Here is a 114307-nt window from a genome sequence, read left to right as displayed (position 1 = left end):
CCAGTGCGGCCCGTTTCTTGTTGAATGACTTCGGGATAGACCGGTAGGCGATTATCATGACGGCGAGCGGACCTTCCAGCAGCTTCGGCGGTGCATGCTCGGCAGCGGCCAAACGGACATAGTCCTTGTAGTCCCGGCTCTTTGCTGGGTCGTACAGTCGAACAAAGCCACCTTGCGTTGAAGCCCTTGGACGCCCCTGAGCAACCGGCTCTCCGTAGACGGTAAACTCGATCATCGGGACCGCCTTCCCCGCCTGCGTACCGGCTTGGCATACCAGTTACGGAGCGTGTACACCTCGCCGATCACTTCGCCGCGATGCTTGACGAGGAGCCGGTTCCGAGTCTGAAAAATCGGATCAAGCCTTTTTTTTATGCCCATCGCTTCCGATTCCTCTCTTTCGTGGACGATGGCTTCGCCTTTTGTTGGCTTTCTTCGTGCGTCCTATCCAAATCCGCAAACTTGTTGAATTGCTTCAGGAAAGCCAGTTCGACCGTTCCGACCGGACCGTTCCGCTGCTTGGCGATAATGATCTCGATGATATTTTTGTTTTCGGTTTTTTTGTCGTAGTAGTCGTCCCTGTAAAGGAACGCCACGATATCGGCATCCTGCTCGATCGAGCCCGACTCTCGCAAGTCCGACATCATCGGCCGTTTATCCTGCCGTTGCTCGACCGCCCGACTGAGCTGCGACAGTGCGATGACTGGAACATCCAGTTCGCGAGCGATTTGTTTGAGCGTCCGGGAGATATGGGAAATCTCCTCCTGCCGATTGGTTCCCGGGCGTCCGACGCCGGTAATCAGCTGAAGGTAATCGATAAGGATCAGCCCCAACCGCCCGCCGCGGTCCTTTTTAAGCTGCCGACACTTGGAGCGAATCTCGTTGACCGTGACGGTTGGCGTATCGTCGATGTGGATTGGTGCGGAAGCAATGACCCCGATGGCCGTGGTGACTTTCTCCCAATCCTCCGGCAACAGCATCCCCGTCCGCATCCGGCTCGCGTCGATGTTCCCCTCGGCCGAGACCATCCGCCCCATCAACTGCACGGCCCCCATTTCTAAACTGAAAATGGCGACATCCTCGCCGCTGCGAATGGCGACATTTTGAGCAATGTTGAGCGCAAAGGCCGTCTTCCCTACGGATGGCCGCGCCGCCACGATAATCAGGTCGGATCGTTGGAAACCCGCCGTCATTCGGTCCAGATCGCGGAAGCCTGATGGTATGCCGGTAATCCCTCCGGCGTCTTTATTCAAGCTCGCCTTTTCAAGATTTTCGAAAAATTCAATCCCCACATCTTTCGTCGACCGGAAAGGCCGGCTAATGACGGATTGAGTCGCCAGCTTTTCGGCTCTGTGTTGCATAAGGGCAATCAACTTGCTTGGGTCATCCGTCGCCCATGCCTCTTTTTGGAGCCGATCAATCGACTTGATCGTTTCACGGTGGGTATGCTTTTCTTTGACAATGCCCGCATAATAGCTGATGTTCGCCGCCGTCGGGACGGAGTTGGCGATCTCGCTCAAGTAGCTAACCCCGCCGATACTGTCCAATTGCTGATTGTCTTGCAGTTGCGAGCTGACCGTGATCATGTCGATCGGCTCGCCTGCGTCGTAAAGCTCCAGCATGGCTTTGAAGATCGTCCGGTTTTTGCTGTCGTAAAATTCGTCGCCGCGGAACAGGTCGGCCGTTGTATCCATCGCTTCCGGCTCCAGCAGAACGGCCCCCAGTACAGCCCATTCCGCCTCCATGTTATGCGGAGGTACCCGTTCTTCCGGCGGAGTGGGAGGCGGCGGTATGTCGGGCATCATGTAGTCATCCATCCGCTCGCCATTTCGCTTTCAGCTCTGCAACGCAAGGCGGCAAGGCAGGCAGGGGTAGGCTCCGATCCCAGTCATAGGCCGCGAGCATCGCCCGGGTCTCTTCGGCATTTGGAATATCCGGGCCGCGTGCTTCCTCTGCCGCCAACTGAGCCAGCGCGCCGGGATGCGGTGGGAACCGGTTATCGGGATTGCGGATATAGGCCAGTAGGTTGTCTTCCGCCAGCTCGAACGGAACATCTTCGAGTGTCTGGCGCCAAAGCTCGACCTTGTAGTCGTCATAGGCAAATACGCCGCCATAGGCATTCTCAATTACCAGAAAAATCTTCCTGATCTCGCTTTCTTTCACGTTCCTCGGCCTCCCTGATTTTCTGAGCTGCGAGTTCGTTCTTGCTTTGCTGCCGGTTCTTCTTCGATTTGGTGCGCGGTCCAAGGGCGACCCCGATCGTCGGCGCGTCGGTGGTTATGGACTCTTCGCCAAGGGTGACCGGGGAGAGTGGCACTCCCTCGGGGAATGGCACCCCATCGGTTATGGCTTTTTGCGCTTCCCAAGCTTCCGCGATAGCTTCGGTGTAGTAGGCAAAGGAACTGATCTTTGCCCCTTTTGCGGTCCGCTCCTTGTGGAGTGTCTTCATGACATGGACGATTAAGGGGACGGGCACCCCCTTGGTGATCGTTTTCGTCATAAGTGTTATATCTGGCGGCTTGACATGAATATCGAGCTTGCCGTGAATCTCGCAATAGGCGCTGAACAAATTTTCGAACGGATCGCTCGTATTAATAGCAGTAGTAGTAGTAATAGTAATGTCTTTATTAGATAGGCCACTTTTGGCACTTCTCTCGGCAGAGATAGGCCATTTTTGTCCCATCTCTTCATCCAGATAGGCCATTTTTGTCCTTTCTCTCGGAGGAGATAGGCCATATTTGGCACTTCTCTCTCCGACCTGTTTTTTATTCTTTGCCACACGGATGATTTCGCCGTATGGAGCGCGGATTGAAGAAATGTACATCTCATCTTTCAACCGCGCCAAGTTTCGTTTTACCGTTCGTTCACTTGAACCTAGTTCATGAGCAATCTGTTCGTGTTTGACAGGAACGCCCCCGAGAACAAGCCCCCACCGTTCCCCGTTATCGTCTACCTCTTCCGTGGTAGTCCGATCAATAAGCCAAAGGAATTCCCATATGGCAGGGCCGATCCGCTCGCGATGCTCGAACAGTCCGTTGGAAACCGGAATGATATGGTTGGTCATAGATGGCCGATCCCCTCCCTGCCCCTATGGTCTATTAGGTGATCGGAATCACTTTAATCGACTTGGTCTGCCGGTGAACAAGGTGAAGGGACCGCGGCAGCCGCTTGCTGACGAGCCAGTTATCCGGATCGGAGCAAACAGAAGCGATCATCGTTTTCTCGCGCCTCGTCGGGCGCTTACCGTTCTTCATATCGCACGCTCCCTCTACAGCTCATCTTCTTCGTCCGCAAACATCTCGTCGAAGCATTTTCCGCAAACTCCTGAAATAATGAGTTCTCTTTGGTCTGCGCTTAAGTAAGGGAAAACATCCTGCGCATGAGCTCCGGCGCGGTACTTGCTTAAATCATTGGGTTCAACCTTTACTTCATTCTGACCCGAGCATACCCGGCAAGTAATATTCAAAGTCTCTAGCATCTATATCGCACGCTCCCGCCTTGTTTTGTCTTGCCAGTCCTTCGGCAGCCCGCAACGGCGAGCTGCTATCTCGTAATGCCGGCGGCCGTGGACGAACGAAACGAATCGATCCGTTTTCCGCTCGTAATACATGCCGTTCAGTGGCGCCTGACCGGCCGGAGAACGCGCACGTTCTGGCTTCTCCGTATCGATGCCGGCGAATAGGTCGAGCTGTTCCACCTTCATGTCAGCGGCCTCCTTGTATCCTCACAAAGCACGTATGGGCGCTGTGTCCGGATCGGCTTGTAATGCGGATAGGACTTTTGTAAATACCGCATAATGGCCTCTCGTCGCTCCTCCGGCGTCGAAAGGTCCCAAATCGCTTGTGCGATCAGGACCTTTGCAGGCTGCTCATCGATCATCGATCTGCCACCCGGACGACCGCGCCGGTTACCTCCTGTATTTCACGGCGGAAGCGCTCGGCGTCGCTGTTGCCGTCGCTCAGGTGGAGCAGCCAAACTTCGCGCAGTGAGCTCATGTCATTTGCCCGCAGGAAGTGTTTGACGTTATCCAAGCCGAAATGGGAGGTAAGCAGCCGGCGCTTCTGAGCCGGGTGAAACTCGCCGGCCGCCACCCTCCGGTTTACGATATCCAATGAATAATTGCACTCGATCATCAAATGTGTGATGCCGCCGAACCGGTATTTGCAATAGTACGTATCCGTCAAAAACACCAGCTTGTCACCGGTCGGATTGGTCAGGAGGAATCCCAACGGCTCCTCCACATCATGCTGGACGTCGAACGGAAGAATCGTCCATGTACCGACATTGAACTGCTTGAGCGCTTCGACGGTCCGCAACCGATGTCCAGAAATCCCGATTGCGGACGCCGTCCCTGCGCTTGTATAAACGGGCACCCCGGCGCGCATGATGTCCATGGCCGCCTTGCTGTGATCGCCGTGCTCGTGGCTGATCAAGCACCCTGCGAGCTGTGTCACCCGAAAGACGAGAGCTCGCTGGATCTCCTTGTACGGCAGTCCGGCCTCGATCAGCAGCGTCGTTCGGCCGTCCGATACCCGATAGGCGTTGCCGGCGCTGCTGCTGGCGATGGAATGGATGTCGATCATTAGAAATCGAGCTCCATTTCGTCAACGCTTGGCTTTGGCTTCTCGGCATCTCCTATATTGGGATTTGCCGGGTTATCTTGCGTAGGCTCAGGCTTCGGCGGAGCTTCTTCCTCCTGGGAAGCAGTTGAAGCAGGCTCGGGCGAAGCGCCGGCCGGGGATACGTCGATAACTTCGCGGTTGGCGTGCTCCGCGATTTCTCGCTTCACTTCCGCGTAAGCCTCGTCCGATGCTTCCTGATAGGTCAGCTCAACAAAAGCATTGCCGAAGTCTTTTGGAACCTTTTTCACAATGTTATTTCGCATTTTGCGAATGATCATCGACTCTCTGCTTTGCGGCTCGGTCCACGCTGGGCTAATGTACTCCTGTAACTCAGGGTCATCCAGCGTACCAAGCCCAAGCGACTTCGCTTTGTTCAGGATTTCGGTCTTCCTAGCAGCAATATTCTTCTTTTGCTCCGCCGTTGCCCTGAAACGGTCCGCACAGACACCGAATGTTTCATTCATCATGTTATTGTTCATGTGGGCAATCAGGTTTCGAATCACGTCATCCCGTTCTGAAATGTGAAATTCGACAGTCCCGTCTACCTTCAAGATGGGGTACACGACCCGAACAACATCGCCCTTACCTTTTGGCGACCATTTGGGGGGCTCTACATCGAATCCTGTATATACAGGGTATGTAAAGTCATCCGCCTCCCTGACAAGCCAGTATTGCCCCACTTTTTTAATGTCACGCCCGAATCGAGCCAGGATCGCATCATTGCCATCGCCTTCAATGCCCATTTCAATTTGCTTTTTCCAAAGCGTAACGTCCTGTCCGTTCTCTTTTCTCTTAACACTGATATTCCGGACCGAAAAGAATACTTCCCGCGGGCTCGCAGCTGCGTTGAGCTTTAACGAAGCGACCTGAATAAGAGTTTGAGTAATATTGCTGCGATCGAGCTGATCGTCATTCCACGAAATCCCCTTATTATCAAGTGCACTATTGATCGAAGAAATGGCATTCAGGACACACGATTTGGAATACTGATCCATCTGGATGCCGTTTCCCGTAAGCTGCCGCTCGATCATCGGGAAATAGTTGTCATTCACCTTTGTAAGAACTGTAGAAAAATCGCTCATTCTTCGTTTGCCTCCTCGTCTTCGTAAACAAAGCGAACCTTCTTGCCGCGGTGTTCTTTCAAAAAAGATTCCAACAGACTGGCGAAATCAGAAGGTCCCAGTAAATCACGTTCCAAAATCGCATCTTCCGGGCACTCACACAGCGGACCTGCGGACATCCATTCCTGTCCGTCGATGAACAGTGTTTCTGTTCGGGCGTCCACATAACGGGCTTGGCCGGTCACAACCTTAACTTCGACAATGTCGCTTTCCCCGTTCATGCAATCACCTCGTTATCCACGACGAGCAGATCGTCTTCACCTGTACCAGCAGCCTCAATGCGCAATTGCTTATTCTGTTTGGTCCACTGCTCTTGTGCCTTCCGAATGCTGCCGTGCAGGGCAATGAGGCTTTCCTGCGCTTCTTGCGGCAGGTTATCAAATGCCGGAGGAACGATCAGCCGGATAACCTGGGCGGCCGTCTCGGCCAGTTGCGTAACAGCCTCAGCGTTATCCACGAAAATCGGGGCCGAAACTCCGTAATGCTGGCTCAGGGTATTGATGATGTCGATACCAACATTAATCCGTGCAGCATTGTTGAGACCCTTGTCGTAAGGGACGCCGTTGTACAACGTCTCGCAGCACTCTTTCAGGCCCCCATTGACCTGTTCCTCGAACAATCTGAATCGGGCAAATCGGAACTTGCTGTCGATCCGTGATTGCAGCAGATTGACCTTGGCACGCGTGAACTCCTCGGTCAGATAAAGCTCGTGCTGCAGCTGCTCGTATTCACCGGCCAACTTGCTCTCCTGCTGTTCCAGCTCCACGATCCGCGCCTGCTGCTTGCGGACCTGCTCGAATTTGGCCTTGTCTGACTCGAACGCGCTAACCTCGCGCTGCAGATCGGCGACAGCCCGCTCAACCCCTGCTGCCGCCTGCTGACCGTTGACGCGCAGATCGGCGATCTCGACCCGGAGACGCTCCGCCTCCTCCTGGAACCGGGCGAACTCCGGATCGCTGGCCGGGTCCTGAATGCCGGCGCGTAGCCGCTCCAGCTCGGCATTCGCCGCGGCCGCCTGAGTCTCCAACGGTTGAAGCTCGGCTTTGGCGTGGTCAATATCTCGGCGGTACCGGTCATTCTCGCCGGCCAGTCGCTCCGCCTCTGCTTTGGCCGCTTGGCCGCGGCGCTGGATCGTCTCCAACTGCTCAGCTTTAGCTCGATTGAATGCCGCGAGCGCCTTGTCTTGGGCCTCCTTGCGCCGCTCCTCCGGGAGAATTTGGCCGCAAGAGGGACAATTGTCGTCCGCAGTGTGAACGTGCTCGGCAGCCTTGGCCGCCGTAAACTCGGACCGAAGCTGCACGCGCTTCTGTTCCAAGTCCTCAATGCTCTGCTGATTGCGGTGAATTCGATGATCGCCGTCATCGATCAAGCGCCGCAGCCGGTCAATGCCCTGATGGAGCTGGGAAACGACATCCCGTTGACTGGCGACCGCAATCAGCGCCGCAGTCTGCAAACGGTTTTTGATCGACAGCTGCTCGGTTTCGATTTCGCGGAGCCGGCGCTCCTTGACTGCGATCTCGCCGCCATCCTTAATGCGGGTAAGCTCTGCATTCCGCTCCGCGATCCGCGTTCGCAGGGACTCGATGTCTTCCTTCAGTAGCTCCTCGCTCAGATCGGCAACGTTCGGCATGGCGCGCTGCGCCTCGCTAATACGAGTGGGGATGTCCTTGATATCGCCGTTGATGCGAGACATGCGGCTCTTTAGATGATCCTTATGCTTCTCCGCGTCTCGCTCCTTCAGCACAGACTCCAACGGAGTGAGCTCAGGCTTGCTGTGCAGCACTTCGGCGTCCGACACGCCGCCGCAAACTTCCAGCAGCAACTTCCGGCGGGCTTTCCAGTCAAAATGCTTGTCGTCGTTGAAATAGGACGGGTTTGTCAGGAGTTTGAATAGATCCTCCGGAATGAGCTCGGCGACCTCGGCGTCATACTCGCCCTTGCTGACCGGCACCTCATCAACGTAATAATCCGTTTCATGACCGGAGAACGTTTCCCGGAGCGCGCCGCGCTTCTTGGTCCACTTCTCGGCGAATACCCGCCGGAAGGTGCGGCGCCGACCGTCGACGAGCAGGACGCCCTCGACCTCATGCTCGAGCCGGTGCTGCCGTACTTTGCCGGACGAGTCGAGCTCCTTAATTTCGAAATTGGTATTGTTGGCGCTATCCTTGCCGAACAGCAACCACGTAAAGCCATCAAAAAGCGTTGTCTTGCCGGTCGCGTTATCGCCGTAAACGTCGAGATTTCCGCCGTTCGCATCTAGTGCGAACTGACGGAAACCCTTGAAATTGCGGAATGTAAGACGATCGAGCAGAATTTTTTTCATGCCGGTACCCGGATCAGGTCCGCTACTGCCCGGAAGGATTTAAGCTGTACGTGCAGCCGTTCCAGCCGGGAAGCAACGTTTTTCAGATTAATCTCTGCATCCGTGAGTGCTTCCCGCTCGTTCGTGGTATACTGGCGCGCTTGAGCAGCGCGAGTTTCAGCGTTTTTGCCATCCAACATATTACCTAGCAGCAGCGAATCCTCTTTTTGCTGCAACACGTCCTTTGCCGTAATCAGCCGGGCGTGAGCCAGCAAAACAGCCTCTTCGGCCTTCTCAATCTCGTTCGGAAGAGCTATCAGACGTTGTACAAGTTCCTGCTTGGTCATAGGTGCCTCCTTGTCGCCCCCATAAATCCGTGCTATTATGGGGGCATCTACATGTTTTGAAGTAGCCCGTTGCCGCGGGCTATTTTGTTTTGGTGCCGTTCTTACACGCGCGGCGGCCAGTTCCATTGCCCCGGCTCATCGCCTAGCTTTACATCACGATTGAAATACATACCTTCCGGATTCAATACACAAAGATGTACAGTTTGCTCGTCGACAACTGCGGTTACGATCGCGGCGCTTGGCTCACTCTTGTGAACACCATCCGCCGATCCGTGCCGCTGATAATGCACGATTCTTCCAACACTCGGAATCATGGGAACCCTCCTTCCCTATGGTTTGATGCGTCAACCGCATCATCCAACGCCCGAAGTCAACGGCCAAGGGGGACGAAGCCTCGTTCGGACGCTGGATGATACGGCCAAGGGCCATATATTTGTCAAAGAACAATGCGGATATCCGCGAGCAACGTCTCACGACGTGGCTTTCGGCCGGTCTCCCTCCGGACTCGTCAGGCGGTTAAATACCAGCCTCCCGGGCTAGTTGTTGGATCGCCCGCCGGCTGAACAACTTGCCACCGTAACTTATCAGGTCCTCTGTATCACCGGTAATTATGCAACCCGGTTGATATTTCCGGAGAACGATCCGGTCACCATCCACGAAGATTTCCAAAGCATCCTTTTCCTCAATTCCGAGCGTCTTCCGCAGCTCCATCGGAATAACGACCCGGCCCAATCCGTCCATTTGACGTACTATTCCAGTTGCTTTCATGCTCCTTCTCCCCCTTTGTTCAGGTCGTCCCACTCGCGCCGGCTGACGTTCAGGATGTTCCAACCAAGCGACTCCATTTCCGTCGACCGGTCATAGCTTTCAACGTCCTGAGCGGCCCGGGTTACTGCGCTGCTGAGTCCAAAGAGGGAAAGGTCCCCGCCTTTGATGAGGTGCTGGAGCACGTTGTCCGACTCACCTTGGTTCAGGCTCCATTTTTTGGCCGATAATTCAACGACGTCCTGCAGCCGTCCGGAAATCTCGGCCTCGGTCGCCTCCTTCATTTTGTCGACGACAAGTTTGAATTTCGCCTCATCGACGGCCGCCCGCACGGTGTCTTGAATCTTGAGCATGAAGGCCCGATCGTCCGACTGTAGCGTCTCGTCGCGGAACAACTCGTAATCGTCGGTCGTGTTCTGGCGCCCAACGTGGTACCGGCGCTGGCCGAGATCGTTGACGACCATTCCGTTCAGGCAAACGAGCCGGAAAACAAGTGGCTGAACGCTGACCGAGCCGTGGCCTACTTCCGAATTGCTTATCAAAATGCCGGCTTGCACGATGTCGCCCTTCCGGACCTCTGCTTCTAATCGTGGGTTGACGACTTTCAAGTACATACGGCTATCGGTCAGCTCGGAGCTTTCGATCCGCGCCCCCTTCATTTCGCCGATGATCGGCAGGACTGCCATAGCAATCTCATGGTTGTCGATCCGGCGGTACCGGTCCGAAAGGAAAGCACGCGCCGTGCCGTCCAGCGTCCGGACCATCCGACGGGTCGGTTGCTTGTGCAGCCATGCGTTAACGTTAGCCGTAAGCAGGTCGGGGTACTCCGTCCGCATACGGTCGTAATATTTTGCGGGAATGTTAAGGTGGGTGCCGATTTGCCGATGTGCTATATCATTGAGGCTAAACCGGTCAATGTTGGTATGAGCTCCGTCGGCGCGGACGATGTCGAGGTTTGGCTCGCGGCCATCGATCGCCATGCGGATTTTGCTAGTATCCGAAATAAAGTCGCGCTTTACATTGTTTTGGCGTTCCAGTTCTGCCGCCATTTGCTGCAACGTTTTTCCAGCTTTCATAGTCCAATGTCCCCCTTGCCCGTTTTCCGCCACTGCGGTATACTGGGTGTAATGATATTTGCTTGCTTTTCGATTAGCCGCCCCGCCAGGCGGCTTTTCTCATTTTCTGATTCTATCCGCGCTAGCAGTTCCGCCTCGAGCTGGGCGATCTCCCCTTCAAGCCAATCGCGCGCAGCTGGCAGAACATCGGAATCAAACCATTCCGGACGATAAGCCGTTGCCAAGACCATGCTATCCAGTAATTCGATCCTGCGATTCGTTTCGGCTATTGCACAAAGTTCTAGCATGTTGTGCCTCCTTTCTACCAAACCGAGCACTCGTTGAGAGTCATAATCTCCGTTTCGATCAGCACCATCATGGCCGGGCGCATTTGATAGCGCCGAAGCTCCTTTTGTACCAAAAGCTTGCCTTTTTCTGTACATTCGTACCCGCTATCGCCGAGGACCATCAGGCCGTCCTCAATCAGTTGACGCCGGCAGCTCGCCAGCAATTCTACCTGAAAATCCATTTGTTCAGGTCGCAACGCGTTCACCCCCTCCCGCGTAAGTCCCGTTCGATACGCTCTGCACCGCTACCAGCGCGGCATGCAGGCGGTCATCCGAATGGTCCACCGCCCGAAACTGCTCAACTGTTTTGTATTCCCCGGCGTCGTCAATCTTCCGGAAGATCGCCACATCCACCCCGCAGCCACTTTGTGCGGACACGCTTACGATGAATGGAGCCCGCAATGGAATGCTGACCGCCATATGAATCAATTTCGCAATGCCGTTCATTCGGTTGATCTCCTACCTTCCTGCAGAGCCTCGATCCGGGCGCATATTTCGTGTTGCCATTCGGCGTCGCCAACATATGAAGCTTGAAGCGACAACTCGCAAAGGTCTTCCAGCTGCTCAACCAGTCGGGCATTCGCCCGCATGCAGTGTTGTAGGTCTTGCTGATCTCGATCGGGCAGCTTGTCATAGCCACCCAGCTTGTTGGCCGTGACGTGTATTTCCATTAAACGGCGATGTATGGGATGGACTCGAATCATGCGATCATCCCCTGTCCATTAAACTTCCTTGCTGGATTGGCTTGCGGCGATTAGACTCGCTTCATACTCGAGCAGCCACTCCCGGCGAATGCGGTGCTCCTGACCTTCACGATAACTTCTGATCCTTCCAGACCATACACGACGTCGAATCGTCATCACGCTGTACTGCAAGTACTCTGCGGCATCTTTAAGCGTTAGGACTAGAGGCAGTTGGTCCACGGCTCTAGGAATAGCCTGATCATTTTGGACTAGAATCTGTTGCTCCATGATGATAATTCCTCCTCCCATCCAGCTTGCAAAGGGTACCGCCCGACCCTGTCAGGCGGTGTGTTCATTGATTTCGAATAAGTATTCCACCGAGCAATTAGGGAAAAAATGAGTTTTAATCTTTAACGCTTCGTCGATAGTAAATCTCGATTTCCCTTTTGTTTTGTCGATGACTGTTGCATAACGTACACCTAGGAATTTGGAAATATCTCCTTTTGTTATGCGTTTCCTTGCCATCTCTGCCTCAAGATTAGGAAACATCGCCCGACCTCCATTAAGTGTTCAATTGCGTATCGTAATTTGATAATATGCTCAATTGCGTACTTTGTCAACCCAATTCAATACAAAAAGTGCGATATTGAATATTTACTTTTGAATGTGATGGTATTATACTGGAAACAGAAGTACGGAATTCCGTATATTCCAAGGAGGATTATTTGTGAAAAGGGCCGAGATATTAAAGCAATTAATCGATAAAACTGGATTAAATACAAAAGCTTTTGCTGAAAAAGCTGGACTCCCATATACGACACTTCGTTCCATGTTAATGAGGGGGGTAGGAGGGGCATCTGTTGTAAATGTAATTAAAGTTTGCAAAGCACTGGGGATAACTGTTGAACAATTAGAAGAGATGGCTTCGACCGATAATTACGATATCAAAACCATTGCAGCCCATCACGATGGAGAAGATTGGACAGAGGAAGAACTGGAGGCAATTGAGAAGTTTAAAAAGTTTGTTCGTTCTGAACGCAATAAGGGGTGATTTTATTTGTATGAAAAATTGCTTTCACTTGCGGATCACTTCGGATTGAAGGTTGTGGAGGATACACTACCCCTTCGATTAAAAGGTTTATACGCGGACGGTGTTGCATGTATTAATCGAAAAATACCCTACGTCGCCAAGGGTTGCACGCTGGCTGAGGAAATCGGACATCATCATACCAGTTTCGGGAACATCTTAGATAAGACAAGCCTTAGCAGCCGTAAACAGGAACAACGAGCTAGACGGTACGGACATCAGATATTGATTCCTTTAAATCGCTTTATCGATGCTGGACAAGCTAGGGTAGAGGGACGTCATGATGTTGCGGAGTGGTTAGGAATAACAGAGGAGTTTTTACAAGAATCAATCGACTACTACCAACAAAAATTTGGGTTGTATGTTGTTGTAGAGGAACATTTAATCCATTTCGATCCCCTTTACGTTACAAAGGCTAGTTGCTGGCTCGGTACACACTACATGAGATTCGGATAAATTATTATTAAATACTCTCCGCGCTTTCCAGCCGTGAGGCTGTTTATCATACAAACAAATCGAACGTACGTTCGCGATTCGAGGTGAGGAAATGGTACAAAAGAAGGAGAAAAAGAAAAGTCTCCCGCCAGGCGTTAGGGAGCGAAATGGTCGATATACTTATCGGTACAGCGTCGAAGTCATTAAAGACGGCAAGCGGGATCGCAAACAAAAAGAGACCGAATCATACCCAACCGCCCTTGAAGCGTACAATGCCGGTATACTCATCAAAGCAGACCAGCTCAAGGGGAAATTGATCGACGAGAAGAACATCACACTCGGACAATGGAAAGAACGCTGGTTGGAAGATTACGTGACGGAACGCGATCCACGTCCAACAACCATCAGGAACCGTACAACAGCTTTGAATTCATTTTCAAAGCATGTGGGGGAACATACCAGAGTAAAGGACATTGACGTGAACGATTATCAAAAGTGGCTGAATAAACTTAAAAAAGAAGGCCGGAAAAAAGGCACGATTAAAGAGTATCATACTAGCGTTCAACTATCATTAGCTGATGCTGTGCGCAAAAAGGTTATTGCTGAAAGCCCAGCTGCGAGTGCAATCGTCCCTGCCTTCAAACAAACGCTAGAACAAATCGAAACTGGAGAACTCGATTTGCCCAAGTACCTTGAAAAGAAAGAATTAAAGCACTTGCTCAGTGTAGTCCGTTTTCGTGGGCGTCCTCAAGAATATGAAATTTTCACTATATTGGCATACACCGGATTACGTATAAGTGAGTTACTGGCGCTCAAAGTCACGGATTTTTATGAAAAAGATCGCTATATCTCTATTACCAAAACACTCACAGTAATTACCAGCGTTAAAAAATATGTACTAGGTCCACCTAAAAACAAAACGTCAATTCGAAAAGTTACCATTGGTGAAACAGTAATAAAGGCGATCAAATCGCAACTAGCATGGAGGGATCAAAAGATCAAGGATGGTGTATTACAACATGACGCAGACTTTCTCTTTTGGAGCTACGATTTCCCCGGCTACCCTGCCAGTAAAACGTACCTTGAAGATCGCTTCAATGAATTGCTAAAGATTGCTGAATTACCCGAAGCACTCACGCCCCATAGCCTCAGACACACTCACGTAACCCTGCTGGCCGAAGCACGCGAAGAATTAGTAGTTATTCAGGAACGATTAGGGCACAAAAATGACGATATTACGAAACGCGTCTACCTTCATGTAACTCAAAAGCAACGAGAATTGGTACCTGATCGTTTTGAAAAAGTCATGCGCACTTAGAGTCGTGGGTAACTCGTGGGTATTTCACTTTAATAAGAGCCGAATCTTTTTGTCATATAAGCACTTTCTATTTTTATTGAAATTTCCGGAAGAAATGCCAGACGACTCCCTTCACTTGGGTGCTTTGCCGCATCAGCTCTACGTCCTTGACAATTTGCGACTCGATATCTTTCGACTTGGACGTATAGCCGAGCTTCACTTCGTGCATGAGTCCGTCTGCATCGAGCGCATCCAGCTGCCTCTGCCTATCGTTCGGCGTCGACACCGTCACCTTGCTTCCGCCCGTAACGCCTCGTACATATTCGGCCGCCTCTTCCGCCCTTCCGAATACGAGCTTCTGGTGCTTCGGCTGCTCTGCCGTCACGACTTGCTCCGCAGCCGGCTTCGCTATCAAATCCTTTATGCGCACGACGAACGTTCGCACGAAATCGACATTGCGTATAAGCTCGACCGGCTCGGTTACGACCGACCGCACCTCCGCCCCCATGCGGGTACCTGCCCATTGCTCGGATAGGAACGGCAAAATACCGATTTGCCCTAGCCGTACGGTCACTTCCCGGTCAATGAGTCCGTGGCGGTACGTCAGCTCGCCGTCCAGCTTGTCCGACAGCTCGTTTGCAGCCTTCAGCAGCTTCGCTTCCGGTCCATCCCCCCTTTCCGAAGACGAACCGACACCAACCGGCAATTGTACTTTCCTCAAGCCGAAGTCGCTACCGAACGAAAACATCCCGCTCATGCCGTCGCTCCCGGTACGCCAATACAAACCGTCGTTTTGTCCGGGCAGCACATTCCCCGTCACCCAATCTTTGCCGCTGTTGTCCCACGTAAAGGCGGACCGCTCGGCTGCCGTCGCCGCCGTGTGATATAGGCTGGCCTGCTCGTACACGAACAAGCTGAAGAACACGATAGAGACGAGCGCGACAATAATGGTCGGATAGATTAGGCTGGATTCGAGCGTGTAGCTCCCCGTATCCGAACGGATAAATCGGATAGCGCCGCTTCTACTCGAAGCGATCACTCGCCATACGGACGTCAGACCGGGAAAATGGGTCATGGTCTGGTGCAGGAATCGGGTGCAGCCAAGCAATCCTTTGTCCCCGTACTGCCAAGCTCCTCGTTCGCTTCCCCGAACAGTTTTTTAATGAAAGACAAAATCCATTTGCGGAACGCTACCGCGACGATGACCAGAACGGCGACGATAAGCAGCAGCTCCAGCGTGCCGATTCCATCCTCTTCTTTCCAAAATTGCAATAGCCGTTGTTTGTACTGTCCCATCCCAATTCCTCCTAATCGACTGTTAATCCATGAGCATGACGGCCGGTGCCGCGACGATGATCATTACCGCGAACAAGATGAGCAGCATCGGGAAAATAAGCTTCGCCGACGCCTCCTCGCCGAGAATGCGCGTCATCGCCTTCCGTTTCTCCCACAAGTCGCGGTTGAGCGAACGGAGCGACATGACGAACAGCTCCCCGCCGCGACGGTAGTTCATCAATACTGTCGTCGTAAATACCGATACTTCCGCGACCAGGCATCGTTTGCTGAGCTTCTCCATGGCGATCGGGAACGACTCGTTGTTGCGCAGCCGATTCGCCAGCATAACGAATTCCGCCGCGAGCGGTCCTCCGTCTCCCTTCGACGCGTACATGTCCGCGCATCGCATAATCGCTCCCTGCACCGTCTCCCCGGCATTTATGAGCAGCGTCAGCTTGTTCAGCAATTCAGGCAGCTCCATCACGAGCTTCCTTTTCTTGTCGGCTATTTGCCCCTCAAGCCGTTTCATCATGAGAAACGGAGTAAAACCGGCCAATGCCAGCAGCGCAACCATGACGTAAACGTCGCCCCGTGTCGCTATGCCGCACAGGATCAACCCGATAGCGCAAAGGATCATGACGGACACCATATCGGCCGAAAACCGTTTCGTATGGCGCATGTCCGCATCTTCGCCATGCAGGGCGATCATTTTCTGGTACACGTTCCATCGGCTGGAGGCGAGCCGCTCCACGAGCTTTGTCTTCGCCGCGATCGTCGCGGACAGCGGTGCCATATATCGGAGCAAGTCCATTCGTTCACGCCCCAATGTCCATGATTTTGTGAGCCAGCCATTGGCTCGCGCCTAACAGGACGAGAGATACGGACATGACAAGATGTCCGAGCCCCCCGTATAGCGGCTCCATATAGTCCGGGGAGCTGAAGGCCAGGAAAGCGACGATAATAAACGGTATGAATCCGAGCGCTCTCGCCTCGAACCGTTTTTGCGCAACCATGACGGAAATGTCCTGCTCGATTTCCATCTTCTCGCCGATCAGATTCGTCGTACGCCGCATCACCTCCACCAGATCGCCTCCCGTCCGTTTGCACGCCGCGAATGCGTCCGCGAACTGCAGCACATCTTCGAGCCCGCTCCTGCGGCCGAAATCGAGCAGCGATTTCTCGATCGGCTCTCCGTTTTCCGTACGCCTGTTCAGGCGTTCCAGCTCGCGGATCATATCGGTCGAATTGTCGGGATACAGCAGCCGCAAATCGTTTGCCGCTTCGCGAAACGAGTTCTCCACCGATCTCCCTGCCGATAATGCCGATGATAGCGAATACAACGCGTGCTTGAACTGCCGCCTCAGCTCCTCCTTGCGCCTGCGCACCAGCTGTTTGCGCCTTAGCTGCGGATAATACAACGCGCAAAGCGATATGCCGATACAAATCGCAACGTTTTTGTAAAATAAAAATCCGATGGCAAACAGCAACGAACCTGCAAGGAGATAAGCGGTCGCCGTCTCCGCGCTTGTCATGGAATAATGGTTGTAATTCCCGATTTCGGCAGCCCGGATATCGGCAGGCATTCGTTTATCCGGCATTTGTTCACCTCCTTCTATCCCGTCTACAGCTCCATTCCGGCCAGCCTCAGCTTATGATCGCCATTTAGCCGGTTTCCTGTCGGTTCAAGCCCGCCGATCACCTTTCCCGCTTCGTCTTCGCCTCGTTCCACGAACGCATACAACGGATTCAAGCGGATTTCCCCATTCTCGATTCCCGCTAACTCGGTAATTTCCGTCACTCTTCTGCTGCGGTCGCGGAATCGCGATAAATGAATCATCACATCGAGCGCAGAGTCGATCTGTTTGCGAACGACCTCTACCGGAAGCGCGGCACCGCTCAGCACCATCGTTTCCAGCCGGCTCAGCATGTCGGACACCGAATTGGCGTGGCCGGTCGACAACGAGCCGTCATGCCCCGTATTCATCGCCTGCAGCATATCGAACGCTTCGGCTCCCCGCACTTCGCCGACGATGACCCGGTTCGGCCTCATGCGAAGCGAGGCGCGGATCAAATCGCGGATCGAAATCGCTCCTTTCCCTTCCGTGTTGGCGTTCCGCGTCTCCAGTCGGACCCAGTTCGGCACGCCGCGGATTTGCAGCTCCGCGGAATCTTCGATCGTAACGATTCTTTCATCGGGAGGAACGTATGCGCATAGCGCGTTCAGGAAAGTCGTCTTGCCGGAGCCGGTTCCTCCTCCGATGAACAGGTTGTACTTGGCCCGGACGAGCTTGGCCAAAAAAGCCGCGGCCGTCTCGTCGATAGCGCCCCGCGCGACGAGGTTTTCCATCATGAGCGGACTCGCCGGAAATTTGCGGATTGTCATGGCCGGTCCTTTCAAGGCGACGGGAGGCAGCACGACATTGACCCGCGATCCGTCCGGAAGACGGGCATCCACGATCGGAGTCGACTCGTTGACTACCCGGTTTACTTTGGCGACGATCGTCTGAATGACGTCCTCGAGCTTTTCGGCCGTTTCGAATTTCCCTTCAAAGCGCTCGATGCGTCCGTCCAGCTCGATAAAGATTTCATCGTGCGCGTTTATCATCACCTCCGTAATCGAAGGATCGTCGATTAACGGCTGAAGCACGTCCAAGCCGCGAAACGAATTGAATATCGCTTTGACGATGTCTCTTCGTTCCTTAGCCGTAATATATCGCTCGCCGGAATAACGAAACACCGTATCCTCGATCGCGTGAATGAAGCTTTCGTCCGAGTGCGAGCCGGATAAATCGATCCTGTCACGGATACGTTCGCGCAGCAATTTTGTTATCGCTTCGATAGTCGCCGGGTCCGCCTCCTCTGCCAACGCGAACGTCGCTCGCCAGCTTGGCGATACCGGCATAGAACAGCGGCTCCGGCGTCGTTCTATTCGCGCCGTGAGCATGCTTCCAGCCAGGCACATACGGAAGCTTGGCCGAAATCGGCGCGGCGCGGTGATCGGACATCCCATCAGTCGACAAAGCGTTCCCGGCGTAACCCGTATGCTTGTTCATTACAAAACGAATACGCTGCACGTCGGGAGAGCCTCCTTTTCCTTGCCATTGGTCCAGTTGAGCAAGAAATCTAAACGTCCTTGCCGACGATTCCCCGTCTTCCGTCACGATCCATAAAATCTCATCGCTTCCGGTTAATGCCGCAATCGCGCGATCGTGTATTGTGGCATCGAGATCGAATACGATCACATCATATCGGCCGGTCCGCTTTACATATTCGACAAGCTTTAAGACGTCGTCACGGGTCAAGTCGAGAGCCTCCTTCGCCTTGACGAAACCGGAGAAATAATCGAAACCGTACGGCTCCGCGCGAGACAGTATACCGGGCAAGCAGTCACCGATCCAAGGCGCGTTCGCTCGCAGACCGTATACGAATCGTGCCGTCAACTCGGCGTCGGCTTCCTTCGGCATGTAAGTGCCCGGAACAAGCTCCATATTCCAATACAAGCACCGATCCCCGTTCTCCGCGAACGCCCGGGCCAGTTGAATCGATACCGTCGTCTTGCCTACGCCCCCCGACGCCGAGAAGACCGAATAGACGGCTGCAGCGTCCTTATCGGTATTGCTGCCCGACGTAGCGGACAATTGTCTGTATAGCTCGAACAATTTACCGAGAAGCTGATGCAGCGGCTGATATTTGTAAATACCCGTCACGGCTGCCGGGTCGGCCGCTTCCTGCTTCGTCTCGTATAATCGGATCCGGCACCCTCCGGCATGCTCTCCGAAATCGAAATCCGGATGAGCCAAATAGAGCTGCGCCGACTGCGATCGAACGTGCTCCCGAAGCGTTTCCGGCTTCGTTACTTGCCTGACGGACAGCCTCTTGCTCCATTCCGTCTCGCGGATGTAATCCGCCAATAGCGCCATATAGCCCGTATCCCGGTCCGCTATGACCAAATTAAGCTTCTCCGACACCTCTTTCTCCCCCTTCCCTTCGGATAGATCGCTGTTGAGCGAAGCCCACTCTATGTAACGAATTCGTGCTCAATATCCGGTCCAGCTCCATATCCCTGCGGCAATCAGCGCAATGCCGGCTACAGCGCCGCCAACGGCAATGGCGACCATTTGTTTGCGCGAAATCGCGGATCCCTCCTTTTGGACAGCAAAAAGCACCGCAAACGACGGTATAAAATACCGTAGCTTGCGGTGCTTCCGCATGTGCAAATTGTAATTTATCCTGATTATACCATACAATTCCATACGATCAAGAGCGAACCGAAAAAAACTTTCCGAGCCAACCGATGCCGAGTCGACCGCCCCCCGAGTCTCGCAAAGGAACGAGCGTCTGTCCGATCCACGTTGCCAACGCTTTATGAAGCATAGGCTTGACGCTAGGCTGCTGCTGAACGGGCTCGCCTTTCCAGGAGGAGCGGACGATTTCTTCGTATGCGACGTTCGGGATCGTTGCCGAAGGTTTGACCGGGAAAGAATGAAGCCATTCTTTGCTGCCCTTGAACGAAACCGATTTATTGGCGATAAAATGGACTTCTCCGCCCTCTTCGCGCCGTTTCATCAATGCCGAGGCATAATTCCCGGTAAGAGGCAGCATCCATCGCGACGGATTCGGGTCCGCGACGGCCACGATCACGTCGGCTTCATCGAGGAGCTCCGATACGTCGGGCTCCAGCCAATGCTCGCCTACGTCTATAATCGTCACGGCCGCATTGATCCGGTAAAGCCGCTGCTCCAAGTTGACCGACGAAACGGCTCCCGCCTGAATCGGGTGAATCACGATCCACTCCGTTCGTCCATTCCTCCATGGCGAGCCCCCGTCATCGGGTCTGCTCGACCAATAATCGTAGTTTGGCGGAGCGTTCCGCTCTCCATCGAGCATGCCGTACAGCTCCGGGCGAACGCGAGGATGCTCTACGACAGCGTTTGCAATGCCCGCATCGCCCAATAAACTGGCTATCGTGACGGCCGTAAACGTCGCTCCCGCTCCCGCATACAGACCTCCGACAACGATCCGCATACGCCTGATCTCATGCGTCGGGACTAGTCCCTCGGCGGCGGAAGAGCTCGCCCTCGCTTTATCCGATTCCAGGCATTGCTCCAGTACGGCTCGAGCAACGGCTGCCGATTGCGGCCTCCGTTCCGGCACATCGTCGAGCAAGCGGGCTACCAGATCCGCCAGCATCGACTCCCGCGCGCCTCCGGTCAATTCTAGGAGCTCCCTCCGGGCATGGAACGTTCGTCCTTCGCTCAATAAATAATACAGGGTAGCGCCAAGCGAATACAAATCGGATCTCATGTCGGAGTATCCGCGCTCCAGCAGCTCGGGCGCCGCGAAGCCGATCGTCCCGAGCGGAACCGTATCGGCATGACGGTCCGCCGTCTGCTTCCTGGCTATTCCGAAGTCGATCAGCCGAACATGGTCCCGGGTATCGATCATAATGTTGGAGGGCTTGATATCGCGAAAAATAATCGGCCCCGATTCCATTTCGTGCATGTATTCCAGCAGCTCGCACAGCTGTATGCTGTAACGGATCAATGCCGGAACAGGCAAAGGCCCGTCATTTCGCTCGAACAGCTGCTGAAGCGTTACGCCGTCGATATATTCCATTACCAAATGGCTGAAGCCCTCTTCGTCGGGCGGGAAAAAATCGACGACATGCGGCAAATACGGATGGCTGAGCTTCATGAGCACCGCGGCCTCGCGAGCGGCCGAAAGCTCGGATATGCCATACTCGCGCGTCCGCTTGACGGCCCATTTCTTGCCTGGAAGCTTCGTATCCTCGGCCAAAAATACGGTGCTCATCCCGCCTTCCCCGAGCGGTCGGACGATCCGGTAACGCCCACCGAATACTGTGCCGGAAATGCGGACGAGATCGGGCGCCTCGTCAAAAAAACGGTTCATCGTTCCCCCCCTTTCTAACGGGTTTACAGCCCATTATAACGGATGAAGATGTACCGTTCCACCATTTTTTCCGCACTATGGAAATTATTTAACCTAACTCCGTCCGGATTATTTCCTGCGAATACCGGCTATGACAGCTTTACGATCTGCCCGCCGTCCACAACGAGACAATGCCCGGTCATATAACGTGACTCGTCGCTTGCGAGAAATAGCGCTGCATCGGCGATTTCTTCCGGTTGACCGACTCTGCCCATCGGAATAGAGCGCAAATAGTGTTCAATGGCGGGAGCATCGTCGATGACCGGCTTCGTTAGACGGGTTTCGATAAATCCCGGACATAAGGCGTTAATCCGGATGCCGAGCGGAGCAAGCTCCAGGGCAATCGTCATCGCCAACAAGTTCATACCGCCCTTGGAAGCGTTATAATGCGCCAAATTTGCCTCTGCCGCCAATCCATTGACGCTGGACATGAAAATGATCGAGCCTTGCAGCTTCCGCTTGGCCATTTCTTGGCAAACCCTCTGAGAAACTAGAAACGTCCCCCGCAAATTAACGTTCATATGGCGATCCCAATGCTCCAGCGGCATTTCAAGAAACGGTACGGGCGCATTGATTCCGGCATTATGCACAAGCACATCGATTCGGCCCCACTTATGCAGCACTCCGTCTATCAATGCGTTAACCTGATCGACATGCTGCACATCGGATTCGAACGCCAGCACTTCACCGCTTTGGTCCCGAATTATGGCCGCCGTTTCATCGAGGGCGGCTTTCCCGCGTCCGCTTATCGCCACCATTGCGCCCTCCCGGGCAAACCGGATGGCGATCGCCCGGCCGATGCCGAGCGATCCTCCGGTTACGAGCGCGATTTTCCCCGCCAGCCTCATGTCGGGATGACGACCTTTTGTCCCGTTCTAGCCGACTCGTCGATCGCAAAACTTACTTCCATCGATTTGTAACCTTCGAAAAAGTCGCAGCGCGTCGTCGTGTTCGTATGAATCGCATTCATAAAGTCGGACATCTCTTTGGCGAACGGATGGTGCGAAACGTCCCCGCTATCCGGCAATATGGTCGGGACAGTGGCATAGTCCAGTTGCCCCGGAAGCTTATGGGTATAAATTTTATTGTCCATAATGGTGCCTTTCTCTCCGAGCAAATGGACGTTGAACCGGTAAGGCGTTTTGCATTCGATCGATGCCGACACTTTGCCGAGGCCGCCGTTTTTCAGTTTAAAGATGGCGATCGAATTCGGATCGAACTCGTAATCGGAATGAGCCCACGTACGGCAGCTGTAAGCCATTACTTCCGTAATGTCCCCGGCAAAGTGGCGAACGGCGTCGACGGCATGACAGCCGGCGGATAGAATGCTGCTTCCTCCAAGCTCCTTCGTTTTGCTCCAGCCGTACTGTCCGTAATGAGGGCCGATATGATGCCAATAATCGATTTGAGCCATATAGACGCGGCCAAGCGCATCGTCGTCGATGAGCGCCTTCGTCGATTCGAACATCGGATTCCAGCGAAGCACGAAGCTGACGACCGTTTTCACCGGATTTTTCGAAATGGCGTCGGCCATCAGCTCCAGCCCTTCGCGGTTCATCGTCATCGGCTTTTCGATGACGATATGTTTGCCGTTTACCGCGGCAAGCGCCGCTTGCTCCGCACGGATGCCCGGGGTGGAGCAAAGCACGACGGCGTCTACATTGGAATCTTTAACCGCCTCATCATAGGAGGCGTATACGCGGGCTTCGATCCCCAAGCCGTCCAATTTTAACTGTGCGCGATCCGTGTCGCTGGAGACGATTCCATACACTTCCGCATCGTTGCGAGCATGAATCGCTTTCAAATATTCTCCTGCAACCCAGCCGGTGCCGACAATCGCAAATTTGACAGTCATCCTTCATATCTCCTTATAGTCGGATTCGTTCTATTATCCCGGACGCTTATACCGGGAAACGGACAGCGTTCGGACGAGTCCACGCCATATGCTGGATAAATCCTTCGGCATATGTGCATCCCGCTTGTATGCCGCGAAACTTGCTCAACGTTTCCATCATATCCAGAACATCTACGTTGTCATGCTCTTTCAGCCAGACGAGCTGACTTTGATGCTGCTTGAGCATTTCCGTCTTCGTGACGAACGAATCGGTAATATCGACATACAACGTCGGCTGAAAATCGATCCCCGACAAATTATCCATATAAAACAACGACGGCACTTTGGCGACGTTCGGAAAAAGTTTCGAGGCGTCCGGAAGAGTCGCCAAAAACGTCGTGTCGAAGACGAGACGGCTGACCGCCACATGATCGGGCATATAGTCATTCGGTGTATGCGTAATGACGAGATCGGGTTGTACTCTGCACATCAGATCGATAAAAATTGCCCGGTTATCGTCGTTATCCGCCCAAATATTTCCGTCTCTCATCCCAAGCGAGATCACTTCGCTTCCGATAATCGCTCCCGACTGCAACGCCTCGCGCTTTCGGATCGGAATCAGTTCTTCAGGGGGAATTCGATAATGCCCTTTGTCCCCGTCGCTCGCATGGCAAATCGTTACTTCATGTCCCGCTAGCACGAGTTTGGCCAACGTGCCGGCACAAGAAATCTCGATATCGTCCGGATGCGCGCCTATCGCCAACACCTTCAATGCCCATCTCTCCTTGACGAGAATTCGCTTTAAACTTCGTTCCATACTCGTTTCGCGTAGTCGAATCCTTGCTTCGTGGCGCTGAGGCATTCTTCCACGCCTTCGAATTCGATCGATACATACCCGTCGTAACCGGAGCTCTTGATCAAACGGATGATTTCGCGAACGTTAATATCGCCTTGACCGAGAATCGATCCGCGCAGCCGGTTGCCTCCGACGGTTTTCAACCAGCCTGGGCTTTTTTCACCCGGATCCCTGTCGGGAGTGCGAATGTAAAAATCTTTAAGATGAATCATCGACGCCAAGCTCACATTGTTCCTGACCCCGGCAATCGGATCCTCGTCGACGCATAAAAAGTTGCCGGTATCGAGCGTCGTACGATAATTGTCGCGGTCTACGGCATGGATCAGACTTTGTACCCGTTCGCTCGCCTGAACGTAATACCCGTGGTTTTCTACACTCGTCGTTATGCCAAACTGCGACGCATAGTCGGCAATGATCCGACAAGCTTCGGCGAGCTTCGGCAAATCCCGGTTAAAGTTCAAGATCGAAGTATCTGAAATCGGTCTCGATGCGACGTCGTGGCGCATCCTTTTGGCACCCAGCCGATTCGTAATATCGACATGCTCTTTCACGAGCTCGATCGCTCGTTCGTAACCGGCTTCGTCAGCCGTAATAAAATTGGCCGGTACGCAATAGTTGGACACCTCGATGCCGACCTGCCGCGCTTTGCTGCGAATCGACTCCGCCATCTCGGGCTGCTCCAAAAAATCGAATCCGACAGGCACGATTTCAACGTGCTCCCCGCCGACCTCGGCGATCCACTCGATTACATCCAACGGGGTCATTTGTTTGGCGACGATCGCTTGGCGCAAACAATGCAAACCGATTCCGAGCTTCATAGTCCTTTCTTCCCCTCCTTTCTCAGCTACGATTTAACGAAAGCATGCTTGTTTTTGGCAAAATCCGGGAATGCGACAGGATACCCGTTTTGAGCGACGGACTGAATGGAAAGCGGCAGGATGGAGCTCACCGCAACCGAGTCGTACACGTCGAAATCCGGCCGTCGCTTTTCGATTATCGCGGTTATGAACTCCTTCATGACGAAATAATCGCCAAACCGGGAAGACTGCTCCGCTTTCATTTTATCGCTATTGCTTTTCCACCAAGGGTGTTCGAATTCGTCTGTATATTCTGATAATTTTGACCATGAAACGTTTCCCATGTACGACTTTCCCGGTGAACGGCCATCCAGCCATACTAACGGCTCCTCGATCGTATCCCGTCCCGATACATAGCAGCCTTTCGTTCCTTGCAGCCCGTAATATAAATAATTGAATGGCCGCGGCGAAGAGAAATCGTTGCGCAAATAAATGACGGCCCCTTGCTTTGTCCGGATGAGCGACAGACAGGAATCTCCTTGCTTCCAATAATCCGGTTTCGCGCCGGGATGGTCGGGGCCGAAAATTTCTTTAAAATAGTCGCTTTGCGACGCGGGCTTCGAGACGATCGTCGTCATATAGTCGAAGGAATCATTGCGATTGATGCCCAGCCATTGCGAGACAGGACCGAGCGAATGGGTCGGATAGTTGTTGCCGTTGAAGTCGCGCATCATCTCCCCTCGCCACATCAAGTTCCCCTGAGCGTCATGAGTGGCTGTCCGCACATCGTGAATATAGCCGCATTCCGCATGGGTCAGTTCTCCGAATGCGCCGGATTCGGCCATATGACGGACCATCATGCTCGTGCGGGTGTAGCAGAAGTTCTCCGCCAGCATATAGACGGCGCCCGTCTGTTCCACCGTTTCAACGAGCTCCCAGCAATCTTCGACCGATTGTGCCGACGCGACTTCGCACAGTACATGCTTCCCCGCTCGCATCGCTTGAACGGACTGACTGGCGTGAACCTGCATCGGCGTCGCCAGCAAAATCGCATCGATGTCCGGATCGGCCAACAGCTTCTCGAAGGAGGTAAACTTCCGAATGCCCGGATATTTTTCTTTCCACCTCGCGAATACGGCTTCATTCAAGTCGCATATGGCGTTCACTTCCACGATATCGGACAAAGAATCGCACGATTTATGGTACCCGAAGCCGCGGTTCCCTCCCACGACAGCCAATCGAATTTGTTTTGTCATTTCGAAAGCTCCTTCTGCAAAATTTAAGCCATTCGCTATTTGCCGAGTTCGGTGTTCACTAATTTCTGCATTTCGTCGGCAGCATCGCGCAGGGCGACGTTCAAGTCTTTCGTCCCGTTCAAGTATGCCGTATAGGCTGTAGCCAGAGGAGCAATTACAGTACCCTTTCTGTCCAATGGATGGACGTCGTGCGACGGCGCCATTTTCGTTTCCAGAATCGCCTTGAGCGCTTCCTCCGTGCCCAGTCCGGAATCTTTGCCCCAGAGCGAAGTAATTTCTTTGTTTTTGAGCACCGTAACTTTCCCCGATCTCGTAATTAAGCTTTGGATTTCTTCGGACTGCATCATCCAGCTCATGACTTGAAACGCCTGATCGGGATACTTGGTCGTCTTGGTCATGTAAGAGCTGTGGAAATCGACTTCTGTTTGATAAGGTCTATCTTTAAATTCCGGGTAAGTGACCATCCCCCACTTCATGTCTTTGTACACCGCTGCATTTTGCACCACCGAGGCCAGCCACTCGTTGTACATCGCCAGCGTCTTATCCGTATTAAACGCCTTTGTCGTCGATACGCCTTGCATGCCAGGTATGTCCATTACTTCTTTCAGCACCGGGAACACCTTCTCCAACCCGGACAAATTCACTTTATTCGTTTGCCGCTCGATATAATTTAATGAATATTGGCCCCCGAGATTGATGTAGCTGTCAGCGGCATACCCGTAATACTGGATGCCCCCGTCCATCCGGGTCAGCTTCTTGGAAAGCTCGATCGCATCGTTGTGAGTCATATGGTTTTTCGGATACGGTACGGCAAATTTATCGAATAAATCTTTGTTGTACAGCAATACCTTAAAATTGATGTACAACGGCAAGGTTACCGTTTCCATATTGAATATCGGCGAATATTTTTTAAGCGTTTCCACCGTTGTGTTGTCGTACGCATTCATGTCGATTTGGTTTTTCTTGATGAACGGGGCCAGATCCTGAGCCAGCCCGAGCGGAACCAACAACGACGATTGTGCGACACCGCTCAGTACAATATCCGGGGTGTTGCCGGCTGCGATCGTCTCCTCCAGAAATTTCTGATCGTACGTTCTGGCGACACCCGAACCTTGATCGAGCGTAATATGGGGAAACTTCTTCTTTAAAGGCTCTACCACGATCGTCTGCCAATCTTTTTCATTGTACAAGCCGTTCATTACTTTTAACGTAATGGGCTGCGGCTGGACCGGCTTTTCCGAATCGCTTGCTTTCGGTTCATCCTTTGCAGTGCCGCTTGAACTGCATGCGGGCAGAACAGCTGCCGCCGCGAGCAGTAGAGCGGCCACTTGTAAAAATGACCTTCGGAATTTCAACTCGTACCCCTCCAAGAACATTTTTACAGAAATAGCTGTCTGTCACCCCTACCCGATTTATCGATCATTTTCTCTACTTAAACGGCAGTCCGGCTTATTCGACGATCACCTCCTCTTCCATACTTTTCATTATAAAAGGGCGGGCGGTAAAGCATATGGAAAACAGTCATCATTACCCGTAAAAAACTCAGGTCTGGAACGCGGACACTATTGCGACTGGGTACGAAATGGTATCATATCCCCGTTCCCCTCATATCCTGCAATATAGTTTTTAGCGATTCTCGGTCGCTTCAAGATCCTTATTCCTATCTGTACGCTTGCCGGAAAACCGAGTTATAATAAAATTGACAACGCTTTCAGAAATACCCGCAACAATACTCCGATCAGGGGGAATGTATGAATGCAAATGACGCAAAGGCAGAAAGAAAGCTTCGCCAACTATCTCGCCAACGTTCAAACCGGTATTCTGACATCCTCGTACCGTACGCTAGGCGCAGAGTGGATTCATTATAATTTGAAATACGAATACAATATGCTGTATTACATCGTGTCCGGAAGGTGCAATATATGGGTGAATGGGCTCAATATTTCCCCCTCCTCCGGGCGGCTTATATTGCTTCCGGCAGGATCTACCATTTCCGCTACTTCGTATAACAAGGAAAACTTCGGTAAATATTTCTGTCATTTCACTTCGATAATCGGCGGTACGCGCCTGTTCGATTTGCTTCATATGTCCTCGATGATCGAAGTCGAAGACAAGTCGTTTATCGAACGGCAGTTTCAGGAGCTTACCGATTATTTTTCCGACAAAGGGATCACCTCCGCTTTGCGGGCCAAAACAATTCTACTGCAACTTCTTTGTTACTTCATAGAAAGAAACCCTTCGCTCGCGCTTCACGATTCCGGTCATCTCGATGTGCAAAGCATAACCAGCATTATGGAATATATTAATGCGCATTTGGCCGACCGGCTGTCCGTCGACGATCTTGCCAGGCTCGTCCATTTTCATCCTCACTATTTCATCCAGGTTTTCAAGTCGATGATCGGCTTTTCGCCGATGCAATATATCGCCAAGCTGCGATATGAACGCGCCTGTACGCTGCTGTCGACGACAAAGCTGAACATGAATGAAATCGCCGAGCATGTCGGCATCCATCCCGAATATTTCACGAAATTTTTCAAGCATCATAGCGGCGTAAGCCCGACCGCATATCGCGACAACAGGACCGATCGCGAACATGAGAAACAAGCGATGAAAGCTGTTTTGAATCGAGCGGGCGCGGGCGGTTAACCGGCAACTTAAAAAACGGCCCATCGTTCCCCCAATCAAACGGAATTACAGCCCGTTATTATGGATGAAGATGTACCGTTTACCAGTCATTCCGTTACTGTTTACGTTTTTGTTCGCCGTATATTTGGCTTAATCATCCGGCAAATATCTTCGTGCCCCCGCGTATTCCTTAACGAAATAAGGCGTATCGATCGGGGTCAGCTCGATGGAGCTCTCCGTTTTCGGAGAATGGATCATTTGACCATTGCCCGCGTACATGCCGACATGATGCACCTTGCCCTTTCCGTTATCGTACGCGAAGAACATCAAATCGCCCTGCCGAAGCTCGGATCGACGGACCGCCGTGCCTGATTTCGACTGATCGGAGGCATCCCGCGGAATCCCTATTCCGTGAAATCCGTATAGCGAGTACGTGAATCCCGAGCAATCGAAGCCGAAGGCGGATACGCCGGCCCATAAATAAGGCAGCCCGAGAAATAGATTGGCCGTATCAACCAGATGCTCCCCGGTCGGGTTGACGGTGGCTTCATTTCCTCCTGCAAGCATCGCCTCTGTTTTTGGCAAATACTTTTCTCCGTCGCCCGGAGTTTGCACAACGTAATACGCCCCTATTTCTTCCACAATAGGCAATCGAGTATTGAAGCTGAGTTCCAGGAAAGGCCGATCGGCGGCAGGAGCATCATAGAGGAAGGCCGTTATTGCCTTGACCACCGCCTGCGGGCATGCCTTCGGAATAAAAGCGGCTTCGCTATCGGTCAATTGGCGTAAAGGCATCCAGCCCGGATACCCTTCCTCGTTGCGTGAAGTGGGCTGCTCCGATACGATCACCTTAACCCAGTCGCCCGCCGTGTCGATCACCTTTACTCTTTGTCCGTACAAAGCTTGCGTCTCCAGCTTGCCGACCAGCCAAAGCTTATCCTGGATCGTCATTCCCGCCGTCCAACTGCGGATATCCACGACTGCCGCCGTAGACATCTCATCCAGAGGACGGTTGCCGCCCGGCTCGCTCCAAAGCGTGGCCACGGCCGAATTCACCACCAGTTCCTTACCCTGCTCGGCACCGAATCCGCACGGGATTCCCGGTTGTTCCCGACCAGATTCCGCCATAATCGGATAGTCTCCCTTCGTCTCCGGCTCTATACTACCGAATGATACCGTTTCATCGCGAGTCCGGGTCGAATCTGTCATAAGCGGCAGCTCGGCATGGAATGACGAAATCGATCCCTCCTGGCTCCCGACCGGTCCACCACACGCGGGCAAAGGCACCGTCAGCAGCAGTGCGATCCAAAGAGCCCTCACCCTGTTCATTCCGATTCCCCGCTTTGCAATTGTCGCTCTTGCTCATTTATGCGAACACGAAAACATTTATGACTTTCGGCCGCCTTTTGTGCTGTTTAGGGAGACCTCTGTCAAGCATGGTGGACGGTTCTCGCTCCTAGCGTTTGGGCCCAACGGAGCAAATCCACATTACCTCCGCTAACCAATAAGGCCACGTTTTGACCAGCCAAACCGAGCTCCCGGTTCGTCACCGCAGCCAAGCAGACGGCCCCGGCTCCTTCGGCCAATACTTTGGCCCTTTCCAGAAGCATCACCATCGACGAAGCGATTTCTTCCTCTGAAACGAGCACGAAATCGTCCACATAATCCAGCATCAGCTTCAATGGGAGCTCGCCCGGTCTCTTCACCAGCAGCCCGTCCGCGACAGAGACCGGCTTTTCTATCCGGCTTAACGCCCGATTGTGCCAGGAATCGTAGCCCGAGCTTGCGGTGACGGGTTGAACGCCGATCACGCGAATTTCCGGACGTACCGTCTTCACGGCCATCGCAATACCGGATATGAGGCCGCCTCCCCCGACCGGAACGACAATCGCCTCTACCTTGGGCAGCTCATCCAATATTTCGATCCCGATCGTCCCTTGCCCGGCGATAACGTATGGATCGTCGAACGCATGAACGAGCGTAGCGCCTTGCGTTCCGGAGATCCGGGTCGCTTCCTCGAACGCCTCGTCGTAATTGGCTCCGTGCAAAATGACTTTGGAGCCGTATCCTTCCGTGGCCATAATTTTCGCTTCCGGAGCCCCTGTCGGCATGACTACAGTCGACGAAATACCGGCTTGCGCCGCTGCCAGCGCCACACCCTGCGCATGGTTCCCCGCAGAAGCCGTAACGACTCCCGCAGCCCGTTCGGCTGCCGTGAGGGTAGCTATTTTATTCATAGCCCCGCGCACTTTAAAAGCGCCTGTCCTCTGCATATTCTCCATCTTCAAATACAGCTCGGTGCCCGTCATTTTGCTGAACGTCTGCGAATGGACGAGCGGCGTGCGATGCACGAGCCCGTTCAATCTGAATTTTGCCTGCACGATGTCCTGGTACCCTACTTGGTAATCCCCATCGAAACCATCCCCATTCGTCATATTCATCGTTTTCGGTAAAAACAAAAAAAGCCCTCATCCCAAAAGGGACGAGAGCGTTCTCGCGGTACCACCCTAATTCCGAATACGCCATCCGGGCAAATACGAATGACGAAGCTTCGGCGCTTCATGTCGGCATACCATCATATGCCGTTCCTTGTAACGGTGGAAATCCGTGTTCCCTACTTGAATTCGGGTTCCATCTCCGAGGTGATTTTCCACGCCGTCTGCACATCGGCTCGCACCAAACCGCCGACTCTCTGGGAACAGGGGGAAGCGTGTACTCTTCCTCTTCATCGAATTTAGCCAATCTGTTTGACGCTTAGTATAGCATAACAACGAAACAATAATCAATTGATTTTCTGCAAGTATACGGTTAGCTCGTCCCGATTGTGGAAAAGCTGCTTCGCCTTCCGCAGCTGCATCGTCGGCTGCATCGCCCTGACCGAATCCTTCACGGTTTGAAAAGGTTTGCCGTGCATCAGCTTCAGCGTAATGATCGCGATCCCGCCCGGCCTTAAACTGTCGAGCAGCGGCAAGATCAGCTTCACCATCTGCTTCGGACTCCAGCTCATATCGCATACGAGCAAATCATAGGTATCGCTGCGAAAAGCCACTTCTCCCGCATTCCGCTTCAAATAGGTCAGCTTCGGATGGCGCAGCAGGTCGGGATGGAGCTCGGCCGGATCGACTGCGGTGACTTCCGCTCCCCGATCAAGCAGCAGCGATGTCCACCCGCCCGGTGCGGATCCGATATCGAGCGCCTTGGCAACCTTCGAGAAGTCCAAACCGAATGCATACTCGGCTTCCAGCAGCTTGAACTTGGCGCGGGAGACTTGACCCTCCTCCTTGCGGAATCGGACCGCTCCGCCCGGCCAATCGGACAAATTGTCGCCGGGAGCGGATATGCCGATGTAAGCGCAGTCGGACGTCAAAAATACCGAAATAATGCGCTCCGCATCCTTGACGACCGTCTCGGCCCGGAATTTTTCAAGCCATAATTCCGCTATCGCTTCACGAAGCTCGGACGGCTCGAATGCGCTTGTAAAGCCCTCGGCTTTGCGAATTTGAATCGCTATTTTGTCGCAGTTGGCCGTCTCATGCAGCTTTTCCGCTGCAGCGCAGATGAGCCGAATGTCGTCTATTGTTCTTGCAAGGGATACCGTCGCGTCGATCGGATGCATATGCCGCAAAAAAATCGGCTCTTTCCCCGCAATAGTACGGATAGCCTCATCGCGCCCGAGCGGGATGCGCATCAAGTACGTTTCGGCCGGTATGAGCTCGTCGAACTTCGTACCTTGCGTCAACGCTCTAAGCTCGTCCTGCGCGTATGCCGCGAAGCCGCGGTTGGACGTCACGACGAAGCGCGATTCGGCAGTGGAGTCGGCTCGTTCGTTCATCGGTGCACCTCGACTCGTATGTAGTTCGCGATACATGATATGATGGGATTATACCACATGAATCCAAGGACGTTCGTTGATCCAATCGATTTCAACCGGCACCTGGTACGCGTCGCGCAGCAGCCCGGCCGTCAAAACTTGCTTCTTCTCCCCTTGAGCCACGATCTTGCCCTGATCCATCAAAGCGATATGGGTGAATACGGGAACGATTTCCTCGATATGATGGGTCACGTACACCATCAGCAATCCCGATTTGCCGAGCGTCTGAATATCCTCCAACAGCAGCTCGCGCTCGTACAGATCGAGTCCCGAGCACGGCTCGTCCAAGATCAGCACGGAAGGATCGGTCATTAAAGCCCGTGCCAGCATAATCTTCTTCCGTTCGCCTTGGGAAAGCGTGCCGAGAGGCTGTTCGGCCAGATGAGGAAGCCGGACCTGCTCCAGTTTCTCGATTGCCTTCCGCTTCACCTCGTCCGGGATGTCCTGATAGAAGCGCAAAAAGCCGTATTCGCCGGTCGCCACCACTTCCCAGACGGGATCGCGCATCGTCAGCTTCTCCATGAGCGATTGGCTGATATAGCCGATCTTGTTGCGCACAAGCCGCAAATCGATTTCGCCGTATGGTTGACCGAGTACCCGCACCTTGCCAGAGCTCGGAAATTGGTAGCCTGTAATCAATTCCAGAACAGTCGTTTTTCCCGAACCGTTTTTCCCGAGAACGACCCAGTTCTCGCCTTGCCGCATATGCAAATTTACATCGTTTAATATCGTGCGTTCCCCGCGGATAAAATGAATGTTTTCCAACCGGATCATTGTTTTTCCCCTTCCTGCGCTTGCTGAGCAAACCTATCCTATTGTAGCTCAGTTCCGTGTCCGTTTTCCACTTTGAATTTGCCATCGGCAATCTGCCTCAATACGTCATCGGGCATCGGATAGTTGTAGAGCCGAACGTGACCCGGCTTGTTCGCATAGAGAGTCTGGTACATTTGCAGCCTTCCTGCCGCACTGGAGGTATGCAAATAAATGACGGAGGGAAAGCGGCGTTCCGCCACGATATATCGGACGACCTCCATCCCGGTCGGCATATTCCAGCCCAAATCGTAGTCCAGCGACAGCACGCGGACGTCGCACTCTTTCAGCAGCTCGACGCATTCGGCGGCGTCCTTCGCCAGCACGAAGCCTTTCGGACAAGGCCTTGCGTCGTCCATGTACAAATCGATCATCATTTCCCCTCTCCCGTTAACCGTCGCAGCTCGATAATTTCCTGCCTATGCCCGTATCCTGCGCCAACCGGAGTCTCTAGAACGGCCGGTATGTTCCGCGCATAGCGCGAAGCGAGGAACTGCCGAAACGGCTTCTCCCCGATTTCGCCCTTGCCGATGTTGGCGTGGCGATCTTTGTAGGACTTGTGAGGATAGACGGAGTCATTCAAGTGAATCGCTTTCAAATGCTCGAAATAGCCTAGAGCCTCTCCTTTCTTCTGAACTTCGTCCCAATTGCCGCCATCCCATAACCCGCTCGCGAACGCGTGGCAAGTATCGAGGCAAAAGCCGACCGACTGCGGTTTGGCGCATAAGCTGCGCACGCCGACCAGCTCTTCGAGCGTCATCCCCATTCTTGCATGTTCCCCGGACTGATTCTCGATGAGCAGCAGCGCCGAGCCGCTCCACTCTGCCAACACCTCGTTCAGGGTAGCGACGATGTTCTTATAACCGTCCAACGGCTCAGGCCCCTTATAAATACCGAAGTGTACCACGACTCCCACCGATCCGCAAGCTTCCGCAATTTCCAGATCGTTCAACAGAGACCGGACGACAATATTTCTGCGCTCCCCGGCGTCCACTGCCAGATTCGTCGGATACGGCGTATGGGCAATCGACCGGATGCCGTGCTCCCGGCAGTACGCGGCGCATGCTTCCGCGTCCCGGCGATCCATCGTTTTGATCGAAAGGCTTCGCGGATTTTTCGGGAAATATTGGTACGACCCGCCCCCGATGCTTCGGGCAAGCTTCGCCGCTTCCAGAAAACCGTTGCGGATACTTACATGCGCGCCGAATAGCAACCTGATCCCTCCTTCTTATCGTTGGCAGCGGGTACAGTAAAAAACTTTCCGCGAAGCTAATTCGTTCTGGATCAACGGATTGCCGCACCGTACGCAAGGCTCTCCGCCCCGGTCGTATACGGCGCAGCGGCTGTCGAACCCTCCCGTCAGCGCGTCACCCGGGAACAATGGGTTTTCCATATAACCTCCGAATCGGATCGCCTCGTTCAATACGCGATTCATCGACCGGTACAGCACGGCGAATTCGTCATCCGTCAACGTTCCGATCGATCGGGTCGGCAAAATGCCGGCATCGAAGCAAATTTCATCGGAATAGCAATTGCCGATTCCGGCGATCGTTTTCTGATCGGTAAGGGTCGGCTTCAGAACGGTTCGTTTTTTGGCCAATATCCCGGAAAAGCGTTGTGCCGTGAAATCGCGTTCCAATGGCTCCGGACCGAGACCGGACAGTTTCCGTTCCGCTCCGACCCTATCCAGCAAGTGCAAATAGCCGAGACGAAGTCCGATGAAATACAGATTGCGTTCCCCGAAGGAAAGAACGACTTGCGCGGTACGGTCCGGCTTCTCGCTTTCCGTTCCATAAAACATCCAACCCCCCAGCATCAGGTGCAGCAGCAATAAATCGCCGCCGTCCAGATGGAACAGCAAATGCTTGGCCCGCCTGGATATGCCGGTTATCGACCGGCCTTTCACTCTGCTCTTGAATAAACCGACAGGCACATTGATCGATTTTTCTCTCTCGATATCGACCGAGACGATCGTTTTGTGCAAAACTCGTTGGGTCAGGAGCGTTCTATACGTCTCCATTTCGGGAAGCTCGGGCATATCATTACCTTCTTTAACAGGGTTAATTAACAAGCGATAACAAGCTCCGCCGCTTGCAATTCCGTACTAGCTTACCCTTTTCGGCAACGATTTCATACTTTTCATGCTCTTGCCATCCGCCATTTACGCCTTGTTATACGTCCAACCGAGCCAACAGCTCCGCCAGATTTTCACAGATCAGATCCGGTCTCCAATCCGACGGCGATCTGGCCAGCAGCTCTTCCACGTTATCCGGTGTGGCAATGCCGGTTAAGACTAGCGCGGTACGCAATCCCGCGGCTCTTCCGGCACCGATATCGGTAGCCGGATTATCTCCGATCACCCATACTTCCGAATCGGTCCCAAGCCGTTCGAGCGCATAATCCATAATCGGCCTGCAAGGCTTTCCGATCACGGTCGGCTCCGCCTGCAGCGCTTCCCGGATCGATCCCGAAATCGAACCGGCACCCGGAACAAGCCTGCCGTCCGACGGGAGCAGCCGATCCGGATTCGTCAGCACGTATTCGGCCCCCTCCGAAATAAAGCGAACCGCCATCTCCAGCTTATGATAGGAGAATTGCCGGTCGATGCCCTGAACGACAAAGTCCGGTCGCTCTTCCACAAGCTCCAGCCCCGCTTCCTGCAGAGCCGACTTTAACCCGTCCTCGCCGATTGCGTATACGCGACGTCCACGGGTACTCGTAGCCATGTATCTTGCCGCGCATTGCGAGGAAGTGACCACCTCCGCAGCGGTCGAAGCGATACCCATATCCGTCAAATGCCCGGCCACCGCTTCCGGCGTCCGGGATGAATTGTTGGTCACAAACAAAAAGGGGAGCGACAGCTCCCTAAGTCTCGCGACGAATGCCGCCGCGTGCGGAATCGTAGAATGTCCCGCGTACATCGTTCCGTCCAGATCGATCAGGAAGGCGTAACGCTTTTCGGCAACGGTCATATGCTTTCGGTCCTCCGTTCGGTCAATTCCCGGTATCGTCGTTCATCTCCGGCTATAGGCAGCATTTGCTGCCATACGCCTGAATTCCCCTTACCCCCGCGCTTGGCGGAATCCGGCTTTGGACGAGCGTTCCTTCTCTGCAAGGCGGTATCCCGCTTCGTCATGAGCCGATCGACCCGTTTGCGTATGGCCTCGATTTCCTCTGCGCCGCCGCCTTCCTTGCGGACTGCGGTCAATCTACCGCGCGCCTTCTCAAATGCTTGTTCCGCGTATTCGAGCGCGCGGTCGTAGTCTTTTTGCTGATGCTCGTAAAACATGGCGAGCTCCACGTAGGGCGTAAGCGGTGCTATGCGGGATCGCCGCTTTCGCTCGATCGTCCGTTCCCACAACGACACCGCCGGCTCGAACCGGCCTTGCCGCTTATAGAAATCGGCTGCGGGCAACCAGTAGTCGGAGGCTTGATCCGAATCCCGGCCGAGCAGCTCCCTGAACGCCTCGTCCGCTTCCTCCGCGCGTCCCACTTTGTCGAGCCAAAGCGCCAGCCGGAACAGTTCCTCCGGTTCCATCCGGGCCGTGCTTACGGTCCCGGCCATCAGCCGCGTCAGGTGGACGGCCAAACAAGCGAGAGTCAGAACATCCTTCTCGTTATGCTCGAACACGCCCGCCACTAGCGCCGGATCGCCCTCGGCCAAATATTGAAAATAAAGAGCGGGAGCCAGCGAGCCGGGCACGTCGTCGATCCGGCTCAAGCCGAGACGTTCCCGCTCCACCGAGCTCAACCGGCACGAAGGCAGCGTATTGCGCCACAAGCTGCGGGACGGATACAAAAAGTCGAAGTGAACCGGATCCGTGGCGCCATCCTTTTGCCTGTTCAAGATGTAGCGATTTTTCAAAATCGGCCAATCGAAGCATTTGCCGTTATACGATACGAGCATATCGCGTACCGCGAGCCTTTCCCGCAAATGATGCAGCATGGCGGCTTCCTCTGCCGGATTGCGAATAAACAGCTGCTCCACCACGAAAGCGGCCGATTCGTAATACCCGATTCCGACCATAAAAGCAACGTTGCCTGCGCCTACTCCAAGCCCGGTCGTCTCCGTATCGAGAAACAACAGCCGCTCATGACCGACGCTCGGGAGCGATGGCGAAGCCGCTCCTCCGGAATCGCTCGCTGCCGCTTGGTTGCGTCCGGTTCCCTTCCTGCCGTTTCGCTTTTTCGCAGCCGCTCCGAGCGCGGATAGCGGCGCAGCTTCTCCGCAGAGCTCCCCTAAGCGATATAAACCGTGAGCGTGATGGAGCGGGTAACTCCGTCGGCGGATTATGAATTGTCCCCAATCGTTGTGATGCATCATGGCCCCGAGACGTTCCCATGAAGCGCCCAGCGATTCGATCTCGGGCGGATCGATCGAGGCGGATATGACGGGAGCGTCGGCCGTTTTCTTCAGCCGTCCCAACCGTTCTTTCAGCGAGCCCATCGTCAGCGCACTCCCTTCATCGCGGCGAGCAGCTTTACCGCAAGCGGCTTGCCGGTCAATCCGACCTCTTCGATCGGTCCGACGCAGGCGGGACAGCCGCTCAAACAGCCGCAGCCGGTTATATGTCTGGCCGCTTCTTCGATCAACGAGCCGTGTACGTCATACAGCCGTTCGCTCAAGCCTACTCCGCCCGGATAGCGGTCGTAGAAAAAGATCGTCGGCATTTTGTCGTGAATCGACCGCACCTGCGGAACGACCCGGATGTCGAGCGGATCGCACATCAGATAGAGCGCAGCCAAATGAACCATGACGTTTGCCAAGCCCAGCAGCGCATACTGCAGGTCGTTGGCGCTCAAGTCCCGGGTCGCTTCCTCGCCGAACGTGATCCAATAGGAGCTCGTATGCATTTCTTCCTCCGGCAAATGGATCGGACCGGAGCCGATATTTTCATGGGTGCGCAGCCGTATTTTTTTGAATATGGTAGCCTTCGCGTTGATCGTCACTTCGCCGAACCGGCGCTCCGCCAAGCCCGCCGTCTCTTCCTTGTGGGTTTGCAGCACCTTCAGTTGTACCGCCAGATTGGCGTCCGTGTAGTAATCGACGTCCACCTCGCGGACGTACGCCTTCTTCTCCTCGTAGTCCAGCTTCTCTACCTGAAATTGTACGCCCTCGTGTATGTATATCGCTTCCTCGTGTACGAGTGTCTGCGCACTGAACCGGTCGACCTCTCCGATGACGCGGCTGCCGTTCGACATATCGATGATGATGATGTTTTCCTGGGCTGCTGACCTAAGGGAAATATCGTGCGCGGGGAACGACTGCTCCATCCAGTACCAGCGGCCTTTGACCCGGTGTACGATTTTCTCCTCGGCCAGAAATTCCAGCAGCTCCGAAAGCGGCTCGTCGCCGAACCGATCGTTCTCCTCGAACGGCAGCTCGTAAGCGGCGCATTTGACATGGTCGAGCAATATGATCAAGTTGTCCGGCTGAATGAGCGCCCGCTCCGGGGACCGTTCGAAAAAATATTTCGGATTCTCGATCATGAACTGGTCGAGCGGATTGCTGCTCGCCACCATAAACGTGATCGAGCTCTCCTGTCTGCGTCCGGCCCTTCCCGACTGCTGCCAGGCGCTTGCCACCGTACCCGGATAACCGTTCATGACGCAAGCCTGCAGTTGGCCGATGTCGATGCCAAGCTCCAACGCGTTCGTGCTCACGACGCCGCGAATTTCCCCGGAGCGCAAACCCCTTTCGATCTCCCTGCGCTGCTTGGGCAAATAACCGCCCCGGTATCCCCGGATCGACTTCGTCCCCAGCTCGTGCCGGACCAGCTCCTGCAAATAAGTGAGCAGCAGCTCGACCCTTACGCGGCTGCGGGCGAACACGATCGTCTGGATGTCGTTCTTCAGCAAAAAGGCGGCTATTTTCTGCGATTCGAGCACGCTGCTTCTGCGGATGCCCAACTGCTTGTTCACGACGGGAGGGTTGTAGAAGACGAAGTGCTTCTCGCCGGCGGGGGCTCCGTTGCGGTTAACGAGCGTTACCGGCTCGCCGACGAGCCGTTCCGCGTGCTCTCCCGGATTGTCGATCGTGGCCGATGCGCAAATGAACTGCGGGTTCGAGCCGTAAAAACGGCATATCCGTTTCAGCCGGCGAATAACGTTGGCGACATGGCTGCCGAAAACGCCGCGGTAGCTGTGCAGCTCGTCGATCACGATAAATTGGATATTCTCGAACAGCTTGACCCATTTCGTATGGTGAGGCAAAATCGCCGAATGAAGCATGTCCGGGTTCGTCACGACGATGTGCCCCGCATTGCGTATGGCTTGCCGAACCGTCGGCGGCGTGTCCCCGTCATACGTATGGGTCTTAATATCGGCGCCAAGCGAGTCGACGATTTCGTGCAGCTCGGCCACTTGATCCTGGGCCAGCGCCTTCGTCGGAAACAAATATAAAGCCCGAGAGCTGTCGTCGCGCAAAATTCGGTTCAGCACCGGCAAATTGTAACACAGCGTCTTTCCCGAAGCGGTCGGCGTTACGGCAACGACGTTGCGCCCTTCTTCCGCCTCGCGAAACGACTCGGCCTGATGCGTATATAGACGATCGATCCCTTTATCCGCAAGCGCGGCCCGAAGGCCGGCATCGATCGTATCCGGAAACTCGGCAAAGCTTGCCGGTCTGGGCGGAATCGTATGCCAATACGTCACTTGGCTCATCAATTCGGGCGTTTGCTTGATCATATCGATCATTTCTTGGATAGAGGATACTTTTCCAGTCAGCCGATTCATTCCGATTGCACCTCGCGTCATTTCGAATCCCGTTCGATAGGTTCCGTTATCCCAATTGTACAGAATATACGTTCGCATGACAATACGAAGGCAAACAAAAACCGCCTATTTGTGCGGGCGGTTCCTTATGGAATATGCGGTTTGGTTGACCGAATCGCGAATGATTCACGGACTGCAGCGTCAGTTTTGAATAGAACTTGTCGTATCGAATAGAATATTCAGACAATTCGCAATATAATTGACTCGTCTTCTGTCGCTTCCTGCGCTTTCCCGGGAAAAGTTCAGCTCTCCGCAGCGTCGTCATAATCGTACCGGAACCCGTCCCGGTCGGCGAAAAACCCGTCTGCATGCCGTTCCTTGGGCTCCATGGACAGCTTCGCCAGCACCTCGCGGTAGCTGTAAGAAGCCTGCTTGCTCCCCTCGTGCCGCAGGGCGATTGTGAGCGCCTGCTTGATCACGACGTAGTCTTGATTGTTCAGCTGCATACCGGCTCCTCCTTTCCATTATGCCAAGCTCCACCAATTAGTTTGTCCCCCGTTGGAAAAATCATTCGCGGTTATGACGGCTTTTGTCCGTACTCGCGCCACAAAACGTGAAAACGCGCTTCGGTTATTATATAATCGATGCAGTCAGGAACTATCCAATTGCCCGGGAGGTATGATTCAAATGAGCAAAATAGAAAGCGGTGCCGTCTCCGGCTACCGTCAAGCCGAATTCGATATCGATCCTGTGTACGTGCGTCGCTGGTCTCCCCGGTCTTTTTCCTCCGCCCAAGTGGATGACGATACGCTGCTTAGCTTGTTCGAAGCGGCACGCTGGGCTCCGTCCGCCAATAACGAGCAGCCGTGGCAGTTTATCGTGGCACGCACCGAGGCCGAAAAAACGGTTTTTCTCGGATTCATTAACGAAGGCAACCGGCTTTGGTGCGATAAAGCTCCCGTCATCGCGCTTGCGCTCTCCAACCGGATTAATTCGAGAGGCAGGCCGAACCGTACGCATGCTTTCGACACCGGCGCGGCCTGGGGATTTATGGCGCTGGAGGCTACGCGCAAAGGACTCGTGACGCACGCTATGGGAGGCTTCGATGCGGACAAAGCCCGTGCTTCGCTGGGCATTCCGGAAGATTATGAAGCCCATGCCGTAATTGCGATCGGCTATCAAGGAGACGAGGAAGCGTTGCCCGAGAATCTGCGCGAGCGAGAGAAGCCTTCCGACCGCAAACCGGTCGCTCAAATGCTGCATAGCGGCACCTTCGGAAATCGTTCCTCTTAATCGACCGGTACGCCGGCTGTTTTCAACTTGCGCGAATTGGTGTAGAATAAGAGGAATGAATGCACATTCCCGATAGTTTAAGCGCGAGGTGAGAGACAGTGCTGGAAAACCTGTACAAACAAATCGTCATGGATCATTATAAAAATCCCCGCAACAAAGGCAAGCTCGATGCGGAAGGCTCCATCCAATTCCCATATAAAAATCCGACCTGCGGCGATGTAATGGTACTGTACATGACGGTAGACGAGAACCGGAACATTAAGGACGTTAAATTCGAGGGCGAGGGTTGCTCGATCAGCATGGCATCCTGCTCGATGATGACCGATCTGGTCAAAGGGAAATCGATCGAGGAAGCGGAACGGCTCATCGGCGTGTTCACCGACATGATCAAAAACGGCGAACTGCCCGAGGACGAGGACGAGCTCGGCGACGCGCTCGCCCTATCCGGCGTCCATAAGCTTAGAGCGCGTCACAATTGCTCTCTACTCGGCTGGAACGGCTTGGACCGCGCCATCAAGCAGCATACTCATTAATTTGCCCGCCTTCTCGGCATATCCAAACTCCCGACATCGTTCGGGAGTTTTTTGCATATATCGGAAATGAACATTAATGAGGTTAACGATCGTTAATAAGCTAATAAGCCTGCGCGCCAGCAGGCTTTTGTATCGATAGAGATCGATGGTCGTCTTCCCACGTGCGAAATTCGACTACTGCAGCCACCAGTATAACGGAACGGACAACAACGAGGTGACAATTCCGGTAAGCCCCATGGCGAGTCCGCCCGCACTGCCCTGAAGTTCATTTTCCCGAATAATTCTGGCCGTGCCGATTCCGTGCGATGCGGTGCCTATTGCGACGCCCAGCGCCACGTCGTCGCGAACGCCTGCGGCCCGCAGAAAAGCGGGTCCGAACATGCTCCCGACCAACCCGGTCAATACGGTGAGAACTGCGCCCAGCTCCGGCACGCCTCCCAGCAGCTTTACGATTTCAATGGAGATCGGCGAACTGGTCGATTTGGGCAGCGCTGTAATCCATAGCTCTCTGGACCCGCCCGCGATCCAAATGAAAAAAGCGCTGCTCGTCATCCCGCACAAGCTGCCGGCCAATACGCCGGTAACGATGGCGCGAAGCTGTCGTTTGAGCCGAACCGCATGCTTGTACATCGGTACGCCAAGCGCTACCGTAGCCGGTCCGAGGCAGAAAATGAGCAGATCGGCTCCGATCCGGTAAGATTCGTACGAAATGCCGCTGACGAGCAAAAATACGATCACCGCCGTCGAACAAACGAACAGCGGATGAAGCCACCTGAAGCGGGTATGCAGATGAAGCGCGAGAACATAAGCGAGAACCGTAATCGTCACTCCGAACAAAGGCTCATTCCACCAGTGGCTACCGTTCATCGGCGGGAGCCTCCTTTTCCGATAACGCCGCGGTGACCTTTCCCGTAACGAGCAGCACCAGCAGCGTCCCGCCGATGAGACTCAACCCGATTCCGATGGCGTTCCCGCCGATGACGGGAAAAAACACGATCGTCCCGACGATGAACGGAGCGAAAAACAGCATCATATGACGAAGCAGAAACTGCCCGCTCTCCTCCACCCATTCGAGCTTTACCCATCCGGCGAACAGAAATACGACAAATAGAATAAGACCGATTACATTGGCTGGAAGCGGAATATGGAGCAATCCGCGGACAAGCAAGCCCGCGAAGTGGAAGGAAAGCAATATGGCCAGCCCTCGCAAACGGGTTCCACCTTTCACAACTTTTTACTTTTTATTAATCAAGGAAAAGTATATCATAAATAAGGAATGCTAAATGAAACGAATGGAGGATTACAATGATTTTGACAACTACGCCTTCCATCGAGGGCAAATCGATCGTGGAGTACGTATCCGTCGTCACCGGAGAAGCCATCATGGGCGCGAACATCGTAAGGGACATCTTCGCTTCCATTACCGATATCGTAGGGGGCAGATCCGGAGCTTACGAAAGCAAGCTTAAGGAAGCGCGGGACATGGCTTTCGAGGAAATGCGCTCTCAAGCTTCCCGTTACGGCGCGAATGCGATCGTCAGTATCGACATCGACTATGAAGTCATCCGCGACGGAATGCTAATGGTAGCCGTTAGCGGTACGGCGGTCCGCGTACAATAATCAGGACAGGTTATGCCTCCAAGGCGCTCGAATGCCTTTGTCCATGACAAAGCAATCGGGCGCTTTCCCTTATCTTCCCCTCCCAAAAATCCCGATTCGTTCGTATCGCTGATTTCACGCGCTTCAATTCCGTCCCCCGGCACCTAATTTTTGTCGCAATTGCTCGTAAATCTAGTTGCCTTTTCTCGTAAAATGTCATACTTTTGAAAGAGTTAGGCAACTCACCGAAGGAGATTTCCGAATAAAATGTCGAATTTGTTATTGATTCCTATCCTTCCCGACGAATGCGGTCGATTGGAGAGGTGCTAGGAGATGAGAGCTGTTCCGCGACTTCTTCTGGGCTGCTTGTTCATTTTCCTTGTTCCCTTTATTCTCCCGCCCCCCGAAGCACATGGTAAAACGATTTCTTCGGATCCTATCGCCGGTTGGCAGTTCAAATGGTCTTCGCAGCCGGACGGCGGACCGACGATGGAAGAGCGCAACGATCCGGACGGATGGACGGCCGCGGACGCCGCTCATCCCATACCGCCCAATCCCGCAAACGCTTCAGCCGCATGGTTGAAAATCGAGCTTCCGCAGCCGCAACCGTCCGAGTGGAAACAAGCCGGACTGTTTATCGACAAGCTGTACGGACACATCGTGGGCATATACGCCGGGGAACGGATCATTTATGAAGCCGTTCGCAACTATTCCTACGATGTATTCAAAATCGCGTTACCGCTGGAACAACGGGATATGGGTCAAACGATCTACGTCAAAATCGTTACGTTCAGCGATCGGATCGGCATCCACCAGGCGATGGACGTTGCGGAATATCAGGAAGGGCTGCTGCAGTTTTTCAAATACGATTTGTTCGACATGATATTCGGCGGGTCGCTCGTCTTCTTCGCGGCCATCATGCTGATTTGCTCGTCGTTTCTGAACAAATCCCAGCTCACGAGATGGATATCGTTGTCGCTGGTCATCTTGACGACCGGCACTATGATCGCAACGTATTCGCCGTTTCTCTACACCTTTTTGCCGAGCTACGGCAAGCTGAGCTTACTATTGTTCGACCTTTCCCTGTTCGTTTTCTTGCCGTCCCTCGCCATGTTCGTCGAAAAGACGCTGGATGGAGGGAAAATAACGCATATTACGCGTCTGCGCAAAATCATCGCGGCGTACTCGACGTTTTGTATCGGGCTGCTCATTTTCAATGAGCTGACCGATTTCAAGTACATCAAAATCTATTATTTTTTTACATTGACCGTTCTCGGCATAATCATGCTTGTCCAGTTTGTGCTGCTGATCGGGGTTTCGGCGCTGCATGCCGTTCGGGGAAACAAGGACGCCCTTATTCTCTCCTCGGGCTTCGCTCTGTTCGCCGCGACCGCGGTCGGGGAGCTGGTCTGGTTTTACGCGCATGAGAAAAATTACGAGTTGCATTTGTGGAAATGGGGCGTTCTCTGCTTCGTAATCGCCTTTATCATCATCCTGTCGCGTCGTATCGCACGAGATCACGAACAGGTCGTCAATCATTCCAAGGAGCTGGAGCTCTATAATACCCGCCTGCAGCGTCATGAGAAGATGGAGATCATCAGCGAATTGGCCGCTTCCGTCGCGCATGAGGTCCGCAATCCTCTTCAGGTGACTCGAGGTTTCCTCCAACTGCTGAGGGAAACGTCCGAGGACAAGCCAAAAAAATATTTGGGCCTCGCCATGGAAGAATTGGATCGGGCATCCGATATTATTACCGATTTTTTGACATTCGCCAAGCCGCAGCTGGATGACGTGACCATTCTCCGCCTATGCGACGAATTTGAGCATATTCAAGGAATTTTGGCTCCGATGGCCAATTTGCAAGGGGGGGACATTCGCGTACAAGTCTCGGACAATCTGTACATATCGGGCAATTCCTCAAAGCTGAAGCAGGCTTTCGTCAATATTGTCAAGAACAGCATCGAGGCATTGGACAGCGCGGGTACGATCGAGATATGGGCTTACTCGGAGAGCGGCGAGATCGTCATTCACGTGAAGGATAACGGGGCGGGGATGGACGAAAACGAGCTCTCCCGGTTGGGAGAGCCCTACTTCTCAAGCAAGACGAAAGGCACCGGGTTGGGATTGATGGTTACTTTTCGTATTATTGAGGTCATGCGGGGTAAAATCGAGTTCAAAAGCAAAAAAGGAGCCGGCACGGAAGCGATCGTCCGCTTCCCGCAATCGACGGCGGTCGATTCATGATATTACCAGGCAGCGTTCGAATCCGAATCGCTGCCGTTATTTGTTTCCGACGGATTAGGAGGAATGACCAAATAAAAATCGGTTTGCGTTTCTTCAAGCGCCTTCAGTTGGATTTCGTCCGGAATCGTTACTCCGAACGCATCCTGGATTGCCGTTTTCGGGTCGCTGAGCAGTTTCTGCTTGAAGGAAGGATCCTCCCAAGCTTTTTCGATGATTTGCTGTTTCAATACTTGATCTGCGGACATGAAAAACCACCCTTTCCAATGATTGGATATGTATAACGTCCCAAGTGTAGCATGAAACAGGGTCGAAATCCACATTTATTTGCCATTTTTCGACAACCAATAGGAAAATCCTCCCTGAAGCAGCCTGTTCTTATCCCGCTCGATCCTGACCGCTTCGGAAAGCAAGGACTGGGTCAAATAATCGTGGAAAGCGATCAATTGCATAGCCTGCGTCCCGCTTGTCCTCAAACGTTCGTGCCGCTGCTCGGCAATTTGCGCGTAACGCCTTAAGCAACCGCGAACGTGAATCGACGACTCCACCTCCTGCACGGTAAGCCCGGAAGCCGAATTCATACGACGTTCCTGACGGATGAAGGATAGCAGGCTGTTGGCGCTGCCCGACTGCAGATCCTCCCTCCAATCGGCTCGGTCGTCCGCCATCTGCAACGTAATCAGCACTTGGTCGATCAGCCCGGACATTTCCGGTACAAGCTCCTCCCGGCCTGACAGCAGAAGGAGACCGGTCGAAGCAAGCTTGACGGGACTCGCTTTATGAGCGATCTGCGTCGGCTGGATAAAGAAAGCATCCCGTTCGTTTTCGTCAGACACGCTCGTCGCCCATTCCGTTACGTATTGCCCGAAATAGGTCCAAAATGAAGATTCGGCCGGGAACAATGGCCTATACAGCTCCATGTATTGAAGCTGGATCAAATGATCGAGCGCAAGCTGCGTTTTCCACTTCGCGGGCGGCTCATCCATCAAATCGTCCTGGATAAAAAAATGGAGCATGACGAATATGTTGGAGAGCGCCATCCGCTTGCATGCTTCATCCCGCTCGAGGGCGATATGCTTCAACCAAAACGGCAGCAAATAGCAAATGTAATTTTTCGAGCTGCCCTCCCGGAACGGATGGAACCGGTGCAAATATTCGATTCCTATTTCGTTGAAAGGAGCCGGGAACGCGCCCACCCTATTTTCCGCCTCCGTAAATACGTCGATCAAATCCGCCTCATATGGGTTTAGCCAGTTCATCGTACCTCCGCGCTTTTGCCGAATCGGATACCGAACATCGGAATTTCATGGGAAGCATCCGGATCGTCCAGCCATGCGGCCAGTTCGCGTTCCCGCTCGGCGGAGATCGGTGCATCGAGCAAATATTCCGTTGCCAGACGCATATATTCGCAAAACCGGAGTTTTCCATCGGGTCTATCGGCACGGATGGTGTACCGTTCGGTATTCAGATGGACAAAACCGCCATGACAAAACTCCAGCCGGAGCGCATCCGGCAGTTCCAAGAACGTCCTTTTTCTCCGGAGCGATTGACGAGCCGTACTATAAAGGGTAGAGAATAAAGGCAATTTTTCGTTCTCCCGATAACGCGCATCATCGAAATCGATTAGGATAACCGTGCCATCATTCGAAGTATGATCGTATACCCATTTCACAAATTCGTCCCTATTTTGGATATGCAGAACAACGAGCCTGGCAATGACGGCATCGTAAGAGCCGTTCCCGTGAAGCTGCTCATAGCTTCCCCGTATGTAAGTCAAGTTTCTTTCCTGCCGGACCAGCGCCTTCTGATACATCTCTGCGTCGATCTCGACTCCCGTAAGCCGCATGTCCGGGAAGCGTGCGCCGATATTGGCCGCATAAGCTCCATTTCCGCAACCGATATCCAGCGTTGCCATTTTTCTCTTACCGAACTGCCGGAAAAACATGGTCTGTTCCAGCTCGAAAAAGAGCTCCACCGTAACATTCAGCATGCGATCCAACCGATCCGCTCTCGTATCCATCGTATGTTCCTTCCGTTCCTGAGTCTCTATGAATCTCCTGAACTATTATAGCACGATAGACCTATCCGACATCCATTTATTGGTGATCCGACGACAAAAAACCCCCTTCTCCGACCTCGGGGCCGCGAGAAGAGAGTTATGCGGGAGCTGCTCCATGCTTTACACTTGCTCGTAGCGTGCTTGGTACTTCTGGATATCGCCCGCACCCATGAACAACAGCACGCAATCCGAGTAGGCGCTCAATTGATCTATGCTTTCTTCCGTAATGTGGCGCGATGACGGGATTTTATCGATCAGGCTCTGAATCGACACGCCGCCGTTCTGTTCGCGGGCGGAGCCGAAAATGTTCGTCAGGAACACTTCGTCCGAGCCGGAGAGCGATGTGGCAAAATCGTCGATGAACGCCTCCAGCCGCGAATAAGTATGGGGCTGAAAGACGGAGACGACCTTTTTGCCCGGATATTTGGAGCGAACCGCATCCAGCATTGCCGATATTTCAGTCGGATGGTGCGCATAATCATCGATCACGATATTGCCGTGCAATTGTTTCTCCGAAAATCTCCGCTTCACCCCTTCGAACGTGGCGAGCCGGTTCTTCACCTGATCCAAGTTCAAATCCTCGAGCACGGCCACTCCGATAACCGAGAGAGCGTTCAGAACGCTGTGCCTGCCATATGCGGATACCGTAAACGTCCCAAGCCGGCTTTGATGCAAATGAACATCGAACGTCATCCCTTCAAGACTTGCCCGAACGTTGTCGGCCCGAAGCTCGTTATGCTCGCCGAATCCGTAGTGAAGCACGGGAACCCGCGGCTTCAGCTGCCTGACCTGGGGATCGTCGCCATAGGCGATCAAATGCTTTTTCACGCGGTCGGCCATCTGTTGAAAAGCGAGCGTCACATCATCGATCCCGGAGAAATAATCGGGATGATCGAAATCGATGTTCGTAATGATCGCATAGTCCGGCGCGTAAGCGAGGAAATGGCGACGATATTCGCAGCTCTCGAATACGAAATATTTGCTGTCCAGTACGCCTGAGCCGGTTCCGTCGCCGATCAAATAAGAGGTCGGCTGCAGTCCGCTGAACGTATGCGCGATCATGCCGGTCGTCGACGTTTTTCCATGCGCCCCCGTGACCGCAATGCTTGTAAAACGATTGATCCACTCGCCCAAAAAATGATGGTAGCGTTCGACCGGAACGCCTTGTCTCTCGCATTGCACGATTTCCGGGTGGTCGTTCATGAAGGCGTTGGAGGCAATAACCCTCATCCCGCTTTTCTCGATCTCGCTTTCGCCGAACGGGAACATCCGAATGCCTCTTTTTTCAAGCGGCTTCTGCGTGAAAAATTCGGTATCCATATCGGAGCCTTGCACAAGATGTCCCGAATCGTGCAAAATTTGCGCCAATGCGCTCATCCCGGCACCCTTTATGCCAATAAAATGATACTTTTCCATAAGGATACCTCCCACTTTGTTCTGGAGCCTTACTCGACAATACGTACTTCCCAGTATATGAAAAAGATCGCGGGACTGTGCTCCCGCCTATTGACGCTCGCTCCCCGTTCTTTTAACAGCTTTCCCCAAAAATAGATGTCATATAGCTTATCTTACGATTGACCGCGTATATTTCCGTCCGAAAGTGGAACCTTATGTTCGTATTCGAACACCCTTAGGGAAGGAGGGACAGACGATGGCCAAACCGGACGACCGTTCCGATAATGCGGAAAAGCTTCAGCAGATGGCTGGGCAGACAGCCGGCAACCTGGAAGAAGCCGAACAATATTTAGACGAGCATGCCGACGAAATTTCCGCAACCGAGAAGCAAAACATCGAAGCGAAAAACGAAAGACGCCGTTCCAGCATCGCCGGATTCCGCGAAGAAGCGCAGGATGAGGCGAACAACGAGCAATAAGACGACGAAGCCCATAGTCCCGAAAGTATTCGAAAGAGCGCGCCTATTTTCGGGGGATCGGCCAATAAGCCCTTTCAGTTATGCTGAAATGGGCTTATTGGCGCATAGCGCATCTGGTTGCACCCTTAGGAGATCGAGAACGACCAATGATCCTTGGCTATCCACGTCGCGGGGAATAGCTGCTGTGCTTCGGACAGCAGCCGCGCCGCTTCATCCTCTTGGTAGCGGGAGCTGATATGCGTCAATATGAGCGACTTCGCCCCGGCCCGTTTGGCCGTTTGCGCGGCATCCTTGGCGGTGGAATGGTAATACATTTGGGCAAGCTCGTCCAAGGAGGAATCGAAGGTCGCTTCGTGTACGAGCACATCCGCGTCCGAGGACAGCGAAACCGCCGCTTCGCATTTGCGCGTATCGCCCAATATAACGATCTTCTTTCCTGGAACAGGAGGTCCGATAAACGATTTTCCGTCGATTACGGTACCGTCCGGCAAAGCTACGGTCTCTCCCCGCTTGATTTTGCCGAATAAAGGTCCTGGTGGTATGCCTTGCGTATGCAGCTTGGCCGCATCCAGCTTTCCCGGTTTGTCTTTCTCGACGATCCTGTAGCCGTAGCTGTCGATCCGATGATCGAGCTTCGAACACTGGATCTCGAATCGATCGTCCTGGAATACAACCCCTTCGCCCACTTCCCGGTACAATAACTCGTAAGAGAGATGCGCTTGACTGTACCGCAATACCGGCTCCAACATCGCCTCGAGTCCGGGAGGTCCGAATAGCGTTAACGGTGTCGTGCCACCCTGATTCGATCGGCTTGTCAGCAATCCCGGCAATCCATACACATGGTCGCCGTGCAGATGGGTAATGAAAATAAATTCAAGCCTGCTCGCCTTTAAGGGAGAGCGCAATATTTGATGCTGCGTCCCTTCGCCGCAATCGAAGAGCCACATAGTACCCCGTTCGTCGTACAGTGTCAAGGCGACTGCGGTAACATTGCGCTCTTTTGAGGGCATTCCCGCCCCCGTTCCGAGAAAATAAAGCTCCATGCCGCTCCTTCCGCCGGATTAAGCTTTGTCCACGTTAAAGTAGCGTGCCTCCGGATGGGAGAAAACCATCGCCGAGACGGATGCTTCCGGCTCCATCATAAATCCTTCCGTTAATTCTACGCCGATGTCCTCCGGCTTCATAAGCCGGAACAAAGGTTCCTGGTCCTCCAGATTCGGACAAGCCGGGTAGCCGAACGATACGCGGATGCCTTGGTATCTTGCTCCCCAACGCTGCTGCATGGTCAAATCCGGCGAATCCGGAAAGCCCCACATATCCCGCATCATATGGTGCATCCGTTCGGCAAATCCTTCGGCCAGTTCGATCGCGAACGACTGCAGCGCATGCGAGCGCAAGTAGTCGCCCTTTTCCTTCATGTCCTCCGCCTTCGCCCGGATCCCTTGACCGGCCGTTACGACGATAAATCCGATATAATCCATCGTTCCGCTGGATACCGACTTTACGAAATCGGCCAGGCACAAGTACGGCTCCACTTCTTGCCGCGGGAACGAGAAGCGATGAAGCGCCTCCGAAGGGGTCGTCGGATCGTAAACGATAATATCGTTGCCATCCGACTGGGCCGGGAAAAACCGGTACATGCCGTTAGCCTTGATCAGACCTTCGGCTCTTGCTTCGGCGAACAGTTCGTCAATCGTTTCCTTCAATTGCAGCGCCTTCGGATTTTTCTCGCTCAGCAGCTGGTCTACGTTGCCGCGCAAACCGAGATGGTGGCCTAGCAATGTTCGCATATTTACATATGGATATATATGATCGATCGGATATTCCTTTAACACATGTCTTTCCATATCAGGCGGAATGTATACGGGCGCATCCTGCGATACGGTCGACTTGGCCGCGCGGGTAAGTTTCACTTCATCGCTTCTCCCCGAGTCCATCACGACCGAATCCATACTGTCGCGCAGCTCTTGAATCAGCTTCTGGCGCTGCTCCGCATCGCTCAGCTTGTTGGCGATATCGAGGCCGTCCATAGCATCCTTCGCATACAGCACGACGCCGTCGTATTCAGGGGCGATCCGCGTTTTTGTAAACTTGCGCGTCAGCGCCGCTCCCCCGACCAGAATCGGCACTTCGATTCCGGCGGCTTTCAAGTCTTGTGCGGTAACGACCATTTGCTGCGCGGATTTGACGAGCAGCCCGGATAAGCCGATCGCGTCGGGCTTCTCTCTGCGGTATGCCTCGATCAATTGCTCCGGCGGCACCTTGATGCCCAGGTTGATAATCTGATAGCCGTTATTGGACAAGATGATCTCGACCAGGTTTTTGCCGATATCGTGTACGTCGCCCTTTACGGTTGCGAGCAAAATTTTCCCTTTGACCGCACTCTCGTTCCGTTCCATAAACTGCTCCAAGTAGGCGACCGACGCCTTCATCACTTCGGCGCTCTGCAGCACCTCGGCGACGATCAGCTCGTTGTTGTTGAATAGACGGCCTACTTCCTCCATCCCTTTCATTAGAGGCCCGTTAATGATTTCGAGCGGCGCGTAGTTGGTCAAGGCAATTTCCAGGTCGGGGAGGAGCCCCTCCTTCGTTCCTTCAACAACGTAGGAGCCGAGACGTTCCTCCAGCGAAAGGTTGGATATTTTTTCTTTTTTCTCGACTTTCTTTTCCCGGAAATGCGCTACGAATTCGGCAAGCGTCTCGTCATTCGTATTATAGATGAGGCTTTCCGCCAGTCTGCGTTCTTCCTCGGGGATCGAGGCATACCGTTCGAGCTTCTCCGTATTGACGATAGCGTAATCGAGTCCGGCTTTCGTACAATGATACAAATAAACCGCGTTCAGCACCTCGCGTCCGGCATCCGGAAGACCGAAGGAAATATTGCTCAGTCCCAAAATCGTTTTGCACTCGGGATACTTCTGTTTAATCAACCGTATTCCTTCGATCGTTTCCACTGCCGAGCCGATATATTGCGGGTCACCCGAACCGACGGGGAACATATTCGGATCGAAAATAATATCATGCGGCTGCATGCCGTATTTGTTCGTCAACAGATCGTAAGCCCGGTCCGCAACCTCTATTTTCGCTTCGCGGGATACGGCTTGCCCCCGCTCGTCGATGAGAATCATGACTACGGCTGCTCCATATTTATGGATGAGCGGAACGATGCTCTCGAACTTCGATTCCCCATCCTCCAAGTTAATGGAGTTAATGATCGCTTTGCCCTGAGAATGCTTCAGGCCCAGCTCGATAATATGATCGTAGGTCGAATCGATCATCAACGGGGCTTTTACTTTTTTGACAACAAATTGGAGAAAGTTTTCCATCGCGTACGCTTCGTCGATATCCGTATCCTGCAAATTGATATCGATCACTTGAGCGCCGTTTTTGACTTGCGCGCGCGCGATTTCCGAGCCTTCCTCGAATTTGCTTTCCTTGATCAGCCGCTTAAACTTGCGCGAGCCAGAAATGTTCGTTCTTTCGCCAACCATAATCGGCCGATTGTCTTCCTCCAAATAAACCGTCTCGATACCCGATACGGCCGCAGGATGATCGCCATACGTCGTGCGCGGCTTCAACTCCCGCATCGTCTCCGCTATGGCGCGGATATGGTCCGGCGTCGTGCCGCAGCAGCCGCCCGCTATGTTCAACCAGCCTTGCTCCGCAAATCCGGCCAGCTTCTTCGCCAGCGATGCGGGCGACTCATGGTAATGCCCGTTTTCGTCGGGAAGTCCCGCGTTCGGATAACAGCTTACCGCCGATTTGGCGATGGCCGACAACGAGCGGATATGATCCTTCATGAACTCCGGACCGGTTGCGCAGTTCAAGCCTACCGAGACGGGATTCAAGTGCTCGAGCGAAATATAGAACGACTCGATATTTTGTCCGGCAAGCGTAGTGCCCATCGGCTCGATTGTGCCGGATATCATGATCGGCAGCCGGACTCCCGACGTTTCGAACGCATTGCGTATGCCGATGCTTCCAGCCTTGACATTCAATGTATCCTGCGACGTCTCGAGCAGCAAGGCATCCACGCCGGCTTCGATCAAGGCGAGCGCCTGATCGTAATAGCTCTCGATTAATTCCTCGAACGTAACTCCGCCCGTCACGGACAAAGTCTTGGTCGTCGGTCCCATCGCTCCCGCAACATAACGGGGCCATTCCGGCGTCGAAAACTTGTTGGCGGCATCGACGGCCAGCTTGGCCGCGGCCAGATTGAGCTCCCTTGCCCGCTCCGGAATGTCGTATTCGGCCAATACGACGCTTGTCGAGCCGAACGTGTTCGTTTCCAATATATCGGCGCCCGCATCCAAGTAAGCTTCATGAATTTTCGTCAGCACGTCCGGTCTCGTAACCGCCAAAATTTCGTTGCAGCCGTCGAGCTCCTCGCCTCCGAAATCGTCCTCCGTCAAGTTTTCCTGCTGGAGCATCGTCCCCATGGCGCCGTCCAAAATCAATATTTTTTGTTTGAGCCTTTCCGCCAAAGCCTGTTTTTGCAAAATGGTCCACCCCTCGTCCAATACCTCTGTACATAATAAGCATTAGTCTACCAGAATCCGCCGTTTTTCGAAAGAGTGACATTATCTAGTTTTCTTATCGGAATATAATAATTAATTGATGGCCATCCATCGACACCCGTGCCGATTTCGAATATAATACCTAGTAATAAGTACTCATCCATACGAAGGAGAGAGGGAATACTATGGCAGAAATTCGCATCCGCAATACGAACGAACGCATTTCAGGAGAAGAAAACGTCAAATCGTTTCTGGAACAACAAGAAGTGCTCTACGAGCATTGGAATCCGGGTCAGCTTCCCGCCAGCCTCCAGGAGAAATTCATCCTGTCCGACGAAGAGAAACAACAAATCCTCGATACGTTCGACAGCGAAATTCGCGATCTGGCCGGTCGCCGCGGCTATAAAACTTGGGACCTGATCGCCCTGTCCGATGCTACGCCGAACCTCAACGAGCTACTGAAAAAATTCGAGCAGGTGCATACGCATACCGAGGACGAGGTGCGGGCGATTACGGCCGGCAAAGGCATCTTCATTATTAAAGGCTCCGAGGACGTAGGCTACTTCGACGTCGAGCTCGAAGCCGGTGACGTTATATCCGTTCCCGAGAACAAAGCCCACTTCTTCACGCTGATGGAAAACCGGAAAATCGTCGCCGTCCGCCTCTTTATCGAGACCGAAGGCTGGATCGCGCATCCGTATGACGATCCGTCGTTTCAGAAAGCTTAATCGATTTCCCGCCTCACGAAACGAGCCCGGCGCTTTCCCTGGAAAGCATCGGGCTTTTTTTGTGCGTCTATGCGTCAGCGCAAACTGCTTAATCAGCGTCCAAGCTGCTCCAATATGCCGCGAATGCCTCGCAAGCTGTCGATCTCGTAAGCTGGAACGATCTCATCCGTGCGGGCAATTCCGTGCCGGTTCATCCACACCGATTTCATGCCTACTCCGTTCGCTCCCAGAATATCCGTCGTGAGCTTGTCCCCCACCATAATCCCTTCATCGGGAGCAATGTCCAGCAGCTGCATCGCATGCCGGAAAATGGAAGATGCCGGCTTGCCTTCGCCAAATGTTCCTGAGATTACAATATGATCGAAATATGCCGCGAGATCGGGCACTCCGGAAATTTTTTCCTTTTGAAGATCCGGAGAACCGTTCGTCAATAGAAGGAGCTTGTACTGTCCCTTCAGTTCATCCAGAACGCTGAACGTCTCTTCATATACGATCGGTCTGGCTCTCCGCTCCTGCGGAAACAATTCCCCGAGGCGATACCCCAGATTCTCATTATTTACGCCCAGCGCCTTCAAGCCCCTCGTCCAAGCCGCCGTCCGGTATTCGGGAGCAAGCTTCTCCAGCACGCGGAATTGTTCCTGCTCTCCCTCGCTGAAGCGCGCCCACAACCCTTCGAACGGGTTAATGCCGATCTGCTTCGTAAACGGAAACGTCTCGAACGATTCATACAAAGCCCGCGCTTCCCGGCGAACCTCTTCCTCCAGCTTGACCGGATCGATCGAAACCGCATCCGCGGCAGCCGCGCAAGTTGCTTGGAACGCTTCCTTTACGCTCCTGTCGTCCCACAATAACGTATCGTCCAAATCGAACAAAACCGCTTGAATCCCCATGAACCGTTTTCTCCCCCTCTATTTCCTTACGCCGCGTCTTCTTTGTATTCGATCCCGTTAACATCCGCGAACTTCTTCAATCGGGCCGCCAAAGCGGGAATATCGTATAGGCTTTGGAATTTGGACAACACCCATCTCGTCCGCTTTCCTTTCAATTGTATAGCCACACTGCCGGGCTGTACCGATATGGATTCGATCTCATCCGCTCCGAATACTTTATCCATCCCCATCCGGCGGGTAGAAAGCTTTTGTTTGCCGACCTTAATATACGGTCTCCGCAAAAAATACATGACCCCTAGAGCCAAATAACCGGCTACCGTAACCCAGTACAGCGTCTGCGTCTCGTAATACGCTACCGACACGATCGCGAAAAAGAGCGAACAGGCGACAAGGAGAGTGGGCAAAAACCAGCTTCGTCCTTTGAATACGTCCATTTGCTCTTGCGTCGAAACGGTTATCGGCGTTTTGCCCGTCTTGAGCCGTTTGCGATTCATTTCTTTGCTGTTTTTTTGCACCATGCGTTCCCATCTGCGGGACATGCTTTTCCTCCGTTCTAATGCAGCTTTTTGTCAGAGCTGTCCTTGCCGTCCTCATCTACGAATTCGATCGAATCGAGCTGCGCCCTGAGCGACGTCTTGAACGCTTCGATGTAACGTTTGCGCAATTCGTTGCGTTCCTCTAATTCCTCGTCGGTCAAGCCGACCGTATTCGCTTTTTTGGCTAATTCGTTAATGCGGGCGATCATTTGTTCGGTAATCATATTCGGCCTCCTCCTTACGGTTACTTCCCTACTTTGACATGGTTCGGAGGCGATTGTCAAGGCGGGCGGGAGGAAACCGGCAAAAGCCCGGAGCACATGGCACCGGGCGGGCGATATCAGAATATGAACGCTATGGTATGTATGGTAAGTAACGGAAAGTCGACGCTTCAAATGGGCCATGCAAAAGCTATTATGGCAATTGCAGCACTTGGCCTGCTTGCAAAGCGGACGATGTCAGGCTGTTTAGCTTCTTGAGCTTCTGAATATAAATGCGAACGTCTTCGCCTTTCTCGACACGCTGTTCGGAAATCGACCATAACGTATCGCCCGGTTTTACGACGATTTGCTCGTGAATCGTTATACCGGCGGCTTGCACTTCATTGTCTCCAGCCCATCCATGGAACAAAGCACCGAGTCCCAAGCACATCATCATGATGGCGGCGAGAGCGATCATTCGCAGCTTTCTCGTTCGGCCGAAACCTTCGGCAGACGAGGCTTGAGAATAACGAACACCCGAAGGTTGAGATTGATTATAGAAGTGATTGTTATGGAAAGATGGATATAACATCGTGAACCCTCCCCGAACATTTGTTCTGAAATCAGAATAACACGAACATGCATTCGCGTCAATACGGAAATAGAACAATTGTTCGCATTCAATATCTATAAATCTATCTTTATCCTCGAACAAATAACGAACTTATGTTTGTACGAACTCGAGTTCTGTGGTATAATTTACCCATATAAATCTGTCTACATGGAGTGATAATCGTGAGCAAGGTTTCCAATCGCCAACAAGCGATACTCGAATTTATCAAGAACGAAGTGCGCGACAAAGGCTACCCTCCTTCCGTGCGGGAAATCGGCGAAGCCGTCGGGCTTGCGTCCAGCTCCACGGTACACGGCCACTTGGACCGGCTGGAGAGAAAGGGGCTTATCCGCAGAGACCCAACGAAGCCTCGAGCAATCGAAATATTGACCGGCCATGACGAATCGGCCTCGGCTTTCTCCTTCTCGATCGCGCGGGTGCCTCTAATCGGCAAAGTAACGGCAGGCGTGCCGATCACCGCTACCGAGAACATCGAAGAGTATTTCCCGCTGCCCAGCCATTTCGTCGGCGACCACAACGTATTCATGCTGCGGGTCGTCGGAGAAAGTATGATCGACGCGGGCATTCACCATAACGATTATGTCATCGTCAAGCAGCAGCCGACCGCCAATAACGGCGATATCGTAGTCGCCATGACGGAAGACGACGAAGCCACCGTCAAGACGTTCTACAAGGAACGCGACCACATCCGGCTGCAGCCGGAGAACCCGGCAATGGATCCGATCCGACTCCGAAACGTTACCATTCTCGGCAAAGTAATCGGCCTGTTTCGCGACATTCATTAAAAGTTGCGCCGGTTGACCCGATAAACAACAAAGAAAAGCCCTCTCTACAGCAGAGAGGGCTTTTCTTTGTTGTTCATTCTAATATAAGGTCATATACTGATCGCGTTCCCATGGATGGATCTGCGTGCGGTACATATCCCATTCGATCTCTTTCAATTCGATGAAATGGGCCAGCGCATGATCGCCCAACGCTTCGCAGATGACTTCGTCGTTCAGCAGCTCAACAAGCGCTTCGCGCAAATCCGAAGGCAAGCTGGGGATGCCTTGCTCTTCCCGCTCTTCCTCGCTCATCACATAGATGTTGCGGTCTACCGGAGCCGGCAGTGCCGTTTTGTTCTGAATGCCGTCCAAGCCCGCTTTCAACATGACTGTCAGAGCAAGGTACGGGTTCGCAGCCGGGTCGGGATTGCGCACTTCGACACGGGTGCTCAAGCCGCGCGAAGCCGGAATCCGGATCATCGGACTGCGGTTGCTCGCCGACCAAGCGACATAACATGGCGCTTCATATCCGGGTACGAGCCGTTTGTACGAGTTTACAGTCGGATTCGTGATTGCCGCAAACGCGCGCGCATGCTTAAGCACGCCAGCCATATAATGCCGGGCCGTCTCGCTCAAGCCGAGCTTGTCGCTATCGTCGAAGAACGCATTTTCGTTGCCTTTAAATAACGATTGATGGCAGTGCATTCCGGAGCCGTTGACGCCGAACAGCGGCTTTGGCATAAAGGTCGCGTGTAGCCCGTGCTGTCTCGCGATCGTCTTGACGACGAGCTTGAACGTCTGGATTTGATCGGCCGCCTTGATCGCATCCGCGTATTTGAAATCGATTTCGTGCTGGCCAGGCGCCACCTCGTGATGGGAAGCTTCGATCTCGAAGCCCATTTCCTCGAGAGTCAGTACGATCTCGCGTCGACAGTTTTCGCCCAAGTCCGTCGGAGCCAGGTCGAAGTAGCCGCCCTGATCGTTCAGCTCCATCGTCGGATTGCCCTTCTCGTCCGTCTTGAACAAGAAAAACTCCGGCTCGGGTCCGACGTTCATCGCCGTATAGCCCATATCTTCGGCTTCCTTCAAAGCACGCTTCAAAATGCCGCGAGGATCTCCCGGGAACGGGCGACCGTCCGGCAAATAAATATCGCAAATGAGACGGGCCACACGGTCCTCGGTTACCCAAGGGAAGATGACCCAAGTGCCAAGGTCGGGATACAAATACATATCGGATTCTTCGATCCGCACATAACCTTCGATGGAGGAGCCGTCGAACATCATCTTGTTATCCAGCGCTTTTTCCAATTGGCTTAGCGGAATCTCGACATTTTTGATCGTACCCAGCAAATCGGTGAATTGCAGTCGGATAAAACGGACATTTTCGTCTTTCGCGATTCGTAAAATGTCGTCTTTCGTGTAGGTCGGTTGGGTCATCGTACAACTCCTCCTTAAGGTTTATGATTTAAAAATCTGGAAAGCTCCCCTTGGATAAGCGAAACCTTTCCGCGCCGGTTCCCCGTCAACAATTCCCGCTTCAGCATTTTGTGCAGCTGCTTATCGTCCAGCTCCTTGCGCTTGACAACGGTCTGATCGGTGATCACCGTCGCCTCCTCGGAGTTTTTCGATACCGGGTTCAGCACCTGCTTGATGCCGGCAATGTTGACGCCTTTCTCGATCAGCGCTTTGATTTGCAGCAATCTCTCGACATCGTTGAACGAGAACAGCCGCTGATTACCATTCGTTCTCGCCGGAACGATCAATTCATGCTGCTCGTAATAACGGATTTGCCGTGCGGTCAGATCGGTCAGTTTCATGACGGTCCCGATCGAGAACAATGCCATATTACGGCGGATTTCATCGCTCACTTTACACCACTCCAACATGTAGAGGATATCTTAATTGTACATATCGGACATAAACATGTCAATCTATGTTAGGTTTAATTACAATAACCCTTTTTCCATCATATTCGTAAGCGCCATCACGACTCCCCATTTCACATGAGCGTATGTAAGTCCACCTTGCATGTAAGCAATATGCGGAAATCGTATCGGCGCGTCGGCGGAAAGCTCCAGGCTCCCGCCTTGAATGAACGTTCCGGCGGCCATAATGACAGGGTGCTCGTATCCTGGCATGTCCCACGGCTCGGGTACGACATGGGAGTCCACCGCAGCCGCTTTTTGAATGCCCTGCACGAATGCGATCAAATGCTCCGATCCTGTAAACCGGATCGCTTGGATCAAGTCGGTCCTCTCGTCGCTCCAGCGCGGGTGCGTATCGAAACCGAGGAGTTCGAACAGTGCCGCGGCAAACACGCTGCCCTTAAGCGCTTGTCCGACAAGATGGGGGGCCAGAAACAGTCCTTGAAAAATGTCGCGTGTCGTGCCCAGCATCGCGCCCACTTCCCCGCCGATCCCGGGTGCCGTAAGCCGATAAGCCGCCAATTCCACCAGCTCGCGCTTGCCTACGATGTACCCTCCAGTCGGCGCAATACCGCCCCCCGGATTTTTGATCAGGGAGCCGGCCATCAGATCGACGCCGGCCTCGGTCGGTTCCGTCTCTTCCGTGAACTCGCCATAACAATTGTCGACGAAGACGATAGCGTTCGGCACGATCCGCTTGACGAACTCTACCATCCGGGCGATTTGATCTACCGTATAGGAGGGCCGCCAATCATATCCTCTCGACCGTTGGATGCCGATTACCTTCGGCGGATCTGTCAGAAGCTTGTCGCGCACACGTTCCCAGTCCGGGAGTCCGTCGTCCGCAAGAGCCACCTCGTCGTAACGCACGCCCCAATCCTGAAGCGATCCGGTGCCGTCTCCCGGTTTGCCGATCACTTTATGTAGCGTGTCGTAGGGCTTGCCCGTTATATACAAGAGCAGGTCTCCCGGACGGAGAATACCGAACAGGGCCGTGCCGATCGTATGCGTGCCTGATACGAAGTGGGGCCGTACGAGCCCCGCCTCCGCGCCGAACACGTCGGCATACACGAGATCGAGCACTTCCCGGCCGCGGTCGTTATAACCGTATCCGGTCGATCCGGCAAAATGATAATCGCTTACTTTATGCTTCTGAAAAGCTCCGATCACCTTCCATTGATTGCGGTCCACCCGTTTGTCCAGCAGCTTCAGCTTCGGCTCTGCTATAGCTTCCGCTTCTTCCATTAGACGGGCGATTTTATCCGGTACGATCATTTCAAACATTCTCTCCCTCATGCTGAATCGCTTCCTGGGCCATAAATGCCTGAAGCATGTATCCTTGCTTGTCGAATTCGTTTTGTTTCAGTCGCACGTCGAAGCGGATGTCTTCCCCGTCCACTTCCTGCTCGAGCACGTCGCCCACCCGGTACATGAGCGAGATCAAGTCGCCGCGGCCGGCCGGTATGCGGAACCGTTTCGTGTCTCCCATCAGCCTTTCCTGCACGGCCAGCTTGAGCGCGTCCAAGTCGGACTCCGAGAAAGCGGAAACTTGAATCGCGTCGCCCTCGGCCGACAGCAGCTCCTCATGCCCGACGGGCAGCAGATCGATTTTATTGAACACGGCTATACCGGGTTTCCCCTGCACCCCAAGCTCCTGCAGTACTTCGTCCACTACGTGCATTTGCTGATCCCTCATCTCGCTTGCGCTGTCTACGACATGCAATATGAGATCCGCCTCGCATACTTCCTCGAGCGTCGCACGGAACGCGGCAACCAGATCGTGAGGAAGATTTTGTATAAATCCGACCGTGTCGGTCAGTACGATCTCTTGTCCGTTCGGCAAACGCAGCATGCGCGACGTCGGGTCGAGCGTAGCGAACAATTGGTTCTCGGCATAAACGTCCGATTGCGTCAGACGATTCAGCAGCGTAGATTTGCCAGCGTTCGTGTAGCCGACCAGCGCTGCCTGGAACACGCCCGTCTTCTTCCGGCGCTCCCTATGCAGAGCTCGGTGACGTTTCACTTCCAGAAGCGCATGGCGCAGCTCGGCGATCCGATTGCGGATATGGCGGCGATCCATTTCGAGCTTCGTCTCCCCCGGGCCCCGCGTGCCGATTCCCCCGCCCAGGCGGGACAAATTGACGCCATGGCCCGACAGCCGGGGCAGCAAATAGCTAAGCTGGGCAAGCTCTACCTGCAGGAAGCCTTCTCTCGTTTTCGCCCGCTGCGCGAATATGTCCAATATGAGCTGAGTCCGGTCGATTATTTTCAAATCCAGTGCCCGCTCCAAATTGCGGACTTGCGCCCCGGACAACTCCTGATCGAAAATCGCCGTATTCGCGCCGAGCCGCTCGGCCGCATCGCGAAGCTCCTCCACCTTGCCTTTGCCGATAAACCATTTCGGATCGATCGAGTCTTTCGCTTGCACGGCGGAATGAAGGACTTCCACTCCGGCGCTTTCGGCCAAGCTGATCAGCTCGGCAAGCGAATATTGTACCCGCTCCTCGGACAACCGGTCGCTTTTCAACACGAGACTGACGACAACCGCTTTATCCGGATTGCCGTCCGTTACTTCATGCGTCGTTTGCTTCATGCAAAAACTCCTTTTTTCCCGTCATGGCCGTCTGTTCGGTTCATTGTAACATATTTTTCGACAGGCATTCATATTATGTCCTTTTCTTAAACGGTTACGTATAAGGCAGCTCGATCTCTACGGTCGTCCCGCTGCCCGACATACTGGCGATCGACAGCTTCCCGCCATGACTTTCCATAATGTTGTGGCAGATCATGAGTCCGAGTCCTGTACCGTTTTCCTTCGTCGTAAAAAAGGGCTGTCCGATCTGCGACGCCAGATCCTCCGGAATTCCGCTCCCTTGGTCCGTAATATGAACGGTCAACAACCGCTCCGTCCGCTCTGTCCGGACGGTCACCTCTCCTCCAGCCGGCATCGCTTCAATCGCATTTTTCAACACGTTGACGAATACTTGCTTCATCTGGTTCTCGTCGCAGCGAATCGGCTTCATGTCTATTACCTGTTCGGTCAAGATGCGGACTTTGTTTAAAATAGCTTGCGTCTCCAATAGCGTCACCACATGATCGATTACAATGCGAATATCAGACTCCTTGAAGCTGGCCGGACGCGGCTTGGAGAGCAGCAAAAATTCGTTCACGATAAAGTTGATCCGCTCGAGCTCGGTAAGCATGATCGGGTAATACGCTTTATTCTCGATTCGGGATGACTGCAGCAGTTGGACAAAGCCTTTTAGCGCCGTGAGCGGATTGCGAATCTCGTGCGCCAAACCCGCGGCAAGCTGCCCGGTTACGGCAAGCCTGTCGGCATTGCGCAGCAGCTCCTCCGCCTTTTTGCGATCCGTCACGTCTTTGGCCACGCCGTATATCCCGACGATTTGATGATCGGCTATGATCGGAATGTTCGTTACGTCGACAGTGACTGCATATCCATCCTTGTGAACCATCTTCAGCTCCAGATGATTGGAATTGCCATTAATCGTCTCCCGGAAGCCGGTCAGAGCCTTCAAGCGATCCTGAGGATGGATCAGCGAGACGAATTCGCGCTTCGTCATCTCGTCGGCGGTATACCCGAGCAGTTTGACAGTAGCCGGGTTTACGGCGATCAGCTTCCCCTTTCTATCGAACGTACAGATCGGATCCGGGTTATGCTCGATCAGATCCGCCGTTTTCCCATGGAAAGTAGGGAGTCGATGATGCAGCTTGAATTCATACATGTTCAGATCGGCATCGTGGAGCAAATCTTCGATGCCGAGCAGCCGATCGGGCCTGGATACGGAGATCCCAACCGAGAACGACAAGGAAACGGGCGGAAGACCTTCATCCGGTATGAACGACTTTCCGTTCAACTCCTCCAACAGCTGCTGTCGCATCTCGGCAAAACGGGGCTCATCCTCCAATACGATTACAAATTCGTCTCCGCCCAATCGACCGGCAATGCCGTTGGTCGGCTGGGTCAGTTTTCGCAAATAGTCGGCAACGTACAAGATGACTTTATTGCCTACCATATGTCCGTACGTATCATTGATTTGCTTGAAAAAATTGAGATCGATCAGCAGCACCCGAACCGTCCGGCCCTCTTCGATCAACCGTTGTCCGAACTGCAAAGTCTGCTGGAGCGATGCCAGCCCCGTCAACGAATCGATCATGCTCAAATGGCGGTATTCGTTCCGTTCCTTCTCGAGCTTTCGCGCGTAAAAAGCAAGAATCGTATAGGCTACCGCGTTCAGGGATATAAAGAACAAATGTGTCATCCATTCGTTGTGCTTCGTTAAATCGGCATAAGCGTACAGGTTGAGTCCGACCGCCAGTGCGGCTGCAAGCGTATACAAAGGATTTGGCAAAAAAAGCGCATAGAACAGCAGTAGCGGGTAGACGGTCATTAAGGCAGGGAACATTTGCTCCGGCTGCACAACCGCTACATATACAAGCAAGGCCAAGCTGGACATGCCATAGGCGACCTTCCGCTTCTTATGCAGAAATACCGCCGAGAGCAGCAGCCCCATGAACAATAGCGACGCCAAGCTCCTCATCATATCCGGTATCGCGTCGACTAACGCGTAGGCGCCGACGAACAAGACAAGAGCGGCGAGCATCAAATCCTTCTTCCGGACAGCGGCCATGCGTAATGACCGAAACGTACGCGATAACTGCATGGGGTCCTTCCCTTCCGCTTAAGTAGCTATCTCTATCACAAACGCCGGATTACCGGCGAAAAGGCCGCCCCTGTATAGAGACGGCCGATTACACGACTATGGCATCGTGAAAGTGAACGTTTCGGCAACCCAGCTGTCATAGTCCACCCGAACCTTAGACCTGTGGCTTTGCGTCCCTGCCTTTCGGCAAGTTTGCCAAAAATTTATTTCCAATTTCTTGCGTTGTCCTGAAATTTAATATACCACACCTTTTCATTCCGCGAAACATAAATTCAAATGATTCCAATTTTTCTAATAAGTCTGTATTTTTCAACTTATTTCTGCAAGCAATGTCCCCAGATCCAATCCTTCCATCGTATCTATTCGTTTGCTATGCGGTCCGAACGTTAACGAAGCCGTGACCGAATTCGGTACGATCACACAGTGGAGTCCCGCTCTGTGCGCCGCCATAGCGCCATTTGCCGAGTCTTCGAAAGCGAGCGCCTCCCCGGGCTTTACGCCCAGATTCTCGACCGCTTGCCTGTACAGTTCCGGGTCCGGCTTCACATTAACCACATGGTCCCGGGTACGTATGCATGAAAAATAGTGCTGCAGCCCGAATTTGGACAAATAACCCGTCACCCAGTCGCTGCTGGAGCTGGATGCAAGCCCGACCGCGAGCCCCAGTCGTTTCGCCTGCTCCAGTACGGATACGACGCCGGGCCGCAGCTGCTCCAGCTCCATCCGTTCCGCGAACAGCTTCCTGCGCATCGACTGGAATTGTTCGCGATCGACCGGCTTGCCGATGCTTTTCTCCAAATGCTCGTAAGGATCGAATACGGACAGCATATCGGTCCCGATTACTTTGGACCAGACGTCCAAGGAAAGCTCGGCCCCGTGGTGCCGGTATGCGTCCGCGTAAGCGTGATATTCGTTCGTTTCCGTATCCAGAATAAGTCCGTCAAAATCGAATACAATCGCGCGTATCATGTATATTCCCTCCAGCTTTGTTGCCCGCCTTCCGGCCGGATGATCGTATTATACCTCAACGCTTCTTTCCTGTCCCTTTCTTTCCTATAGAACAAAAGCCGCCCTCAGGCGGCTTCCCGTTTCTTACTTCGACTTTTTCTTCGCGGCCGACCGGCCTTGCTTTTTCGGGTCGGCCGGTTCGGACGCCCGCTTCTGGGAGCCGTTGTCATTGTCCGGCATCGTTTGCTCCTCCTTGTTGTGCGATTGTCGCTGCGCCTATTAGTATGGTTGGACTTCGACGGTTTCATGTCGGCAATTTAGAGTCCGCTTCTTTTATCCGTCCGCATATCCTCCGGCTTGATCGACATCAGCTCTTGGCGGCCCGGAGCGGACGTATTGTATTGGCCAAGCAGCCGGACCGCCTGATGCCTGACGGAGCGCTCCATCAGATTGCGGACGAATCTGGCGTTGCTGAAGGCGGATGGATAGCGGTTCTTCTCCGCGATCAACAGCTGTCGAAGCTTCATGATCGTGGCGGGGATCAGCGTATAGTCCCGTTCTCTGACCATCAATTCGGCAATTTGCACCAGCTGGTCGGTCGAATAATCGGGAAATTCGATCGATATCGGGAAGCGGGACGGCAAGCCCGGATTCGTCGCGAGGAAAAAGTCCATTTCATCCGAATAGCCGGCCAAAATAAGCACAAACTGATTTTTGTAGTCTTCCATCGCCTTCACCATCGTATCGATCGCTTCCTTGCCGAAATCTTTTTCGCCCCCCCTTGCCAAGCTGTACGCTTCATCGATGAACAATATGCCGCCCATCGCTTTTTTGATCAGGTCACGGGTCTTCAAAGCCGTGTGACCGATGTATTCGCCTACCAGATCAGCCCGTTCCACCTCGATCAAATGACCTTTCGGCAAAAGCCCCATCGCTTGAAACAGCTTGGCGATAATACGGGCGACTGTCGTTTTGCCGGTGCCCGGGTTTCCTTTGAATACCATGTGGTACACTTGCTGATTGGACATTAATCCGGCGTCCGTTCGGTACTGCCCGATCTGCAGCAATGCGTATATTTCATACACGAGCTCCTTGACGTTATCCAGACCGACCATCTGGTCCAGTTCTTTCATAATGTCGGCGAAGGGACCTTGCGACGGAACCGTTTTGCCGTTTGGTTGAGGCTCCGGCTCGGAAACAGGCATGGATACGGGCTCGGGAGTACGAAGCACGACATTGATTTGCCTTGAAGCTTTGGCCATATCGCTGGAAACGACTCGACTGTTCATCGGAATCACCTCTTTGTTCGAAGGTGCAGGCGTTTGTTGCGCTAGCCCGTCGGAAGTTTCCGCCCTGACGATACGAGCGGAATAACCCCTGCCTATAATGTACAAATCAACAAGTTGTCCTATGATCAAGAAAAGCTCTTTTGATTAAATTTTACGTTGCGGCAGCAGGTGGACAGCCAACCGAATATTCCCGTTTTTTCAACGATTTTTTCACTTGGACTTAGTTGGCCGGTATGTTAGACTTCACCTGAAAGCAACCTGTTTCGGGTGGTCCGAATTATAGGAGGATGTCCATGAGAGAACGACTCTTCTTTTCTATCCTACTGATCGTGGTAGCCTATACGCTCGTTCCTTGGGTGGCCACGCGCATATTCGCAATCGGCGTTTTCCGCAAAGGAAAAGCTTCCAGACAAGTCGCGCTGACGTTCGACGACGGACCCGATCCGGCGTATACGCCGCTTCTGCTCGATCTCCTCAGAAAGCATGAAGCGAAGGCCACTTTTTTCGTACTGGGATCGAAAGCGGAGCGGCAAGCCGGCCTGATCGAACGGATCCATAGCGAGGGACATCAGATCGGAATCCATAATTATTCCCATACGTCCAACTGGCTGCAACTGCCTTGGAACGTCCGGAGAAAGCAAGCGGACCGATCCGCCGACATCATCGCATCCATTACCGGAACGAAGCCTAATTTTTACAGACCGCCTTGGGGCATTCTCAATCTGTTCGATCTGATTACGCTAAAGTCGTACAAAGTCGTCCTTTGGTCGGTTATGCCAAAAGATTGGCGGAGCCGAATCGGCAAAACGAAGCTGAAGGCCCGGCTTATGAGCGGAGTTAGGGAAGGTGCGGTAGTCCTGCTTCATGACAGCGGAGAAACGTTCGGGGCCGACCGGGATGCTCCGTCCCACATGTTGAACGCCCTGGATGAAGTGTTGACGAGTATGACGGAGAGGGGATTGAAGCCTGTGCGCGTGGATGAATTGCTGGAATCGTCTGCCGAGCGCCGTCTCGGCCTGTTCAAACGACTGCTCGTGAACGCCTGGATGACTTGGGAACGCTGCTTCGTCAAGCTATTCCGGCTGAAGGCGGTTAATATCGGCGATCCGTTGCTGAAGCTTCGGGTGCGCGAATACATGGGGAAGCAGCCGATTCTGTTATCGGACGGCGAGCAAATCAGCAAAGGCGATCTGGTGGCCGAAATGCACTTGGATAACTATACATTGTATAAATTGGGGCTGGATTCCCGCAGCACCGTTCAGCTGGCTACCCAGCTGATCCGGAGAACCCGCACTCTAATGCCGGAAATCAGCAAGCTGCTGCTGACCGATCCGAAGTACCAGCATGTTAAAGGCTTATACGGAATTACGATGATTCATCGCGGTACGAGGCAGCTCGGCTTCACCGTATTCGATTTGCCGAAAGGATTGTTCGCGCGCGCTACAAAAACGTATTTAAGATTTCTGCTCTACGTCGTTCACCCTCACGGCAAAAAACGATTAAAAGAAAAGACGGACTTGCTGGAACCCAAAATCGTGGCGATTTCCAAAAACGAGCTGAAGCTGCGTTATATTGCGTAAAACGGTTATAGGTTTTATAAATTCAGCTTCATCCTCAGTTTGTCCGCATACCATTTCGTGTAAGCAAGCGTCTCCCTGGTCTTGTGCCATGGCATCCACATAACTCTGGACTCCGTCAACGACGGGACCGCGCCGGTAAGCCCGACGAAACGTGCGATGTCCATGGCGCGGGCGCCGTGGTACTGGTGCGTGACGATAACAGGCTCCTTCCAGCCCTCGCGGTCCATAATTCGCTTGCTGTACAGCAAGTTCTCGTATGTACTCGTAGCTTCGCGCTCCTCGACAATAACGTCCTGCGGAACGCCGCGCTCCGTCAAATATTGTTTCATCCCTTCCGCTTCCGTAATTGTGGCGCCATTCGCGTCCAGTCCGCCCGACACGATAATGCGATCCACTTTTTTGTCCGCATACAGACCGTATGCCCAATCCAAACGCTCGCGCAATCCGGGACTCGGGCGGTCATTCCAGAGCGACGCGCCTAGCACGATGGCGACGTCCGCCCGTGCTCCCAGCGTACGGCCTTGGGCGGAATGGATAAGCCACTGGATGTATCCGACCCATGCCAAGCCAAGCGCCGCCAGTACGAAGACCGCTATCCATAGCTTGTGGCTCCGTTTGCTTCTCCCTCTTTTGGAAATCGCGTTCGCCAATGGCTTCAATTCACCGTCTCCTCGTCCCGACATGTATGTATGAATATCATTCTTCCAATAAATCTTGCAAATGCTTGTCCGACATCAGCAGCAAGTCAAACGAGCCTTTGCGGAATTCATCCTTTACTAGATTGGCCGTTGCCCAGGCCATGTCGTAATCTTCCTGTGCGAGCTCGCCCCGTCGCACCGCATCCTCCAACCGGTCTTGATGGGTGACATACAATTGCCCGGTAGGCAATATGACGATGTTCAAATAGAGATCGTCATACCATGGCACATTGTTGGTCGAGACTCCCTGGCTTTTGCATATGGATACGACCCATTGGACGAGCCGATCGTGATCGTCGTACATGGACGTTACCATGTAGTTCGCCAGCTCGGGAAACTGCTGGAGCCACTTATAGCCGTCGGCCGCGATGCACAGCTTCTCCTGTTCGTGCTCGTACTGCTTGTACAGCGGCGCTTTCACCTTCACCATTTCAAATAACGTTACCGTTCCGGAAAAACCGATCGTTTTTTTCGGGACAACGGTAAACCTCTTCTCGACGATTCTCCCCCATTCGGTTCGATCCGCGTATTTTCGAATCAATTCGGTTCCATCCTCTCCCATAGGTTATGACCCAATATTTATCACTTCTCGTTTATGTCGATCTTATTGATTTTCACTTCCTTCGTCGGTACGCTCGGCTCTCCGGTAGGACTTGCCTTTACTGGCGTAGCGGCGATCTTCTGGACGACTTCCATGCCGGAGGTTACTTGCCCGAATATGGTGTAGTTCGGCCTGGGATTCAAGCTCGCCGCGCAGTCCGCTCCCGTACAAATGAAAAACTGGCTTCCTCCCGAGTTTTTCGCTCCCGTATTGGCCATGGCTACGATACCCGGATCGTATTTATAAGTAGTCTTCAGTTCGTCTTCGATCGTATAGCCGGGGCCGCCCATTCCAGTACCCGTCGGATCGCCGGTCTGAATCATGAACGTCTTCATAATCCGATGAAAGACCACATTGTTGTAGAACCCTTCCTTGGACAAGAAGACGAAGCTGTTCACGGTTTTCGGCGCCGTATCGTTGAACAAATTCACCGTAAACTTGCCTTCGGTCGTATCGAATACCGCCTCGTACTTTTTGTCCGTTTTCAGCGTCATCGGGGGCGGCGAGCTCCAGTTCTTCTCGCCTTTGGCGCCTGATGCATTTCCATTCGCATTCCCTGCCGTCTTGTCCCCGCCGCATCCCGCGAGCGTCAGCGCGATTGCTCCTACGGCCGCGATCACGCGCAGCGTCTTGAACCGTTGCCTGCTCATTTCGACCCACTCCTGTTTCGATAATTTTCTCGCCCCAAATTATACCACTGCTCCGCTGCGCCGATCAAATCATACGGGTTACGTTCATCCTTTCCGCATGCAAAAATCCCCGCTATTCGCGGGGATTGGATGACCATTCGGCTCGATTTCTACTTGGCTACCTTTTCTTTTTCCGGCGGCAGTAGAACGATTTTGCCATCCTCCACCGAAACGACCATTTTGTTGGTGTCCTTCATCCCGACCGCCTCCAAATAATTGGGAGGGATTTGCAGCCGCCCCGCCTTGTCCAGGATCGCATACTCTACATGAGTCTCCGACTCGGCCGGTGTTCCCTGCTCCAATTCGGCCAGCTCGTCGGCATACGATTTGCTGCGAATGAACTCCGATGCCGTCTTCCCGTCACGGATCGCGACTACACGGTCTACTTTTTTGGCAAGAAGCGGATCATGGGTGACGATAACGACCGTAAGCCCCAACGATCGGTTGAGCTCGCGGAACAGGTCCAAAATTTGGTTGGACATCTTCGTATCCAGCGAGCCGGTCGGCTCGTCGGCAAGCAGCAGGCGCGGATGGTTCGCGAGGGCTATGGCGATCGCGACACGCTGCTGTTCGCCGCCGGACAGCTGGTTCAGTCTGTTTCTGATCCGATGCCCGAGCCCGACCGCCTCCAGCAGCTCAAGCGCCCTCTGCCGCCGTCTGCGGCCTTGCAGCAGTATCGGCAGCTCGACATTTTCCAGCGCCGTCAAGTAAGGAATCAGGTTGCGCGCATTGTTTTGCCATACGAATCCAACCGTTTCCCTTTTGTAGCGCACGATATCTTTCTCGGTAAATTTCAGCAGGTCCTTGCCGTCCACGACCAGGTTGCCGGCCGACGGCCGGTCGAGTCCCCCCAGCATGTTCAGAAGCGTCGATTTCCCGCTTCCGCTGTTGCCGATAATCGCCATCAGCTCGCCAGGCTCGACGTGCAAATCGAGTCCTTGTAGCGCCACGACCTCCAGATCGGCAACCTTGTATATTTTCACCAAATTGTCGCAATGGATCATCGATTAGTCCTCCCCCAGCTTGACGGCCTGATGAATTTTGATGCGAGAGAGAAGATATCCAAGTATGCCCAGCCCGATCGTAATCATGATCGTCACGATAATATACAGACGCGTGGAATCCGTCGAATCGAACATGACTTGGAACGGCGGCACCTGCGTCGTGGAATTGAACGACAGCTGGAATAGCGGAACGAAGAGCAGGCTTGTTACATTGCCGATGCCGGCACCGATCAGGAAGGCCGCTCCGGACGTCAGCACCTGCTCCGTCACGAGCATCCCGATCAGCTGCATGAACGAAATGCCCATCGCGCGCAATATCCCGTATTGCAATACCCTGCCGTTCAACGAAAGTACCCAATACAGCAGGAATCCGAAGAAGCTGATGACTACGCTGATCAAAAATCCGAGCGTCATGACCCCGTTGATTGCCATTTGGAAAGGATCGTTTTTCGCCAAAGTCAGCTCATATCCGGTGTCGATGAAGCTTTCGATCGGGATTTCCTTGGCATTCAGCGCTTCATTGAAAGTCTGCTTCGAGGTCGGTTCGTCCTTCAGATCGATCCACACCTGGTAGGGCTCCAGAGCGATGGCGCTCTGGATGTAGCTTAAATGCCCGACGACGACTTTGGGCAGCTCGGGCTTTTTCGCATTGCCGGACGTCGGCTGCTGCGGATTCGGATTGAACGTCGGCCAATAATCGATAATGCCGTATATCGTAAACGGTTTATAAGAGACGTTATTCCAGCCGATATTGACCGAATCGCCCTCCTTGACGCCCATCTCATCCGCCATCGTCCTCGAAACGAGCACGGCTGACGGCTCCGTCGAAATCAGATTCAAGTAATCGTAGAAGTGATGCTCGAGCAGCCGGTCCTTCATGTAGGCCGTTTTGCCGAATTCGTCCGTGTCGACGCCCATCAGCTTGATTTTTGAAGATGTTTTACCCATTTGCGCGACCGCGTCATCCTTCACGAACACTTTGGCGGCACTGGCTACACCCGGCAAATCGCTGAATACTTGAAACGGCGGCTCCGTATATTGAATCCGCTTCGGCCCCGTAATGATCGGAACGGTAGTAACCGCTTCGGTTTCTTCCTCGGCTTCTTCTCCTCCCCCCATCATCGGAGGCGGGGCGTCATTTTCCCACTTCACGTTCAAAATAATATCGGTCCCGTTCTTATACTTCACTTTCTCCAGCGTGTTGCTGTTCATTGTCCTCGCGGCGCTTGCGCTGAACAAGCCGGTTGCAAGCGTAATCATCAGAAACACCATCAGGAAGTTGTACTGGTTGCTCGACCTCCCGACCTGAATCAGCGTCGAATATAACGACGGCGGCCACACCTTGCGCCCGAGCCAGTATACAAGCCTGATGAAGAGAGGATAGACGCGCAGCAGGAGCAGGCCAAGTCCCAGCGTAAATAAAGCCGGAACGAGGAACAACAACGGATCGACCTTGAAATTGGCCGAATCCAGCCCCAGCGATTGCAGGTCGCTCATCCGCCGCTTGAAGCTTTGCAGCCCGTACAGCGATACGCCGAGCAGCAAAATATCGATAAAATATTTGTGCGTGAACGACATTTTCGACATGCGCGCCATCTGCTGCTTATGCCCGACGATCGAAGTTCTCGTGGCGAGAAAAGCCGGGATCAAAGTCATGATCAAGGAGAACCCGACCGCATACAGCGCGTACTTGTAAGCGGTGGAGTTTATCGTAACGATTAACGCCGACCGCTGCACGAACTCCAAAAATCCGTTGGAGGCTCCGAGCATATTCGTCAGCGCCATCCCCGCGTACGGCCCGATCGCGAACGCGACTGCACCGAGCATGACTCCTTCGATGACGTAGCTGAGCAAAATTTGCATTCGGCTTGCGCCGCGGCTTCGCAGCACCGCGATTTCCGTCTTTTGCCGTTCGACGATCAAGTTCGATACCATGAACAAATAGAAGCCCAGCATAATCATAACCGGCACGTTCAACGACCATAGCATAACCCGCAGCTGCTCCTGCCGGTCCATATATTTCGATATGACGCCCAGCGCGGGAGCTTTGATCGCTTGACTGGGGAACGTATTCGTAATATAAGACTCGATGCGTTGATGCGTGCGGATGAACGATTCGATCGAGCCCATGTCCATGCGCGAGTATTCCAAGGCGTAATACCAGAAGCCGGCCCGGATCGTGATATCGTTGCCCCCGGTAATGTATTTCTCGAAAGTCTCGTAATTCATAATGAACGATCGGCCGTAGCTTTCCAGCGGCGTATTCCAGAACAAATCGTGCTCGTCCTTCGGATTAATGACGCCTACCGGCTTGACGGTTATCGGATTTTTCACCCGTTCGTCCTCGATCACGAACTCGTTGCCCAGCACCATCTTCAGCTGGGTCAATGCGCTTTCTACGACCAGCACCTCGAATACGCCGTTAACCGGCTCCTTGGCGGGCATGACCCCGTCCACGAGCTTGACATGCTCCTCGAAATCCGACAAGGCGACGATATCGACGTTCCGCTTGACGGAGGCGTCCATTCGCTCCGTATCTTTCGGAGTGAACGCGAAGGTGTCGGTCCCCCGTTCCTTAACGTACGCGCGAATCGGAAGATCGAATCGGCTGCCCATCGATTGCATGAATTGGTCCACGTTGCGTGCGCTATCGCCGTTCTCCTTCGGGGTTTCTCCCGTGAGGAATAGTCCCGTCCGGTACGTGAGCGGGTATGAGCCGGAAGTGACTTGGTAGTTCTCCAGCTCCTTGACGAGCATTCGCTGCAAAATCGCTTCGGTATAAATCGGCATGCTGCTCACGAGCGCTACCGACAGCACTAACCCGAAGAGCAGACTCAGCTCCAGCCATTTATTTTTGAGCATTTTGCGGAAAATCATGACGAGAATTGCCACGAAAACGGTTCCTCCTTCCTAGGGGTTCGGCAATGTTATTGTAGAATCAGCTTCTGCCCTTCCTTGAGCCCCTTCACGATTTCAATGCCGTCCACCGTTTCCAGCCCTTTCTCCACATCCACTTCCTTGATGCTGTCGCCTTCCAGCACTTTGACATAGTTTCGGCCCAAATATTGAGCAAGCGCTCTCGCAGGAATGATCAGAACATTGTCCTTTTTGCGGGTCACGATGTTGATATCCGCGGTCGACCCGAGCGTCATGTCCGGCGTCGGATTCGGGACGTCGATAAAGATCGTCTTCGCATACTTATCCGCCAGCTGCTTGTTGTCGGTCGGAGGCGTGTTTGATGGAGATTGGACGACTTTGCCGACCATCTTCTTCCCCTTTACCGTTACATCCACCGAAACTCCGGCTTGTACCTCCAGCAGGTCGCTCGTATTGCCCGACGTATAGGCGAGACGGATCGAATTGGGATCGGATATGATGACGTACGTTTTATTCGCCTGCACCGTATCGCCCGGCTTGGCCGTGTCGACGAACGTAATCCGGCCGTCCATTTGAGCTCTCATCGTCTTGCCTTCGACAGCCGCACGGGCGTCGCTCAACCGCAGCTTGGCAATATCCAGCTCCATGACCCGGATTTTCATTTTATTCTCGTCCTGAGTCAGCTTTGCTTGATCGAGATTGTATTTGGCTTGCTCGTAGTCGCGTTCCCTTTCTTTCAGCACGATCGCGGAGTCTCCCGCGTCGAGCGTAATGAGCGGATCTCCTTGCTTCACCATCGCATCTTTGATGATCAGAATTTCTTGGATTTTCCCCGTCGTTCCCGTAAACTCATGATTTTTTACGTTGGTCGATTCGACTGTCGCCACGCCGGTAATGCGCTTCGTCACCGAGCCGCTTTTCACGTCGGCGATTTGGTAATTTTCCTTGACGGGCTTGACGAGAGGAGGCTTCAGCGGCTCATCCTCCTTGGGGATCAGTGAGCAGCCGGAACAGGCGGCAACGAGCAGAACGGCAATACACGCGCGGCTTGCGAACGATTTACCCTTGGTCGACAATTTGCCCATCCTCCAATGCGTAGACTTGGTCGACGATTTCCATGATCGCCGGATCGTGTGTCGTAATGACGATCGTCATCCCTTCTTGCAGAACCAAGTCCTTGAAAATTTTAATGATTTGCAATCCCATCTTGCTGTCCAACTCGGCGGTCGGCTCGTCGGCCAGCAGCAGCTTCGGCCGGTGGGCGATCGCTCTTGCTATGGCGGTCCGCTGCTGCTCTCCCCCGGACATTTCGAACGGCCGGTGGCTCATCCTCGCCTTCAGTCCCACATTGTCCAGCGCCCGCTCGGCGAGCTCCCGATGTTGTTTCGTCGGAATCCCCGCGATCCGCAGGCCGAATTCCACATTTTCATAAGCGGACATAAGCGGCATTAACGCGAACGATTGGAAAATAAATCCCATTTGGGTGCGCCTCAGCTGGTTGCGCGTTTTCTCCCCAAGCGTCGTAATTTCTTGCCCGCAAAAATAAATCGCACCCTCAGTCGGAAAGTCCAGCGCGCCGAGCATATTGATCAGCGTCGTTTTCCCCGATCCGGAGCGCCCTTTCAGCGCAACCAAGCGACCGTACGGAATCGACAAATTGGCGCCCTTCAGCGCATGGACGGCCGCCGTCCCGCGGCCGAACACGCGCTTGATTCCGACAGCCTTCAGGATCGGATCGCTGTCTCGAGTCGGATCGTACAGGGCCAGGTCCGTTTTGCGAATCGTCTCCATCGTTTCACCCCATTTTTACATAAACGTCAATGCTATTACTGTAATCGGTTTCAAGCAAACAAAAAAGATACGTTTTGTTAGAAAAGGGGGGAATTTGTTCGATCCCGTTTTATCGGAAGGGAGTGATGTTTCGCCGGAGGCCCGCATAAGTTAGCACTGAAGGAGGAATTTCACATGCTTTCGCCCAAACCTATCGATCGATACGGCAGTCCGTCTCATGCCCATTATGCGAGAGTCGTTTCCTCTATGCAGCTCGGGCATTTGCATAAGATAGATTTCTTTACGTACCCGGTAAACGGATCGGGATCGGACGGTCATTTTCATGATTATCAAGGCGTTACGCGGGTTGCTTCCTACGACGGGCAAGTCCACTTCCATCGGTTTTATGGAATAACCGGGCCGGCAATCGCCCTTCCGGACGGTTCCCACTATCATCGCTTTAGCGGGAACGTCGACGACGAGCCGTTCTCGTTTGAGGGAGGAAGCTATAAAACGGTACTGACTATTCCGAGGCATATGCATTTCTACTCTGGCGTAACCGGCTCAGGTCTCGGCTATGAACCGAGCGGATGGTAGAGAATGGGGAGGGAGGCTCCCCGAGCTCTATATGACCTCCGATCCGAACGATACTCCATTCTCCATAGTTTCGTTAGACTGAAGCGAAAACAAAATATCCGTCGATATAGAAATAGACTCCTGCCGTCTTTAAACACCCCATCCATCACCGGCCTCCTGTGCTATACCATCAATTGCTTATTATCCTGTAGTAGTCATACGTCTTGTAGCTCGTATTCGTCTTCAAAATAGTTTGTCCGGGGGATAAGCCTCCCTCCGCGCAGCATGCGCTTTCAATATATTGCTTCGTCAGGTCAATGACTTCACCGCTCCGCATGGCATCCGCCACGTTCCAGTATTTCAAGCCGGCAATTTCGCGCTCATCCTTCTTGAGCTCCCCGGATACGTACTCCATTTCGAAAACGACATAGATGCTCGCTTCCGTTCCGACAGTAGTTTCTCTTACCCCGGATCTGATTCCCACGATTCTTCTTATGGACACGACTAACCCTGTTTCCTCCCAAAATTCGCGAATCCCGGCTTGTTCCATGCTTTCCCCGGCTTCAACATATCCACCCGGCAGCATCCACAGTCCTTTATTGGCTCCATAACTGACTTGCACTAACAGAACATCACCCGATTTCAATAAAACTCCGCCTGCACATGCGGATAATGGTTGATTCATTCCCGATCGCTCCTTGCACTCTTTTCCCCAAATGTACAGGAAAAAGAATTATTGATGAAATATATAATACATATAACGTCAATAGGATATACCTATATACCTCTTGCTATTGCTTGTTCCATTTCGACTTATTGATCTCTACCTTCAGCTCGCGACAGATTGGCTGCGTTACAAAGAGTCCAGAGCTTTCATTATGCGGTCGCCTTCTTCCTGCGCCCATTTGCCGGCCTTGACCGCTTCGTCAGTCTTTCCGCACGTAAGGAGCTTGAAGCGTTGCGAAAGCCGTATTGCGCTTTCTCCTTCTGTAGGATCATTTCCCCTTGCATGTCAATATGTTACTGTTGGAATGATCTTTTCAAATTTTGCTAAAGAGGGCGGGAGAGCCAGTATGCCGTGCCGTACAAATGCCGGAAGACGCGGCTTGTGATCGGAATGACGCTTGCTTCTTGTTTATTCGGACAGTCTGCTGCCCTTGCATTGGACTCCTCCACCACTTTGACTCCCGTATTCGACATCCCAAAAATCGACATCGTGCAGCCGATCTCTCCAACAACCAATGTGGGAAACGCTAGCGGAATTTTCGGACGATCTCGTTTGGATCAATTCATCGTCTTCACGTCATACCGGATTAACGTCACCTTGTTCTCATACAGCCAAAACTCCAGTGTTGTCTTTTTCCTCTTATCGATATAACCGATAATGTCAGCTCCTTGCTCGCTTCGCTTATAATAATTTTTGCCGTATCTCTTCTTTACTTCCCGCAGGCCGGCCCCGAGCGCTATTCCTTTGCCCGTCGTTTGATTGTCTTGCCCCTCTATCCTGATCCTGACGATCTCTTTAGTCGATTTGAGCGCTGCGACTTCGACTCCGCTGTCATATTCATAGTAGACGAACGAATCGGTTTCATCCTTTATTTGGGTTTGCCCGTGTATCGGAGCCGCTTCATCCAAAATCGTCCCCAGCTTGATTCCGCCGATTTCTTCGAAAGGCAACGGCGTACTCCGGGTAATATAATAGTGCAGCGATCTCGGTCCGATGTCGAACCGGATGCACACGATATAGATCAACGATACGATCACCAGCATGACCCCCATTGACCTAAAAATTCGAGCCCTCATTAATATCTCCTTTGCTTGTGAAATGAAGATTGCCCCTTAAGTTTGATACCAATGTTATGTAAAGTCTATGATTCCCCCCATACTTTCGTTTCTATTGTCACAGACCGCTCCCTTTCTCCCCAAAGCCCATCCGCATATCCATTATAATCCAAATATAGACTTCAGTGTTAGCAGTTCCTCCAGTTTTTGGAACAAACAAACCTCCCCTGCCACATGATGTGGAGTCGGAGGTATCATGTCGAGTTGCAATTGTACAAACTCCGTACCTATTTCCAACGTCTCGTTACTCCCGTAAGCCGGTTGCTCGGATCAAATTCCAATCTGTATATGTCGGGCATCGTCGTGCTTTTCCAGAAATCGAAGCCATATGTCTTATCGTAATGTTTCAGCATCAAGGTCATGATATCCCCATGGGTTCCGATGGCGATTTTTTTCCCGTTGTGACGCTGCAGCAGCCTGGAAATGACCGCGATAGCTCGATGTTGGGCCTCGTTACTTGACTCTCCGCCGGGGAATACATAGTCGGGTTCCTCGAAAGCTCTTCTTTTAGCCTCGAAGAAACGGTCCTTGCCCAGATCAACAGCGGACAATTGCCTTTCTCTCAGATCCTCTTCTATCCGGATCGGTCGGTTTGCCGTATCGGCCAGCAGTTGGATCGTATCGACGGCTCTCTTGTACGGACTCGACACGAACTCATCGATTTGTTCGTCCTTCAATATATCCCGTATTATCGTCGTATCCCGTTTGCCTTTCTCCGTTAATCCTCTCTCCCGTTCGGCCCCCTCCACAAAGACCGACTCCGCATGCCGTATGAAATATATGATAGTATTCATCCTGTTGCTCCCTAACGTTAGTCTCATATTGTCTCATGCATTCGATCCCAATAATTAGAAATTTACTGCCGCCTCCTTCGAGGATAGAGTCCGGCTGTATTGACTTTGGGTTCAAAACGTCCCGATTTCTTAATGTTCGCGTCGTTCAGCTCCGATAAATCATACACCGCATATTCATGCTCCCTCCTGGCAAAGTCCATAAAGTTTCACCTTTATACACCTGTTCGACCATCAATATCCGATTATTCCGAATGATTGCGGCACAGCTGCGATTGCCCATAGTATCGCTCTCCTTATACGGACGGACTCCCCATCTATCCTTATAGCGTAGTCTTCTCGCTCAGTACAAGCCGGCCTTTCCGAAAATGGTATGCTCCGCCGACTCGAGTTCCCCATTTTGCCGGAGATCGAGAATTACCGCGTGCAAATCCGCCCCCTGCCCGGGATTGATGCAGACCGTTCTCCCGATCCTATCGAACCAACTGTTACTGACATAAGGAGATTCATGGATATGCCCGTGCAAAGTTAAGGCCGGCTGCACTTGTTCGATCCGTTTTCGGATAGCCTTGCTGCCCACATGTATACCGTTTTGGATCACGTCCAGCTTTGTCTCGAAAGGGGGAGCGTGCATCATCCAGATTCCTTGACTACTCAACGCCTCCAGCTCGTCTTCCATGCTTGGCAATCGGTTTAAATAATGCGCGTCTCTCTCGACCAACTGACCGTTTACAGTAGAAATATAAATGGACTTGTTCGATATAAACTCGTCGCACTTCAAATCTCTTCTTTCAAAGTCTTTGCGCGAAAACGGGCTCGGATTCGAAATGCCGTATCCGCTAATCGCCAGCCTGTCCATCTCGACCGGTTCCAAAGTCAGCAAAGTGTGGACATTCGCTCTCGATAATTGTTCATAACGGGATACCGCGCCAGTCCATTCGATATTCCCATGTATGAGCAGGATAGGAATTGATATCGATCGAACAAAATCAATCCATTCATGCTCGATAAAATCAAGCTGTTTCGCCAAGCTTTTGCTATACGCCAACAAGTCGCCGCCGATTAACAATAGCTCGATACGATTTTCCTGCAACAAAGTATATAGCTCATCGTAGTGCTTCCGATCGCTATGAAGATCAGCGACATAGATTGCTCTCATCTTCGCCTCCTTGTCTTCCTCGCAAAATTTATTGTTCATTCCTATTGTCCATAAAAGCTTTATACTTCTCCAGTATTTCGAGAGTCTTATTATCCCACTTCTCTTCTTCCGACTCGGAAACCCATGCGATATCGAGCAGCTTGTCTTCCAGCTTCATATTTCCCGATATGATCCTGGCAATAAAAACATGCTTGCCGGGGCTGGCGCTGACACATTCTTCGATTGAGACCCGATAGCCGGTTTCCTCTTCGATTTCCCGTATGCATGCTTCCTCCGGAATCTCGCCTTGCTCGATGTGCCCCCCGGGAAAGTTCCAAAATATTCTTCCATGCTTATTCTGCTTCACCATCAAAAATCGACCGTCACGGATTACTAATCCTGAAGCCAGCATATGTTTCATCCCCTTAATGAATCGAATCGGTCGCGGCAATATAACCGCAATGTTCAACCGTGCATCGACTTATACGTTTTGCCGAAAATCCTAGAGCATATTCACGAGGCCCCCCCACCATTTATGTTTCTATACAATCTCGCTTTCGAAAAGCATTCGTTGCGAATCGAATGTCCCGGACTCGATCCTATTCTAAAAAAGAGAAGTTTGAACTGTTTTCTTCTGCCGATATTCATATAAGATGAATCCCGAATATTTAAAATAAATACCTGCGGCAACAATATCCATATATTTCTTGTCAATTTCGATTCCGAACATATTGTCCGGTCCCTCTCCCGAGCCATAGTCCATTAGAAGCGGCTTCAAGCTCTCTCCATTTTTATCGAAAAAATGCCATTCCTCGATCGGATTATACGTAGAAGATGACTGGTTGTCTTTTATATCCCATATGTACAAAAACTCGCCGGACTGTTTTCTCATATGGGGGATCGCATTTAACCCGATATAAATGGATCTATCTCGGGCTATCACTTTGTCCAGATAGATTTCCGTATTGTGCAGAGTACCAAGATGGATATTGTATTCAGTCTCCCCATTGGTTTTTGGAATCCATTGAGGGTCGAAATAAAACTCGAACGAGACCGGCCTTTGTTTTTGAAAAAGATCGTATCCGTTTTTTTGAACGGCTCTTTCTAAGATGCTCTCATTACTGAAGTAGGATTTGTACGCAAATGCCGTCAGCAAGCATAGGACGACCGCAAGTATTATGTAATGAGCCCTTTTGAGCTTCAAAGTATCACCTCTTAACTACGCCTATGTAATCATTCTCCCTACTGCTATCATATAAACAGAGGACACTAAGGTCATTATCGTGATTAACACTGCCGCAAGCGCACGCTTCAGGAAGCTCGTACCAAACACAGTTATAGCTTTATAATTAATCAGCCATGCATAGATAATGAAGCCCCAAAATAGAATAAGACCTATTAATTTGACTATTAAATTCGTAGGCTCATCATCCATACCATCATAAAGAAAATATGAAATTAGACCTATTATTGGAAACGTAATAGCCATTGCCAAATTAATCAAGATGGCTTTAATATCATCTCACCGTTTCTGATTCTTGACATCGCGTAGATTCCCCAATACTATTGTCCACTTTTTAAAAATTTTCAAAGGGTATCGGATCCCAGACAACTCATCTGATCATCGCCAATTGTCCACCTGTTCAATAGGATGGAACCATTAAAATCACCTCTCTCCAAAAATTTCGTTTGCCGGTGGCACCCTTTTTCAAATCGAACTATACACGACCCGGATTCCTTTAAACTTTGTTTCCTTTTTAGACTCCTTATAGGAGCTGCCCGTTATATGGATTGTACGGTTATCGCTCCAACTGGCATTAAACGCTCCACCGGATCTATATACATTCCCACTTTCGTTACTTAATTGCGTTCCTTGCCCGATAATGGAAAGATGATAGCTGTAGTCCGTGGTAGCACCACAATTCCTTCTAAAAACGATCCATTCATATTGAGCGCTTCCCGGTTGTGCTTCCCGGGCAACGATTTCATTCGCGCACAGCGCCTCTGAAATTGCATGATTTGCAGCCCTAGTAGCAAGATACGAACCGCTGCCGAGTATCATGACGATGGAAATCAGAGCAATCGATAACGCCCGTATCCGAATGGTTCTTTTCTCCAATCGCTCCTCATCGTCCGAATCCCAATCTCCTTGTTTATCCATAGCAGATCCCCTATGTACTTTGTTGTTATTGACTCGATATGAAATGTACGACCCCAACCGTGATTAAAAATATTAAGAAGTATATTGCAAATAATGTGAGCGGATGTGCTTTGGACCGGATACCGGGATCGTTCACCGATTTGATCGTTTCCAACTGCAGCACTTCGTCGCTTTCCGGATCGCGTAATAATAAGGTCCTGTTGCGAATCTCTAGTGTAATGTTCCGATTGTATAGAAGACGTTCGATATCCTGTTTCGTTTCGAATAATTTACTCATTTCGCATCCTCCATTTGTTGTGAATCATGCGTGAGCTAATACTACTGGATCGAAAAAAGAAAAGCGATAAAGAAGTTTGATGTACTCTCTTCTCGATCGCCATATCGCCGGTATTCGGCGTTCCTTCGGGAAGCTTAGTCGTATGCTCACCGTCCGTGGATATATTTGCTAGTTTATACGCAGTATGTATTCAAATGTTTCATTATCCAGTTATCCCTATCCAACACCTTTCTATTTTCTATGCTTTAACGGAATGACAAGTTTTAGCGCCGACCACGTTTCATCTACTGCACAGACTTTAACATCCACCAGTTGATTATCCAATGCCAGCTTCCTGATCACGTCTTCATTCAAATCGGTAATGATCTTGGACGATTTCTTCGGCCATGAGACCCAGACCATTCCCGTCTGCTTGATGTGCCCTTTGATCGTATTCAAGTACTTCTCGATTTCCGATTTGCTATTGGCAAAAATATGTATAAAATCCATCTGCTCTTCATTCGGATCGGCCTTCTCAATAAAAGGTGGCAGCGTTCCGAGAAGCTCCCAATATGGGTCAGGCTCGTTTACTATACAAATTTTCGTTCCTTGCTTGATCCCAAGCTTCTGAATAAGCGGAGTTCCAGAATACCCTGCACTCATCCGATCACCTTTTCGTTACAATATTCCTTATTTGACAACTTTCTTACTTTTCAAGAAACCATTTCGGGGGCCCTCCGCAGGCAAAATCATGTGTTTCGATCGTGCCTTGAATCTTCTTCAGCATCTCTATGGTCTTCCGCCCTTGATATCCACCGATTAAGGTAGCGTGTTGATTTAGCGCCACGAACAAATTGTATTTCTTCCAAAACAGGTCGGGAATATGACCGTTGAAATAACCATGCACTTGTCCATACGCAAAAGGTTTACTAATGCAGCAAGTATATTTGGGAAGCTTAAAAAATTCTTCCCACGGGTCTCCCCAGTCAAACCTGCTAAAATCTATAACTCCAACCAGTATATTGTTATTAAATATCAGGTTCGACGGATGAAAGTCATCATGCTGAAAACATACCGGACTATCGCGCAGCAAGTCAAAGTTCCGTTCAATATAACTTTCGATGTAGCCTCGTTTATGAAAATCGATATTCATTTCCTTCACTTTCATTTTCTTCTGTACATATTTTGCATACCTGCGTTCAAACCAATTAATCGGGGTATCCGGAACAACCATATGGATCTTTTTTAATTGTTCTCCTGCCATGAGTCCCTGCACATATTGCTCTTCAATAGAAAGATTGCTTAAGATTTCATCTCCGCTATTGCCCTCCAAGTAAGGAAGCAATAAATAACATAGCTTTAAATCATAGTGGGCATCTATGCATACCGGCTTCTGACAGCATACGCCATTATTGTAATGAAGGTTTAGATAGCTATACTCTTCTGTTCGACGGGCATAGGAATCCAGTTCATACACACGCAATAAATAGATGGGACGATCCGATATGTACAAAATGTACTTCCTTGCATTCGAGTATCCTTTAGTTAGCGGTTCAACCCGATCAAATTCGACTTTATGTCGGATTTCCGCTAAAAGCCTTCGTATCTTCTCATCCATCTACACTTCTCCCCTGCCACCCACAAACGCAATGGCCTCACCCACTAAATCCACATCATAAAAAAACGGAAAACGATCGGCTTCTCGTTTTCCTCAGCCCATCTCTTTAACTCCTCTTCCCCTCTAGCTCTATCTGAATTTATAAATTTGAAACATAACCGTACTGGCACCATTGCTTTGCCCGTCAATCTTACTCCTATCCGATTCCCAAAGACCCGTACATCTTTTATATGATCTGCCTGTATTTGCTCACTGCCGTTAATCAAGAGAAAGTCGCTTTCAAACGTGATCGTCTTTTTCTTGGCTGTACTTATTACTTGGCATAGGAATACGACCAGTGTCTTATACCCGCTCGGATGTTGCACATGGAACTCCACAATCTCACCCTCTTCCATTGCCTCAACGTCCTTATAAATGACTTATTTCCTGCAAACAAACAGCCCTGAGTCTTTGCTGATCTGAATATAGCCGTGCTCGTTTTTCTTGCTCTCCAGAAATGGTATAAATGAAGCATAAGTCCCTTTTTCGATCAAATCTTTTTTAAATTCGGTCCTTATCGAAAAAATAAAATCCGCCAAGTCCTGCGCACTTGTAACCCGTAAATCCGATGGATACCTGACCAAACGAACATCGCCAAAATGGCCTCGAAGCTGCTCTTCTCCATTCTCCAAACCAAAAAACGTTGCATTCATCGGTTTTGTAAACGGAACCGAGGGATCGAATTCGGCAACAAAATCAAAAATCTCTCGAAGATGAATCCCGCCATTCGTTGCTGCATAGAAGACGCCGTCATCCCGCAAAACTCGTTGAACCTCCGCTAATGCTTTATGGATGTCCGGAACATGGTACAGCATATGGTTCGCTATGACAATATCGAATAAACCGTCCTCGGACTCGATATTTTGTATATCCATGACTTGGTATGCAACGTTTGACGCGTTCCGTGTATTGTGCTGCGCTTTTGCCAACATGCCTTCAGACATGTCCGTTAAAGTGATGCTCCACTTGTTGCTTATTTTGCAATCATTTTTTTCCCATAAGCTCGCAGTGCCACAACCAAATTCTATGATCCGGCTGTCTGCCTTGAAGATCATTTGATCGAATACCCATTCATGCCAATCTATCGGATTCGTGCTGTAAGCTTCATGCAATCGAATGCGAATATCCAAGTTGGATGAGTCCTTGTACTGATTTGTCAGAAATTCAGTTGAATTCGTTTTCATTTATAAAAACCCCTCTGTCCTTGGAATAATCACTCTAGCACCGCCGTCTTATTGTCCAAATAAGCTTGAATGATAGGAGTATGCGTTTCCGCAATATTTACCCGTTTCAGTGCCTCCTTCGAAAAAAAGGCAAGCTCTATCGATTCTTCGCTGCAAACAGCATGCAGTGGTTCCTTTCAATTGCCGCGACTACGCCGATACTCGTCGGTTGATTCGGCTTTGGCGCATCGGGATTTTTATAATAAAAGTTGGATTGGGACACGTGCCATGACCTCCTCTATTTCGAATCGAGTTACATGTTCGATTCCTTCAAAATTTGTCGAAGCGCCTTATCCAAGGTATCATATTTAAACGAATATCCCGCCTTCAGCAGCCTCTCCGGGATAACCCAACGGCTTTTCAAGATCAATTCGGTTTCGGTTTTCATAAAAAAGGCACCGATTTCGAGCATCCACTTGGATGCGGGCAATCCGAATTTTGCATGCATAGCTCGTCGTAAGCTGCCCATCAACTCCCGGTTCGTAACCGGATTGGGGGAAGAACAATTGAATACGCCGCGAAGCTCTTCGTTATCCCGCAGAAAAACAATAATGCCGAACAAATCTTCGATATGAATCCAACTGAACTTTTGATTGCCGGACCCTTGGGAACCACCAAGTCCGAAGCGGATCAAGTTTTTGTAGGGAGTCATGACTCCCCCGTCCTCACCCAATACGATCGCTATTCTTAAAGCGACTTGCCTCGTATTCGGCAATTCAAACGAGAAGAAAGCCTGCTCCCACTGTTTTGCAACTTCAACGGAGAAGCCCGATCCGATCTCTCCGCCTTCCTCGGTCATGGGCCGGTCCTCCGCATGTCTGTATATCGTAGCCGTACTGGAGTTGAACCATAGCGAAGGGGGCGCTTTGCATTGTAACAGCGCATTTCCAAGTATTTTGGTAGTCTCGGTTCTCGAATTCATAATTTCTTGCTTATTGTATGGGTTGTAGCGGCAGTTTACAGACCTCCCGGCCAGATTGATCAGCATCTCGGCATTTTCCATCGCTTCCACGATTTCCGCACTGCTGCTCCAAGAAATATGACCGTCTTTTCTCGAGATCATTTTCACCTCGTACCCGAGATCGTTCAATTGCCGTTCCAAATAGGCTCCGATAAAGCCTGTCCCACCGGCTATAACGACTTTTTTCTTCATTCGCTCCACTCATTCCTGTTCGTTCATTTAATGGCAAAACCTGCTTCGATATACTTTTGCAAATACTGGTTCAAATAATCAGTTCTCATCGCTTCGTCCGCCTCTATTCTCGGATCTATCTTTGTTGAAATTTGGGTAACCATTATTTTATCTGAAAAGATGCTGTGATGATTATAGCAGCTAGACTCATACAGCACTTTTTCAAGACAACTGGGGACATTGGAGGCAACGCCCTGATTGTCGGGATGCATGATCCAGCTTATTTCTTTCCAGTCCAATATTCCTTCCTCCGTTTTTATCGGAGTCACATATTCATACTCATCCGGGATTTCAGCCGCATATAAATACAAACCGCCGAAACCCGCTCCTTCTACTGTTGTCCACGTAATAAGACCTTTAAAAGAGAGCTCCGGCGATTCGATTTGCGTTTCTTCTTGGATTTCACGGAGCATCGATGATCGGGGCTGCTCCTCTTTCTCTATTTTTCCGCCAATCCCGTTCCAACACCCCATCCATGCCGGATGTTCGCGATTGAGCAATAAGATCTTGCTTCCTTGTCGGATTAAACATAACGTATATTTCAGCATCTTGGACTCCTCGAGTTTATCGATTTTACATGGGGCTGGAGAGTTTGCCCTCCATGAGTCTTTCCAGTACAGTTACGGACAGTTCCACAGACCGCCCCATATATTCAATTATTTGCTCCATCGTAAATACATTCAGTACACTGTTTACATTCGCATCGGTATAGACAAAGTCCTTTAACAAGTCCGGAATGAATGGAAGCACATCCGAGAATGCAAGCTCTTCGATATCCGTCCCTCGAAGACTGCCCGCCAAATGGTCCTTGATGTGGGCATTGCCGTACCATTCCAACAATTTTCCATTTAAATTCCTGAAATCTTGATGATATTTCTCGTAAAAATTCGGATTCCGATTGATTTGGTCCATAATCCAAGGCAAGTAAAAATTTTTCAACCATAGATCATCGGCAATTAAATGACACAAATACCCCAGTATGTATTCATTCCCGGCGTCTATAAAATGACGATACTTATTCATAAATGGTTCGTATCCGATATGTCTCGTAATCCCCTCTTCGTCCTTTATATAAAAATGCGAGCTTTCTTTGGGTTGTTTTGCATCTGGTGCAACTCCGCCAAGCACAAATTCGGATCGATTTCGTAACGGAATCGCATTGGCAACCTTATCGGCAATGATCAAATGCATGATTCGGGACCCCATTTTTAGTCCTCCTCTGTGATCGTTCTTATCTCGCTACTCCAGAATAAAACCGTTTTTCGAACTATTCCTCACAAAAGAAATTTCTTTAAATCGAATAGGTTGGTTATGATCCCATACGGTTTCAGCCCTTCCGGAACCGCCTCGCCTTTCTTGTTCAACCAAATCGCTTTCATTCCTATATGGATCGGACCTTGAACATCATTTTTCCACGAGTCTCCGACAAACAGAGCTTCTTCCGGTGCAGTATGCGTACAAGCCAATGCCTTTCCATAAATCTCCGGAGCAGGCTTCTCATAACCAACGTCCTCGGAAATAATAATGGCCTCATCTGAAAAAAGCGATTTGATTCCTAGCGCTTCAATCTTATCGTGCTGCCAGCTTCCGGTACCGTTTGTTACGATTCCCAGTTGATACGATTTCTTTAGCTCGATGAGAAACGCCAGTAATCCGGGACTCGCTTTCATAAATTGCTTGCTTACGCTTTTGTGCAAAGCATTGAACTCATCTGCCGTCTCTTCATCGATTTCACGATCGAACTCTCTCATAGCCTGTATGAGCCGGAAATTCCGGAAATCTCGCAAAGTAATTTCCTGCGCATGATACAGCTTCTCGTATATTTGATTCTTATCCCATAGACGTTGGAACAGCAGGTGGGGTTCGATTCCCCTCGTTGTAGGGTGCTTGCCAAATGTTTCGATCAGGCTGTCTTTCCAATAGTCATCAAAGTCCAATAGGGTATCGTCCAAATCGAAAAAAATGGTTTTTATGTCCAACGCCTGTTCCCCCTTGCAATTAGTCTTTTCGCTTCCTGACTCTCCGACTCGCTAATACCCCTAATGCTAAAATGAAAATAACAACGCTGCTGATCAGAACATTGCGGCTATAGTTGCGGGCATCCGCTGCGCCATCATTTATGTAGATTTCCGTTCCGCTTCCTAGCTGCTTCAATTCCTCTTTGGCTTTAGATATAGGTATATTTCCGCTGCAAAAATTCGTCTCCCACTCATGATCTTTACCTGGGTAAGCGTACACTAAATATGTCTCATTTTCTGTGAACTTGAAGTAGCATGAGGAAGCTTCACCATAGGTAAAAATAGTTATACGTTCCTTTTCGATCCCTTTCCATGCTCTATTTATTTCAAAAGTATATTCTCTAAATAGCTGTTGCTGAAATTCTTTTAGTTCACCTCGATTTAGTACCTTCCCCTCAAAAACAACCATAAACAGCTCCAATCTCTCTTTTGCATCTTCCCCCCCACAACTGCATGCATAAACTTCACCTTCCGGAATGGATACGACCGCCGTAAAAACGAGTACACAGAGTAGGATAGCTGAAACATATCGATTCATTCTCGCCCTCCCGCTTCATATGCGCTGTATGACTGCAACTTATCATGTTATAAAAAATAGTTTTTCCATAGTGATATAGGAATATTTTCTGAACGGATAGCGAACTTCCCCCACTTCTACATATCCATTTTTTTTATATAACGCTATGGCCGCCTCGTTTATTCGATATACATCGATTCTTATACTTGTATGTCCTTTGTTTTGCGCAAAATTCTCTGCATAGTTCAATAAAAGCTTGCCCAATCCTTGCCCTTGTCTGCTCGGATGAACGGCAAGCCGATGCATGCAACCGGGTTTTCCACGGGAATCTCGCCATACTAAGGATTGGTAGCTCTTACTCTGTTTATCGTCGAGAGTGACTACCGCGACATACTCGTTTCCTTCTTTTATTCCGTACATGGTACCGCTCTGAATATCGGATTTATGAATAAAGCGGTTCGGATAAATCCATTTCCACTGGTCGTTTTTCTCTTTGCTTAATGCAGCCTTGACTCCACTGAAAACGGCCAACACCGATGAATAATCTCTCATTTGAACTTGCTGAACGTTCATAATCCGCTACTCCTTTGCACGAGTTCCTATTGAAATTGAAACCGTTCCTTGATCATTTTTGCGACATCTTCCGGACTTAACTTTGTGTTATTGATTTTGATATAGTTTTTCTTATTCATTTCTCCATCATAAGTGTTTAATCTATGCTTCTCCATCGTGTTTAACAGGTCCCGTTCAGAGCGTTCAATGTTTCTTTTTGTAGGTTTATGCATCAATCGGTGGGGGCTTTTGTTGCGTTCCAGTCTTTCATCCGTATCCGCTTCAAGCTCGACATAATAAACGTCTCCACCCTTCGACTCGAAAATATTACTGATGTGATCGACATATTCCCAGTCGGATTGCAGGTCCAAAGCCCATACATATGTAAAAATCAATCCTTCCAAGTTGCTCTTCGATACTTCCTCGAATATTTCTTGTCGAAATAAACCGACTAACCGTCGTCCTTCCGCACAGCCATAACTAAAAAAGGGGGAAACGAGTTCAATGGTCATATGATTGTGAAAAAGCTTCAAATCCGTTATTTTTTCCAGCTCATGTCCCACTGTCATTTTGCCGACGGCCTGAGGTCCGAATATGATGATCAATTTCATAAATTCTCCCCCTTTAAAGGAATGATCGCTTCCTCGCGTATTCGTTGCAGTTCTTTAAATGCCCTCGGTTCTGACCGATCCTTATAAATATATTTTATAATATGTTCCGCACACACCATGATACTGGATTCATAGGTGTTGACTTCAAGATCGTACTTCCCATGATGATGGATCGTATCATATTGGGAGCGTGCTTTTCCGATCGTTCGATCTCCTCTGCTCCTTTCCCTTCGTTCGAGTTCTTCGATCGGGCAATTGACTTTAATGAAATAGACGGGATGGTCGGCCAGTAGTTCAACGCATCTGTTCAGCCATAGCTTGTTAATTAGTACATCGTCGACAATCACATTCATCCCTAGTTCCGACATCACTTGTATTGCTTGATACATCAACTCCATGGAAGGCCTGCTCAGAAGCCTTTTCCCTTTGGCATAGTCAATATCCTTATTTTTCGGATCCAGCCCCAACAGTCCCGCGAACATGTTCCCGATTTGATGATTGTACTGATCCAGCGACAGATAGTAATATTTCTCCGGAAGTACATCCAGCAGCTGTTTCGAAAGAGTAGTTTTCCCCGCACTCGAAGTGCCGTTTAAATAAATAATCGTTCCACCCAATGAGGCACCTCCCTTCGAAGAAGGATCAGAAGACTTGCTCGTTTACTTTTTCTTAGTATCTTTATCGGCTGAGTCTGCATATTCCTCCAACTCCTTCTCAATTTGCTGATTGATCTCCCTCAGTTCGTCCGTCTCCATTTCTTTTTCCAGTTCTTGTTCGATCTCCTCATTGGACATATGGAAATCATTCGGGTCCTCGATCCCAAGCTTCTCTTTGATTCTCTGTAAATCGTTTTGAATCTCTTTGGTTCTCATGTGGGTGCTTAGTACCATTCCGAAAATGAGCGATAGGAGGACAATGATTCCGTAAGGGCCAAGGAGCATCATGAACAGAACCGATAAGATTACAGCTGCGATAGTGCCGAATATAGCCATTCAGGACTCCTTCCACAAACCATGATATTCTTCTAAAATATTTTTCATTTTATTCAATTTTTTGGTTCTTGATGCAAAATAAATCCCACAATACAGTGGGATAGTTCAGCCTGCACGACGCACGTTCACCTGGATAGGGAAGATCATTGCTCTCCCTTCTTGCTCAAATCGGCTCCGGGTATTTCACGCCTTCCGCATTTCTGTCCCAGATGACATTGTCCAATTCGTAGTAGGGGATCCCGCAGCGTACTGAAAGTTCCTTCGCCAATGTCGATTTTCCGCTGCCGCAGGAACCGATAATTCTGATCTTGATGATCGATCAACTCCAATGTAGGTTGCCAGCGCTATTTTTTTCGGCCTTGCGTCGGCTTTTCAAGCGCATATAACTCATCGTCGATCTGATTGAATTTTTCATTGACTAGTACCTTGACGTCAGCCAGCGCCTTATTATATACATAAGGTCCCAGCTCTTTGATCATCAAATCGACGAGTTGCTCCGCCGCCAAACTACCGATCGTTTCCGATCTTTCTTCTTCGAAATAAGCTTGGACCGTCTTAATGAGCTCGGTCTTTTCTTCTTTGGGCAATTTTATCGAAATGATCATATCGTCCCTCCGTTATGTTCCATTTGATTTTTCATACTGTCGATGATTTCTTTCTCTTCCTATCATATAAAATTTGTCGGAGCCTGCGTAGTCCCGATTTTTTAATCCTCCTATTGCTACTATACGATATCTTTTTTATAAAATATAAGCTCCATGTCCTGGAACGGTTTGCGATTCGTCTCATGATAACCATTTCTCAGAAACATGTTTTGTGCGGGCAATTGTTTACTCGTCGTATCCAAAATCAGCTATCCAAAACTCCGACCAGAAACTCTCCGTCATGATGTAAATACACGGCTTCAATATGATGAATGTCTTGATCGAGCATTGGGTCGCCTATGCTTGCTTGAAACTGGCTCAAGCCATCGACATGCAATTTCACGACAGCTTCCTGATCTGCCGGTCGATATTGTCTAATCGTTAGAGACATCCGCAGCACCTCCTATAGTCAGAACAATTCCGACTGCGCAAACCATTTATCCAAATCTACCGATCCTTGCACGCCCAGCAATCTGTAAAAATATCTATATGCTCTCCTGCACTCGGACAACTCGGGTATACCCAGAATCGTCGTATATCCATTTAGAAACGAAGCGGACGATGCTTCATCCAATACATATTCAAGTCCGATAAAGTCAAATTCCCTGGGAGCTATCACATAAGCCTCTGTATCCACGATCGCTGTAATCTTTCCGGCTTCGGCAAGAAACTGGGACGGGTCCATATCCACCAATATCGGGCAGAAATGTTGCGGGTGAGGCAAATCATGGAGCTGCTCCAAGATAGGATCCAGGCTTGTCCTTATATGGCTATCGCTCGGGTATTCCCGTTCGGCAATCCCCTTCATGGCTTGCGCTAGCTTGTTATGGAATTCCTCCCGTTTTCCGACCTTGGTCTTCGCAAGATTTCCATAGAAACTGGATGTATTCAAATGTACTTTAGCCAACCACACACCGAATTGATATAGGAGTTCATGTGACTGATTTTTGAAGGAACTCAGCGCGTGGCCTTTCATTTTTTCTACAACAAGATATTCCCTTCCATCCATCTCTGCCCATGACAAAATTTTCGGTAAGGCAATTTCCGAGACGGTTTGCAGCAATTTGGAATTTTCTTTCATGTAGATCATATGTCTCGGATCGATCCCGAACATAAACTTGCATCCCCACCAAAATTCACGGTCCGGCTCATTCCGCCATCTGGAAGAACGAACGACCACTTCTTGCGAAGCCGTTTTCACTAGCCATACATCACTAGCGTGGCCCGAATAGCCGGGATCGAGTATTTGTATCTTTTCAATGGGCTCATCGAATAATTGCTGGAGATTGGAGTATTTCATAAGCTCACCTATTCTGGTGTAAATTTTATCTACTTCTTATCACAGTGCTTGGTTTTTTTAAAGTATTTTTACTAGCTTTGAGCTCTTCTTACGGCATCTTGGGTAATTTGCCAAATCGCTTCATACTTGCGGCCATTCACAAACAGCTCGCACAAGATTGGATCACTGGCACTTGTACCGCCGTTCCTTCCTGTAGGGGGAGCACAAGGCTGCCCGAAATCGACAAGCCTTGTGCATCGTTCCTTTCTCAACCGCACCGAGCGGGAAAATCGCTGTCGCTTCTATACCGGCAAGCCGATATACCGGTTCGTATCCTGAGCCGTCGTCCCGGTTACCTCGGTTGAATCGGGCAGCACTACTGTGCAGGTACCAGCGATCGTCCGAACGAGTGCATCGGCGTTGTAGGGAGCGGTATATGCGTTTTTCAGGCAAGCCTCCTTCAGGCCGGTCATATCGGTTCGCCGCAGCATGAACGTATTGTTGTGCGCCTGGATGCTTGTGCGGGCGGAGGGCCGGAACAGCCGGACCCCGATTTTGTTGGCCGCATGACAAATAAACGTGTTACCCTCAATCAAAATATGGCGCAAATCGCCGACATCGTCGCAGTCGAGGTACACGGCATAGGCACTGCCGGTTCCATTGGCGGTGTAGTCCTTGACCGTATTGTTCCGGATCGTAATCCGGTCCATATCTCCTCTCATCTCGATCGCCCGGCCGAATCCCTTGATCATGTTGTCCTCGATGGCAATGTCGAAATTCGTGCTTAACCGGCCACTGATCACGATCGTTCGCAGCTGGATGCCGATGCCGCCCGCCCGGTTTTGCGCATTTTCCATCCAGTTGCCGCTAATAATGCCGCTGTTCGCCTGGTTGAAGATCGTCACCGCTTGCGTAAGCTGGTCCTTGATCACATTGCCCTCGATTACGAAATCCTGGCTGCGCTGCGTCACATTGACGCCGTTGCCGTAGCCCTGAATCGAGAAGCCGTCTCCGTTGTTTTCCAAATAATTGCCGAGGGCGGTCGTTTTCCGCGAGCCGCATAGCCGTACCGCATGTTGGGAGGATTGCCGGACGATATTGCCGAGCAGCAGGCAGTCCTCGCCGCGGATCACCTCGATTCCCGACCCTTCCGACGTATTGACTACGACATTATACAGCATGCGCGTTCCGGAAGAGTTGCCGCTGGTGCCGCCGCCTGCGCGAATGCCGCCGTCGTCGGCGTTGTCGACCCAGCAGTATTCGATTACTGTTCGCAAAGCGTGCTCCATAATAATGCCATGGCGTTCCGTATCGCCGCCGTACGCGCTGTCGGGGGCGCATATGTTTTTGAGCTTCAGGTGGCGAATCTGGACGTCATTCACCAAATTGCCTATCCGGATTCCATGCTGCGCCAGCGCCTGGTATTGCAAAATGGTTGCCGTATAACCATCGCCCTGCAAAATCGTACCCGAAGTCGGCGTCAATGTCCGGGCCAACCGATATGTACCGGCCGGCAAAATGACCAGTTTATTGGCGGCGCCGTTTAGCAACGTTTGTAGTGCGTTGGAATCGTCATGTCCGACGTAGACGCCCGATACGGAAGATACGGCATTGTGGGCCAGTGTGATCGCACTGCCGGTGATCGCGGTAATCGTAGATAGTAAATAATTTCCGTACTGCGCCACCTCGAGCCTCCCGTTAGCGCCGGTCGTACCCGGAGAATACGTTGCGTTCTCCCCGCCCTTTGCCCCAGTCGTATTCGCGATAAAAAACACGACATTGCTGTTGATATAGCCCGTCGCCGCCGTCCAGTTCGCAAAGGTCCGTCCCCGCAAAGTCGAGGCGATGCCCCTGGCGGTCGTCCTCACTCCCTTCGTCAGCGTCACATTGGCAGACACTCCGGTTCCCTGGCCGTACAAAAACGAATCGCTGCGAACACCGGGTAAAACGGACGTTAGCGTCACCGCGCTTCCCGAACCCCCCGCCGTCCAGCCCTCCAGAAACCAGCCGCGAATCCGGCCCGCGATATCTGCCGCCGTTTCCCCGCTTGTTACCGGAATTAAAAATTCCACCGTATCCAGCACAAGCGCAATATTTCCGGTTACGGAGCTGCCCGACGCAAAGTTTACCTCCACCACTTCCGGGCTCGCCGTTACATGGACCGTTTGCGCGGTTTCCCCGGGCAGTTGGACCGAGACCGTTCCCGACGCAGTCGGCTCCGCCTCGACTACCAACGTAAGCACCTCTTTGCTCGCAGCTCCCGCTCCTGCAATGAGGATGCCTTGCCCCGTTTGGAAATCAATCGGCGAAGCGACGGTGAGCACCGCGTTCCCCGAGGCGATGCTGCCGGTTGTGGTCTGTCCCGAGGCGGACACGTTGTAGTCCGTCGCCACCACCCGCAGCGCCTCTGGACGACGATCTTGCGACGGTGCGGCGAAACGTTTGTACCGTTTGCCGTCGGTCGTGACGATCACCTCGATTCCGTTATCCGCAGAGGTCGTATCGGAAGCATCGTATACAAAATGCCCCTCTTGCCCGCTGTCGGTCACAAAATAGACCGGCTTCGGATGAGACGACGACAACGCGCGCAGCTCGGCGATCGACACTGTTGCGACATAACCGATGCCCGACGCAGGAGCGTTCGGCCCATAGACGGATTCGGTCACGCTTCCGTAGGCAAGGGAAGCGCCCGCGAACTGGCCGGCTGCAATCGTCGCTCCCGCCGCGCCGAGGGAAGCGAGCAGCGCTCTGCGGCTGATCGCTTTGTCCGGATGGTTGGTAGTCACCAGTAAATTCCTCCTCTGTTTCGGTCTTGCCCCCAATCTTCGCTGCAAAGACACGGGCCAATACAGGGCGCACGCCGGCTATGAACCGGCTTTATGTTTATATCCGGCATTCCGTCAAAATAGTACTTCATATTGCCGATCGAAGTGCAAAAAAAGCGGCCCGTGGAATTCATGATTTCGACAGATCGCTTTTTGCTAATGACTTATGGTTTGATGCCTTTTCTGCAGCGGGCTTTGAGCTTTAGATCGTATATCTACCTTTTTCGCATTTGCCCGCTGAATGGAATGAATGTATCCGTTTGCTTCATTTCCGTATACCAAATTAAATACATAAACATCGTTATACATTGAGTAACAAAAAATCCAATTCCATACGGCCCCGAACCTATAATTTGTCTATAGAAAACCCATGATGTTAACGAAATAATAACGATGCCGAAGATCAGAACATTCTTCTTTACTTTTCTTGTTGTAGCTATGCGGCTTATCTTTAAAACAAAAAAATTTTTGGACAGCATGATAACAAAATAAATATGAAAAAGAACATGCAGGAACGAAAAGAAACCGCAGAGCAACATAGTCGCGATTATCAGTGCAAAGCCGAATCCTTCCTTTGAAGCATCCTCCCACTCGTATCGAATCATCATGTTATAAAAAAACGATACAGAACTCACGGAAAAGAATAGAGATAACATCCAGTATATAAATATTTTCATTTTAAGGGGTTCTCCCTACTTGCTTGAATACTTCCCAAACTCTATTAACTGACTATCATCTCTGCTATTATATTGTCTCAACCTGGGGTAAGGCTCATCGTTAATGATGGAACCGAATCTGTAATCAAATCCGCTCCAGCCTGAGGGTCCCTCTTCAGGATCGTATTTTCCGCTCGCATATCGCATTGCCATGTCTCGGTCTCTCCAGAAAGACACAATGTTTGCTTGGTCATCGAAAAAGGATAGTGCTGCTTTCAATAAATAAATGGTTTGGTCTTTGTTAAGTTCCGGTACGTTTTTAATATATACGACTTTGTCGTAAGGCTCTCTGCTAACTGACTGCGATACTACCTCGTAGTCGAAGTTCTTTATACTCATAACGTCTTTAATAGCGTTTTTGTACCAGTTCAAATCAATCTCTAGTTGTTGTTTTGCGCTTGCAGCACTCTTCAGCCGTTCCTCCTTATTTTGAAGATCTTCGTTTAACCGGACCAAGTCTTCTCTATTTTTTTCCAGCTTTGCAACTTGACGATTAGCTTCGTCCAACTGTGCGCTTAATTTAATATTTTCATCCTTCAGCTTATCCGTTTCACAGCCAGTAAGGATTGTTACAAACATGAAGGCTGCACATATGATTTTTATCATGAACTCCCTCTTTTCTCGGTGCAGACTTGTGGCCTGAATCGCACACCCTTCCCTCTCTCACTCATTCTCCAACGCCCGCCGCAGCCGAACGACCCCCTCTTGAATCGATTCCGCCGTCAATCCGCCATACCCCATCACAATCTGTTGCTCGTGCCGGCCTTTATGGATCGCATAATGCTCCACCGCGTATACGTGAACCCCCTCCAAATGGATACGCCGAAGCATATATTGCGTAAACCGCATCCCGGGGATCTCGACGACCAGATGCATGCCTGCGGACTGTCCAAGAATTTTCGCCTGCGGCAGCTCTTGCTGCAAGCTGCGTACGAGCGCTTCGCGCCGTTTGCGGTAAATTTTCTTCATACGCCGGATATGACGCTCGAAGTAACCCTCTTCCATAAAACGAGCCAGGATCATCTGCTCCAATGAGGAGGTGTGCCGATCGGCAAACCACTTCAGCCGGCGGTACTCCGGAATGAACCGCTCGGGCAGAACGGCGTAACCGATCCGCAAAGCGGGCGATAAGATTTTGCTGAACGTCCCGACATAGATGACGCGTTCCGGATCCAGACCCTGCATCGAGTGAACGGCGGCGCCTTCGTAAGTGAATTCGCTGTCGTAGTCGTCCTCGACGATGCAGCAATCCATACGCCGGGCATACTCAAGCAGTTGGATACGCCGCTGAATCGGCAGCGTACCGCCAAGCGGGAACTGATGGGAAGGAATGACAAAGATGAAGTCCGGCTTCTCTTCGGCGGGCAGCTCCTCGGGGATAATCCCTTTGTCGTCCACCGGAATCGGCAGCACGGTCGAGCCCGCATAAGTGAAAATAGTGCGCATTTCGTCCGTCACCGGATCCTCGACGGCGACGCACCCATCCTTTTTGCGAGAAAGCAGCTCAGTGATCAGATGCAGCGCTTGCGTAGCCCCCGACGTAATGACGATTTGGTCCGGATGGCAGCGGACGCCTCGAGCTTGCAGCAGGTAACGCGCCAGCACGCTGCGCAGCTCGGGCACGCCTTCGGCTCGGTTGTAGCCGAAGACGCGCTCCGGAGCGTCCAAGCAAACTTCCTTCGCCAAGCGTCCCCACACGGTGCGCGGAAAATAATCCGCGGCAGGATGCGCCGCCCGGAAGTCGATAGTCGCCGTACCCGCTTCCGTCCTGGTCACGGCTGCAGGGGGAGCGAGGCGCTTCTGCTCCGTCTCCCTGTGCCGCTCAAACGAAGACCCTGCAGCGACGTAGGTTCCCGTTTGGGGGCGTCCCTCCAGGTAACCCTCCGCGGTCAGGCGGTCGTACGCCTCCAGCACGACATTGCGCGATACGCCGATATTGGCCGCCAACTCTCGGCTCGAAGGCAGTCGTTCGCCTTCCGCCAGCTCCTGCCGCAGAATTCGCGAACGCACCTGCTCATAGACTTGCGTCGTTAGTGGAGCGGCAGCACTTCGATCCACGTCAAACCACAACATCGACGACTCCCCTTTATCCTGACAATCATTCAACTGGTACTATACAAATAGCTCGTTCCTGGCACTTATAGCAACCAGTATAGCATGGTATGCTTTGGATCAAAAGGGAGCGTGAACGAGAATGAAAACCATCGGCTTGATCGGCGGTTTAAGCTGGGAATCGACAGCCTGTTATTATCGGTACATTAACATAGGTATCAAAACGCGACTTGGAGGATTGCGCTCGGCGAAATGTTTGCTATACTCCTTCGATTTCTCGGAGGTCGTACAGCTTCAGGAAGCGGGAAAGTGGCAAGAGGCGGCTGCACTCCTGGCGGAAGCGGCCGTTAAGCTGGAGGCGAGCGGTTGTGACGTGGTCCTGATCTGCACGAACACGATGCACACCGTCGCTGAGGATGTCCAACGCGCGGTAAGCATCCCGCTGCTGCATATTATCGATGTAACGGCGAACGAAGTGAAGCGCCAATCGATCCACAAGGTAGGACTGCTCGGAACGCAGTATACGATGGAGCAGCCGTTCTACCGGGAGCGTCTGCAAGAGCTCGGTATCGAAGCGATCGTTCCGGAGAAGGCGGACCGGGACCGGGTTCATGAGATCATTTTTCATGAGTTGTGTCGGGGGGAGTTGAATCCGTCGTCCAAAGCGGAGTATCTGCAAATTATCGAGCGTCTGCGTGCCCAAGGGGCGGAAGGCATCATTTTGGGCTGCACGGAAATTCCGCTCCTCCTTCAGGAGGGAGACGGACCCTTGCCTCTTTTCGATACGACCTACCTTCACGCAAGGGCAGCTGTGGAATTTGCACTGAATGCACCGATAACTTAAGAACTGGCTCGCCAGCAAGTCCGTCACCCAATACCGAACGCCGGACCTTCGCTTGCTGTATCAGGCTGATCGAGGGGCGCGTTAGCGATCGGTAGCCTGAATGTATGGTTATGCGAGGTCCTCATCGAAAAATGTCATATGCGATTTACTGTTTCTATAATACTCCATTCTGTCCTGTAATTTTCCTGTATGCAATTCAAATTTATGTCCGTCCGGATCTGTAAAATAAATTGATCTTTTGTCCCTCTCATCCCGTTCTCTGCCAGGCAATAGGTTAACTTGCAATTCATTCAATTTACTTCTGCAAGTTTCATAGTCTTCCTCCCCTATTGTGAATGCAATATGGGTGTAAGATTCGTATATTTCATTCCTTTCGATCTCGGGTTGTTCATTTAACGCAAGCCATAATCCATTCAAATCAAAATAAGCAAGCTTCTTACCCTGTACTAAAAGCTTGGCTTCAAAAACTTGCTTATAGAAAAAGATGGATTGTTCCAAATTAGAAACAGATAAGCAAATGTGATTTACGCCTTGAATTTGCATAAATAATCTTCCTTTGATTATTTGTTCTTTCTTCAGAAGTTACGGATAACGTTCCATTCTGGAATCCCTTACATCCAACTTAATACTCTTCTCCATCATCTCCAACTACAATTGCATCTAACTTTTCAGCTATTTCTTTCATTTTCGTTATTTGGAATTCATCCAAATATGTAGTGTTTATCCTGCTACTTTTATAGATAAAGGAGATACTATATTTTCCTTATCTCCTAGTATCCCATATAGCTATTCCTTTCACGCACATGGATAACGTTGAACCGGTTGGCGTATTTATCACGAGTTTTTCGGCAGACTGGAGCTTTGCATCATGATTAATGTACTCTAACCATTCTTCAAGTGTTATTGGACTCAACCCTTGTTTTCTCTGGATATGAAGGTCCCATAGTCTTCTGCCTTTGCATTTTATTATATTTATTGTTGAATGCTATGAACAATTTAATTTATTTAGCAATAATTCCACGTCAGTTTTAAAAGTCTTATTCATTTTCGATAAAATCATTTACTTCACTTAAACTAGCAGGTCTAGAATGATAAGAAAATTCGTTTTTCCACCTTCCTCCATTGTCTTCAATCTGTTTGTTTTGGAGCTTTAAAGTCATGCCCCCTATCATTCATTGGTGTGCTGCATTGGGGGCATTGATACTTCATTCTTTTTATTTCATCTTTGCTTATTTCTTGTCTAGAGGTTTGCTTAAATACCCCTTCTTACAATGAAAACAAGCAAATATTTCTTTGTTCGGGCCCTCTTCGTTAAAATTTGGTAAATATGTTTTATCTTTTAAATCCAAATTTATCTACATTCAGTATGTACTCTCCTGTTGTTACAATAAAATCAGTTTCAACTGCTAACGATGGTCTACCTTCTGCATTAATTTTTAGCTCACCTTGTCCGTGTGGCCAATCTGTAACGCCACAAAATTCGTACTGAAAGAAATTCGTTTGGTCTGTGCTTCTCCATTCCTTATTGATTTTCACGATGTTGTTATTACTATCTTTGATAAATCCTTCACCTAAATTATCCTTATACAGTGCGATTGATATACTGCCTGACCTTATTTCCTTAAAACTCACTTCTGTAAAACCTGAAATATAAAAGTCCTTATTGTCCGGAAGATAAACCACTTGTCTAATTTGCTTTAGACAATTAGCTCCTTGGAGGACGGTAATCCCCCAAGCGTTAAATGATTTCATCGTTTCGAATGGAGCATTAAAAACAAGGTTGGATTCACTAAAGTCAATATAATTATCATAATCATCTTCACAAAGTTCAACACAAAGAATCATGTAAGTTTCCTCTTTATTTATGTTGCAACTTTTTCACATAAAGTTCTTCATTAAGATACTACAACCATTTTAATTGACCTGCTTTCCCTTCATTCCACACTGCAAAACCTTCAGAATGCTTCGTTTCGAAAAACATCGGTAATCTCTCTTCAAAACCTTCTGCAAATTGAAGCGTTGGCAATTCATCTTTATTCACCCAAAAAACTTTTCCTTCATCTGTTTCCTCCAATATTTCCCCGCTGAACACCTCTGTTTTAAAATTAAAAACAAAATATTTATCATTTGTCAGATCATTATGCCAGTGTACAATTCCACAGAGTTGTAGATCGGATACCGTCAAACCTGTTTCTTCCTTTATCTCTCGGATTGTAGAATCTACTAGACTTTCTCCATCTTCGACATGCCCACCAGGAAATGTAATCCCTTTCCATGATTTAATTCGTTCCTGAACTAAAACTTTATTATTGGTTTTATCATAAATCATGCACATATTTGTTAGTTCAACCTTCGGCATTGGATAATCCCCTTCTTTATGTGTCTCAATTTCTATCATTTTTCTAATTGCGAATACTAGGATTTACAATGACTTAAAGCTGTTTAAGAACCACCTCATTCAACTGGCGATTCCCTCCATATAACACATTGCCCTTTATAGATGTTTTATTAAGCTGATGCGAATTACCTCATCCCAAATTGGCCCTCGTCTAATTTCCTTGTACCCAAGCTTCTTATTGAGCTCAACGACATGTATGTTTTGCTCTTCCGTGTGCGTATATATTAAATTTACATCATGGATTTTTGCTACTTCTTCTAGTTTCCTCTTCAGTTTTGTAGCTATTCCAGACCTTCGAAAACCCGGGGCTACCCACAAATTAAATATTTCCACAAAGCGACCGTCTTCCTGAAATAGCTTTCGGTCAAGCTCATGGAATATGGTTTTCCAGGAGGGGGGATACTTTTCATCTCTATTCGCGATTGAATACATAATCATTCCAATTCTATTTCCAGCGTTATCCTCCTCATAAACGAATGCTCCCCTGTTTTCATCAATCAAAAATTTCATTATTTTCTCGCGGTGTAGTCTTAAATCTTCATTCATCATCTGAGATTCTTCAGTTAAAGTAAGCCCCTCCTTTTTCAAATCTATCTGAATCAAGAAATCCAAGTCAGCAAGAGTAGCTTTTCGAATCACCTTCTCACCACCATGTATGTTTGTAATTTTTTGCAGGATTTCTTATAACGATGCCGCATTCACGAATCCCTCTAAGGCCGAAGGCTACTTTACACTTCTAATCTATAATTGCAATAGCATCGATCTGCACCATAAATCCCATTTGATGGGCTGGCCCAATAGTTCTAGCTGGATAGGGTTTGGAAAAATAATCTTTGTAAATCAAATTAAATTCATCGAATCCTGCTCCGTCTCCGAGGAGAACAGTTACCTTAACAACATCCGTCAGCTTGGCACCAGCTTCTTCCAAAATTGCTTTAAGGTTTTCCAGTGTCCTTCTCGCTTGCTCTTCTAATGTATTTCCAACCAATTTACCTGTTGCGGGATCAAAAGGTCCTTGTCCTGCTACGTATACTGTATTTCCTACTTTTATTGCTTGCGAATATGGCATTCCTTCTGGTTTTTGTGCATTCTCCGTAAAAATAACTTCTTTCATGATATAACCTCCCGTTTCCATATCGAACATCGTAGATCAAGACCTTTCATTTACATCCTCATCCAAGTAAATGGCTGTTACGCCCGTAGCATGAATACGGTGTTATAAGATGTCGACGCCTCCTGTGGGAAACTCACACTTTATGTTTTATTCATGTTCCTTACATAGTCAGGCATTCTTCTCATCATTCGTTCCTTATCCGCCTCGAATCCATATTGTTCATATAAATGATGAGCATCTCGTGTTCCTAATATTCCCATTAAATCTTTTAATTCCTCTGATTTCGTTATGCTTTCTACTAATTTCTTTCCAATACTTTGCCCTCGATAATCCTCGTCGATATATACATCACACAACCAATACATCGTTGCACGATCAGTTACAACTCTTGCAAACCCAATTTGCTTTCCATCTTGGTAAACCCCGTAACAAATAGAGTTTTGAATCGATTTTTCTATCCTTTCATTCGTTCTCCGATTCGCCCAATAGCTGCGGGCCAAAAATCCTTTAATCGTTTCAAGGTCCAATAAATGTTTATCATCACTTATGAGATAGCCATTAGTCTCAATATTCATGCTATGTCACCCTGTTTTTTTTGGATTATATTGCGTCGATTTCTTATACCATTCGCGCGTTAAATGATTTGAATTTTCTATCAATTTCTCGTTTTTGAGTCTCTATAAAATCATAAACCTTGGTAATCTCTTCCTCATAATTTTTGTCAATTTCAAAGTAGTCAACATCATTGGCAAGACATTTCCTTCTAAAAGCATCGTGCTCATCAATATAATCGTCGATTATCCCCTCTTCCGGATAGCCCCGATCTTCTATAGCATTCCTATGTTTCACAATATTTGACGTGAAGTTTTTCTCAATATAATTTTGTGAAAAACCAATAAAAACCGATATGATTTTCTCCGAATAGGCTGCCTCAAAGTCCTTTATATAGTGTGGCAATATGTAGCAACCTTCAATTATAATATTTTGGCTATTTTCGATATTGGTCATAATAATGCCTTTAATAATGGGCCACAATTTCTCTCCGATATGTTCCGTGCTATCGAGCGGGGTAAACCCGCACCCGGCATCCGCTCTGTACATTCCCATCTTTATATGGTCGATCGACAAATAAGGAATGTGATATTTCTCGAGTAGTTTTTGAGACATAAGCGTCTTACCGGTACAGCTATTCCCACTAATTAGAATAATCATAAATAATCCCCCCTCGTAAACTATTTTGATTACGACGCGACCCGGCCTTAGATAGTTGCATCTAAGGCCGGGTCGCGTATTGCCGGTACCCTCTTCCATGATTATACATCTGACCGCCAAGAGACGGAAGCCCGCGCTACGTAAAATCGGGTTGATCCCGGCCGGATGATGTCCCCGTCCCGCCAAAGGGCAAGACGGGGACCGGGCGGCCGTACAGTTTCGCGCTCTTGTCTTACCAAGTGTCTCCGGTCCGTCTGATTTTTACGTTGTCATAATGAACCTGGGCATTGGCGATCGTGCTCAGGCTGTGGCCGAGATAAATGTTGACCATATCGCCCGCATTGGCCGGAGCTGTGAACGTAAAGCTCATGCTTTGCCACTCGGTGTTGTAGAACGGATAAGAGGCAATGATCGTGCCGGTCGTCCGGTTGTTGACCGTAATCTTGCCCCCGGCGCCAGAAGCGTCGGCCTTGGCGTCAAAGATCAGCGTGTAGCTGGCGTTGGGCGTGAAGTCGGTCCAGCGCTGGTACAACGTTTGCTGGGTGCTGCCTCCGGCTACGATAGTAGCTCCGTAGGAGCCCGATTTTTTATTCACGCTGTCCAGATACGCCTGGGCGGCGGTCGCATTGTGGCGTTCCCAGCGCGCCGGCAAAGTGCCGTCGAGCGCCGATTTCAGCTCGAAGCCGCGGTTGACCAGCTTCTCCGGGTCCCACTTCATGATTTCCGTCAGCGTGAGCATATGGCCGGGTGAGCTGATCGCGGATATGCCGCGATATTGCTCCGCCGCGATTTTCCACGGAAGCGGATCGAATTGGGACAAGTTGGTCCAGGCATTGAGGTTAAGCGTCTTCGTCGTGTTGGCGTTGTTCGATCCGTCCACGACGATGCCGACCTTCGGATTGGTCAGCGACTGGTTCCACATATTGTCTACGAGCGTGTTTTTAAAGCGGATCATGTCGTTGCCGTTGAAGATGCGTCCCGCATTGAACAGCTGCAGCGCGGAATAAATGTCCAGATTGCCATGTCCGACATCCTCCACCTGTCCTCCGTACACATACCTCCATTTGTAGCCTGTGCTTTGAACCTGCAGATTGTTTTTGAAGAACGTATTCATCCGGTCCACCTTGTCTTTGTAGGCGATATTACCCGTTACGTCATACAGATCGTTCAGCATCAGGCTGAACATGAAAAAGTGGTTGTAGGGCAATATGCCCTCCGCGTTGATCCAGGTGCTCTCGTTGGAAAACGTCAACAGATTGGTCGGCTTGATGTAATAGCCGGTCGTCGAGGTCGGCGTCATCCACGCATTGCCGATGTAGCTGCTGTACTGCCAACGGGGAACGATGTTGTTTTCCAGGAAGGCGAGATAGTTGTTCGCCTTGGTCAAGTAGGCGCTGTGGAGATCCGGGCTGCCGTATACCAACTTGATAAATTTGGAGAAGGCCAGGCCAAGGTTCCCGTCCAGCCCGATGTACGGATAACGTCCGCTTACTTTGACATCGTCGAAGTAAACTTCGCCGCCCGATACGGTATAATTGTTATGCGTCAAATAGATGCGGACGTCATGTCCGACGGGAGGCGTCACGAAGCTGACCTCGTACTCTTTCCATTGCGTGTCGTTGACAATGATGGTCGCAAGGAGCGCGGAAGTCGTATGGTCGTAAATGTTGGCTTTGCCTTGGGCGGCCGAACCGTTTGTCTTGGCGTTCAGGCGCATCGTATAGATGACGTTCGGTTCATAAGGGATAGACTGCCGCAACGACTGGAACACGGTGCCGTTCGAAGTGATCCGGACACCCCATGAACCGGTTTTGTAGCTGCCCGACGCATTGGTGCGAATCGCATTCGCGGCCGAAGTGTCCGGTGAGCGCGCCCAATTCCGGGGCAGCGTGCTGTCGGCCGGGTGGACCGTTTCGAAGTCCCCGTCGACGACTCTGGCGGGACTCGCCGCGTAATTTTCCCAGCCGAGATAACCGTCGCCGTCCAAATCGGACGCGTTGCCGATGATCGTGTCGACATGAAGCACGAATTTGTCCAGCCACTGCGTCTGCTCGCTTGATTCGTAGACGTTCAGATAGCTTTGCAGCAAATACGCTTCCGACCATCCCAAGGCGTTGGCGTTCGTCATGGTATACCAATTGTTTCCGTTCAGCGCCTCGTAGGCTTCGAACTTGTCATACCAAATGTTTCCGGAAGCGTTTGCGGAGGTAGCGGGCATCTGCATCAGGACAAGCCCCCAAACCAATACCACTTTAACGATTGTTGCCTGCATCGATTATTTTCCACGTATTCATGCTCCTCCATGGTGATGTAGTTAGACGGCCGGGCCATTCGATCCGGAACTGTCCTTCCCAATATACGGACAAGCTGTTGCTCCAAGCAATGCTCCTTTGCACCGTTGAATGCTCCAAAAGATACAGCCATGCAACAAAAGATCATTTTATAACGGATTATGAGCCGTTTGCGGCTAGGAATTCCATTTAAGGCGATCCTTTTATTGACACTCTATCCTCGCTCTTCGTCAGGGGCAGATTCGGTATGGTCCAGAGTATGTTCCGGCCGGGAACCCCCGTCAGACCTGCTCTCGGAAGTGTCATGCGGAGTGGATTCGTCTGGACGAGTCTCGCGGCTCTGTTCCGCCATCGCTTCATTTACATGCCCGACGATCTCGAGCAGCTTGCCATCCAGCGCCTCCGCCTTGTCCCTTAACTGCGCCGAACGTGCCGGATCGCTATGCTCCCAAAATTTGGCCTCCCTGTTCAGAGTCAATTGAGCCCTCGTCACACTGCTGCCCTGCTTAATATCCATACTTGCCGATATCAGACTCCTCATTCCGGGCACTCCAAACGATTCGGCTTGTTCTCCATCGAAGCGGGCGGCACTGCCGTTCCGGTCCTCCTCGTTCGATTTCTCGTCTTCCCCGCTCTCGTCATCCACTCCCAGCGCCTTCCTTTGCTCCTTAAGCTGCAGCTCGCGCAACTGACTATCGATTTTTGCAAGGTGGACATCCATCTCTTCCAATTCCATTTCCATCACATCCGGACTCGTGCCCTTCTCCATAGCCTGGGTTATGTAGCGCTGTCGTCTCTCCATGAGGTTTTGTTTTTGTTCCATCAATCTCCCCATCATCGAGGATTGGCTTCCATTTTGCTTCAACTCGGATTGAGCTTGTCGGCTGATGGACAAGCTGTCCTGCTTTATCGTTGTTTGCTTGTCTCCATTCTGATCCGCAAGTCTTGTCCATTTGGAGCTGGCGATACTTCCCGGAATCGATAGACCGACGAAAGGACTATATGTATAGTCTATCCTCACAAATGAAAACCTCCTCTGGACGAAATCGAGCTTGTCGCATAATACCGCTGAAGTGCTTTGGCTTCAATCATCTTTTGCAGCAGAGCCAGATACGTATTCGAATTCATATCCTGTGAAAACCAAGCATTACCGGGTACATCGCTTGTCATAAACGGCATTTGCGCGGTCATGCCCAACCATGCGCTGCTTCCACGCAGCTCTTCCAGTTGCCGCTCACCGGCCCTTCTCTTCAGCTTCTCCGCCTCTAGCTTTCTTCCCTTCTCCACTTCCTCGGGAGAAGTTACCGAGGCGCTCCAAATGGTCCATGTGCCGTCCTCATGAATAATTAGGCTGGACCCTACGGTTTTGATCCCGTACAGCTGATCCGTTCTGATGAAGTCCGGCCGTTCCACATGGATATAATGATAGATAGAACCCTCCACCTTAGCCCGAAGCGCCGGGTCGCTTTGCATTTTCTCCGCCACGCTTGGCGGGATCATGACATCCTTCAATTCTCCGTTCCTGCCTCTGTTCGAAATTTCCCGCTCATCCTTGGGAATTGACTCCACCCCAACGGACACACCGTATAATCCTGACAAGCCGCTTGTCACATTCCGTGAATATGCCTGAGCCAATACATGGCCAAAGCCGGTTGGACCTCTACCGGCCAATCCGGCCTTGTTCAATTGCATGAAACGGGTATACATGGCCGCAGAGCTCTCCACTCCGCCTGAAACAAACATGTTCATGTCGCTTCCCCTTTCAAAATAAGATCGAATCCAATCGAATTAAAGCTCGATTTCATCGTTCAGCCCGGAATCGGTCAAATCCACCAACGTACTTTTACCCAAACCAAAAGCGAACGCTTTTATATGGGTGTAATCGTATTTCAATGTCACCCAAAGTCTCCCCGTGTCGAGTCCTCTTCGATCAAGCTCTTCTTGAATGCGATCCGATCGGATGACCACAGGCCGATCCGGATTCAGTCCGGACAATACCTCCAGCCTATTCATCGCCTGACGAAATGCACTTTGCATGACGGCCTCTTTCAACAGCATGACGGCTTCCTCGTCCGGCCCGGACATGCCGGTCATTTGATTCGAGATGCTGTCGATGACCGCCATGCTGCGCGGATTGGCGTGATCGGCCAGCCAAAATACATAAAGCGTCGGATTGGTCGTCTTGCTGCCTTCTACCTCCGCATACAGATTACTCCCCGTCAAAAAGCCGCCGCACATAAGTACGAGCACAACTGCAGAAATGAAGGAGGACAGCTTGCCTCCTTTAATAGAAGCGTATCCGGCAATTTTCAAAATGCGCTCCTTCAATTGCGATCGTCCTGCGGCCCATTGGGCACCGGTGTAGTCAGGATGTACAAAACGGTGGTTCAGCTCGCCCTGCTTGATTAACAGCATCCCGTAACGGAGCTGCTCCTCCGCACTCATCCGGCGCAAAACACGGGCATCGCAGCTGATTTCAACATCATCCCTGATTTTTCCAACAGCAAGACGAATCAGCGGATTGAACCAATGCACCGCCTGCAAAAGCCGGGACAATCGGAGAACGGCAATGTCATACTGCCTCACATGATTCAACTCGTGAAGTAAAATGTGCCGAAGCTCACCGGCATCATAAAGGCTTGCGTAATCGTAAGGAAGCAGGAGACGCGGCTTGAACAAACCGTACAGTACCGGATAAATCGTCCCGGAAACCATCAAACGGACGTTTTTCTTCACCCCGGCTTCTTCCTTGCAATGCTGAAACAGACTCAATACCCGCGTATCTCCGCAGGGAAGCGCATGGGCAACCAGTCGTCGCGCCTTGCGGCTCCTGATCGTCCAAAGTGCAAGAGAGGCAATAAAGCCCCCAAGCCATATCATGCCCGCCCCCGTTAAAATGCTCTGCAACCCGTCGCTTTGTCTACTCAGCTTAACAACATCCGGATCGGGAGCCCAACCCGCCTTCTCCGCCGAAATACTGTCTTCGATCCGTCCGGAGGCGTAACCGCTGTCCGTAGTCCCCCAGAGATTTGTCCACGCTTCCTGCGCTCCATTCCACCCGGCCCCTGCGGCCTCCAATGCCCTGTTGACACTGTACGGATGATGATAAAACCAAATATCCGTCCAGTTCTCGACGCTGAAAGGACTCGGTACGTTGAATGGAACGGCCAATTTGACCAATAAAATAAACCACAGCCACCGCACGACGCGCGGGCTCGACCATCTCGCGCCGAACCGGCGCAAAGCAAGCGCGACCACGACAAGGACGGAAGCGGATAGGGTCAGATCCAGCACTTTCATGACAATCACATGCAGCAGTATCATTTCGTGGTTCCACCGTCATCCTGCTCGCCCATGCGACGGTTTAACAAGCTTCTCAGTTGCCCTGCTTCCTCCGGGGTCATGCTGCCGTCCTTAAGAAAACCTGTTAGCAAAGTGCTCAAACTCCCGTCATAATACAGCTTCAAAAACTGTTCGCGCTCCTGCTTGAGATAATCTTCTTCCTGGACTAATGCGTAATAATGATAGACTCGGCTATCATGCGCATCCACGCGGTAGCCGACGGCCTGCTTCGCGACCAGATTCCGCAGCAGCGTTTTGATGGTCCGGAAGTGCCAATCGGACCGCTTGGAGATGCGATCCACGATTTGGGATGCCGTACACGGCTGCTCCTTCCATATCACTTTCATCACAATCAGCTCGGATGGCGTAATCAGGCGATCTTTGCCCGACATACATGCTGCTCCTTTCATACCAGCTATAAGACTATACGGATAGTCTATTCACAACAATAATATTCCTCTATATTACTATCGGATCGCCATTAGACTATTGTTATAGTCAATTTACAATTATTCATCGGTCTCGTCCTCAAGATATGTCTTACTTCACCTTTCGAACAATACCGTCCATCGATCTCGCATTCATGACGCCCCCCCTTGGGTCGAAGGCATTGCCGCGACGCGGTTATGGATTGCAGGAGTGTATCCTGAATCGCTTCCTGAAACCACTGTCGACCAAGGGGCGGCGAGTCGGCCCGATGCATGAATCTTCTTGGATTACCCCCAGAAAACTCCAGTATTGTCCTTGTCTACTCTCATTAGTTGTTTTTCATAATCTTCTTCCGGTGTAATCTCTTCCACCAGATGCCACTTATCCTTACTATCCCTCCAATAGACCTTCCATTTGTTTTGATCCAGCCTGAATTGTGCAATGTCTAACTGTACCCATTGATCTCCCCTGAATGCAGGTCTTTCTTCCAGTAAGGTAACATTGTTTCCTCTAATTTTGAACGTCATTCTAATTTGGTTTTGCAGATGCTTTGGTATTTTATTTTCCGTGTACTTTTCCATGATTTTTGTTACTCGGGTTTTAGTGAAGTCGTCCATATACGTCCCTCCAATGTATTTATATGATAGGAATTACAAAGATTTTTCTCATAAAGTTCGTTCCAGAACGCTCACACTTAAAGCCATGGAGCGCTTGGGCGAAAGGTGCAAGATTGTTATATACGTGGTTGTCTACTTATTGAGATTTGCTATCCATCCGCAATTTCACAAATCAAAGCAAATTTTCATTCAAATGTATATTTTGTTTCAAAATGCTCCTTACTCTTGCGAATGTTTCTTTTCCTTTAGGCAAATCAGCAATTCTACTAAGCAATATCCATCTTAGACAAGCTATCGCCTCGAATAATTCCAGTTCATCTACGGTATATTGATTTTCCGATAAACATGCAGAATGATACATGGCTCCATATCTTTGGCCCACATATATTCTGATTAAAACAATTGACCAAGCAATATCATACCTCGGATCGCCAAGCTGTCCATTCGTCCAATCGATTACTGTATAGTTCCCCTCTGATTCCAGTATATTGCCCAGATTAAAATCGCCATGAATGAGTTGATCTTGCTTGATCTTGCTACGCTCTACAAGCTGATTAAGCAGAGTATGTATATCTTTATGTTCTTCTATTCTTGGATAAAAGTAGTTTATAAAATCATATTTATAAAGAATGGAACCGTCCAAACGATCCAAAGGAAACTTGTGTACATCGGATAATATCTTGGCAAGCGAAATAAGGATAGGCTGATTTACTTTCTTTATTGGCGATCCATCAAAGCTCGTTAATAATACAGGATTCCCATCTTTATCCATCCCCCAACCCATGGGCTCCGAAACGGATAAACCTCGGTTATATAACGCCTTTAACAGCTTAAACTGGCCTTCGACATTTGGCTTTGATGCCTTGTTCCATATTTTGATCACAAAACTGGTTCCATCCAAGCAAATTCTTGCCACTTCCGCCTCAAGTCCTGAATCCAAAGGAATTACGGTTAATGAACTGCTATATTCGGAAAGTGAATCAACGGCTTTGCTTTTGTCTCTCCAATTAACATCTCTGATCGGATTGTTCATAGTTTTCTGCCTTTCGCGGGGTCATATAACTTCTTGTCTCTCTTATGTAAGTTGTGGCGGTCGTGTAATGCTTGCCCTGATTCACCAATAGTTCAACCGTTGGCGATTGGGGGGCATCGGTTTGAAAGGTCGCCTGCTTTTGGCTAAAATCTTCCGGGAGGACAAACACAGCATAGAACGACTGCCGATTCATCTCCGTGGACGACCAACAAAATCCGCCATATAGTCAACCTTTTCTGGAATCCCGGCAATTACCGCATCATAATGGGTCACATCTGCAGCTACACTATGAATACGTGCGTCCTTCAGTTTATTAGTACCGGATCTATTATGATCATGTTATCGAATAAAACGGGTTACCCATAAAAAAAACTTGTTGTTCGGATCGTTAAATCCTCTTTTGTTTCTTTCTAGTGCAGATATTCGTGTCATTTCTTCCTCAGATAAGCGAAAATCGAATATATCCATATTTATCCTCAGTCTTTCGGGATTAATGGATTTTGGAATAACCGCGATGTCTCGCTGGATACTCCACCTGAGCATGACTTGCGCCGTAGTTTTACCGTGCCTGTCCGCAATTTCTGTCAGCGCAGGATGATTGAACAACTGCTTGTTTCCCTGTCCGAAAGGCCCCCATGCTACGTGTTGTATGTTGTGTTTTACCAGGTATTCATGGAGTTTATTTTGTTGCAAGAAAGGGTTAGTTTGTATTTGATTTACCGCAGGAATGATGGTTCCGTGTTCCAACACCTCTTCGAGATGATTGCGTTCAAAATTAGCCACACCAATTGCTCTTATTTTCCCCTCTTCATATAACCCCTCCATGATTCGCCAGCTTTCGACGTACTTGGCCACCGGCCAGTGGATTAAATAAAGATCGATATAATCGGTCTGCAGCTTTTTCAGACTCGTTTCAAAAGCTTGTTTCGTCTTTTTTCCAAGATCCGAACTCCAAACCTTTGTCGTTATAAAGATGTCGCTTCTTTTTACGCCCGACTTTTTGATCGCACTGGCAATAAGCTCCTCATTATGATAGAAAGCCGCGGTATCGAGATGTCGGTACCCATTTTTCAATGCCCATATTAATGCGTCTTCGTTTTTACTTTTAATTTTATATACACCGAGTCCAACCTTTGGCATTACAACGCCATTATTCAAAACGTAATTTTCCAATTGAGAATCCCTCCTTTTTTCGTTTTGCTGTATCACAACTCAATCGAGTTTATCCCCATCTTCAACAGTTGTTCATGGACTGCGTGACCTTCTGGAACCCTGATTGTATCGGACATCAATACCACCTCCGTTTATCAGGGAGAGGATTCGTCCTGATAATCGTGTATAAAGTGTCCAATGTTGTCAAAAAGCCTCTTCAGCTTGAAAATATCGCTTCTCACAATATCCAAATAATAATAATTCATCGTGCCTTCCCGGCTCATCCCGATTAAATTGGCATCTTTCAATACCTTCAGATGATGGGACACTGCCGGACGGGACAAATTTGTCCTCGCTGTAAGCTCCCCTACCCGAATCCCTTGTTTACATTCACTCTCGCCGTCGATTAAAGCCATAATAATGGATTGTCGCGTTTCATCTCCAATCGCAGTTAATGCTCGTTGACATGCATTGAATTCTGCGGCGAGCTCTTTCAGTCGTTCCTTACGATCCAAGATGGTTGTCACCTCTGTTGAATGGTTTAATCTTATGGACTATCGTATCACAAAATAGATTAAAATAGTCATTTAGTAAAATCCGGTATGCCTTAGAGATTAACAATGTATTGAATCAAAATCGATCATAACGATTAAGCTTGAATTTAATTGTCTGGTGAAGAAATACATTACTAAGAATCAATACCATTCACTAAGTTTTCGGATTTCAACCCCGGCATCGAGCAATCCGGCTCGTATTTGCCGAGCAAGCTGCACGGAACCAACCGTATCGCCGTGCAAACATAAGGTGTGACCGATTATAATGCTCCCATAGGTTGAGACACGGGAGGTTAAAAAA

128 protein-coding genes, 1 riboswitch and 1 other annotated feature (1 of these 130 cut by a window edge) are annotated in these 114307 nt (G+C 51.0%); of the genes, 14 read left to right on the top strand and 114 right to left on the bottom strand.

Annotation, left to right across the window (positions count from 1 at the left end):
• The 22 genes from FE784_RS00635 to FE784_RS00545 all read right to left on the bottom strand — a co-directional run.
• A protein-coding gene (locus FE784_RS00635) for a RusA family crossover junction endodeoxyribonuclease (RefSeq protein WP_139600180.1) crosses the window boundary here: on the bottom strand, positions 1–235 show its 5' portion. It extends 182 nt beyond the left edge of the window; 235 of the gene's 417 nt are visible here — the first part of the coding sequence; the start codon lies at positions 233–235; its stop codon lies beyond the left edge, outside the window.
• A complete protein-coding gene (locus tag FE784_RS40600) occupies positions 232–378 on the bottom strand; it encodes a hypothetical protein (protein WP_176705863.1) in 147 nt (48 codons plus the stop codon). Before FE784_RS40600 ends, FE784_RS00635 begins: the two co-directional genes overlap by 4 nt.
• Positions 369–1802 carry a replicative DNA helicase gene (dnaB, locus tag FE784_RS00630; RefSeq protein ID WP_246131834.1) on the bottom strand — a complete coding sequence of 478 codons (1434 nt, stop codon included), beginning with the start codon at positions 1800–1802 and terminating at the stop codon, positions 369–371. Before dnaB ends, FE784_RS40600 begins: the two co-directional genes overlap by 10 nt.
• Before the next feature lie 4 nt (positions 1803–1806).
• Complete coding sequence (locus tag FE784_RS00625) at positions 1807–2160, bottom strand: replicative helicase loader/inhibitor (protein ID WP_176705862.1); 354 nt, start codon at positions 2158–2160, stop codon at positions 1807–1809.
• Complete coding sequence (locus FE784_RS40595; protein WP_176705861.1) at positions 2120–3061, bottom strand: helix-turn-helix domain-containing protein; 942 nt, start codon at positions 3059–3061, stop codon at positions 2120–2122. The genes FE784_RS00625 and FE784_RS40595 overlap by 41 nt, the downstream gene beginning before the upstream one ends.
• A gap of 34 nt (positions 3062–3095) precedes the next feature.
• Positions 3096–3251, bottom strand: coding sequence for a DUF6906 family protein (locus FE784_RS40590; RefSeq protein WP_176705860.1), 156 nt, complete (start codon positions 3249–3251; stop codon positions 3096–3098).
• Between the two features lie 14 nt (positions 3252–3265).
• On the bottom strand, positions 3266–3475 hold the full coding sequence (locus FE784_RS00620) for a hypothetical protein (protein WP_139600178.1): 210 nt from the start codon (positions 3473–3475) through the stop codon (positions 3266–3268).
• Positions 3476–3700, bottom strand: a complete 225-nt coding sequence (locus FE784_RS00615) for a hypothetical protein (protein ID WP_246131833.1) — start codon at positions 3698–3700, stop codon at positions 3476–3478.
• Between the two features lie 172 nt (positions 3701–3872).
• Positions 3873–4580, bottom strand: coding sequence for an MBL fold metallo-hydrolase (locus tag FE784_RS00610; protein ID WP_139600177.1), 708 nt, complete (start codon positions 4578–4580; stop codon positions 3873–3875).
• Positions 4580–5701 (bottom strand): hypothetical protein, encoded by a 1122-nt coding sequence (locus FE784_RS00605; RefSeq protein ID WP_176705859.1) that lies wholly within the window; start codon positions 5699–5701, stop codon positions 4580–4582. The genes FE784_RS00610 and FE784_RS00605 overlap by 1 nt, the downstream gene beginning before the upstream one ends.
• Positions 5698–5961: a hypothetical protein gene (locus FE784_RS00600; RefSeq protein WP_139600176.1), complete on the bottom strand. Its 264-nt coding sequence runs from the start codon at positions 5959–5961 to the stop codon at positions 5698–5700. The genes FE784_RS00605 and FE784_RS00600 overlap by 4 nt, the downstream gene beginning before the upstream one ends.
• Complete coding sequence (locus tag FE784_RS00595) at positions 5958–8063, bottom strand: ATP-binding protein (protein WP_139600175.1); 2106 nt, start codon at positions 8061–8063, stop codon at positions 5958–5960. The genes FE784_RS00600 and FE784_RS00595 overlap by 4 nt, the downstream gene beginning before the upstream one ends.
• Entirely contained in the window at positions 8060–8389 is a 330-nt protein-coding gene (locus FE784_RS00590; protein ID WP_139600174.1) for a hypothetical protein, read from the bottom strand. Before FE784_RS00590 ends, FE784_RS00595 begins: the two co-directional genes overlap by 4 nt.
• Positions 8390–8490: 101 nt before the next feature.
• Positions 8491–8703: a hypothetical protein gene (locus FE784_RS00585; RefSeq protein WP_139600173.1), complete on the bottom strand. Its 213-nt coding sequence runs from the start codon at positions 8701–8703 to the stop codon at positions 8491–8493.
• Between the two features lie 202 nt (positions 8704–8905).
• The gene (locus FE784_RS00580) at positions 8906–9157 is read right to left on the bottom strand and encodes an AbrB/MazE/SpoVT family DNA-binding domain-containing protein (RefSeq protein ID WP_139600172.1); all 252 of its coding nucleotides are present in this window, start codon (positions 9155–9157) and stop codon (positions 8906–8908) included.
• Positions 9154–10230: a DUF932 domain-containing protein gene (locus FE784_RS00575; protein WP_139600171.1), complete on the bottom strand. Its 1077-nt coding sequence runs from the start codon at positions 10228–10230 to the stop codon at positions 9154–9156. Before FE784_RS00575 ends, FE784_RS00580 begins: the two co-directional genes overlap by 4 nt.
• On the bottom strand, positions 10227–10517 hold the full coding sequence (locus FE784_RS00570; RefSeq protein WP_139600170.1) for a hypothetical protein: 291 nt from the start codon (positions 10515–10517) through the stop codon (positions 10227–10229). Before FE784_RS00570 ends, FE784_RS00575 begins: the two co-directional genes overlap by 4 nt.
• 14 nt (positions 10518–10531) lie before the next feature.
• Positions 10532–10753, bottom strand: coding sequence for an ABC transporter ATP-binding protein (locus FE784_RS00565; protein WP_139600169.1), 222 nt, complete (start codon positions 10751–10753; stop codon positions 10532–10534).
• Positions 10743–11003 carry a hypothetical protein gene (locus FE784_RS00560; protein ID WP_139600168.1) on the bottom strand — a complete coding sequence of 87 codons (261 nt, stop codon included), beginning with the start codon at positions 11001–11003 and terminating at the stop codon, positions 10743–10745. Before FE784_RS00560 ends, FE784_RS00565 begins: the two co-directional genes overlap by 11 nt.
• Positions 11000–11260 (bottom strand): DUF7667 family protein, encoded by a 261-nt coding sequence (locus tag FE784_RS00555; RefSeq protein ID WP_139600167.1) that lies wholly within the window; start codon positions 11258–11260, stop codon positions 11000–11002. Before FE784_RS00555 ends, FE784_RS00560 begins: the two co-directional genes overlap by 4 nt.
• An 18-nt stretch (positions 11261–11278) precedes the next feature.
• Positions 11279–11527, bottom strand: coding sequence for a helix-turn-helix domain-containing protein (locus FE784_RS00550; protein WP_139600166.1), 249 nt, complete (start codon positions 11525–11527; stop codon positions 11279–11281).
• 51 nt (positions 11528–11578) lie between these two features.
• Entirely contained in the window at positions 11579–11788 is a 210-nt protein-coding gene (locus tag FE784_RS00545; RefSeq protein WP_139600165.1) for an XRE family transcriptional regulator, read from the bottom strand.
• Between the two features lie 178 nt (positions 11789–11966).
• On the opposite strand from FE784_RS00545, the gene FE784_RS00540 reads away from it, so the two are divergent.
• From FE784_RS00540 to FE784_RS00530, 3 genes are all read left to right on the top strand, one after another.
• The gene (locus FE784_RS00540) at positions 11967–12290 is read left to right on the top strand and encodes a helix-turn-helix domain-containing protein (RefSeq protein WP_139600164.1); all 324 of its coding nucleotides are present in this window, start codon (positions 11967–11969) and stop codon (positions 12288–12290) included.
• Between the two features lie 6 nt (positions 12291–12296).
• A complete protein-coding gene (locus tag FE784_RS00535) occupies positions 12297–12782 on the top strand; it encodes an ImmA/IrrE family metallo-endopeptidase (protein WP_139600163.1) in 486 nt (161 codons plus the stop codon).
• A gap of 91 nt (positions 12783–12873) precedes the next feature.
• Positions 12874–14079 (top strand): tyrosine-type recombinase/integrase, encoded by a 1206-nt coding sequence (locus FE784_RS00530; RefSeq protein ID WP_139600162.1) that lies wholly within the window; start codon positions 12874–12876, stop codon positions 14077–14079.
• A 73-nt stretch (positions 14080–14152) separates the two neighbouring features.
• Here FE784_RS00530 and FE784_RS00525 read toward each other — a convergent pair whose 3' ends face one another.
• From FE784_RS00525 to FE784_RS00465, 13 genes are all read right to left on the bottom strand, one after another.
• Positions 14153–15166 (bottom strand): hypothetical protein, encoded by a 1014-nt coding sequence (locus FE784_RS00525; RefSeq protein ID WP_139600161.1) that lies wholly within the window; start codon positions 15164–15166, stop codon positions 14153–14155.
• Positions 15130–15354: a Flp1 family type IVb pilin gene (locus tag FE784_RS00520; protein WP_139600160.1), complete on the bottom strand. Its 225-nt coding sequence runs from the start codon at positions 15352–15354 to the stop codon at positions 15130–15132. The genes FE784_RS00525 and FE784_RS00520 overlap by 37 nt, the downstream gene beginning before the upstream one ends.
• Positions 15355–15376: 22 nt before the next feature.
• Positions 15377–16144 carry a type II secretion system F family protein gene (locus FE784_RS00515; RefSeq protein ID WP_139600159.1) on the bottom strand — a complete coding sequence of 256 codons (768 nt, stop codon included), beginning with the start codon at positions 16142–16144 and terminating at the stop codon, positions 15377–15379.
• Positions 16145–16148: 4 nt separating this feature from the next.
• Positions 16149–16931: a type II secretion system F family protein gene (locus tag FE784_RS00510; protein ID WP_139600158.1), complete on the bottom strand. Its 783-nt coding sequence runs from the start codon at positions 16929–16931 to the stop codon at positions 16149–16151.
• 23 nt (positions 16932–16954) lie between these two features.
• Positions 16955–18235, bottom strand: a complete 1281-nt coding sequence (locus FE784_RS00505; protein ID WP_139600157.1) for a TadA family conjugal transfer-associated ATPase — start codon at positions 18233–18235, stop codon at positions 16955–16957.
• Positions 18132–19301 (bottom strand): nucleotide-binding protein, encoded by a 1170-nt coding sequence (locus tag FE784_RS00500; protein ID WP_139600156.1) that lies wholly within the window; start codon positions 19299–19301, stop codon positions 18132–18134. Before FE784_RS00500 ends, FE784_RS00505 begins: the two co-directional genes overlap by 104 nt.
• Positions 19302–19590: 289 nt before the next feature.
• Positions 19591–21243, bottom strand: coding sequence for a serine/threonine-protein kinase (locus FE784_RS00495; protein WP_139600155.1), 1653 nt, complete (start codon positions 21241–21243; stop codon positions 19591–19593).
• Positions 21244–21371: 128 nt separating this feature from the next.
• Complete coding sequence (locus FE784_RS00490) at positions 21372–22130, bottom strand: SDR family NAD(P)-dependent oxidoreductase (protein WP_139600154.1); 759 nt, start codon at positions 22128–22130, stop codon at positions 21372–21374.
• Complete coding sequence (locus FE784_RS00485; protein ID WP_139600153.1) at positions 22127–23137, bottom strand: Gfo/Idh/MocA family protein; 1011 nt, start codon at positions 23135–23137, stop codon at positions 22127–22129. The genes FE784_RS00490 and FE784_RS00485 overlap by 4 nt, the downstream gene beginning before the upstream one ends.
• Before the next feature lie 46 nt (positions 23138–23183).
• Positions 23184–23882, bottom strand: coding sequence for a PIG-L deacetylase family protein (locus FE784_RS00480; protein ID WP_246131854.1), 699 nt, complete (start codon positions 23880–23882; stop codon positions 23184–23186).
• Between the two features lie 35 nt (positions 23883–23917).
• A complete protein-coding gene (locus FE784_RS00475) occupies positions 23918–24790 on the bottom strand; it encodes a sugar phosphate isomerase/epimerase family protein (RefSeq protein ID WP_139600151.1) in 873 nt (290 codons plus the stop codon).
• Between the two features lie 26 nt (positions 24791–24816).
• Positions 24817–26025 (bottom strand): Gfo/Idh/MocA family protein, encoded by a 1209-nt coding sequence (locus FE784_RS00470; RefSeq protein WP_139600150.1) that lies wholly within the window; start codon positions 26023–26025, stop codon positions 24817–24819.
• Between the two features lie 35 nt (positions 26026–26060).
• On the bottom strand, positions 26061–27380 hold the full coding sequence (locus tag FE784_RS00465) for an ABC transporter substrate-binding protein (protein WP_176705857.1): 1320 nt from the start codon (positions 27378–27380) through the stop codon (positions 26061–26063).
• Positions 27381–27780: 400 nt separating this feature from the next.
• Between FE784_RS00465 and FE784_RS00460 the strand changes: the two genes are divergently transcribed.
• On the top strand, positions 27781–28671 hold the full coding sequence (locus FE784_RS00460; protein ID WP_139600148.1) for an AraC family transcriptional regulator: 891 nt from the start codon (positions 27781–27783) through the stop codon (positions 28669–28671).
• 129 nt (positions 28672–28800) lie between these two features.
• Here FE784_RS00460 and FE784_RS00455 read toward each other — a convergent pair whose 3' ends face one another.
• From FE784_RS00455 to FE784_RS00405, 11 genes are all read right to left on the bottom strand, one after another.
• Positions 28801–29979, bottom strand: a complete 1179-nt coding sequence (locus FE784_RS00455; protein ID WP_246131832.1) for a C40 family peptidase — start codon at positions 29977–29979, stop codon at positions 28801–28803.
• A gap of 101 nt (positions 29980–30080) precedes the next feature.
• Positions 30081–31109 carry a threonine ammonia-lyase gene (gene ilvA, locus FE784_RS00450; RefSeq protein ID WP_139600147.1) on the bottom strand — a complete coding sequence of 343 codons (1029 nt, stop codon included), beginning with the start codon at positions 31107–31109 and terminating at the stop codon, positions 30081–30083.
• A gap of 16 nt (positions 31110–31125) precedes the next feature.
• Positions 31126–31388 (bottom strand) — a binding site (T-box leader).
• A gap of 44 nt (positions 31389–31432) precedes the next feature.
• Positions 31433–32482, bottom strand: coding sequence for an SAM-dependent methyltransferase (locus FE784_RS00445; RefSeq protein WP_139600146.1), 1050 nt, complete (start codon positions 32480–32482; stop codon positions 31433–31435).
• Positions 32483–32530: 48 nt separating this feature from the next.
• Positions 32531–33295 (bottom strand): ABC transporter ATP-binding protein, encoded by a 765-nt coding sequence (locus FE784_RS00440; RefSeq protein ID WP_139600145.1) that lies wholly within the window; start codon positions 33293–33295, stop codon positions 32531–32533.
• A 38-nt stretch (positions 33296–33333) separates the two neighbouring features.
• Positions 33334–33708, bottom strand: coding sequence for a cyclic-phosphate processing receiver domain-containing protein (locus tag FE784_RS00435; protein WP_342779062.1), 375 nt, complete (start codon positions 33706–33708; stop codon positions 33334–33336).
• A complete protein-coding gene (locus FE784_RS00430) occupies positions 33705–34544 on the bottom strand; it encodes a deoxyribonuclease IV (RefSeq protein WP_139600144.1) in 840 nt (279 codons plus the stop codon). Before FE784_RS00430 ends, FE784_RS00435 begins: the two co-directional genes overlap by 4 nt.
• A gap of 15 nt (positions 34545–34559) precedes the next feature.
• On the bottom strand, positions 34560–35369 hold the full coding sequence (locus FE784_RS00425; RefSeq protein ID WP_139600143.1) for an Fpg/Nei family DNA glycosylase: 810 nt from the start codon (positions 35367–35369) through the stop codon (positions 34560–34562).
• A gap of 133 nt (positions 35370–35502) precedes the next feature.
• Complete coding sequence (locus FE784_RS00420; RefSeq protein WP_139600142.1) at positions 35503–36303, bottom strand: HAD-IIA family hydrolase; 801 nt, start codon at positions 36301–36303, stop codon at positions 35503–35505.
• Complete coding sequence (locus tag FE784_RS00415; protein ID WP_139600141.1) at positions 36300–37778, bottom strand: ribonuclease H-like domain-containing protein; 1479 nt, start codon at positions 37776–37778, stop codon at positions 36300–36302. The genes FE784_RS00420 and FE784_RS00415 overlap by 4 nt, the downstream gene beginning before the upstream one ends.
• A 2-nt stretch (positions 37779–37780) precedes the next feature.
• Positions 37781–40066, bottom strand: coding sequence for a DEAD/DEAH box helicase (locus tag FE784_RS00410; protein ID WP_139600140.1), 2286 nt, complete (start codon positions 40064–40066; stop codon positions 37781–37783).
• Between the two features lie 281 nt (positions 40067–40347).
• The gene (locus FE784_RS00405) at positions 40348–40551 is read right to left on the bottom strand and encodes a hypothetical protein (RefSeq protein ID WP_139600139.1); all 204 of its coding nucleotides are present in this window, start codon (positions 40549–40551) and stop codon (positions 40348–40350) included.
• A gap of 181 nt (positions 40552–40732) precedes the next feature.
• On the opposite strand from FE784_RS00405, the gene FE784_RS00400 reads away from it, so the two are divergent.
• Entirely contained in the window at positions 40733–41338 is a 606-nt protein-coding gene (locus tag FE784_RS00400) for a nitroreductase family protein (RefSeq protein ID WP_139600138.1), read from the top strand.
• A gap of 98 nt (positions 41339–41436) precedes the next feature.
• Positions 41437–41871: a Fe-S cluster assembly sulfur transfer protein SufU gene (gene sufU / locus FE784_RS00395; RefSeq protein WP_139600137.1), complete on the top strand. Its 435-nt coding sequence runs from the start codon at positions 41437–41439 to the stop codon at positions 41869–41871.
• A 174-nt stretch (positions 41872–42045) separates the two neighbouring features.
• On the opposite strand, the gene FE784_RS00390 is transcribed toward sufU, so the two are convergent.
• Complete coding sequence (locus tag FE784_RS00390) at positions 42046–42738, bottom strand: LrgB family protein (RefSeq protein WP_139600136.1); 693 nt, start codon at positions 42736–42738, stop codon at positions 42046–42048.
• On the bottom strand, positions 42728–43081 hold the full coding sequence (locus tag FE784_RS00385; RefSeq protein ID WP_139600135.1) for a CidA/LrgA family protein: 354 nt from the start codon (positions 43079–43081) through the stop codon (positions 42728–42730). The genes FE784_RS00390 and FE784_RS00385 overlap by 11 nt, the downstream gene beginning before the upstream one ends.
• Before the next feature lie 95 nt (positions 43082–43176).
• Between FE784_RS00385 and FE784_RS00380 the strand changes: the two genes are divergently transcribed.
• Positions 43177–43491, top strand: a complete 315-nt coding sequence (locus tag FE784_RS00380; protein WP_139600134.1) for a heavy metal-binding domain-containing protein — start codon at positions 43177–43179, stop codon at positions 43489–43491.
• Between the two features lie 312 nt (positions 43492–43803).
• Positions 43804–45714, top strand: coding sequence for a sensor histidine kinase (locus FE784_RS00375; RefSeq protein WP_139600133.1), 1911 nt, complete (start codon positions 43804–43806; stop codon positions 45712–45714).
• Positions 45715–45716: 2 nt separating this feature from the next.
• On the opposite strand, the gene FE784_RS00370 is transcribed toward FE784_RS00375, so the two are convergent.
• From FE784_RS00370 to murC, 4 genes are all read right to left on the bottom strand, one after another.
• On the bottom strand, positions 45717–45959 hold the full coding sequence (locus tag FE784_RS00370; protein ID WP_139600132.1) for an NHLP leader peptide family RiPP precursor: 243 nt from the start codon (positions 45957–45959) through the stop codon (positions 45717–45719).
• A 75-nt stretch (positions 45960–46034) separates the two neighbouring features.
• Complete coding sequence (locus FE784_RS00365) at positions 46035–46970, bottom strand: hypothetical protein (protein WP_139600131.1); 936 nt, start codon at positions 46968–46970, stop codon at positions 46035–46037.
• Entirely contained in the window at positions 46967–47731 is a 765-nt protein-coding gene (locus FE784_RS00360; protein WP_139600130.1) for a class I SAM-dependent methyltransferase, read from the bottom strand. Before FE784_RS00360 ends, FE784_RS00365 begins: the two co-directional genes overlap by 4 nt.
• 159 nt (positions 47732–47890) lie before the next feature.
• Positions 47891–49186, bottom strand: coding sequence for a UDP-N-acetylmuramate--L-alanine ligase (murC, locus tag FE784_RS00355; RefSeq protein WP_139600129.1), 1296 nt, complete (start codon positions 49184–49186; stop codon positions 47891–47893).
• Positions 49187–49421: 235 nt separating this feature from the next.
• On the opposite strand from murC, the gene tlp reads away from it, so the two are divergent.
• Positions 49422–49643 carry a small acid-soluble spore protein Tlp gene (gene tlp / locus FE784_RS00350; protein WP_139600128.1) on the top strand — a complete coding sequence of 74 codons (222 nt, stop codon included), beginning with the start codon at positions 49422–49424 and terminating at the stop codon, positions 49641–49643.
• 125 nt (positions 49644–49768) lie between these two features.
• Here tlp and rnz read toward each other — a convergent pair whose 3' ends face one another.
• Together rnz and metH are read right to left on the bottom strand one after the other, a co-directional pair.
• On the bottom strand, positions 49769–50686 hold the full coding sequence (gene rnz / locus FE784_RS00345; RefSeq protein ID WP_139600127.1) for a ribonuclease Z: 918 nt from the start codon (positions 50684–50686) through the stop codon (positions 49769–49771).
• A gap of 18 nt (positions 50687–50704) precedes the next feature.
• Positions 50705–54082 (bottom strand): methionine synthase, encoded by a 3378-nt coding sequence (gene metH / locus FE784_RS00340; RefSeq protein ID WP_425465519.1) that lies wholly within the window; start codon positions 54080–54082, stop codon positions 50705–50707.
• Between the two features lie 263 nt (positions 54083–54345).
• On the opposite strand from metH, the gene FE784_RS00335 reads away from it, so the two are divergent.
• The gene (locus tag FE784_RS00335; RefSeq protein ID WP_139600125.1) at positions 54346–54888 is read left to right on the top strand and encodes a 1,2-dihydroxy-3-keto-5-methylthiopentene dioxygenase; all 543 of its coding nucleotides are present in this window, start codon (positions 54346–54348) and stop codon (positions 54886–54888) included.
• A gap of 92 nt (positions 54889–54980) precedes the next feature.
• Here the strand turns inward: FE784_RS00335 and FE784_RS00330 are convergent, their stop codons facing one another.
• The 4 genes from FE784_RS00330 to FE784_RS00315 form a co-directional block, all read right to left on the bottom strand.
• Positions 54981–55778 (bottom strand): HAD family hydrolase, encoded by a 798-nt coding sequence (locus FE784_RS00330; protein WP_139600124.1) that lies wholly within the window; start codon positions 55776–55778, stop codon positions 54981–54983.
• A 26-nt stretch (positions 55779–55804) separates the two neighbouring features.
• Entirely contained in the window at positions 55805–56317 is a 513-nt protein-coding gene (locus FE784_RS00325) for a hypothetical protein (RefSeq protein WP_139600123.1), read from the bottom strand.
• Positions 56318–56331: 14 nt separating this feature from the next.
• Positions 56332–56538, bottom strand: coding sequence for a DUF896 domain-containing protein (locus FE784_RS00320; RefSeq protein WP_139600122.1), 207 nt, complete (start codon positions 56536–56538; stop codon positions 56332–56334).
• Between the two features lie 190 nt (positions 56539–56728).
• Positions 56729–56992 carry a LysM peptidoglycan-binding domain-containing protein gene (locus tag FE784_RS00315; RefSeq protein ID WP_246131831.1) on the bottom strand — a complete coding sequence of 88 codons (264 nt, stop codon included), beginning with the start codon at positions 56990–56992 and terminating at the stop codon, positions 56729–56731.
• A gap of 317 nt (positions 56993–57309) precedes the next feature.
• Between FE784_RS00315 and lexA the strand changes: the two genes are divergently transcribed.
• Entirely contained in the window at positions 57310–57933 is a 624-nt protein-coding gene (gene lexA / locus FE784_RS00310; RefSeq protein WP_139600121.1) for a transcriptional repressor LexA, read from the top strand.
• 78 nt (positions 57934–58011) lie between these two features.
• On the opposite strand, the gene glnA is transcribed toward lexA, so the two are convergent.
• From glnA to FE784_RS00275, 7 genes are all read right to left on the bottom strand, one after another.
• Complete coding sequence (gene glnA, locus FE784_RS00305) at positions 58012–59349, bottom strand: type I glutamate--ammonia ligase (protein ID WP_139600120.1); 1338 nt, start codon at positions 59347–59349, stop codon at positions 58012–58014.
• A gap of 14 nt (positions 59350–59363) precedes the next feature.
• Positions 59364–59780, bottom strand: a complete 417-nt coding sequence (locus FE784_RS00300; RefSeq protein WP_139600119.1) for a MerR family transcriptional regulator — start codon at positions 59778–59780, stop codon at positions 59364–59366.
• Positions 59781–59858: 78 nt separating this feature from the next.
• Positions 59859–61082, bottom strand: coding sequence for a methionine gamma-lyase family protein (locus FE784_RS00295; RefSeq protein WP_246131851.1), 1224 nt, complete (start codon positions 61080–61082; stop codon positions 59859–59861).
• 31 nt (positions 61083–61113) lie between these two features.
• The gene (gene hflX, locus FE784_RS00290; RefSeq protein ID WP_139600118.1) at positions 61114–62430 is read right to left on the bottom strand and encodes a GTPase HflX; all 1317 of its coding nucleotides are present in this window, start codon (positions 62428–62430) and stop codon (positions 61114–61116) included.
• Positions 62431–62524: 94 nt separating this feature from the next.
• Positions 62525–64522 carry a diguanylate cyclase domain-containing protein gene (locus tag FE784_RS00285; RefSeq protein ID WP_139600117.1) on the bottom strand — a complete coding sequence of 666 codons (1998 nt, stop codon included), beginning with the start codon at positions 64520–64522 and terminating at the stop codon, positions 62525–62527.
• Between the two features lie 120 nt (positions 64523–64642).
• Positions 64643–64729: riboswitch (cyclic di-GMP riboswitch) on the bottom strand.
• Positions 64730–64831: 102 nt separating this feature from the next.
• On the bottom strand, positions 64832–65491 hold the full coding sequence (locus FE784_RS00280) for an HAD family hydrolase (protein WP_139600116.1): 660 nt from the start codon (positions 65489–65491) through the stop codon (positions 64832–64834).
• 296 nt (positions 65492–65787) lie between these two features.
• Positions 65788–66759 (bottom strand): AAA family ATPase, encoded by a 972-nt coding sequence (locus FE784_RS00275; RefSeq protein WP_139600115.1) that lies wholly within the window; start codon positions 66757–66759, stop codon positions 65788–65790.
• 293 nt (positions 66760–67052) lie between these two features.
• Here FE784_RS00275 and FE784_RS00270 point away from each other — a divergent pair, with 293 nt between their 5' ends.
• On the top strand, positions 67053–68339 hold the full coding sequence (locus FE784_RS00270) for a polysaccharide deacetylase family protein (protein WP_176705856.1): 1287 nt from the start codon (positions 67053–67055) through the stop codon (positions 68337–68339).
• 14 nt (positions 68340–68353) lie between these two features.
• Here FE784_RS00270 and FE784_RS00265 read toward each other — a convergent pair whose 3' ends face one another.
• From FE784_RS00265 to FE784_RS00235, 7 genes are all read right to left on the bottom strand, one after another.
• Positions 68354–68998, bottom strand: a complete 645-nt coding sequence (locus FE784_RS00265; RefSeq protein WP_246131830.1) for a YdcF family protein — start codon at positions 68996–68998, stop codon at positions 68354–68356.
• 37 nt (positions 68999–69035) lie between these two features.
• Positions 69036–69578, bottom strand: coding sequence for a ribonuclease FAU-1 family protein (locus tag FE784_RS00260; protein WP_176705855.1), 543 nt, complete (start codon positions 69576–69578; stop codon positions 69036–69038).
• 41 nt (positions 69579–69619) lie between these two features.
• Entirely contained in the window at positions 69620–70288 is a 669-nt protein-coding gene (locus FE784_RS00255; RefSeq protein ID WP_139600111.1) for a peptidylprolyl isomerase, read from the bottom strand.
• Positions 70289–70437: 149 nt separating this feature from the next.
• Positions 70438–71331 carry an ABC transporter ATP-binding protein gene (locus FE784_RS00250; protein ID WP_139600110.1) on the bottom strand — a complete coding sequence of 298 codons (894 nt, stop codon included), beginning with the start codon at positions 71329–71331 and terminating at the stop codon, positions 70438–70440.
• A 3-nt stretch (positions 71332–71334) separates the two neighbouring features.
• A complete protein-coding gene (locus tag FE784_RS00245) occupies positions 71335–74223 on the bottom strand; it encodes an ABC transporter permease (protein ID WP_139600109.1) in 2889 nt (962 codons plus the stop codon).
• 35 nt (positions 74224–74258) lie between these two features.
• A complete protein-coding gene (locus tag FE784_RS00240; RefSeq protein WP_139600108.1) occupies positions 74259–75284 on the bottom strand; it encodes an efflux RND transporter periplasmic adaptor subunit in 1026 nt (341 codons plus the stop codon).
• Positions 75268–75999 (bottom strand): ABC transporter ATP-binding protein, encoded by a 732-nt coding sequence (locus tag FE784_RS00235; protein ID WP_139600107.1) that lies wholly within the window; start codon positions 75997–75999, stop codon positions 75268–75270. Before FE784_RS00235 ends, FE784_RS00240 begins: the two co-directional genes overlap by 17 nt.
• A 174-nt stretch (positions 76000–76173) precedes the next feature.
• Between FE784_RS00235 and FE784_RS00230 the strand changes: the two genes are divergently transcribed.
• A complete protein-coding gene (locus FE784_RS00230) occupies positions 76174–76575 on the top strand; it encodes a YmaF family protein (RefSeq protein ID WP_139600106.1) in 402 nt (133 codons plus the stop codon).
• A gap of 169 nt (positions 76576–76744) precedes the next feature.
• Here the strand turns inward: FE784_RS00230 and FE784_RS00225 are convergent, their stop codons facing one another.
• From FE784_RS00225 to pdxR, 26 genes are all read right to left on the bottom strand, one after another.
• On the bottom strand, positions 76745–77239 hold the full coding sequence (locus tag FE784_RS00225) for an NUDIX domain-containing protein (protein ID WP_139600105.1): 495 nt from the start codon (positions 77237–77239) through the stop codon (positions 76745–76747).
• Positions 77240–77838: 599 nt separating this feature from the next.
• On the bottom strand, positions 77839–78318 hold the full coding sequence (locus tag FE784_RS00220) for a hypothetical protein (protein ID WP_139600104.1): 480 nt from the start codon (positions 78316–78318) through the stop codon (positions 77839–77841).
• A gap of 305 nt (positions 78319–78623) precedes the next feature.
• Positions 78624–79190 carry a histidine phosphatase family protein gene (locus tag FE784_RS00215; protein WP_139600103.1) on the bottom strand — a complete coding sequence of 189 codons (567 nt, stop codon included), beginning with the start codon at positions 79188–79190 and terminating at the stop codon, positions 78624–78626.
• Positions 79191–79530: 340 nt separating this feature from the next.
• Positions 79531–80346: a metallophosphoesterase family protein gene (locus FE784_RS00210; RefSeq protein WP_176705854.1), complete on the bottom strand. Its 816-nt coding sequence runs from the start codon at positions 80344–80346 to the stop codon at positions 79531–79533.
• Positions 80347–80374: 28 nt separating this feature from the next.
• Entirely contained in the window at positions 80375–80737 is a 363-nt protein-coding gene (locus FE784_RS00205; protein WP_176705853.1) for an NUDIX hydrolase, read from the bottom strand.
• Between the two features lie 192 nt (positions 80738–80929).
• Positions 80930–81529 carry a hypothetical protein gene (locus tag FE784_RS00200; RefSeq protein ID WP_139600100.1) on the bottom strand — a complete coding sequence of 200 codons (600 nt, stop codon included), beginning with the start codon at positions 81527–81529 and terminating at the stop codon, positions 80930–80932.
• A gap of 504 nt (positions 81530–82033) precedes the next feature.
• Positions 82034–82486: a hypothetical protein gene (locus tag FE784_RS00195; protein WP_139600099.1), complete on the bottom strand. Its 453-nt coding sequence runs from the start codon at positions 82484–82486 to the stop codon at positions 82034–82036.
• Positions 82487–82994: 508 nt separating this feature from the next.
• Positions 82995–83405, bottom strand: coding sequence for a DUF3052 domain-containing protein (locus tag FE784_RS00190; RefSeq protein WP_139600098.1), 411 nt, complete (start codon positions 83403–83405; stop codon positions 82995–82997).
• Between the two features lie 43 nt (positions 83406–83448).
• Complete coding sequence (locus tag FE784_RS00185; protein WP_139600097.1) at positions 83449–84360, bottom strand: aminoglycoside phosphotransferase family protein; 912 nt, start codon at positions 84358–84360, stop codon at positions 83449–83451.
• A gap of 44 nt (positions 84361–84404) precedes the next feature.
• Positions 84405–84755 carry a hypothetical protein gene (locus FE784_RS00180; protein WP_139600096.1) on the bottom strand — a complete coding sequence of 117 codons (351 nt, stop codon included), beginning with the start codon at positions 84753–84755 and terminating at the stop codon, positions 84405–84407.
• 24 nt (positions 84756–84779) lie between these two features.
• Entirely contained in the window at positions 84780–85583 is an 804-nt protein-coding gene (locus tag FE784_RS00175; protein ID WP_139600095.1) for a class I SAM-dependent methyltransferase, read from the bottom strand.
• A 292-nt stretch (positions 85584–85875) separates the two neighbouring features.
• Positions 85876–86775 (bottom strand): TIGR01777 family oxidoreductase, encoded by a 900-nt coding sequence (locus FE784_RS00170; RefSeq protein ID WP_139600094.1) that lies wholly within the window; start codon positions 86773–86775, stop codon positions 85876–85878.
• Between the two features lie 23 nt (positions 86776–86798).
• A complete protein-coding gene (locus FE784_RS00165; RefSeq protein ID WP_139600093.1) occupies positions 86799–87362 on the bottom strand; it encodes an NUDIX hydrolase in 564 nt (187 codons plus the stop codon).
• Positions 87363–87387: 25 nt separating this feature from the next.
• Positions 87388–88020 carry a zinc dependent phospholipase C family protein gene (locus tag FE784_RS00160; RefSeq protein WP_139600092.1) on the bottom strand — a complete coding sequence of 211 codons (633 nt, stop codon included), beginning with the start codon at positions 88018–88020 and terminating at the stop codon, positions 87388–87390.
• 68 nt (positions 88021–88088) lie between these two features.
• Complete coding sequence (locus tag FE784_RS00155) at positions 88089–88793, bottom strand: HAD family hydrolase (protein WP_139600091.1); 705 nt, start codon at positions 88791–88793, stop codon at positions 88089–88091.
• A gap of 19 nt (positions 88794–88812) precedes the next feature.
• A complete protein-coding gene (locus FE784_RS00150; protein WP_139600090.1) occupies positions 88813–89370 on the bottom strand; it encodes a hypothetical protein in 558 nt (185 codons plus the stop codon).
• 42 nt (positions 89371–89412) lie between these two features.
• Positions 89413–89922, bottom strand: a complete 510-nt coding sequence (locus tag FE784_RS00145) for a GNAT family N-acetyltransferase (RefSeq protein WP_139600089.1) — start codon at positions 89920–89922, stop codon at positions 89413–89415.
• A gap of 26 nt (positions 89923–89948) precedes the next feature.
• Complete coding sequence (locus tag FE784_RS00140) at positions 89949–90512, bottom strand: AAA family ATPase (protein ID WP_139600088.1); 564 nt, start codon at positions 90510–90512, stop codon at positions 89949–89951.
• On the bottom strand, positions 90509–91129 hold the full coding sequence (locus FE784_RS00135; protein WP_139600087.1) for a chloramphenicol phosphotransferase CPT family protein: 621 nt from the start codon (positions 91127–91129) through the stop codon (positions 90509–90511). The genes FE784_RS00140 and FE784_RS00135 overlap by 4 nt, the downstream gene beginning before the upstream one ends.
• Positions 91130–91171: 42 nt before the next feature.
• On the bottom strand, positions 91172–91504 hold the full coding sequence (locus FE784_RS00130) for an aromatic acid exporter family protein (protein WP_139600086.1): 333 nt from the start codon (positions 91502–91504) through the stop codon (positions 91172–91174).
• A 344-nt stretch (positions 91505–91848) separates the two neighbouring features.
• Positions 91849–92109: a DUF2164 domain-containing protein gene (locus FE784_RS00120; RefSeq protein WP_246131829.1), complete on the bottom strand. Its 261-nt coding sequence runs from the start codon at positions 92107–92109 to the stop codon at positions 91849–91851.
• Positions 92110–92353: 244 nt separating this feature from the next.
• A complete protein-coding gene (locus FE784_RS00115; RefSeq protein ID WP_139600085.1) occupies positions 92354–92539 on the bottom strand; it encodes a hypothetical protein in 186 nt (61 codons plus the stop codon).
• An 18-nt stretch (positions 92540–92557) separates the two neighbouring features.
• Positions 92558–93448, bottom strand: coding sequence for a phosphotransferase (locus tag FE784_RS00110; protein WP_139600084.1), 891 nt, complete (start codon positions 93446–93448; stop codon positions 92558–92560).
• Between the two features lie 281 nt (positions 93449–93729).
• Positions 93730–96213: a glycosyl hydrolase family 28-related protein gene (locus FE784_RS00105; RefSeq protein WP_139600083.1), complete on the bottom strand. Its 2484-nt coding sequence runs from the start codon at positions 96211–96213 to the stop codon at positions 93730–93732.
• Positions 96214–96944: 731 nt separating this feature from the next.
• A complete protein-coding gene (locus FE784_RS00100; RefSeq protein ID WP_139600082.1) occupies positions 96945–97574 on the bottom strand; it encodes a hypothetical protein in 630 nt (209 codons plus the stop codon).
• A gap of 57 nt (positions 97575–97631) precedes the next feature.
• Positions 97632–99041, bottom strand: coding sequence for a MocR-like pyridoxine biosynthesis transcription factor PdxR (gene pdxR, locus FE784_RS00095; protein ID WP_139600081.1), 1410 nt, complete (start codon positions 99039–99041; stop codon positions 97632–97634).
• Between the two features lie 121 nt (positions 99042–99162).
• On the opposite strand from pdxR, the gene FE784_RS00090 reads away from it, so the two are divergent.
• A complete protein-coding gene (locus FE784_RS00090) occupies positions 99163–99864 on the top strand; it encodes an aspartate/glutamate racemase family protein (RefSeq protein ID WP_139600080.1) in 702 nt (233 codons plus the stop codon).
• Between the two features lie 108 nt (positions 99865–99972).
• On the opposite strand, the gene fosB is transcribed toward FE784_RS00090, so the two are convergent.
• From fosB to FE784_RS00005, 16 genes are all read right to left on the bottom strand, one after another.
• Positions 99973–100407: a metallothiol transferase FosB gene (gene fosB, locus FE784_RS00085; protein ID WP_139600079.1), complete on the bottom strand. Its 435-nt coding sequence runs from the start codon at positions 100405–100407 to the stop codon at positions 99973–99975.
• Between the two features lie 789 nt (positions 100408–101196).
• Positions 101197–101709: a hypothetical protein gene (locus FE784_RS00075; protein ID WP_139600078.1), complete on the bottom strand. Its 513-nt coding sequence runs from the start codon at positions 101707–101709 to the stop codon at positions 101197–101199.
• A gap of 58 nt (positions 101710–101767) precedes the next feature.
• Positions 101768–102223: an 8-oxo-dGTP diphosphatase gene (locus FE784_RS00070; RefSeq protein ID WP_139600077.1), complete on the bottom strand. Its 456-nt coding sequence runs from the start codon at positions 102221–102223 to the stop codon at positions 101768–101770.
• A 135-nt stretch (positions 102224–102358) separates the two neighbouring features.
• Positions 102359–102901 (bottom strand): GNAT family N-acetyltransferase, encoded by a 543-nt coding sequence (locus FE784_RS00065; RefSeq protein ID WP_139600076.1) that lies wholly within the window; start codon positions 102899–102901, stop codon positions 102359–102361.
• Between the two features lie 97 nt (positions 102902–102998).
• The gene (locus FE784_RS00060; RefSeq protein WP_139600075.1) at positions 102999–103376 is read right to left on the bottom strand and encodes a Rid family detoxifying hydrolase; all 378 of its coding nucleotides are present in this window, start codon (positions 103374–103376) and stop codon (positions 102999–103001) included.
• 140 nt (positions 103377–103516) lie between these two features.
• Positions 103517–103951, bottom strand: coding sequence for a GNAT family N-acetyltransferase (locus tag FE784_RS00055; RefSeq protein ID WP_139600074.1), 435 nt, complete (start codon positions 103949–103951; stop codon positions 103517–103519).
• 43 nt (positions 103952–103994) lie between these two features.
• A complete protein-coding gene (locus FE784_RS00050; protein WP_139600073.1) occupies positions 103995–104588 on the bottom strand; it encodes a 2-phosphoglycerate kinase in 594 nt (197 codons plus the stop codon).
• Positions 104589–104820: 232 nt separating this feature from the next.
• Positions 104821–106860, bottom strand: coding sequence for a carbohydrate binding domain-containing protein (locus FE784_RS00045; protein ID WP_139600072.1), 2040 nt, complete (start codon positions 106858–106860; stop codon positions 104821–104823).
• A gap of 233 nt (positions 106861–107093) precedes the next feature.
• Positions 107094–107900 carry a V-type ATPase 116kDa subunit family protein gene (locus tag FE784_RS00040; protein ID WP_139600071.1) on the bottom strand — a complete coding sequence of 269 codons (807 nt, stop codon included), beginning with the start codon at positions 107898–107900 and terminating at the stop codon, positions 107094–107096.
• Complete coding sequence (locus FE784_RS00035; RefSeq protein WP_139600070.1) at positions 107897–108628, bottom strand: hypothetical protein; 732 nt, start codon at positions 108626–108628, stop codon at positions 107897–107899. The genes FE784_RS00040 and FE784_RS00035 overlap by 4 nt, the downstream gene beginning before the upstream one ends.
• A 39-nt stretch (positions 108629–108667) precedes the next feature.
• Positions 108668–110203, bottom strand: coding sequence for a M56 family metallopeptidase (locus FE784_RS00030; protein ID WP_139600069.1), 1536 nt, complete (start codon positions 110201–110203; stop codon positions 108668–108670).
• Positions 110200–110613 (bottom strand): BlaI/MecI/CopY family transcriptional regulator, encoded by a 414-nt coding sequence (locus FE784_RS00025; protein ID WP_139600068.1) that lies wholly within the window; start codon positions 110611–110613, stop codon positions 110200–110202. The genes FE784_RS00030 and FE784_RS00025 overlap by 4 nt, the downstream gene beginning before the upstream one ends.
• Before the next feature lie 324 nt (positions 110614–110937).
• Complete coding sequence (locus tag FE784_RS00020) at positions 110938–111267, bottom strand: DUF3024 domain-containing protein (protein WP_139600067.1); 330 nt, start codon at positions 111265–111267, stop codon at positions 110938–110940.
• A gap of 172 nt (positions 111268–111439) precedes the next feature.
• Entirely contained in the window at positions 111440–112300 is an 861-nt protein-coding gene (locus FE784_RS00015; protein WP_139600066.1) for an aminoglycoside phosphotransferase family protein, read from the bottom strand.
• 339 nt (positions 112301–112639) lie between these two features.
• Positions 112640–113473, bottom strand: coding sequence for an aldo/keto reductase (locus FE784_RS00010; protein WP_281286992.1), 834 nt, complete (start codon positions 113471–113473; stop codon positions 112640–112642).
• A gap of 134 nt (positions 113474–113607) precedes the next feature.
• Positions 113608–113967: an ArsR/SmtB family transcription factor gene (locus FE784_RS00005; protein ID WP_246131828.1), complete on the bottom strand. Its 360-nt coding sequence runs from the start codon at positions 113965–113967 to the stop codon at positions 113608–113610.
• Between the last annotated feature and the right edge of the window lie 340 nt (positions 113968–114307).

It is taken from the genome of Paenibacillus hemerocallicola (assembly GCF_006265175.1).
GTDB lineage: Bacteria > Bacillota > Bacilli > Paenibacillales > NBRC-103111 > Paenibacillus_AB > Paenibacillus_AB hemerocallicola.
The sequence above is the reverse complement of the archived record's forward strand: the minus strand, read 5'-3'. Positions and strand labels throughout refer to the sequence as shown.

Excerpts from the sequence above, each read along its gene's own strand:
- FE784_RS40600 (WP_176705863.1), bottom strand. The coding sequence starts at position 378 with ATGGGCATAAAAAAAAGGCTTGATCCGATTTTTCAGACTCGGAACCGG.
- dnaB (WP_246131834.1), bottom strand. The coding sequence starts at position 1,802 with ATGATGCCCGACATACCGCCGCCTCCCACTCCGCCGGAAGAACGGGTA.
- FE784_RS40595 (WP_176705861.1), bottom strand. The coding sequence starts at position 3,061 with ATGACCAACCATATCATTCCGGTTTCCAACGGACTGTTCGAGCATCGC.
- FE784_RS40590 (WP_176705860.1), bottom strand. The coding sequence starts at position 3,251 with ATGAAGAACGGTAAGCGCCCGACGAGGCGCGAGAAAACGATGATCGCT.
- FE784_RS00620 (WP_139600178.1), bottom strand. The coding sequence starts at position 3,475 with ATGCTAGAGACTTTGAATATTACTTGCCGGGTATGCTCGGGTCAGAAT.
- FE784_RS00615 (WP_246131833.1), bottom strand. The coding sequence starts at position 3,700 with ATGAAGGTGGAACAGCTCGACCTATTCGCCGGCATCGATACGGAGAAG.
- FE784_RS00610 (WP_139600177.1), bottom strand. The coding sequence starts at position 4,580 with ATGATCGACATCCATTCCATCGCCAGCAGCAGCGCCGGCAACGCCTAT.
- FE784_RS00605 (WP_176705859.1), bottom strand. The coding sequence starts at position 5,701 with ATGAGCGATTTTTCTACAGTTCTTACAAAGGTGAATGACAACTATTTC.
- FE784_RS00600 (WP_139600176.1), bottom strand. The coding sequence starts at position 5,961 with ATGAACGGGGAAAGCGACATTGTCGAAGTTAAGGTTGTGACCGGCCAA.
- FE784_RS00595 (WP_139600175.1), bottom strand. The coding sequence starts at position 8,063 with ATGAAAAAAATTCTGCTCGATCGTCTTACATTCCGCAATTTCAAGGGT.
- FE784_RS00590 (WP_139600174.1), bottom strand. The coding sequence starts at position 8,389 with ATGACCAAGCAGGAACTTGTACAACGTCTGATAGCTCTTCCGAACGAG.
- FE784_RS00585 (WP_139600173.1), bottom strand. The coding sequence starts at position 8,703 with ATGATTCCGAGTGTTGGAAGAATCGTGCATTATCAGCGGCACGGATCG.
- FE784_RS00580 (WP_139600172.1), bottom strand. The coding sequence starts at position 9,157 with ATGAAAGCAACTGGAATAGTACGTCAAATGGACGGATTGGGCCGGGTC.
- FE784_RS00575 (WP_139600171.1), bottom strand. The coding sequence starts at position 10,230 with ATGAAAGCTGGAAAAACGTTGCAGCAAATGGCGGCAGAACTGGAACGC.
- FE784_RS00570 (WP_139600170.1), bottom strand. The coding sequence starts at position 10,517 with ATGCTAGAACTTTGTGCAATAGCCGAAACGAATCGCAGGATCGAATTA.
- FE784_RS00560 (WP_139600168.1), bottom strand. The coding sequence starts at position 11,003 with ATGAACGGCATTGCGAAATTGATTCATATGGCGGTCAGCATTCCATTG.
- FE784_RS00555 (WP_139600167.1), bottom strand. The coding sequence starts at position 11,260 with ATGATTCGAGTCCATCCCATACATCGCCGTTTAATGGAAATACACGTC.
- FE784_RS00550 (WP_139600166.1), bottom strand. The coding sequence starts at position 11,527 with ATGGAGCAACAGATTCTAGTCCAAAATGATCAGGCTATTCCTAGAGCC.
- FE784_RS00545 (WP_139600165.1), bottom strand. The coding sequence starts at position 11,788 with ATGTTTCCTAATCTTGAGGCAGAGATGGCAAGGAAACGCATAACAAAA.
- FE784_RS00530 (WP_139600162.1), top strand. The coding sequence starts at position 12,874 with ATGGTACAAAAGAAGGAGAAAAAGAAAAGTCTCCCGCCAGGCGTTAGG.
- FE784_RS00520 (WP_139600160.1), bottom strand. The coding sequence starts at position 15,354 with ATGGGACAGTACAAACAACGGCTATTGCAATTTTGGAAAGAAGAGGAT.
- FE784_RS00515 (WP_139600159.1), bottom strand. The coding sequence starts at position 16,144 with ATGGACTTGCTCCGATATATGGCACCGCTGTCCGCGACGATCGCGGCG.
- FE784_RS00510 (WP_139600158.1), bottom strand. The coding sequence starts at position 16,931 with ATGCCGGATAAACGAATGCCTGCCGATATCCGGGCTGCCGAAATCGGG.
- FE784_RS00505 (WP_139600157.1), bottom strand. The coding sequence starts at position 18,235 with ATGCCGGTATCGCCAAGCTGGCGAGCGACGTTCGCGTTGGCAGAGGAG.
- FE784_RS00495 (WP_139600155.1), bottom strand. The coding sequence starts at position 21,243 with ATGAACCGTTTTTTTGACGAGGCGCCCGATCTCGTCCGCATTTCCGGC.
- FE784_RS00490 (WP_139600154.1), bottom strand. The coding sequence starts at position 22,130 with ATGAGGCTGGCGGGGAAAATCGCGCTCGTAACCGGAGGATCGCTCGGC.
- FE784_RS00485 (WP_139600153.1), bottom strand. The coding sequence starts at position 23,137 with ATGACTGTCAAATTTGCGATTGTCGGCACCGGCTGGGTTGCAGGAGAA.
- FE784_RS00475 (WP_139600151.1), bottom strand. The coding sequence starts at position 24,790 with ATGAAGCTCGGAATCGGTTTGCATTGTTTGCGCCAAGCGATCGTCGCC.
- FE784_RS00470 (WP_139600150.1), bottom strand. The coding sequence starts at position 26,025 with ATGACAAAACAAATTCGATTGGCTGTCGTGGGAGGGAACCGCGGCTTC.
- FE784_RS00460 (WP_139600148.1), top strand. The coding sequence starts at position 27,781 with ATGCAAATGACGCAAAGGCAGAAAGAAAGCTTCGCCAACTATCTCGCC.
- FE784_RS00455 (WP_246131832.1), bottom strand. The coding sequence starts at position 29,979 with ATGAACAGGGTGAGGGCTCTTTGGATCGCACTGCTGCTGACGGTGCCT.
- FE784_RS00445 (WP_139600146.1), bottom strand. The coding sequence starts at position 32,482 with ATGAACGAACGAGCCGACTCCACTGCCGAATCGCGCTTCGTCGTGACG.
- FE784_RS00440 (WP_139600145.1), bottom strand. The coding sequence starts at position 33,295 with ATGATCCGGTTGGAAAACATTCATTTTATCCGCGGGGAACGCACGATA.
- FE784_RS00435 (WP_342779062.1), bottom strand. The coding sequence starts at position 33,708 with ATGATGATCGATTTGTACATGGACGACGCAAGGCCTTGTCCGAAAGGC.
- FE784_RS00425 (WP_139600143.1), bottom strand. The coding sequence starts at position 35,369 with ATGCCCGAGCTTCCCGAAATGGAGACGTATAGAACGCTCCTGACCCAA.
- FE784_RS00420 (WP_139600142.1), bottom strand. The coding sequence starts at position 36,303 with ATGACCGTTGCCGAAAAGCGTTACGCCTTCCTGATCGATCTGGACGGA.
- FE784_RS00415 (WP_139600141.1), bottom strand. The coding sequence starts at position 37,778 with ATGGGCTCGCTGAAAGAACGGTTGGGACGGCTGAAGAAAACGGCCGAC.
- FE784_RS00410 (WP_139600140.1), bottom strand. The coding sequence starts at position 40,066 with ATGAATCGGCTGACTGGAAAAGTATCCTCTATCCAAGAAATGATCGAT.
- FE784_RS00405 (WP_139600139.1), bottom strand. The coding sequence starts at position 40,551 with ATGCAGCTGAACAATCAAGACTACGTCGTGATCAAGCAGGCGCTCACA.
- FE784_RS00400 (WP_139600138.1), top strand. The coding sequence starts at position 40,733 with ATGAGCAAAATAGAAAGCGGTGCCGTCTCCGGCTACCGTCAAGCCGAA.
- FE784_RS00390 (WP_139600136.1), bottom strand. The coding sequence starts at position 42,738 with ATGAACGGTAGCCACTGGTGGAATGAGCCTTTGTTCGGAGTGACGATT.
- FE784_RS00380 (WP_139600134.1), top strand. The coding sequence starts at position 43,177 with ATGATTTTGACAACTACGCCTTCCATCGAGGGCAAATCGATCGTGGAG.
- FE784_RS00375 (WP_139600133.1), top strand. The coding sequence starts at position 43,804 with ATGAGAGCTGTTCCGCGACTTCTTCTGGGCTGCTTGTTCATTTTCCTT.
- FE784_RS00370 (WP_139600132.1), bottom strand. The coding sequence starts at position 45,959 with ATGTCCGCAGATCAAGTATTGAAACAGCAAATCATCGAAAAAGCTTGG.
- FE784_RS00365 (WP_139600131.1), bottom strand. The coding sequence starts at position 46,970 with ATGAACTGGCTAAACCCATATGAGGCGGATTTGATCGACGTATTTACG.
- FE784_RS00360 (WP_139600130.1), bottom strand. The coding sequence starts at position 47,731 with ATGGATACGAGAGCGGATCGGTTGGATCGCATGCTGAATGTTACGGTG.
- murC (WP_139600129.1), bottom strand. The coding sequence starts at position 49,186 with ATGGAAAAGTATCATTTTATTGGCATAAAGGGTGCCGGGATGAGCGCA.
- tlp (WP_139600128.1), top strand. The coding sequence starts at position 49,422 with ATGGCCAAACCGGACGACCGTTCCGATAATGCGGAAAAGCTTCAGCAG.
- rnz (WP_139600127.1), bottom strand. The coding sequence starts at position 50,686 with ATGGAGCTTTATTTTCTCGGAACGGGGGCGGGAATGCCCTCAAAAGAG.
- metH (WP_425465519.1), bottom strand. The coding sequence starts at position 54,082 with ATGGGGACGATGCTCCAGCAGGAAAACTTGACGGAGGACGATTTCGGA.
- FE784_RS00335 (WP_139600125.1), top strand. The coding sequence starts at position 54,346 with ATGGCAGAAATTCGCATCCGCAATACGAACGAACGCATTTCAGGAGAA.
- FE784_RS00330 (WP_139600124.1), bottom strand. The coding sequence starts at position 55,778 with ATGGGGATTCAAGCGGTTTTGTTCGATTTGGACGATACGTTATTGTGG.
- FE784_RS00325 (WP_139600123.1), bottom strand. The coding sequence starts at position 56,317 with ATGTCCCGCAGATGGGAACGCATGGTGCAAAAAAACAGCAAAGAAATG.
- FE784_RS00320 (WP_139600122.1), bottom strand. The coding sequence starts at position 56,538 with ATGATTACCGAACAAATGATCGCCCGCATTAACGAATTAGCCAAAAAA.
- FE784_RS00315 (WP_246131831.1), bottom strand. The coding sequence starts at position 56,992 with ATGATCGCTCTCGCCGCCATCATGATGATGTGCTTGGGACTCGGTGCT.
- glnA (WP_139600120.1), bottom strand. The coding sequence starts at position 59,349 with ATGACCCAACCGACCTACACGAAAGACGACATTTTACGAATCGCGAAA.
- FE784_RS00295 (WP_246131851.1), bottom strand. The coding sequence starts at position 61,082 with ATGGAAGAAGCGGAAGCTATAGCAGAGCCGAAGCTGAAGCTGCTGGAC.
- hflX (WP_139600118.1), bottom strand. The coding sequence starts at position 62,430 with ATGAAGCAAACGACGCATGAAGTAACGGACGGCAATCCGGATAAAGCG.
- FE784_RS00285 (WP_139600117.1), bottom strand. The coding sequence starts at position 64,522 with ATGCAGTTATCGCGTACGTTTCGGTCATTACGCATGGCCGCTGTCCGG.
- FE784_RS00280 (WP_139600116.1), bottom strand. The coding sequence starts at position 65,491 with ATGATACGCGCGATTGTATTCGATTTTGACGGACTTATTCTGGATACG.
- FE784_RS00275 (WP_139600115.1), bottom strand. The coding sequence starts at position 66,759 with ATGAACAGTCGAGTCGTTTCCAGCGATATGGCCAAAGCTTCAAGGCAA.
- FE784_RS00270 (WP_176705856.1), top strand. The coding sequence starts at position 67,053 with ATGAGAGAACGACTCTTCTTTTCTATCCTACTGATCGTGGTAGCCTAT.
- FE784_RS00255 (WP_139600111.1), bottom strand. The coding sequence starts at position 70,288 with ATGAGCAGGCAACGGTTCAAGACGCTGCGCGTGATCGCGGCCGTAGGA.
- FE784_RS00250 (WP_139600110.1), bottom strand. The coding sequence starts at position 71,331 with ATGATCCATTGCGACAATTTGGTGAAAATATACAAGGTTGCCGATCTG.
- FE784_RS00235 (WP_139600107.1), bottom strand. The coding sequence starts at position 75,999 with ATGGAGACGATTCGCAAAACGGACCTGGCCCTGTACGATCCGACTCGA.
- FE784_RS00230 (WP_139600106.1), top strand. The coding sequence starts at position 76,174 with ATGCTTTCGCCCAAACCTATCGATCGATACGGCAGTCCGTCTCATGCC.
- FE784_RS00225 (WP_139600105.1), bottom strand. The coding sequence starts at position 77,239 with ATGAATCAACCATTATCCGCATGTGCAGGCGGAGTTTTATTGAAATCG.
- FE784_RS00215 (WP_139600103.1), bottom strand. The coding sequence starts at position 79,190 with ATGAATACTATCATATATTTCATACGGCATGCGGAGTCGGTCTTTGTG.
- FE784_RS00210 (WP_176705854.1), bottom strand. The coding sequence starts at position 80,346 with ATGAGAGCAATCTATGTCGCTGATCTTCATAGCGATCGGAAGCACTAC.
- FE784_RS00205 (WP_176705853.1), bottom strand. The coding sequence starts at position 80,737 with ATGCTGGCTTCAGGATTAGTAATCCGTGACGGTCGATTTTTGATGGTG.
- FE784_RS00195 (WP_139600099.1), bottom strand. The coding sequence starts at position 82,486 with ATGGATAAACAAGGAGATTGGGATTCGGACGATGAGGAGCGATTGGAG.
- FE784_RS00190 (WP_139600098.1), bottom strand. The coding sequence starts at position 83,405 with ATGAGTGCAGGGTATTCTGGAACTCCGCTTATTCAGAAGCTTGGGATC.
- FE784_RS00185 (WP_139600097.1), bottom strand. The coding sequence starts at position 84,360 with ATGGATGAGAAGATACGAAGGCTTTTAGCGGAAATCCGACATAAAGTC.
- FE784_RS00180 (WP_139600096.1), bottom strand. The coding sequence starts at position 84,755 with ATGGAAGAGGGTGAGATTGTGGAGTTCCATGTGCAACATCCGAGCGGG.
- FE784_RS00175 (WP_139600095.1), bottom strand. The coding sequence starts at position 85,583 with ATGAAAACGAATTCAACTGAATTTCTGACAAATCAGTACAAGGACTCA.
- FE784_RS00170 (WP_139600094.1), bottom strand. The coding sequence starts at position 86,775 with ATGAAGAAAAAAGTCGTTATAGCCGGTGGGACAGGCTTTATCGGAGCC.
- FE784_RS00165 (WP_139600093.1), bottom strand. The coding sequence starts at position 87,362 with ATGCTGAAATATACGTTATGTTTAATCCGACAAGGAAGCAAGATCTTA.
- FE784_RS00160 (WP_139600092.1), bottom strand. The coding sequence starts at position 88,020 with ATGGGGTCCCGAATCATGCATTTGATCATTGCCGATAAGGTTGCCAAT.
- FE784_RS00150 (WP_139600090.1), bottom strand. The coding sequence starts at position 89,370 with ATGAATCGATATGTTTCAGCTATCCTACTCTGTGTACTCGTTTTTACG.
- FE784_RS00145 (WP_139600089.1), bottom strand. The coding sequence starts at position 89,922 with ATGAACGTTCAGCAAGTTCAAATGAGAGATTATTCATCGGTGTTGGCC.
- FE784_RS00140 (WP_139600088.1), bottom strand. The coding sequence starts at position 90,512 with ATGAAATTGATCATCATATTCGGACCTCAGGCCGTCGGCAAAATGACA.
- FE784_RS00130 (WP_139600086.1), bottom strand. The coding sequence starts at position 91,504 with ATGGCTATATTCGGCACTATCGCAGCTGTAATCTTATCGGTTCTGTTC.
- FE784_RS00120 (WP_246131829.1), bottom strand. The coding sequence starts at position 92,109 with ATGATCATTTCGATAAAATTGCCCAAAGAAGAAAAGACCGAGCTCATT.
- FE784_RS00115 (WP_139600085.1), bottom strand. The coding sequence starts at position 92,539 with ATGTCTCTAACGATTAGACAATATCGACCGGCAGATCAGGAAGCTGTC.
- FE784_RS00110 (WP_139600084.1), bottom strand. The coding sequence starts at position 93,448 with ATGAAATACTCCAATCTCCAGCAATTATTCGATGAGCCCATTGAAAAG.
- FE784_RS00100 (WP_139600082.1), bottom strand. The coding sequence starts at position 97,574 with ATGATAAAAATCATATGTGCAGCCTTCATGTTTGTAACAATCCTTACT.
- pdxR (WP_139600081.1), bottom strand. The coding sequence starts at position 99,041 with ATGTTGTGGTTTGACGTGGATCGAAGTGCTGCCGCTCCACTAACGACG.
- FE784_RS00090 (WP_139600080.1), top strand. The coding sequence starts at position 99,163 with ATGAAAACCATCGGCTTGATCGGCGGTTTAAGCTGGGAATCGACAGCC.
- fosB (WP_139600079.1), bottom strand. The coding sequence starts at position 100,407 with ATGCAAATTCAAGGCGTAAATCACATTTGCTTATCTGTTTCTAATTTG.
- FE784_RS00075 (WP_139600078.1), bottom strand. The coding sequence starts at position 101,709 with ATGATTCTTTGTGTTGAACTTTGTGAAGATGATTATGATAATTATATT.
- FE784_RS00070 (WP_139600077.1), bottom strand. The coding sequence starts at position 102,223 with ATGCCGAAGGTTGAACTAACAAATATGTGCATGATTTATGATAAAACC.
- FE784_RS00060 (WP_139600075.1), bottom strand. The coding sequence starts at position 103,376 with ATGAAAGAAGTTATTTTTACGGAGAATGCACAAAAACCAGAAGGAATG.
- FE784_RS00055 (WP_139600074.1), bottom strand. The coding sequence starts at position 103,951 with ATGAATATTGAGACTAATGGCTATCTCATAAGTGATGATAAACATTTA.
- FE784_RS00050 (WP_139600073.1), bottom strand. The coding sequence starts at position 104,588 with ATGATTATTCTAATTAGTGGGAATAGCTGTACCGGTAAGACGCTTATG.
- FE784_RS00045 (WP_139600072.1), bottom strand. The coding sequence starts at position 106,860 with ATGCAGGCAACAATCGTTAAAGTGGTATTGGTTTGGGGGCTTGTCCTG.
- FE784_RS00035 (WP_139600070.1), bottom strand. The coding sequence starts at position 108,628 with ATGAACATGTTTGTTTCAGGCGGAGTGGAGAGCTCTGCGGCCATGTAT.
- FE784_RS00030 (WP_139600069.1), bottom strand. The coding sequence starts at position 110,203 with ATGATACTGCTGCATGTGATTGTCATGAAAGTGCTGGATCTGACCCTA.
- FE784_RS00025 (WP_139600068.1), bottom strand. The coding sequence starts at position 110,613 with ATGTCGGGCAAAGATCGCCTGATTACGCCATCCGAGCTGATTGTGATG.
- FE784_RS00020 (WP_139600067.1), bottom strand. The coding sequence starts at position 111,267 with ATGGACGACTTCACTAAAACCCGAGTAACAAAAATCATGGAAAAGTAC.
- FE784_RS00015 (WP_139600066.1), bottom strand. The coding sequence starts at position 112,300 with ATGAACAATCCGATCAGAGATGTTAATTGGAGAGACAAAAGCAAAGCC.